The organism is Arachidicoccus sp. BS20, from assembly GCF_001659705.1.
Lineage (GTDB): Bacteria > Bacteroidota > Bacteroidia > Chitinophagales > Chitinophagaceae > Arachidicoccus.
Genome location: NZ_CP015971.1, coordinates 2,823,282 through 2,938,624, shown reverse-complemented (window position 1 = coordinate 2,938,624; position 115,343 = coordinate 2,823,282). Strand labels below are relative to the sequence as shown.

Annotated in this window: 91 protein-coding genes (2 of these 91 cut by a window edge); 44 read left to right on the top strand and 47 right to left on the bottom strand. The window is 39.7% G+C overall.

Features of this window, described 5'->3' with window-relative positions:
- Window positions 1-1,052, bottom strand: partial view of a GH92 family glycosyl hydrolase gene (locus A9P82_RS12780; protein WP_066208420.1) — the 5' portion only. Its footprint begins 1,243 nt before the window's first position; 1,052 of the gene's 2,295 nt are visible here — the first part of the coding sequence; its start codon is at window positions 1,050-1,052; its stop codon lies off the left edge, out of view.
- Between the two features lie 160 nt (window positions 1,053-1,212).
- Between A9P82_RS12780 and A9P82_RS12775 the strand changes: the two genes are divergently transcribed.
- Window positions 1,213-3,441, top strand: coding sequence for a GH92 family glycosyl hydrolase (locus tag A9P82_RS12775; protein ID WP_066208418.1), 2,229 nt, complete (start codon window positions 1,213-1,215; stop codon window positions 3,439-3,441).
- A 42-nt stretch (window positions 3,442-3,483) separates the two neighbouring features.
- Here the strand turns inward: A9P82_RS12775 and A9P82_RS12770 are convergent, their stop codons facing one another.
- The 8 genes from A9P82_RS12770 to A9P82_RS12735 all read right to left on the bottom strand — a co-directional run bounded on the left by A9P82_RS12770 (window position 3,484) and on the right by A9P82_RS12735 (window position 20,162).
- Entirely contained in the window at window positions 3,484-5,553 is a 2,070-nt protein-coding gene (locus A9P82_RS12770) for a glycoside hydrolase domain-containing protein (protein ID WP_066208416.1), read from the bottom strand.
- Between the two features lie 110 nt (window positions 5,554-5,663).
- Window positions 5,664-7,322 (bottom strand): RagB/SusD family nutrient uptake outer membrane protein, encoded by a 1,659-nt coding sequence (locus A9P82_RS12765; RefSeq protein ID WP_066208414.1) that lies wholly within the window; start codon window positions 7,320-7,322, stop codon window positions 5,664-5,666.
- Between the two features lie 84 nt (window positions 7,323-7,406).
- Window positions 7,407-10,391, bottom strand: coding sequence for a SusC/RagA family TonB-linked outer membrane protein (locus A9P82_RS12760; RefSeq protein WP_082915346.1), 2,985 nt, complete (start codon window positions 10,389-10,391; stop codon window positions 7,407-7,409).
- A gap of 799 nt (window positions 10,392-11,190) precedes the next feature.
- Entirely contained in the window at window positions 11,191-12,612 is a 1,422-nt protein-coding gene (locus A9P82_RS12755) for an alpha-L-fucosidase (protein WP_082915345.1), read from the bottom strand.
- 134 nt (window positions 12,613-12,746) lie between these two features.
- Window positions 12,747-13,856, bottom strand: coding sequence for a C2 family cysteine protease (locus A9P82_RS12750; protein ID WP_066208412.1), 1,110 nt, complete (start codon window positions 13,854-13,856; stop codon window positions 12,747-12,749).
- Between the two features lie 117 nt (window positions 13,857-13,973).
- Window positions 13,974-14,975, bottom strand: coding sequence for a BT_3987 domain-containing protein (locus A9P82_RS12745; RefSeq protein WP_082915344.1), 1,002 nt, complete (start codon window positions 14,973-14,975; stop codon window positions 13,974-13,976).
- Window positions 14,976-15,029: 54 nt separating this feature from the next.
- Window positions 15,030-16,928, bottom strand: a complete 1,899-nt coding sequence (locus A9P82_RS12740; RefSeq protein WP_066209933.1) for a RagB/SusD family nutrient uptake outer membrane protein — start codon at window positions 16,926-16,928, stop codon at window positions 15,030-15,032.
- Between the two features lie 72 nt (window positions 16,929-17,000).
- Window positions 17,001-20,162 carry a SusC/RagA family TonB-linked outer membrane protein gene (locus A9P82_RS12735; protein WP_066208406.1) on the bottom strand — a complete coding sequence of 1,054 codons (3,162 nt, stop codon included), beginning with the start codon at window positions 20,160-20,162 and terminating at the stop codon, window positions 17,001-17,003.
- Window positions 20,163-20,396: 234 nt separating this feature from the next.
- Between A9P82_RS12735 and A9P82_RS12730 the strand changes: the two genes are divergently transcribed.
- Together A9P82_RS12730 and A9P82_RS12725 are read left to right on the top strand one after the other, a co-directional pair.
- Window positions 20,397-21,770: a sensor histidine kinase gene (locus A9P82_RS12730; protein ID WP_231891158.1), complete on the top strand. Its 1,374-nt coding sequence runs from the start codon at window positions 20,397-20,399 to the stop codon at window positions 21,768-21,770.
- Between the two features lie 6 nt (window positions 21,771-21,776).
- Complete coding sequence (locus A9P82_RS12725; RefSeq protein WP_066208403.1) at window positions 21,777-22,481, top strand: response regulator transcription factor; 705 nt, start codon at window positions 21,777-21,779, stop codon at window positions 22,479-22,481.
- A gap of 13 nt (window positions 22,482-22,494) precedes the next feature.
- Here the strand turns inward: A9P82_RS12725 and A9P82_RS12720 are convergent, their stop codons facing one another.
- Both A9P82_RS12720 and A9P82_RS12715 read right to left on the bottom strand, forming a co-directional pair.
- The gene (locus A9P82_RS12720; protein ID WP_066208401.1) at window positions 22,495-24,678 is read right to left on the bottom strand and encodes a hypothetical protein; all 2,184 of its coding nucleotides are present in this window, start codon (window positions 24,676-24,678) and stop codon (window positions 22,495-22,497) included.
- A gap of 132 nt (window positions 24,679-24,810) precedes the next feature.
- Entirely contained in the window at window positions 24,811-25,833 is a 1,023-nt protein-coding gene (locus tag A9P82_RS12715; protein ID WP_066208398.1) for a LacI family DNA-binding transcriptional regulator, read from the bottom strand.
- Window positions 25,834-26,060: 227 nt separating this feature from the next.
- Here A9P82_RS12715 and A9P82_RS12710 point away from each other — a divergent pair, with 227 nt between their 5' ends.
- The 19 genes from A9P82_RS12710 (at window position 26,061) to A9P82_RS12620 (ending at window position 56,292) form a co-directional block, all read left to right on the top strand.
- Window positions 26,061-27,140, top strand: a complete 1,080-nt coding sequence (locus tag A9P82_RS12710; RefSeq protein ID WP_066208396.1) for a glycoside hydrolase family 76 protein — start codon at window positions 26,061-26,063, stop codon at window positions 27,138-27,140.
- Between the two features lie 131 nt (window positions 27,141-27,271).
- A complete protein-coding gene (locus A9P82_RS12705) occupies window positions 27,272-30,394 on the top strand; it encodes a SusC/RagA family TonB-linked outer membrane protein (RefSeq protein WP_082915343.1) in 3,123 nt (1,040 codons plus the stop codon).
- Between the two features lie 23 nt (window positions 30,395-30,417).
- Complete coding sequence (locus A9P82_RS12700) at window positions 30,418-32,040, top strand: RagB/SusD family nutrient uptake outer membrane protein (RefSeq protein ID WP_066208392.1); 1,623 nt, start codon at window positions 30,418-30,420, stop codon at window positions 32,038-32,040.
- 58 nt (window positions 32,041-32,098) lie between these two features.
- Window positions 32,099-33,247, top strand: coding sequence for a SusE domain-containing protein (locus A9P82_RS12695; RefSeq protein ID WP_066208390.1), 1,149 nt, complete (start codon window positions 32,099-32,101; stop codon window positions 33,245-33,247).
- Between the two features lie 59 nt (window positions 33,248-33,306).
- On the top strand, window positions 33,307-34,440 hold the full coding sequence (locus A9P82_RS12690) for a glycoside hydrolase family 76 protein (protein WP_066208388.1): 1,134 nt from the start codon (window positions 33,307-33,309) through the stop codon (window positions 34,438-34,440).
- Between the two features lie 186 nt (window positions 34,441-34,626).
- Entirely contained in the window at window positions 34,627-35,199 is a 573-nt protein-coding gene (locus A9P82_RS12685; protein ID WP_066208384.1) for an RNA polymerase sigma-70 factor, read from the top strand.
- Window positions 35,200-35,225: 26 nt separating this feature from the next.
- Window positions 35,226-36,431, top strand: a complete 1,206-nt coding sequence (gene fucP / locus A9P82_RS12680) for an L-fucose:H+ symporter permease (protein WP_066208382.1) — start codon at window positions 35,226-35,228, stop codon at window positions 36,429-36,431.
- A 113-nt stretch (window positions 36,432-36,544) separates the two neighbouring features.
- Complete coding sequence (locus A9P82_RS12675; protein ID WP_066208380.1) at window positions 36,545-38,611, top strand: beta-L-arabinofuranosidase domain-containing protein; 2,067 nt, start codon at window positions 36,545-36,547, stop codon at window positions 38,609-38,611.
- Between the two features lie 32 nt (window positions 38,612-38,643).
- On the top strand, window positions 38,644-41,100 hold the full coding sequence (locus A9P82_RS12670; RefSeq protein ID WP_082915342.1) for a glutaminase family protein: 2,457 nt from the start codon (window positions 38,644-38,646) through the stop codon (window positions 41,098-41,100).
- A gap of 192 nt (window positions 41,101-41,292) precedes the next feature.
- A complete protein-coding gene (locus A9P82_RS12665) occupies window positions 41,293-41,853 on the top strand; it encodes an RNA polymerase sigma factor (RefSeq protein ID WP_066208378.1) in 561 nt (186 codons plus the stop codon).
- Between the two features lie 78 nt (window positions 41,854-41,931).
- Window positions 41,932-43,083: a FecR family protein gene (locus A9P82_RS12660; protein ID WP_066208375.1), complete on the top strand. Its 1,152-nt coding sequence runs from the start codon at window positions 41,932-41,934 to the stop codon at window positions 43,081-43,083.
- Between the two features lie 244 nt (window positions 43,084-43,327).
- The gene (locus A9P82_RS12655) at window positions 43,328-46,720 is read left to right on the top strand and encodes a TonB-dependent receptor (RefSeq protein ID WP_066209930.1); all 3,393 of its coding nucleotides are present in this window, start codon (window positions 43,328-43,330) and stop codon (window positions 46,718-46,720) included.
- Between the two features lie 147 nt (window positions 46,721-46,867).
- On the top strand, window positions 46,868-48,754 hold the full coding sequence (locus tag A9P82_RS12650; protein ID WP_066208372.1) for a RagB/SusD family nutrient uptake outer membrane protein: 1,887 nt from the start codon (window positions 46,868-46,870) through the stop codon (window positions 48,752-48,754).
- Between the two features lie 60 nt (window positions 48,755-48,814).
- On the top strand, window positions 48,815-49,540 hold the full coding sequence (locus tag A9P82_RS12645) for a DUF3823 domain-containing protein (RefSeq protein WP_066208370.1): 726 nt from the start codon (window positions 48,815-48,817) through the stop codon (window positions 49,538-49,540).
- Window positions 49,541-49,727: 187 nt separating this feature from the next.
- Window positions 49,728-50,591 (top strand): glycoside hydrolase family 43 protein, encoded by an 864-nt coding sequence (locus tag A9P82_RS12640; RefSeq protein WP_082915341.1) that lies wholly within the window; start codon window positions 49,728-49,730, stop codon window positions 50,589-50,591.
- Between the two features lie 14 nt (window positions 50,592-50,605).
- Window positions 50,606-51,664 carry a glycoside hydrolase family 43 protein gene (locus tag A9P82_RS12635; RefSeq protein ID WP_066208366.1) on the top strand — a complete coding sequence of 353 codons (1,059 nt, stop codon included), beginning with the start codon at window positions 50,606-50,608 and terminating at the stop codon, window positions 51,662-51,664.
- Between the two features lie 33 nt (window positions 51,665-51,697).
- On the top strand, window positions 51,698-52,765 hold the full coding sequence (locus A9P82_RS12630; RefSeq protein WP_066208364.1) for a cellulase family glycosylhydrolase: 1,068 nt from the start codon (window positions 51,698-51,700) through the stop codon (window positions 52,763-52,765).
- Window positions 52,766-52,775: 10 nt separating this feature from the next.
- On the top strand, window positions 52,776-53,948 hold the full coding sequence (locus tag A9P82_RS12625) for an aldose epimerase family protein (RefSeq protein ID WP_066208362.1): 1,173 nt from the start codon (window positions 52,776-52,778) through the stop codon (window positions 53,946-53,948).
- Window positions 53,949-54,027: 79 nt separating this feature from the next.
- Window positions 54,028-56,292 (top strand): GH92 family glycosyl hydrolase, encoded by a 2,265-nt coding sequence (locus A9P82_RS12620; RefSeq protein WP_066208360.1) that lies wholly within the window; start codon window positions 54,028-54,030, stop codon window positions 56,290-56,292.
- Window positions 56,293-56,417: 125 nt separating this feature from the next.
- On the opposite strand, the gene A9P82_RS12615 is transcribed toward A9P82_RS12620, so the two are convergent.
- The 4 genes from A9P82_RS12615 to A9P82_RS12600 all read right to left on the bottom strand — a co-directional run bounded on the left by A9P82_RS12615 (window position 56,418) and on the right by A9P82_RS12600 (window position 61,118).
- Entirely contained in the window at window positions 56,418-57,608 is a 1,191-nt protein-coding gene (locus A9P82_RS12615; RefSeq protein WP_066208358.1) for a pyridoxal phosphate-dependent aminotransferase, read from the bottom strand.
- A gap of 52 nt (window positions 57,609-57,660) precedes the next feature.
- Entirely contained in the window at window positions 57,661-58,401 is a 741-nt protein-coding gene (locus A9P82_RS12610; protein WP_066208356.1) for a DUF4397 domain-containing protein, read from the bottom strand.
- An 18-nt stretch (window positions 58,402-58,419) separates the two neighbouring features.
- Complete coding sequence (locus tag A9P82_RS12605; protein ID WP_066208355.1) at window positions 58,420-59,850, bottom strand: L-serine ammonia-lyase; 1,431 nt, start codon at window positions 59,848-59,850, stop codon at window positions 58,420-58,422.
- Between the two features lie 86 nt (window positions 59,851-59,936).
- Entirely contained in the window at window positions 59,937-61,118 is a 1,182-nt protein-coding gene (locus A9P82_RS12600; RefSeq protein WP_156522685.1) for a serine hydrolase domain-containing protein, read from the bottom strand.
- Window positions 61,119-61,291: 173 nt separating this feature from the next.
- Between A9P82_RS12600 and A9P82_RS12595 the strand changes: the two genes are divergently transcribed.
- From A9P82_RS12595 to A9P82_RS12575, 5 genes are all read left to right on the top strand, one after another.
- Window positions 61,292-61,534, top strand: a complete 243-nt coding sequence (locus tag A9P82_RS12595; protein WP_066208352.1) for a DUF6364 family protein — start codon at window positions 61,292-61,294, stop codon at window positions 61,532-61,534.
- Entirely contained in the window at window positions 61,534-61,947 is a 414-nt protein-coding gene (locus tag A9P82_RS12590) for a type II toxin-antitoxin system VapC family toxin (RefSeq protein ID WP_066208351.1), read from the top strand. Before A9P82_RS12595 ends, A9P82_RS12590 begins: the two co-directional genes overlap by 1 nt.
- Before the next feature lie 16 nt (window positions 61,948-61,963).
- Window positions 61,964-63,088, top strand: coding sequence for a putative sugar nucleotidyl transferase (locus A9P82_RS12585; RefSeq protein ID WP_066208348.1), 1,125 nt, complete (start codon window positions 61,964-61,966; stop codon window positions 63,086-63,088).
- Window positions 63,089-63,157: 69 nt separating this feature from the next.
- Entirely contained in the window at window positions 63,158-63,919 is a 762-nt protein-coding gene (gene tpiA / locus A9P82_RS12580; protein ID WP_066208347.1) for a triose-phosphate isomerase, read from the top strand.
- A gap of 52 nt (window positions 63,920-63,971) precedes the next feature.
- On the top strand, window positions 63,972-64,376 hold the full coding sequence (locus A9P82_RS12575; protein ID WP_066208346.1) for an NADH-quinone oxidoreductase subunit A: 405 nt from the start codon (window positions 63,972-63,974) through the stop codon (window positions 64,374-64,376).
- Between the two features lie 95 nt (window positions 64,377-64,471).
- Here the strand turns inward: A9P82_RS12575 and htpG are convergent, their stop codons facing one another.
- Window positions 64,472-66,283 (bottom strand): molecular chaperone HtpG, encoded by a 1,812-nt coding sequence (gene htpG, locus A9P82_RS12570; RefSeq protein WP_197492170.1) that lies wholly within the window; start codon window positions 66,281-66,283, stop codon window positions 64,472-64,474.
- 149 nt (window positions 66,284-66,432) lie between these two features.
- On the opposite strand from htpG, the gene A9P82_RS12565 reads away from it, so the two are divergent.
- Window positions 66,433-67,089, top strand: coding sequence for a phosphorylase family protein (locus tag A9P82_RS12565; protein ID WP_066208342.1), 657 nt, complete (start codon window positions 66,433-66,435; stop codon window positions 67,087-67,089).
- Here A9P82_RS12565 and A9P82_RS12560 read toward each other — a convergent pair.
- Window positions 67,086-67,559, bottom strand: a complete 474-nt coding sequence (locus tag A9P82_RS12560) for a regulatory protein RecX (RefSeq protein WP_066208340.1) — start codon at window positions 67,557-67,559, stop codon at window positions 67,086-67,088. The genes A9P82_RS12565 and A9P82_RS12560 overlap by 4 nt on opposite strands.
- Before the next feature lie 186 nt (window positions 67,560-67,745).
- On the opposite strand from A9P82_RS12560, the gene dnaN reads away from it, so the two are divergent.
- Window positions 67,746-68,858, top strand: coding sequence for a DNA polymerase III subunit beta (gene dnaN, locus A9P82_RS12555; RefSeq protein WP_066208338.1), 1,113 nt, complete (start codon window positions 67,746-67,748; stop codon window positions 68,856-68,858).
- Window positions 68,859-68,947: 89 nt separating this feature from the next.
- Here dnaN and A9P82_RS12550 read toward each other — a convergent pair whose 3' ends face one another.
- Genes A9P82_RS12550 through A9P82_RS12535 form a run of 4 tightly spaced genes read right to left on the bottom strand, consistent with a single transcriptional unit; the run spans window position 68,948 to window position 70,864 of the window.
- A complete protein-coding gene (locus A9P82_RS12550; protein WP_066208335.1) occupies window positions 68,948-69,262 on the bottom strand; it encodes a Rieske (2Fe-2S) protein in 315 nt (104 codons plus the stop codon).
- Between the two features lie 25 nt (window positions 69,263-69,287).
- The gene (locus A9P82_RS12545) at window positions 69,288-69,833 is read right to left on the bottom strand and encodes an NADPH-dependent FMN reductase (protein WP_066208333.1); all 546 of its coding nucleotides are present in this window, start codon (window positions 69,831-69,833) and stop codon (window positions 69,288-69,290) included.
- Window positions 69,834-69,841: 8 nt separating this feature from the next.
- Window positions 69,842-70,363, bottom strand: a complete 522-nt coding sequence (locus A9P82_RS12540; protein WP_066208331.1) for a YceI family protein — start codon at window positions 70,361-70,363, stop codon at window positions 69,842-69,844.
- A 39-nt stretch (window positions 70,364-70,402) separates the two neighbouring features.
- Window positions 70,403-70,864, bottom strand: coding sequence for a MarR family winged helix-turn-helix transcriptional regulator (locus A9P82_RS12535; protein WP_066208330.1), 462 nt, complete (start codon window positions 70,862-70,864; stop codon window positions 70,403-70,405).
- Window positions 70,865-71,184: 320 nt separating this feature from the next.
- On the opposite strand from A9P82_RS12535, the gene A9P82_RS15505 reads away from it, so the two are divergent.
- The 4 genes from A9P82_RS15505 (at window position 71,185) to A9P82_RS12515 (ending at window position 80,992) form a co-directional block, all read left to right on the top strand.
- On the top strand, window positions 71,185-71,604 hold the full coding sequence (locus tag A9P82_RS15505) for a hypothetical protein (RefSeq protein ID WP_066208328.1): 420 nt from the start codon (window positions 71,185-71,187) through the stop codon (window positions 71,602-71,604).
- A 116-nt stretch (window positions 71,605-71,720) separates the two neighbouring features.
- Complete coding sequence (locus tag A9P82_RS12525) at window positions 71,721-78,005, top strand: alpha-2-macroglobulin family protein (RefSeq protein ID WP_066208326.1); 6,285 nt, start codon at window positions 71,721-71,723, stop codon at window positions 78,003-78,005.
- A gap of 113 nt (window positions 78,006-78,118) precedes the next feature.
- The gene (locus tag A9P82_RS12520) at window positions 78,119-78,499 is read left to right on the top strand and encodes a GxxExxY protein (RefSeq protein ID WP_066208324.1); all 381 of its coding nucleotides are present in this window, start codon (window positions 78,119-78,121) and stop codon (window positions 78,497-78,499) included.
- A gap of 42 nt (window positions 78,500-78,541) precedes the next feature.
- Window positions 78,542-80,992 carry a bifunctional UDP-N-acetylmuramoyl-tripeptide:D-alanyl-D-alanine ligase/alanine racemase gene (locus tag A9P82_RS12515; RefSeq protein WP_066208323.1) on the top strand — a complete coding sequence of 817 codons (2,451 nt, stop codon included), beginning with the start codon at window positions 78,542-78,544 and terminating at the stop codon, window positions 80,990-80,992.
- 196 nt (window positions 80,993-81,188) lie between these two features.
- On the opposite strand, the gene A9P82_RS12510 is transcribed toward A9P82_RS12515, so the two are convergent.
- The 6 genes from A9P82_RS12510 to A9P82_RS12485 all read right to left on the bottom strand — a co-directional run bounded on the left by A9P82_RS12510 (window position 81,189) and on the right by A9P82_RS12485 (window position 84,833).
- Complete coding sequence (locus tag A9P82_RS12510; RefSeq protein WP_066208320.1) at window positions 81,189-81,836, bottom strand: hypothetical protein; 648 nt, start codon at window positions 81,834-81,836, stop codon at window positions 81,189-81,191.
- Between the two features lie 184 nt (window positions 81,837-82,020).
- Complete coding sequence (locus tag A9P82_RS12505) at window positions 82,021-82,521, bottom strand: DUF4252 domain-containing protein (protein ID WP_066208319.1); 501 nt, start codon at window positions 82,519-82,521, stop codon at window positions 82,021-82,023.
- Window positions 82,522-82,558: 37 nt separating this feature from the next.
- Window positions 82,559-83,068, bottom strand: a complete 510-nt coding sequence (locus A9P82_RS12500) for a DUF4252 domain-containing protein (protein WP_066208317.1) — start codon at window positions 83,066-83,068, stop codon at window positions 82,559-82,561.
- Between the two features lie 24 nt (window positions 83,069-83,092).
- Window positions 83,093-83,617, bottom strand: coding sequence for a DUF4252 domain-containing protein (locus tag A9P82_RS12495; protein WP_066208316.1), 525 nt, complete (start codon window positions 83,615-83,617; stop codon window positions 83,093-83,095).
- A gap of 183 nt (window positions 83,618-83,800) precedes the next feature.
- Window positions 83,801-84,331 (bottom strand): hypothetical protein, encoded by a 531-nt coding sequence (locus A9P82_RS12490; RefSeq protein ID WP_066208315.1) that lies wholly within the window; start codon window positions 84,329-84,331, stop codon window positions 83,801-83,803.
- Complete coding sequence (locus tag A9P82_RS12485; RefSeq protein WP_066208313.1) at window positions 84,321-84,833, bottom strand: RNA polymerase sigma factor; 513 nt, start codon at window positions 84,831-84,833, stop codon at window positions 84,321-84,323. Before A9P82_RS12485 ends, A9P82_RS12490 begins: the two co-directional genes overlap by 11 nt.
- 226 nt (window positions 84,834-85,059) lie before the next feature.
- On the opposite strand from A9P82_RS12485, the gene A9P82_RS12480 reads away from it, so the two are divergent.
- The 7 genes from A9P82_RS12480 (at window position 85,060) to A9P82_RS12450 (ending at window position 91,489) form a co-directional block, all read left to right on the top strand.
- Entirely contained in the window at window positions 85,060-86,316 is a 1,257-nt protein-coding gene (locus tag A9P82_RS12480) for a 1-deoxy-D-xylulose-5-phosphate reductoisomerase (protein ID WP_369815731.1), read from the top strand.
- A gap of 148 nt (window positions 86,317-86,464) precedes the next feature.
- Entirely contained in the window at window positions 86,465-87,832 is a 1,368-nt protein-coding gene (rseP, locus tag A9P82_RS12475) for an RIP metalloprotease RseP (RefSeq protein WP_066208310.1), read from the top strand.
- A complete protein-coding gene (locus A9P82_RS12470) occupies window positions 87,832-88,962 on the top strand; it encodes a glycosyltransferase family 4 protein (protein ID WP_066208308.1) in 1,131 nt (376 codons plus the stop codon). Before rseP ends, A9P82_RS12470 begins: the two co-directional genes overlap by 1 nt.
- 53 nt (window positions 88,963-89,015) lie before the next feature.
- Window positions 89,016-89,279 carry a DUF6364 family protein gene (locus A9P82_RS12465; RefSeq protein WP_066208307.1) on the top strand — a complete coding sequence of 88 codons (264 nt, stop codon included), beginning with the start codon at window positions 89,016-89,018 and terminating at the stop codon, window positions 89,277-89,279.
- Complete coding sequence (locus tag A9P82_RS12460; protein WP_066208305.1) at window positions 89,269-89,685, top strand: type II toxin-antitoxin system VapC family toxin; 417 nt, start codon at window positions 89,269-89,271, stop codon at window positions 89,683-89,685. Before A9P82_RS12465 ends, A9P82_RS12460 begins: the two co-directional genes overlap by 11 nt.
- 115 nt (window positions 89,686-89,800) lie before the next feature.
- Window positions 89,801-90,877 carry an acyltransferase family protein gene (locus A9P82_RS12455; protein ID WP_066208303.1) on the top strand — a complete coding sequence of 359 codons (1,077 nt, stop codon included), beginning with the start codon at window positions 89,801-89,803 and terminating at the stop codon, window positions 90,875-90,877.
- Window positions 90,878-90,913: 36 nt separating this feature from the next.
- Complete coding sequence (locus A9P82_RS12450; protein ID WP_066208301.1) at window positions 90,914-91,489, top strand: D-sedoheptulose-7-phosphate isomerase; 576 nt, start codon at window positions 90,914-90,916, stop codon at window positions 91,487-91,489.
- 14 nt (window positions 91,490-91,503) lie between these two features.
- Here A9P82_RS12450 and A9P82_RS12445 read toward each other — a convergent pair whose 3' ends face one another.
- The 13 genes from A9P82_RS12445 to A9P82_RS12385 form a co-directional block, all read right to left on the bottom strand.
- Entirely contained in the window at window positions 91,504-93,372 is a 1,869-nt protein-coding gene (locus tag A9P82_RS12445) for a M1 family metallopeptidase (RefSeq protein WP_066208299.1), read from the bottom strand.
- A 196-nt stretch (window positions 93,373-93,568) separates the two neighbouring features.
- On the bottom strand, window positions 93,569-95,545 hold the full coding sequence (locus A9P82_RS12440) for a M1 family metallopeptidase (protein WP_066208297.1): 1,977 nt from the start codon (window positions 95,543-95,545) through the stop codon (window positions 93,569-93,571).
- A 32-nt stretch (window positions 95,546-95,577) separates the two neighbouring features.
- Complete coding sequence (locus A9P82_RS12435) at window positions 95,578-97,599, bottom strand: S9 family peptidase (protein WP_082915339.1); 2,022 nt, start codon at window positions 97,597-97,599, stop codon at window positions 95,578-95,580.
- A 96-nt stretch (window positions 97,600-97,695) separates the two neighbouring features.
- Window positions 97,696-98,772: an ABC transporter permease gene (locus A9P82_RS12430; RefSeq protein ID WP_066208295.1), complete on the bottom strand. Its 1,077-nt coding sequence runs from the start codon at window positions 98,770-98,772 to the stop codon at window positions 97,696-97,698.
- Window positions 98,773-99,185: 413 nt separating this feature from the next.
- A complete protein-coding gene (locus A9P82_RS12425; protein WP_066208293.1) occupies window positions 99,186-99,740 on the bottom strand; it encodes a hypothetical protein in 555 nt (184 codons plus the stop codon).
- A 412-nt stretch (window positions 99,741-100,152) separates the two neighbouring features.
- Window positions 100,153-101,103, bottom strand: coding sequence for an AraC family transcriptional regulator (locus A9P82_RS12420; RefSeq protein WP_066208291.1), 951 nt, complete (start codon window positions 101,101-101,103; stop codon window positions 100,153-100,155).
- Between the two features lie 87 nt (window positions 101,104-101,190).
- Entirely contained in the window at window positions 101,191-101,709 is a 519-nt protein-coding gene (locus A9P82_RS12415; RefSeq protein ID WP_066208290.1) for a hypothetical protein, read from the bottom strand.
- The gene (locus A9P82_RS12410; RefSeq protein WP_066208288.1) at window positions 101,706-102,419 is read right to left on the bottom strand and encodes a copper homeostasis protein CutC; all 714 of its coding nucleotides are present in this window, start codon (window positions 102,417-102,419) and stop codon (window positions 101,706-101,708) included. Before A9P82_RS12410 ends, A9P82_RS12415 begins: the two co-directional genes overlap by 4 nt.
- Before the next feature lie 140 nt (window positions 102,420-102,559).
- Window positions 102,560-102,961, bottom strand: coding sequence for a 50S ribosomal protein L7/L12 (gene rplL, locus A9P82_RS12405; protein ID WP_456263918.1), 402 nt, complete (start codon window positions 102,959-102,961; stop codon window positions 102,560-102,562).
- A 147-nt stretch (window positions 102,962-103,108) separates the two neighbouring features.
- Window positions 103,109-103,627, bottom strand: a complete 519-nt coding sequence (gene rplJ, locus A9P82_RS12400) for a 50S ribosomal protein L10 (RefSeq protein WP_066208286.1) — start codon at window positions 103,625-103,627, stop codon at window positions 103,109-103,111.
- 40 nt (window positions 103,628-103,667) lie between these two features.
- The gene (rplA, locus tag A9P82_RS12395) at window positions 103,668-104,363 is read right to left on the bottom strand and encodes a 50S ribosomal protein L1 (RefSeq protein WP_066208285.1); all 696 of its coding nucleotides are present in this window, start codon (window positions 104,361-104,363) and stop codon (window positions 103,668-103,670) included.
- 24 nt (window positions 104,364-104,387) lie between these two features.
- Window positions 104,388-104,831: a 50S ribosomal protein L11 gene (rplK, locus tag A9P82_RS12390; RefSeq protein WP_066209923.1), complete on the bottom strand. Its 444-nt coding sequence runs from the start codon at window positions 104,829-104,831 to the stop codon at window positions 104,388-104,390.
- Window positions 104,832-104,974: 143 nt separating this feature from the next.
- Entirely contained in the window at window positions 104,975-105,370 is a 396-nt protein-coding gene (locus A9P82_RS12385; protein ID WP_066208283.1) for a tetratricopeptide repeat protein, read from the bottom strand.
- Window positions 105,371-105,542: 172 nt separating this feature from the next.
- Between A9P82_RS12385 and A9P82_RS12380 the strand changes: the two genes are divergently transcribed.
- Complete coding sequence (locus tag A9P82_RS12380) at window positions 105,543-105,935, top strand: acyl-CoA thioesterase (protein ID WP_066208281.1); 393 nt, start codon at window positions 105,543-105,545, stop codon at window positions 105,933-105,935.
- 93 nt (window positions 105,936-106,028) lie between these two features.
- Entirely contained in the window at window positions 106,029-109,241 is a 3,213-nt protein-coding gene (locus A9P82_RS12375; protein ID WP_066208280.1) for a S41 family peptidase, read from the top strand.
- 76 nt (window positions 109,242-109,317) lie between these two features.
- On the opposite strand, the gene fabD is transcribed toward A9P82_RS12375, so the two are convergent.
- The 7 genes from fabD to A9P82_RS12340 all read right to left on the bottom strand — a co-directional run bounded on the left by fabD (window position 109,318) and on the right by A9P82_RS12340 (window position 112,692).
- A complete protein-coding gene (gene fabD / locus A9P82_RS12370) occupies window positions 109,318-110,208 on the bottom strand; it encodes an ACP S-malonyltransferase (protein ID WP_066208278.1) in 891 nt (296 codons plus the stop codon).
- A complete protein-coding gene (locus tag A9P82_RS12365; protein WP_156522684.1) occupies window positions 110,205-110,606 on the bottom strand; it encodes a hypothetical protein in 402 nt (133 codons plus the stop codon). The genes fabD and A9P82_RS12365 overlap by 4 nt, the downstream gene beginning before the upstream one ends.
- An 18-nt stretch (window positions 110,607-110,624) precedes the next feature.
- On the bottom strand, window positions 110,625-111,221 hold the full coding sequence (folE, locus tag A9P82_RS12360) for a GTP cyclohydrolase I FolE (RefSeq protein WP_066208274.1): 597 nt from the start codon (window positions 111,219-111,221) through the stop codon (window positions 110,625-110,627).
- A gap of 89 nt (window positions 111,222-111,310) precedes the next feature.
- Window positions 111,311-111,727 carry a 6-pyruvoyl trahydropterin synthase family protein gene (locus tag A9P82_RS12355; protein ID WP_066208273.1) on the bottom strand — a complete coding sequence of 139 codons (417 nt, stop codon included), beginning with the start codon at window positions 111,725-111,727 and terminating at the stop codon, window positions 111,311-111,313.
- A gap of 2 nt (window positions 111,728-111,729) precedes the next feature.
- Complete coding sequence (locus A9P82_RS12350; RefSeq protein ID WP_066208271.1) at window positions 111,730-112,056, bottom strand: type II toxin-antitoxin system RelE/ParE family toxin; 327 nt, start codon at window positions 112,054-112,056, stop codon at window positions 111,730-111,732.
- On the bottom strand, window positions 112,046-112,270 hold the full coding sequence (locus A9P82_RS12345) for a hypothetical protein (protein ID WP_066208268.1): 225 nt from the start codon (window positions 112,268-112,270) through the stop codon (window positions 112,046-112,048). Before A9P82_RS12345 ends, A9P82_RS12350 begins: the two co-directional genes overlap by 11 nt.
- Before the next feature lie 11 nt (window positions 112,271-112,281).
- Complete coding sequence (locus A9P82_RS12340; protein ID WP_066209921.1) at window positions 112,282-112,692, bottom strand: 6-pyruvoyl trahydropterin synthase family protein; 411 nt, start codon at window positions 112,690-112,692, stop codon at window positions 112,282-112,284.
- Window positions 112,693-112,761: 69 nt separating this feature from the next.
- Between A9P82_RS12340 and A9P82_RS12335 the strand changes: the two genes are divergently transcribed.
- Window positions 112,762-113,214, top strand: a complete 453-nt coding sequence (locus A9P82_RS12335) for a GNAT family N-acetyltransferase (protein ID WP_066208266.1) — start codon at window positions 112,762-112,764, stop codon at window positions 113,212-113,214.
- Between the two features lie 238 nt (window positions 113,215-113,452).
- Window positions 113,453-115,343, top strand: partial view of an ABC transporter permease gene (locus A9P82_RS12330; protein ID WP_066208264.1) — the 5' portion only. The gene runs 551 nt beyond the window's last position; 1,891 of the gene's 2,442 nt are visible here — the first part of the coding sequence; the start codon lies at window positions 113,453-113,455; its stop codon lies off the right edge, out of view.

Genomic DNA, 115,343 nt, shown 5'->3' with positions numbered 1-115,343 from the left:
GTGCCGCCAAACATATAACCGTCATGCACCTGTCCATCGTAAGGACTGTAATGCACTATTTTACCTTCTGCATTTACCTCATACAAACGATTCGGGAAAAACAACATTCTGTACAGACAGGAATAGAAAGTACGCATCTGGTCAATCGTTCCACCGTCCACTTTTACGCTGCCTAAAGTTTTATTCCAAATATCTTTTCCTTTCTGTTCAACAGTCTCAAAATTATCATTACCCAATTCTTTCAGATTGAGTTCCGCTTGTTCTGCACTGATAAACGACGATGCAACTTTTGCAACTACTTGTTCGCCGCGGTATTTCGAATCGAAATTAACAATAGCACCCACGTGTTTATCGTCGGCAGACAAACTGCCTCTGTTCAAATCCTTATTGCTCCATGTGCCGATACTTTTAAAAGGCTTGTCAAATTTGATAACAAAATAGTTTTTAAAATTCTTCAACGGACCGCGCGCATAGAAAGTTGAATAACCGATGATTTCATTTTTTTCGGGAATAATTTTTACAAAAGAATGCCTTTGAAAAGCGTCAATTACAACAAAAGCGCTGTCTGTTTTAGGAAATGTAAAACGGAACATTGCCGCACGCAAAGTGGGCGCTATTTCAGTAGTTACATCCTGGTCGGCTAAATAAACACTGTAATAATAAGGTTTTGAAATTTCCGTTTTGTGCGAAAACCAGCTTGCTCTTTCGTTCTCGTCAAACACGGCTTTTCCGGTTACGGGCATCAGCGAGAACACTCCGTAATCGTTCATCCACGGCGATGGCTGATGCGTTTGCTTAAAGCCTCTTATTTTATCGGCGGTATAAGTATATTGCCAACCGTCGCCATCGCGACCGGTTTGCGGTGTCCACATATTCATTGCCCATGGCAAACCAATAGCAGGATATGTATTGCCAGTAGATAAATCAACTTTTGAATCACTCCCCATTAACGGGTTTACATAATCAACAAGCGATGTTTCGGAATTGGTAACCTGTGCTGAAATACCTGACGCAACTGCAACAGAACAGATTAATGATAAAATTTTTCGCATAGTAATGAATTGATTTCAAGTTCTAAAGATAAGCATTCCAATTGTGCATAGTTGCAAATAAACACGGAAGAGATTGTTAATGGATTATTAATCGTGCCAACATTTACCTTGATAATTAATTTTCTTTGGGAAATTGCATAAAATCATTCACAAAGTTTTCATGAAACAGAAATTACTTTTTATCGTCTGCATCGTTTTAGGTACAGCCAATGTATTTGCACAAAAAAATAACCTGTCTTATCTCAAACCCGAAATCGGCGGCGTAGGACATTTGCTTGTTCCTACAAGACCAACTATTCAGTTGCCGTACCAATCGATTCGCATGACGCCTTCGCGAAGAGACTATCTTGACGACCAAATCAGCGATTTTCCTTTGCAAGTAGTTTCACACAGGCTTGGTCAGGTATTTTCCATAATGCCGTCAACAGATGCCGTTATCTCTCCAAACAGCTGGAATGAAAAATATGCTTACGACCAGGATTTGGAGGACCGTTCGCCATGGCATTATCAAAACTTTTTTACGGAAAAAAACATTTCGGTCGATTTTGTGCCGGGCAAAAAAGCCGCAATTTTCCGCTTTATCTTTCCGAAAAATGTAAACAAATCTTTGCTCTTAGGTGCATACAACGGTAGCGAAAGTTATTGGAAACTAACCAATAATAACACGCTCGAAGGAATGCAATATTTTGAAGCAGAAGACAATCTGAAACCTGTAAAAGTCTATGTTTACGGCACATTCAGCAGTAAGACAAAATTGTATTCTGCCGATAATGAACAACAAGATGCTGTTACAGGAAGAGGCGCAAAAGCTTATTGCAATTTCGTTTCGGGAAGTGATACCGTTGAATTTCGTTATGCGATTTCCTACATCAGCCCGCAACAGGCGAAGCAAAATTTTAATGATGAATTAAAAAATATTTCTTTAAACAAATTAGCTGCGCAAGGCGAGGAAGCGTGGGCAAAAGTGATGAACCAAATTCAGGTTGAGGGCGGAACTGTTGAACAAAAAGAAAGTTTTTATACAGCGTTATACCGCTGCTACGAACGCATGGTAAATATTACCGAAGACGGGAAATATTACAGCGGTTACGACAATAAAATCCATGAAGACAAAAGACCTTTTTATGTGGACGATTGGGTTTGGGACACACATCATGCGCTGCATCCGTTGCGTATGATTTTGCAACCGACCGTTGAGGAAGATATGCTGCAATCTTATGTGCGTATGTATGAGCAAAGCGGCTGGATGCCAACATTTCCGGTACTTTACGGCGACCATGCCTGTATGAACGGATTTAATTCTTCCATTGTTTTTCTGGATGCCTATCGCAAAGGATTGAAGAATATTGATTATAAATCTGCTTACGAAGGAATGCTTAAAAATTCTTTAAGCGCCACCAAACTTCCATGGAAAAACGGACCTGCAACCACTCTCGATAGTTTCTATTATACGCACGGATATTTCCCGGCGTTGCACCCCGGCGAAAAAGAGCCTTATCCGTTTGTTCAGTCTTTTGAAAGAAGACAAGCCGTAGCCGTTACACTTGGCGCAAGCTACGACGATTGGGCAACAGGACAATTGGCAAAAGAATTCGGCAAAACCGATGATTATAAATTGTTGGATGCAAGAAGCAACGATTATAAAAATCTCTGGAATACAGATAAAAAATTTTTCCTGCCGAAAGATTCCGCAGGCAACTGGATTATGATTGACCCTAAATGGGACGGAGGTCCGGGTGGAAGAGATTATTACGACGAAAACAACGGTTGGACTTATCTGTGGCAAGTGCAGGAAAATATCCCAAGCCTTATTGATTTGATGGACGGCAAACAATCCTTTGAACAAAGGCTCGACCAACTGTTCCGAGAAGATCTGGGCAGGGAAAAGAAATTGTTCTGGGTAAAATTTACCGATGCCACAGGACTTGTAGGACAATTTTCTATGGGCAACGAGCCGAGTTTCTTTATTCCGTATTTATACGATTATTCCAATGCTCCATGGAAAACGCAGGAGCGCATTCGCATATTACTAAATACTTGGTTCCACAACGATATTTTTGGTATTCCAGGCGATGAAGACGGCGGAGGAATGTCGGCGTTTGTTGTTTTTTCTTCCCTTGGATTTTATCCTGTAACGCCCGGCAAACCTGTTTATGCCATCGGAAGTCCTTTATTTACCAAAGCAAGCATTCGCCTCCAAAACGGAAAAACATTTACTGTAATCGCGCACAATTCATCTAAAACCAACAAGTATATTCAATCGGCAAAGCTCAACGGAAAGCCGCTGAATACGCCGTTTTTCACACACAGCGATTTAATCAATGGCGGAACTTTGGAACTGGAAATGGGCGATAGACCAAATAAAAGCTGGGGCGTGGTAAATAAGTGAATAGTCACAGATACACGGATATTTGTTCGTGCATCTGTGGCATTAATTCAAAGAAAATGAACTTATCCATTTTTCCATGTGATTATTTTCCGCAGGCTCGGCAGATGCTTCAATCACAAGCGTTCCGCCGTTCATAATATCTTGTTGCGTGATATAATTTTTGTTCCACACTTTACCATTCAAAACAGCACGTTTGATATAACAATTCTTGTCAGAAAAATTTTCAACTTTAATCGTAAAAGTTTTTTCTTCAGGTAAATTAATTGTAACGGTTTTAAACAACGGAACATTCAGGTAATATACCGGTTCGCCCACGCATGCAGGAAAAAACCCGCATGCAGCAAATACAAACCATGACGACATTGCTCCCGCATCATCGTCCATCGTACGCAAGAATGCCTGCGGTTCATTTTTATAAATCGGTCCGATGTAAGAATCAATGCCTCTGCTGTTGTCGTTGAAATAATACTGAATCATGGTATCAACGGCAATCTTATGCATCATGTACTGCGACTTCCAAGGTTCGCCTGTGGCGTTGTATAAAACCGGCATTTGAATATCAGGCTCGTTGGCATGGCTGTAATAATCGTTGCCGAAGAAAGTATCCAATTGTTTAATAAAATCTTTTTCTCCGCCTGCCAACTCCATCAATCCTTTCACATCAAAAGGCACAAGCCAGCGATATTGCCAAATTGTTCCCTGATACATTCCGCGTGCCTGCATTCTGTCCACATCGTGCCTGGTTAAATCTTTAAAATCTTTGTTCCAATAATTTTTATACTCCAACGCTTTTCGTCCGTACCGATTGCTCAACGTTGTGTCGTGCAGGATGTATGCTATTTGCGAAAATGCCCAACAATCGTAGCTCGATTCTAAGGCTTTGTCGGGATGCGAAAAATCAAGCCTGTCAACTTCATTCTTTAAAGAATCTTTTATCGGCGCAAAGTCGATAGAATAACCTTTTTTGTATGCATCCAGCAATGCAACCATCGCGTGTTCCGTACGAACAGTATTGGACGGTTCATGCTGTGTGGCATAGTCTTTCTTGCCGTATTTATACAAATTCGCAACAGACCGGATAATGCCTTTGTATTGTTGCGGATAAAGCACGGAAAGTAAAGGCAATTGCGTTTTATAATTGTCCCAAATAGACCAGCCGTTGTACATGGTATCGGAAGAAATTTGCTCCGAACCGTCGATAGCCCTGTAATGCCCGTCAGGCTCGGAAATTTTATATGGCGATTGAATAGCGCGATACAACAACGAGTAAAACAATGCTTCTCTTTTTCTGTCGCCCGTAACCTTCACATGAGCAAGCATATTGTTCCAAGCCGCTTCGCTCTTGTTTTTCAGCACATCAAAATTATCATTACCGATAGCGGCTCTTGCATATTCATTATTAACGGACGATAAAGCAATTCTTATATCAACTGTTGCTGCCTCATCAGGCAAATGCGCAATCAATTGATGTTTGCCAACGCTGTCCCATTGCACATTTTTATCCAAAACGAGCCGGTAATAAATTTTGTATTTACCCACGCTGCAAGTGGTTCCCGCTTCTACCCAACCGCTTAATGTATCGTTTGATATAGTATGCTGTTCATCAACAAAACCGTTAGATAACGTATGGCTTAAATCGATATAAAAACCCTTCTTTCCTTTCGGAAAAACATAATGATGAACCCCATACTTCGGCGTTACAACAAAAGATGCAGAGATTCTATTGGTAAACGAAACACTATAATATCCGGGGCTTCCGGCTTGGCTTGCTTTTATTAATTTACACTTCGTGTAATCATCTCCAAGAAATGGTTTGATTAAAATATTTCCGCCGCTGCCCTGGCAACCTACACCTTCCAAACAAGTATGTGCAAAGCCCAAAAACTCCTTTGCATAATATTCATATCCGGTATGTATATGCGGATACGTCTGCGGCACAATGCTTAACATACTCAACGGCGCAGATGCCGCCGGCGATAACTGTCCGTGGTCGGCAGATGTGCCTAAAAACACATTAACAAGGGCTGCCGGATTTTCGACAGCCTTGTTATTTGTTTGTGCGAATGAATGAATTTCCGTGAAGCATAAAAGGAAAAGAATAAATTTTTTCATGCGATAAAATTATTCTAAAAGTTAGTCGTAATCAAGTCTTTACAATAAAATTAATTATGCAGCCAAACAGAAGAGGGTCTCTAAATAGCGAAGCCTCTTCTTCTTACATCTTAATACCCTGGATTTTGTTTTAGATTGGGGTTTAGTGCAAGTTGTGCAATAGGTACAGGAAATAACAGTTTATTTTTATCATTAGTAGGCTTATGATCCCACCAGGTACCGGTCAGGAATTTACCGAATCTGATGATATCCTCTCTTCTGTAACCCTCGAAAATAAACTCTCTGCCTCTTTCTGCCAGCAAAGAATCCATTGTAAAGTCATTAACCGTATATTGCTTGGCAGCCCAAACCTTCGGATCAAAATCTCTTTTCCTGCACGCATTTATCAAATCTACGGCCTCCTGAGTTGCTTTGCCGCCATTCAGTCTCATCAATGCCTCCGCCTTTGCATAGTATATCCATGTTAATCGATATATCATCCAGCTTGTGCTTTGATAATTAGGATCATCCTGAGCACCCAGTTTATATTTATTAAATCTTACACCACTGTTTTCCTCTCCCGTTGTCATATCTGAGGGAAGGGAAGATGAGTCCTGTCCCGGCTTTAACTCGGAATACCTTCTTATATCATCTACAAACACTAATTGTTTACCGCTATACTCGCGATAGCCCATAACCGGCTGCGTAGTATCTGCATTGTCTTTTTTAGTTATCGGGTCATAATACCACATAGGTCCAATGAAAAACCATTCTTTCTTGCGTTTATCCTGGTCGTCATATGTAGAATAAACGCCCGGAATAAGAACGATACCATTATTTCCGGTTACGGTTCCGCCGTAAATAAATTTCTGGTTAAAATGATAAAAGTCAGAAGGGAAACCGGCGTTCCAATTAGCAGATTGATGGTTATATACAATAGCAAAAATCTGTTCCTGAGACGCCTTATTATTCGGCAGGTAGGTTTCTGTCAGGTTCGAGTCTAAAGTAAGTCTGTTATCCACAACGCCGCCCGCTTTATTATCAATTAAAGAATCACATGCGTTAATACAATCTTGCCACCTTGCCTTACCTGACCATTGCTCTGCATTTAAATACAGCTCTACCAACATAGCATAAGCACCAGCCTTGCTCATTCTGCCGAGCAACTGTTCCGACAGATTGGGGACGAGGTTGATATTTGCCTTAATTTCCGCTTCTATAGAATCAAAAATCCGGGCTCTCGGAATAGTGGTAGGATGCTCCTGTTCTATACTTGTAACCCAAGGCACATTTCCCCATAAATCCATAATCCGTATGTAATAGAATGCGTGCAGCAGCTTCATTTCCGCCACGTAATTTTTTTTCTCCTCCTCGGTAATACCCATCGAGGCAGCATCCCTTGTTCCAATGTTTTCTATGGCGGAATTACAATACCCTAAGCCAGTCCACAAAAGTGTCCAGGGAGTACTTATCAGGTCGCCGTCTGATGTCCAGGTATGGTAGTGCAGAAATCTCCACCTGCCCTGATCATCTCCGTCGATACCTTTTCTCGGCCATGCCAACTGGTCTGCGGCTAACTCGCTCACACGCCACCAACCTATTTGCCCGGCGCTTGTTGCCCAGGCATTGGTATGCGTATAAGGGCGAAGCACTGCTGAAATTACTTCATCTTTATTTTTATAATAGTCATCTGCCGGAATGGAGTGATATGCTGAGGAGTCCAGCTTGGTACAGGAATAAATTAAATATGCCGGCACCACAAATAATATCAGATATTTACACTTTTTCATTCGTATATTTTTTATTGTTTTTTTAATAATCGAACGGAACCCCGCTATATAATTACACCAGATCTCATTTGTTTATATTTTTATTTAAAGCCCTACATTGATACCCAGCAGAAAAGAACGCGTGCTCGGATATACACCCTGACCGTCAATACCGGGATATAGACCGGTATCATTTACAAAGTCGGGGTCATTGCCCTTATAACTCGTTATCAATGCCAAATTCGAACCGGTTACATATACATTTACATTTCGTATATACTTATTGGATTTAATAGGAATGTTATAGGAAAAAGTCACCTCGTCTAATTTTATAAAATTGCCATTTTGTAAATAAAGGTCGGAGTATGCGTAAGCATCATTAAGCTGTTTGTAAGTCGTGAATGCCGATTGCAATACATTGGCCGGCAACGCGTATTGATTTCCATAATCCAGATCTACGGTGTTTAAGATTTTATAACCGAATTTTCCTCTTAAAGAAAATCTTAGGGAGAAATTTTTATAGGTAAATGTATTTGTCAGCGAAGCATAATATTTAGGAATACCATTTCCTATATAAGTTTGATTAGCAACATCACTCGCCTCAGTTACATTTACTTTCTGTCCATTTTTGTCGTAAAACAGCCATTTCCCATTTTCGTCATATCCTGCAAATCTTTTTCCAAAAAATTCTCCAAGATAATCGCCCGGATATATATAATTATAAGCATTACCTAAATCGCCATAGCCGCCAATGCCACCGCCATTTAAATAATTTCCGTTTGTATATTTCAGCAATTTTGTTCTTGCATGTGAGCCCGTCATATCAATATGCCAGCTAAATATACTTGTTTGCACCGGAGTGGCACCCAGTGTCAATTCTATACCGTTGGAGCCTAATTCTCCCACGTTCAGCAACGTTTGCTGTGCAACATTCGCCGGCTGCTCTACGGTTGCCTGAATAACCAGACCATCTGTTCTCCGCTGGAACCAATCAATAGAACCGGTCAGGCGGTTGTTGAATAAGCCAAAGTCCGTTCCGATATTTAGCTCCTTCTTTCTTTCCCATTTCAAATCCGGATTAGGATTTAAAGAAGGACCATAGGTTTGATGCCATGTTCCGTCCGGATACAAATAATAACCTCCGGTACCTAAGGTTACAAACGGATATGTGCCATTACCGAAACTTTGGTTTCCCGTAATACCATAGCCGGCTCTTATCTTTAAATTATTTACCCATTTTACACTTTGCATAAATGGTTCTTTGCTTAAAATCCAGCCTGCCGAGATTGCCGGAAAATTTGCCCATTTGTTATTTGCACCGAACATAGTTGAACCTTCATGGCGTAAAATAGCTTCTACCAGGTATTTATCCAGATATGAATAGTTGACTCTGCCATAAAAAGAAATTAAAGTGTTGGCAAATTTTTCGCTATACTCTCCTGCATGCCCTTGTCCTAATGCATTTCCCGCACCTAAATCGTCTTCGGCAGTTTCATCAGCAGAAAATCCTTTATTGGAAGCATTGAAGCCTTCTTCTTCATGATACTGGTAGCTGTAGCCGGCAATGGCACTGATGGCGTGGTCTTTAGAAAATGAAGAGTTATAACTCAAATATGATTCAAACAAATAATCATTCTGCAGTTCCGAACCTTTATAAGCGTAACCTCCGGAAGGATTGTCTCCGTCATTTTGCGAAGCGCGGGAATCGAGCAATTTGTATTGATTATCTACATACTGATTTCTTTGCGCAGAGCCGGTAGCAGTTATGCTTAAATCATTAATTATCTTTAATGTTGTTTTGAATTGTTCCAGACTTGTTTCCTGGTCGCGCCAAGATGTTTCCTGATGCAATCTTGAAACTACATTTTCCACCTGGTTATCGTTCCAATAGCCGCCGGGGTTTGTGGAATCATAGGGACTTTGTGTAGGATTTTCCTTAAACAATGCATCTTCCCAATTGCCTCCTCCCAACAAATTCGCCCTGTTATGATTCATCATGATTGTAACCTGCGTAGTGAGGCGGTCATTGAATCCTTTATGGAATATATTGGCTGTTCCGCCATATTGCTGCCTGCTGTTCGCCTTGGCTATTCCTTCATAGTTGGAATAGTACAAGCTTGCCCTGTAATTTGTGTTTGCATTTCCTCCGGTCAGTGATATATTGTGATAATGACTGACATTGTTGTGATTGATTAATTCGTCGAACCAGTCCGTAGAGCTTCCTTTATCATTGTCTGCCGAAATAACCCCTTCATTTATTTTCTCTCTGTATTGGGCTGCAGAAAGCACTTTAGGATAACGGGAAAGATATTCTTTTCTTACCCATCCGTTATACTCATACTTAGGTTCGCCGTTTCCTCCATGTTTAGTAGTAACCAAAATTACACCCCCATTTGCACGCGTACCATAAATGGCTGCCGCCGAACCATCTTTGAGTACAGTGATAGATTCTATATCGCTTTGCTGAAGCAGGTCTAAGTTTCCTCCCGGCACTCCGTCAATAACCACCAGCGGACTGTTTGAACCGCTAATGGATGCCACACCCCTTAACTGAGTACTCGGACTTGAGTTGGGATTGGAACCGGAAGTTCGTGTAATTGTTAGCCCTGCAACCTTGCCCTGGATTAAATCCATGGCATTCCGTGCCCCGCCTGCATTAAAATCTTTGGCATTTACCTGAGTAACGGCAGAAGTAAGATCTTCCTTTTTTTGTGTTCCATAGCCCACCACAACGACATCGCTAAGCGACTTGTTTAATGGTTCCAATAAAACGTCTATTGGACCCGATGCACCTGAAATACTTATCTGTTTGGAAGCGTATCCGATAAAGCTTACGACAAGATTCTTTACCGTATCAGCAACCGTTAGCTCAAATTTTCCGGCGGCATTCGTTACTGTTCCTTTTCTCATCCCGGCTACCAGAATGGAAACGCCTGGAAGGGAATCCAACGTTTGACTGTCTTTAACAGTTCCTGTAATAGTAATCTCCTTAGCATTGCCCTGTGCCTGTAATTTATGTGAAGCAAAAAATGCAAGGAAAAAGAGAAGACAGGGAATTTTACTGATTATGCGAATCGTAATCTTTGACATCTGTTTTTCAATTTATAGGTAGTAAATAATAAACTAAATTCACAAGGATACATACGACCATTTGTTTTTATAATGCAGCTATTATAAAAGCAAATCGTACAAAATTCAATAATAAAAATGCGGGCTTTAAGGTGTAAAGAAAATTTCCAACTAAATCAGACAGCGCTTTTGCTTTGAATGATATTTATTGAAAGTTCTTGCTGCTAAAACGAAAGCGAATGCTTCCTTTGAAACAATATATACATAGGTTCATTGCCTTATTTTAATTTACCACCAATCAATACTAAAAATCAACTGTGATGAAATTATTTAATTGCGCCGGTATATTCCGATTACAGAGATGTAGCATCTCAATAGATGTAATTGACGCACAGCATTGCGGTAATGCAAAGTTACCAACAACCGTTTGACAATTCAAAGGTATTTAACAATCATAAATGCAATTGTCAACAAATATTAAACAGACTGTTAATAGATGTTTTAACACGAGTATATATAAGCAAATCATAATATTTCAGAAATAAACAGTTGGGACTTCCTTTTTATGCTAAGAGATCCGTTTGCTTCTTCAGGAGTTTAACATAAACAACAATCAAAGAGTTGTATAAGATTCAATAATTGATTATGCTCATACCATCACTCCTTTTAAAGGCATATTGGCTTGAGCATAATCATTCACAGACAGTATGGATAGCATCTAAGCAGCGCTCTTTTTTCGAGCAACTGCAAACAGTCATAAAAAGACTACTTGCGAGAAGATTATCTGAAACAATTTCTATTTCACAAATAAAGTTTCAAATTATCTTTTCTCGTCATAAACACCAAACTCCGCAATAGAAGGTGTATTGGAAAAATCGTCTATTAATATTCTTACTTTACTGCCTTTAACCGTTTCAAACCGATGAATTTTCACACGTTTTGTATCATCGCCCGTCAATAAAGGCTTCCATTGGTTATTTGCAAAATATTCAATGCGGTATTTATTGATAACAGGCTTTCCGCCCTCGGTAACGACAAGCATATTGAACGGCTGCATTTTTCCCAAATCAACTTCGTACCAGGGATGTTTCACTTCATAATTGGAAATCCACGATGTGCCGAAATCATCATCATTACCGAAATCCATAATATTCATATCGTCGCTCCAGCTGCTTTCTGCAAATTTGTTCTTTGCAAGATTATGCGAAATAATCGGCAACACTTGTTTTGGAAGCGTCGGATAATTGCCATCGTCTTTCCACAATTCGCCAATCTTTTTTAATGCAGCCAAAGCATTATCATCAATCAAACCATCTCTGTTGGGCGCAACGTTTAGAATAAAATTACAGTAAGCGTTGTTGAACGGAATTATATCATCATTTACCAGCTTTTGCGGATCTTTTACAGGCGTCGTGGGAAACGATGTTTTCCAAAACCAATTTTGCTGCAAGGGATAACATGACAACGCGGGAAGCTTATTTGTTTCCTTGGAAATATGTTGCCCCGCATTTTGCTCATACGATTTTATATCGGAATAGAATAATGCACCTGCCGGATATTTTGCAGAATTTAAGTCCATCACTAAACAATTAGGCTGCAGCGATTTTATGTGCTCATAAATTTCTTCAAAAGGAATCTGGTCATAAGAAATTCTTGACCAGGGAGCGTCCCAGCCATCAATAATCAATGCTTCTATCGGACCATAATTGGTAAGTAACTCTGTGAGCTGCGCTTCGATATATTTAACATCAGCGGGTGTAATATGGTTTGGGCGCAAACGATGATGTGTATCAAGAATAGAAAAGTATAACATTACCTTTAACCCGTTTTTGCGGAAAGCATTTACAAACTCTCGTACCACATCTTTCTTCAACGGACTGTGCATTACATTGTAGTCCGTTGTCTTTGTGTCCCAAATACAAAAGCCGCTATGATGCTTTGTAGTAAGGCATCCATAAGTCATGTGTGCAGATTTTGCCGCTTTCGCCCATTGGTCGCAATCCAGCTTTGTAGGATTAAAAACAGCCGGCGATAAATCCGGGTCGGGCCAGTCCTGATTGGCGTAAGTAGGAATATTAAAATGAATGAACATCCCGAATTTTAAATCGACGAATTTTTGCTGGAGGGAGTATAATGATGCCGCATCTTTGTATGACTGAGCATTGGCATACCTATCCGCCAAAAAATTTGTACAAATAAAACTTAGTATCAGCAAATACCTTAAAAGCCTGTTTTTCTTCATTATCTCTATTTTTTATAAATGTATAGCAATTGTATTAATACGCGTTACTTTCAAGTATTTATTATGGAAAAAACACCCAAGCATTTCATTGAAGATTGGGTGTTTTCACGATTACCTTATGATATATACTTAACCTACAAAGTAGGTTTTTGGTACGGAGTAAGATTCCCTTCCTCGCCTGCGGCGCCAGGATCTATAATACGAATATCTATAGCGTTTACGATAGTACCAATGTTGGGAACATTTATCACGCCATTGTCCTGAATATCGCCATGATTTGTTGTAGGATTAAATCCCCACGGATTACGCATTGAGAACAGCGCCGAAGAGTCGGTAGAAACCACCAGCGTATAAGCATGTCCAGTAATGGAAGCAGCACTGTCAGCACCTACACCCATATTTGCCCTATTAAACCCTCCGGTAACAAACTTACCATTGGCAAGAGCCCACATTACAGCTCTTCGCAGGTTTGTAGGAGAAATAGCTCCAGCTGAAAAGGCAAAACTATTGCCTGTACCTGTAAATAATGGCGTGGCGTATTCACTTCCAATACCTCCTATGTCTGTACCGTTATCCACAAACTTGTAAATAACATTATATTTCATGATTGCTTTTTCCAACACGGTAGCCCAGGTGGCTGTTGTATTATTACCTTGCGCGCCGCAAGCTTTCAGTTGCCCGCTGCCGTCAGCGAGAAACTGTGAGGAGACTGTAACTTTGATAGGCTTCGCCTGCGGATCATACATAGATACAGTATAGGTGCCATCTCCATTGTCTTTGATAAGGCTCTTAACAAAGTCCGGCGATGCATAAGCCATACAGCCTAATGCCGCCAAACCGTCACAATCACCGATATTGCGTTGATTGATATGCACTAAATCAGGGACGCCATACAAATACCAAAGATTTACTATAAACGTCTGCCAATGCAGGTCAGGAGTGGAAGACGGCACCGGCGGTTCGTTGCTTGCTGTAGCTAACCATTGAATATCAGCATCCGTGGTTACGTGTAATCCTTGAAAATGGATACCCATCGCTGTTTGAGATGAAAAAGTGCTACCATTGGATGCAGGCATCAAGTCAGACATGGTGGTATCTTTCCAGTCAAGCGTTACCTCGTCGCTGCTCGTTGGCGGAGTAGTAGGTTCTGTCGGCTTTGACGTAGGCGTTCCGTCGCTCTTGGAACAACCGTAAAATATTGTGAGGGAAAATAATAATCCTACACAGAAACGTATCTGTTTCATGTATTTATTTTTATTGCTTTTAAATGTCTATTGGTCGGTGTTCTCTCCGACCAATAGAAAAAATTAAACATAATTCTTATAAATCCCGTAAATCATGCCAAATTATTGGCCAAGCTATTAATAGAACTGCAACAACCTGAATTCCTCGCACTGGAATATCCCCGAATTATTATTATTGTTTGCCGTAATATTCCACCGGTAATACTTATATGCAGTGATGTTGGTAGTATTATACTGTACGGTTTGAAGCCTGTTAGGAAACGACTGATTTGTCTGTGTATCTATTACCGTCCAGTTCGTTCCATCATTAGATCCAGACAAATTCCAACCTTTGGGGTCACGTGGCTGAGAGTCATTACCCGATGTAATTGCATAAGCATTGACAACAGTTGGCTGCTGATAAGCAATCTGCACATACATATCTGAATGATAGGTAAACAATAAGTACTTGGTTGTATAATTGCTATCTACCAGATGTATAGCCGATTCTCCTGCATCGCCGTTCGACGGCGCATCGTCATAGTTAAAAGTAAATGTAGTCGCTTGTCCGGTCGTATCGTGGTTAGTAATATCTTTCGATCTTATCAGAAGCGTATCTATTTTAAAATAAGCAATATCGAGTGTACTATCAAATGTGCCACTAGATATGCTCGAAAGCCGGATAGGTAATAAATAATGTGTCCCCATTTTCAGGCTATGTGCCAAAATATTCAAAGCCAACGGCTGGGAAGTCGTTGTTCCTGCTTTTAGTACAGATGTAAGACCCGATAAACTGTAAGCGCTATCCGGTAATGGATAATAGACAAAACCCGTATAGGCATTGAGTTCATTGTAAGCCGCTATCAAGCTATTATCCACCACAAAGGTTGCCGTAACATCTTGTGTTGCACTTTTAAACCCGCCATAAGCCACACCAAAATAGGCGGTTTGCGTATCCGTAATATAATAAAGCGAAAGGTCGGCTCTATCCTGATAAGCCTGCGGCATATAAATGGTGCCTTCTTCCGGCGAATAAAGCCCATTATTTTTTACACATCCTGATAAATAACAACACCCTGCAAGACACACCAATACTGATGCTATTTTTATATGTTTAAGTAGCCTTATATACTTTTTCATTTTAAATAATTTTAGGTCTTAATACTGTTGAAATATTTTACTTATTAACAAGGATTACCATCCGGGATTTTGCACTAATAATTTATCCGCCAGCAACTCACTATAAGGAATCGGCCAGAGATAATCTCTTTGTAAAAAACGCCTTCTTTCGCACAACACCTCTTGGTAAAAAGCGTCGCCTGTTGCAAACATGTTCATACCATACACATCCTGTCCCATGGTTTGCGGTGCAATCAGCCAGCGACGGATATCGAAATACCGTACATTTTCAAAAGCAAGCTCAACTTGTCTTTCATGATGGATAGCATCTCTCCACCCTGCCTGAGTTGTTGGTTGAGGAACAGTAGTAGCACTATCTGTTCCATAAGGCTGAATTCCCGCCCTTACACGAATCAGATTTACATATTTCTCGATATCCGAATTTCCCGGGTCATATTCATTTAAAGCCTCGGCATAGTCGAGATAGATGGTTGCCAACCGTAGGTAGCAATACCCTTTATTACCTGTATTGGTGGTCAGGTTCTTTCTTACAGTATAACCGGTAGAAGTTACATCGGTAGTACTTTGCCCCCTGCCAGAGTTGCCCGTCAGGGTAAAGTCTACAATTACCTGATCGCTGCCGCTTTGCTGCATCCAATAGCTGTTGTTGTATGTAATCCCTACATAAAATCGCGGTTCGCGGTTGGTATAGGGGTTGAAAGTACGCCTTGCCTGTACATCATACACCGATTTGAAATCGGAAAACCCGGATGCCTGGTAGCCCGAAAGCGGGTCAGTAATAGAGCGCCCGTTGGCGGTAAAGTAAGCATCCACCATCGACTGGTTAGCTGCGAGAAAACCGCCGCCTTTACTCACAGTGCTTGGCGACCCTACTAACTTAGGCACCATCGCATACACCAATGAACTATAACTGCTCTTTGGACGACCCCATATCCACTCCTGGTTCCATTCATTCTCTACAACTTCCTTGCAAGAATAGTATGCCCTGGAAAAAGAATCTGTGCCGTTAGAGGAATTATATATACTGTAAGTAGAAGGTACAAACTCATCAATAAAAGCTTTGGCGGCATCGGCAGCTTTCTTCCATTTATTTACATCATAAGTTTGCGGAATCAATTGCGTACCGTCCGTATTTACAAGTCCGGCATATTGTTTATTGCCATTAAAAAGCGGGCTTGCCGCCAGTAGCAATACCTGCTCTTTAAAAGCTTTGCACACTCCCGTAGTAATTCGGCCGTATTCTTTACCACCATTGCCGAGATCGATAGGCTGATCAGCAGGACTTTGTGAGGTAGCTACTGCCTGAAGTTCGTTGTAAGCAGTATCCAGCTGGTTAACGATATAGGTTACGCAGGAATCAAAGGGTGTACGCGCAGCAAGCAAAGCATCTCCCGTAGCATTAGGGTCTATCTGGTTTGGCAGGATGGGAATGGGTCCGTATAACCGAAGCATATAGAAATAAAAAATAGCCCTTAACGCTCTTGCTTCTGCTTTGAAGTGTCCTTTTAGAATATCATTTACCTGTGCAGGGTTGGCATTGTCGATATTAGCGATAAAATCAGTGGCCGTGCGTACCGGTTTATACCAGTTGTTCCAAAAATAGCCACCGAAGTCTTGGTTCCAGGTACTTTGGTTTAGCAGGTTGGCGCCAGCACCAAGCCCACCCGAGACGCCACCCCAACCAGCCTGTGACCAGTAGTTAGCCTCATCCGAGGCACCAGTATAAGGTCCTGAATAGCCTGCTCCTTGGGCAAAACGCTCTTGGTATTCATCTGGCAAATTGGTGTATATCTGTGCCAAGTAGCCCTCAACATTAGTAAGCGATGCAAATATGCTGTCTTTGAGTAATAGCCCCGTAGGCAGGGTGGACAAATATTTGTTGCAAGAACTGACGCTAAAGAGGCAGACGATTCCCACACAGACAATGACACAGGATATAATCTTTTTTTTCATTTGTATATTTTTTATTGTTTTCAACAATTGAATGGAACTTCGTTTCATCTTTCTTGTATTTAATTTCGTATATCAAAAATTAGCACGGACACCAATGGACAGATTTCGGGTATTAGGATATACATTACCATTCCCTGTGTTCAATTCCGGATCCCACAACTTGAAGGGACTCCAATAACACAGATTCAAACCATCAAAGTATATCTGCAGGTTCCTCATACCCATACTTTTCATCCATTTTGTATTTTTGATATTGTAGCCAATATCTGCCGTTTTCAAACGTACAAAGGCAATACTTTTTACCCACCAGGTGCTATTTACATTATTATTGTTGTTTGCACTAGGTCCAAAACCGAGCCTTGGATAGAAGGCATTGGGATTCGGATTGTCGGGAGTCCAACGGTCTGTTACGATAGCAAACACATTACCATCATCTGCGCCGAGCGAGCTTCCATTAAAAGGTGAGCGTGCATTGTCGCTCAACGTACGGTAAGACCCTAAATTGCCCTGGAAGAAAACGCTGGCGTAAAAATTACCCCAAGTATAATTGAAGCCGGCACCAAATATCCATTTAGGCACATCCCCGTTACTAATCTTGGTTTGGTCATACTGGTTGATAACGCCATCGCCATTCAAATCTTTGTATTTAAGGTCTCCTGGTCTGGGATTACCACCAACTCCGCTCTGGTCGGCACTATTGTCAATCTCTGCCTGACTGGTAAACAAGCCTTCGGCAATATATCCTGTAACATAGTTGGTATATTGTCCTATCGGGCTTTGATATGGGTCTCTTACCGGCGGCAGTGCATTCTTTTGCAGACTATTGATACTGTATGTGACTGTACCATTGAAGCCAAGCGTCATATTGTGTCCGATATTGATAGGCGTTAGAGTAACCTGCCCATCGAGACCTGAAGCATTTACGACACCCACATTGCCCACGGGCTGATATTGCAAGCCGGCATAGTTAGGAAAATCCGACCGGGTAAGGAACACTTTTGTGCGGTGCGAATACCAGTAATCCAATACGAACTGTAAGTGGTCGTTAAGCGTATGAAAATCCCATCCCCAGTCCTGTGTATGCGCTATCGCCCAACCTACACTGGCACCGTACTGTGAAATATTAACGCCGTTGTAGGCTTGTGAGCTCGTACCAGAGCCGAAAGTATAGCCATTCGCATCAGTAGTAACGAGTGTGGCGTAGCCGAAACGTGCGCCGGTACCGGGAGCGCCAGACAGACCATTAGAATAGCGAAGCTTGAAATATTGGAAAATACCGGACAGAGGTTTAAAGAATTTTTCATTGGAAACAACCCAACCAACACCCGGTGCAGGGAACCAGCCGAAGCGCTTGCTCGGGGCATAGTCTTCTGAACCGTTGTAACCTAAGTTAAACTCGAAAGTATATTTGTTTTTATAAGTATAAGCGACTTTTCCCGCATAGTTCTGCATGTGCTGCGGCAAATATGCTAAATAACTGGTTTGAGTAGGATCCATCGAACTGGTTTGCAGATATACCAACATGCCCGTTACATGATGGTCTTCGCCAAAGGTTCTGTCATAATTTAAAATTGCCTGAAACGAATTTCGTCGGTTGCTTGAGTTGCTTTGAGCAAACACAAGATTGTCTGACCCTCCGGTATTCTGCGGCACACCTCCATAGTTTAAAGAACCGTCAGAGTTATATGGCTGCACTTGATTTACGTACCATGCGCTCCGGTTCATAGTTCTCTGATTATTACTAATAGATTCATTATCAAAGGAGTATTGCGCACTGGCAGATAGCCCTTTTAGCCAAAATCCTAAATCTTGCTGCAATACGGCAACGCTGTTGATTTGCGCATCATATATATTGCTATAGCCCGACATTGCGACATCAGTCCACGGATTAGGCGATGGCGTATTGCCTCTCGCAACACCTGCACGTAAATTACCGGGATAGTATGCCGGTACTAATACCGGACTGGCATTCATTGCATTTATAAAAGCCGATGTGGCGCCATTTCCGGGCTGGTTAAATTCGCTGATATAGCCAGCAAGCGACAAGGAAAATTTCGTTGTCTTTGTCCATTTCATATCCACATTCGAAGTAAAATTGTAGCGTTGGAAAATGGTACTCGCATCGTATAACGTTTGATTCGGATCCGTTTTAATCATAGAAGTTTCGTCATAATAGTCCAATGACACATAATATTGAGTATTTTCCGAGCCGCCGGTAGCACTTACATTGGCTTTACGGTTGCGGGAGTGATTATTAAGAACCTGCTTAAACCAGTCCACATTGGGATACACATAGTGATCAGCGGTAGGCGACAGTGTACTATCAATATAAGCTTGAGAATATTGGGGAGCTATACCCGAAGCAATTTGCGCTTCGTCTTTCAGCTTTAAATAAGTACCCGCATCCGCCATTTTTGGTAACTTTGTAAAGTCGGTATAACCTTCAATGTACTGCCCCATAATTTGGGCTTTGGCAGAGCTTCCCCGCTTAGTAGTAATAAGGATAACGCCGTTGGCGCCCTGGGAGCCATACATAGCCGTAGCAGAGGCGTCTTTCAAAATAGAAAAAGACTGGATATCTTCGGGGTCATAGTCGTTGATATTTCTACCCAATACACCATCTATTATAATCAACGGACCGGATGGGTTACCTCCAAAACTTTGGATACCACGTATCCATATATCGGCACTGTTGCTGCCAGGTAAACCAGAACGCTGCACGCCAATTAAGCCGGCAATGCGGCCGGCAAGCATGGTGCTCATATTAGCAACCGGATGTTGCAATTCCGCCACATTCACACTAGATACTGCACCCACAACGCTCATCTGTTTCTGCCTTTGTCCGAATCCGGTAACAACCACATCATTCAAACTACCGGGAATCGCGCTCAACACGATGTTTTCGTTCAGGTTGTTGGTAAACCGCCATACAAAATCCTGATAACCGATATAGGTTGCCTTTAATGAATCACCCTGCGTAGCAGCAATAGAAAATGTGCCTGAACCACTGGTTAAAACAACTTTACCCGTATTAAGATTTGTAACGGTTACTCCGCCAAGAATTGCGCCAAGGTTATCGTGAACCGTTCCGGTAACGGTTACATTTTGCTGAACGGCTTGATTTGAACTTGAGTCAGCCTGAGCACGCAATGAACCTGCATAAAAAAGAGACAAACAGAATAAACCGTAGAATATTCCTCCTCTCCATTTAAACAATAACTTTCTTGCAATCATATTTTGTTCGTTTAGAATTGTAAAAAAACAGTTTAGCTTTCTTTAATAATTTATTAAAAACCAAAAATATTTAACACTTGAATAACTTTTTGTCAATAAACCATAAACGACTTGTTAATGGATACTTAACAAATAGAGAAAAACAAAACCAATACATATCTTTAGTTAATAAAAATTTGAAATTTGAAATCTATAACCATTTATAAAACAATTGCAATATTTAGCTTTATAATTTTGGTCTTTGTACAATTTTTCTTAGTTTATAATACTTATAAATTGAAAAATGACCGTTACTTTCTTTCAGAAGCAGGACAAATAAACGACCGTTATTCAAGAAGCATCCGTAACGACAAAGTATATCCGGGCGGACAAAGCATTATTGATAGTATTATCTACCGCCATATCGACGAATTGGAATACCTGTACACCAATGACAAAAATGGCTTTAACAATTTAAAAGCTAAGCTATGTGACACAATTTTCACACATTTGCGACTATATAGCAATATGGACAGCCTGTTCAATAGCATTATAACAAAAAATCATTTAAGCAAAGAGCTTCAATATGTGCTTGTTGTATCTAACATCAGTGTTACATTTAAAGACAAAAACTACATTCCGCTTTATCAATCAAATATTCCAAATCCATATATTGATGCAAAGAGTCAAATTTCCCAGGGACTTATCATCGATGGAACACTAAGTAATCCAAACGCTCAAAACCTTGTTACGGCTTATAATATAACAGCTCCTTCCAATTATTCTTATTCAACGGCTTTTAGCCTCTATGTAGATACTCCCAAACGTTACATAAATATTCTCCGCCAAATGTTGCCCGTATTTGGGCTTTCTTTATTTTCCGTTATACTCGTTGTACTTATTTATTTTTTCACTTATCGCAACTGGCTGAAGCAAAAGAAGCTTGCCGAAATGCAGTCCGATTTTGTGAACAGCATCACACATGAATTTAACACGCCGCTGTCCACTATTATTGTTGCCAACAAAAACATGCAAAACGAAAAAGTTTACAATAGTTTTGAAAACATTCTACCGCTTACGAAAATTATTGAGCGGCAATCGAACAGATTGAAGATTCTATTCAGCCAAGTACTTGATATTACCAAAATGAGCAAAGCCACGCAGGACAAAAAAGAATACCGGCTGTGTGATTTGCTGGACGAAATTTTATTGGACTACCGCCTTACCATAACAGACAAAAACGTTCTGATTTCGTTGAATAAAAATGGCATCAATCCGGAAATTGTTCTCGACAGGTTTTGGTTTACAACCATGCTTTTCAATATTTTTGACAATGCAATTAAATACAATAATAAACCGGAGAAATCAATAGAAGTGAGCGCATCTGCCGACGAAAAAAACATCATTATTAATATTCGCGACAATGGCATTGGTATGCCGAAAAAAACTTTATCACATATATTTGAAAAATTCTACCGCAACAAAAGCCAGGAAACGGCAGAGGTAAACGGACTTGGACTCGGACTGTTTTACACAAAACAATGCATCCGGGTTCATGGCTGGCAAATAAAAGTGGAAAGTGAGGAAAATGTAGGCAGCACTTTCATCATCTATATTCCAAAAGAATAAAAAATCATGAAGCAAAAAATATTATTTGTTGAAGACCAGGAAGACCTTGGAAATGTAGTAAAGCAATATCTCGAAATTATGAACTTTGAAGTATTGTGGCGTACTAACGGAGCAAAAGCGTTTGAAACTTTTCAAACCGCTCCTTCCGGTTTCGATATTCTCATAATAGACATTCAATTACCCGGCATGGACGGATTTAACCTGGCAGAAAAAGTTGTGAAAATCAACGATTCCGTACCATTTCTATTCCTCACGGCGCGCAACGAAAAGAAAGACCGCATTCACGGATTAAAAATAGGTGCAGACGATTACATCAGCAAGCCTTTTGACATTGATGAGCTTGTTCTGAGAATCAAAAATATTATCAGACGCAACCATATTAACAATGCATCTGCCGAGTCGCTCGCAGAAGTCATTTCCGCAGGCGATTTGAAATTGTATAAAGAATTACTTAAACTCTCCGTAGGCAACAGAGAACAGACTTCTCTTACACAACGCGAAGCAGAATTGCTGGAATATCTATGCAAACATCCAAACCGCGTGCTGAAAAGAGAAGATATACTACTACAACTCTGGGGCGAAAACGATTACTTTCTCGGACGCAGTCTGGATGTATTTATTTCCCGGTTGAGAAAACTTTTAAGCGCATCAAAATCCGTGAGCATTGATAATGTTTACGGCATTGGCTTTATATTCCATGTAAAGCAATAATGCATTTGTAAACTTACCAGCGAATCTTTACATCAACACCTGAACTATAATTGTCAAATTTTAAAAGTAATGTGTGAGACGTTTCGTCCCATGTACTTTTTCGCACTTGCAAAGATTCCTGATTGCTTAATGTCAGAAATATTTTTTCCGGCTTTCGCGGTAATACAATACGCATGGCATTAATCGTATTCGACGGGCTTTTTGCCCGGAACGTATAAAACCTGTTTTTATAATCTGCTTTTTCATTGTAAATTCTTGCGGCAGCTGCCAAAACCGCAGGCTTTCTTCTGTTGATATTTTTCAAATCATACAGAAAAGCTTGTTGTCCCGGAAGTATTTCTTTGGCATTCAACACGGGCAATTCGGGGTCGAACAAATCAATTACAGGCTGTTTCAATTCAAGCGGTGTTTTATCGGCAGCATCTGCCAATACCGATGCAATAATGTATGAGCCTCGCTGTAAAACAAAATTATTCTTGAATTGCAGCATGCCTGCTTTTGCATCTTTTTCGTAAGCATTTTTTATCAACGAAATAAAATCGCTGTCGTGTCCTTGCTGCAACACTAATTCTTTCGGGTCTTCCCGCACAATGTACACTTTCCCCTTGCCCGATGGATAAGCTTCTTTCCCGCTTTGGTAATGAACATCTAACTTCGCAAACAAATCTTCCGACGCCGTTTTGTAATGATTGCCATTGGTATTCCACCATTCTTTTACAGATTGAAAAGGGTCGTCATCACGACCGTAATACAGTAACACACCGCCTTTCTTTACCCAAGCCGCAAGTTCGCTATGTTCTTCTGCCGACAAAGGTTTTAGATTAGCATAGCTCATTACAAGCACCTTAATATTTTTCAATGTTTTTTCATATCCAAGATTTTCCATGTGAACAATATTTACGGGAACACCTCTTTCCAGCAAAGGCATTGCCATTCCGTAAAAATTGGACAATTGAGGGTCGTCGTAACCGGCATGTGTAGGAAACCTTTGAAACATCATTGAATTGGCAACCAGTACACCAATACCTTTACTGCCGCTTACCTCGTTTTTGGACAAAGGCATATTGTTCAGCGAATTGACCATTACCTGCATCTGTGTAGCGTATGTGGGCAAAATAGGTTGCTTTTTGTCGCTGTTATCCATTTTAAATTTTCCCAAATAAATCCGGCTGGGCCATGGCATTACTTCAAAATGGTCAACCATGGGATACATTAGCTCAGCTGTAAATGTTGCCTGGTAATTGCGCTTATAATCGTCCCAGGTGCGTGCCCTGTCTTCAATCGGGTCTGTGAGAAAATATACGCGTCTGCCGGTAGGCGCCGTCATGGAAACCATAGAACCATATTCAAGAAAAGCATTTTCAAATACGCGTTCTTTCTTCCTGCCGTTGAAATATACCGGCTCGCGCGAAGTTCCCGTCCATACCTGTGCAATATAGCCATCCACATTTTTTAATGCTGCAAGGCTTGCTTCGGGACTTACAATCTGCCAAGAAGAATAATTGAGCAATGAATGCGTAGGCACGTAACATTTCACGTCCAAGCCTTTGCTTTTACTGTATGTTTTCGCGTAAGTAAACAATGAATCCAATGCACGATAATACAAATGGTATTTCAGCTTTGATGCAAGATAAGTAGCTTCGGGCGACGTGTCTTCGGGTTGCCAGTCTGTTCCGTAATAACTTTTCCACTCTGCTTTAAATGCAGGACTGTAACCACTGCGTGCCCAAAATTCGGGCTCTTCCAGATAAATAGCCGAAACGCCGGCGTCAATAGCTCTTTTAATATGCGTTTCAAGATAGCGTATATAATCGAGCGACGGAACTACATAAGGCACATTTTCGCCGTGCCAGATGATATCGCCGTTTTTCATTTGCTGACCTTCGTCAAAATGTTTTTTTCCATCATATTGTCCGAGAAAATAATCTTTGTATTGTCCCCATGCAGAACCTGTCATAAACTGAACGTTATAACCTTTGCTGCGCCAGCCTTTTACGCGTTCTTCAAAATGACCGCCGGCATCATTAACGCCGTAAACCATCACAACATCGGAACGAACGTCATACGCAGAATCCCATGCATCGGCTATCTGAAAGGACGTTTTATCTTTCAATGCTTGCGCAAATAACGACTGCGTATTTAAAATTAATCCGGCTAAAAAAACGCTTCCGGTTATTTGTTTCACTTTGAGTTTCATCTGTTTATTCTTTATTGTTTTTAATTGTCAGATGGAATTGGCTTTGCCGAACTCCGTTTCGCTAAAATAATCATCGCTTTGTGTATGCAAAAGTTCTTATAGCTCATTTCATGATGTTTAAATTAATTCTATTTACACAGATCTTCCCGAAGAATTTCTAACAATCAGTTCGCAGTTCAATACAATGTGTTCTTTTGAAATTTCTTTTGCATTGCCGAGCATATCTTTCATCAATACCCGTACGATTTCCGATGCTATTTGTTCTATCGGCTGTGCAACTGAGGAAATAGACGGTGTGAATAAATTGAAATGCGTATTATCGTCAAAGCCAAGCATGGCGATATTTTCAGGAATTTGTAGCTTTAAATTTCTTATTACCTTTAATCCGTTTACAGCAAGATAGTTTGTTGCGAAAAACACTGCATCAATTTTTGGATTGGCTTTTAAAAAGGCTTCGATTTTATCATACAAAATTTTGTCTGACATAGAATAATCAACCTTCTTCATCACTGTGGGATAACCCATTTCGGTCATTGCCGCTTCATATCCTTTCAATCGGTCAGCCATCTGAGTTTGGTTCGATTTAATCGTTACAAAGGCAATATTGTTGTAACCGTTATCCATCAAATGTTTTGTTGCTTTATAGGAGCTTTCAAAATTATCAACCACCACATAATTCGTTTCTGCCTCGGGAAAATAACGGTCAAACAAAACCAAGGGCACTCCTTCGTTTTTAAGCAAGTTTATTTCTTTTTCAATCTCCGGCGTGGGTGCAATAATATATCCATCTACTTGCCTGTCGCGGAAAGCACGGATAAGGCTGCGTGCAATAAACGGCTTATTTTCGGTACTGGAATAGAAAAGTTTATAATCGTGCTCGGCTGCTCGTTTTTCTACCAATCTGGCGATGCTGGCAAAAAACGGGTCGGAAATATCCTCTACCAGCATCCCGATGATATTGCTTTTTCCGGTACGTAAGCTACGTGCGACCATGTTTGGCTTATAACCGATTTTACGCGCGTGTTCCATTACGCGCTGTGCCATTGCTGCACTTATTCTGCGTTCTTCGGCTTTGCCGTTCAACACGGCAGAGACGGTGCTGATAGCTACATTCAGCTCTTTGGCAATATCGTTAATGGATATTCGTTTTGGCATATCTACTCCGGGCAATAAATTTTTACATAAAAAGTAATTCTGCGGATAAATTTAATTTTTTCTGTAACAAAAACATCTTTCCTTGCAATTTAATCTACTCATAAGTACCATTAAGGAAAAAACACCTTACCTTTTGCCTCAATTTTTTTATTACAAATGGCGGTAAACTCCCGGCAAGTGTACTTTCTTTTGTATATAAGCATTATTAAATCACATTAATTTTCACAATGAAGAAGCATATTTTTTTCATCTTCTTACTTTTTGCAGGTTATTCGCAAAATGTAGTAAATGCACAAGCCCATAAATATGACAATGCAGCGCGCGCACTTGAACAAAAAATTCAACAATATTTCTACCGTCCCGATATTAACTATTACAGAGAACTGCCCGATACTAATTCCAATAATCACAAAGTGGCATTTCTATGGTCGATGGGTGCTTTATGGCAAGCCGATAATGAGATGGAAAATGCAGGCATTGCAGCAGGCTTGTTGAAAAAAGATATTATAGTTATTGAAAAATATTTTGATGCAGCGCCACCCGCGCAGGGCTATGATTCTTATCCGTCAGAATTTGGTAAGGAAGACAGATATTATGACGATAATCAATGGCTCGGACTTACGGCTATAGATGCATACTTCCGTACAAAAGACAAATTCTATCTCGACTTCGGCGAGAAAATTTATCGCTTTATGATGACAGGTTATGATACTGTTTCCGGCGGCGGGCTTTACTGGAAAGAAGGCGATAAAACTACAAAAAATACTTGCAGCAATGGACCGGGAATTGTATTGGCATTAAAGCTGTACAAAGCCACACACAACAAAAATTATTTGGATACAGCATTGATTTTATACAAATGGGTAAATAAACATTTGCAAATATCCGATGGTTTGTATTACGACAATCTTAATGTACAAACGGGCAAAGTTGCCACATGGCAATTCTCCTATAACACAGGAACAATGCTGCAATCCAATATACTTTTATATGACATTACCAAAAACAAAAAATACTTAAAAGAAGCCAATAGGATTGCGCTTGCAGCGAAAGATTATTTTTATGGGAGCGGCAAATTCAGGGACGACTATTGGTTTAATGCTGTATTGCTGCGGGCTTATCAGCAATTACTGGATTTCAATCCTGACAAGCAATACATCAACGCGTTCAAAGCTTGTCTTGACAATGCTTTGCAGACCAATCAAAACGCAAACGGATTGATGGGAAAAGAAAAATTACTTAATCTCGTTGGTCAGGGCGGAATGCTTGAAATACTTGCGAGGTTTGCTGCAATGGAATCGAAATAATATTGCCGGTTTTGTTTTCATGTATTTGGTTGAATAAAAAATTTATGGCGAATAGAGGTTGATGATTGTTAGCGTTACATATATACATTCGAAATCAATCGCTAAAAATTATTTGTTCAATTGAATTTTAAATGATGAGGAACAACACCGTTTTCTATCTGAAAAATATTTTTATATCAGTATGTGCGACAGTCGTTTTCTGTTGCTTGTCATCTTCATTGTATGCTCAGGAAACGGAGCATCTCTTAACAGGTTTGGTCAAGGATTCTGCAGGGCATCCTCTTGCCGGAGCAAGTGTCCAAATAAAAAGTAGTAGGCGCGGTGCACTTACCGATAACAATGGAAAATTTTCCCTCAACATCAGTAACAACGGAGATACACTGATTATCCGTTATCTGAATTACAAAGACCAAACAAAATATGTCCACGCTGAAACATATGTAGAAATAACTATGACCACAACTGCTTCTGCCAACGATTTAGGACAGGTTGTAGTTGTAGGTTATGGAACGCAAAAAAGCGTAAGTGTTACGGGCGGCGTAGATGTAGTAAAATCCAAAGCATTTGAAGGAAGAGCAGTTCCAAACGTTTCTCAAGCTTTGCAGGGAACAGCGCCAAGCCTGATAATACAACAGAAGAGCTTTGAACCCGGACAGCCCGTTAATCTTAATTTAAGAGGTGTAAGCACGTTAGGCGACAACTCGCCATTGGTCGTAATAGATGGAGTTGTTGGCGGCGATATTAATAACATCAATCCAAATGATATCGCAAGTGTTTCCATATTGAAAGATGCCGGAGCAGCAGCTATTTACGGTTCTCGTTCGGCAAACGGTGTTATTTTGATTACGACCAAGCAAGGCAAAGCCGGAAGTTCGTCATTAACCTACAACGGCATCGCTACATTGATTCATCCACATATTCTTGTAAAGCCTGTTCCGGGTTGGGAAAATATGTTGTTGAAAGACCAGGCACTAAGCAATTCAGGACAAGCTATTCAATACAGTCCTTTAGATATCCAGAGCCAAAAAGAAAAAGGCGACGATGAATGGTTTTTGGATGAAATTTTTAAAGATGCGCTCCAGCAAAATCACAATCTTACACTCAGTGGTGGTGCGGGCAACAGTAGCTATCTTGTTTCCGCAGGTTATATGGCGCAGAACAGCAATTTCGTTGGTCCGGCAAAGGGCGTAAAGCGTTACAATTACCGCATGAATCTGTCCACACAGTATAAGCAACTGAAACTTTCTACCAATATTGCTTATACAAGGAATGAAATTAAAGACCATTCTTATAGTACAGGAACACTTGTTGTAGATGCAGAAAGAACGCCGCCGCTTTACCAAATGCAAGATTCTTTAGGCAGGTATTTGGTTAATGATGTATTAACCCAATTCAATCCTTTAGGCATCTTGAACGACGGCGGTTTCAGAAAGTACGATAATGACAACCTGTTCGGAACAATAACCGGCGACCTTACAATTGTCAAAGGCTTGACGCTTAAAGGTGTTTTCGGCGGAACGCTGGATGCCAATCATGAATACTGGCAAACAGACTTCGTTCCTTTCTTCCGCGCAGGCACACCTTTAGGTGGCGACACAGCGGGCGTTTACGGTTATTCGCAAGGTTCGAGCGCAGGCGATTTTAATTCTAAAAATATATTGCTCAATACACAATTGATTCTTCAGTATGCAAAAACGATTGGCAAACACGACTTTTTAATCATGGGTGGTTATACAACAGAATCATACACAGGAAAGTCAAACCATGTACAGCTTGATACGTTATCTTCCGATTTGCATCTTCCCAATTCATCTACTTATGCCAATGTAGGCAATCAGCAGATTACACCACAAGGAACGAGTGAAAATGCGCTGCATTCTTTCATCGGTAGGCTTCGTTATTCCTATGATGAAAAATATTTGTTCGAAGGCGATTTCAGAGCAGACGGTTCTTCAAAATTTGCCGCAGATAACCGTTGGGGATATTTTCCTTCCGTATCCGGTGGATGGGTTATCAGCAAAGAAGATTTTTTTAAAAACGGGAAAATAGCCGATTATATTGATATGCTTAAGTTGCGCACTTCTTATGGTGTATTGGGAAATCAGAATGTAGGAAATTATCAGTACCAGACAACATATTTTGTATTTTCCAACGCTTATGGGTTCAACAATACTCCTGTTGCCGGTACCGGATTTAATACGGCAAATCCTGACATCCGATGGGAAACCGCACACACGTTTAACATTGGAGCAGACGTAAGTGCATTTCATAATAAGTTAAGTGTAAATTTTGACTATTTCCACAAGCTCACAAAGAACATTCTGCAAACGCCCAACCTACCGGGAACATTCGGCGGCAGCAATGTAGATTTCAATATTGCATCCGTACGAAATGAAGGCTGGGAAGTTACGGTTAATTATAACACAAGAGGCAGCATATTCAGTCATTCGCTTTCTTTCAATATTGCAGATACAAGAAACAAAATTACGCAGATGGCAAACGGTCAGGATAGAATTCAGACTGCTGACGAAATACAGATTTTGTATGCCAAAGGTTTGCCGATTGCCTCTTATGTCGGACTTAAAAGAGACGGTTATTTTCAGAACCTGAACGATATACAAAACAAGCCGAAGTTTGTGGGGCTGGACGTAGCACCGGGAGATATTAGTTATAAAGACAAAAACGGCGATGGCATTATCGATGATAATGACCGATATGTCCTTGGCGAACCTTTCCCGCATTATACATTCGGGCTTACTTATGATTTGGGCTGGAAGAATTTTGACCTGAATATCTTCATACAAGGTGTAGGGCAAAGAACGATGGATGTAAGAGGCGAATTACTCGAGCCTTTCCACATGAATTATTCTTATGTAATCTTTGACCATCAGTTAGATTTTTGGACACCCACAAATCCTGATGCAAAATATCCGAGACTTGCAGTTTCCGGGAGTTCTTCCAATACCAATAATTTCCGTAAAGGCTCCGACCTGAATATGTTTAACGCTGCTTATGCGCGCTTAAAAAATATTCAAATCGGTTATACTCTTCCTGAGAAGTGGAGCAAAAGCATGGGCATTGAAAAGTTGAGAATGTATTTTACAGGACAAAATTTATTAACGCTTGCCAAAACAAAATTCATCGACCCGGAATCAACAGAGTTTAGCGGAAATCTCACAAGCGGTGGTTCCAACAGCGGAAGAAATTATCCTACGCTGCTGTATTACGGTTTTGGATTGGATGTAAATTTTTAAACACATAACGTAAAAATATAGGAATGAAAAAGAGCTATCGAATATTGTATTTTATTACGATTATCTGCATAGGTTTTTCGTGTAAGAAACTCGATTTGGTTCCGACCAATGAGTACACGGAACTTAACTATTGGACCTCTGTAGATAAAGCCAATCTTGTCTTGAATACTGCGTATTCACAGATTGTCAATCCCGATTATTTTTTCTACAACGAAGTATTATCGGACAACGCTTACGACGGGAGAGGCGATGCTGCAGGTGTAACATCCATTTCTTCCGGCGTGTACGACCCATCGTTGCAACGCCTGGACGATGAATGGCGCTTTCACTATCAGGGAATCAAAACAAGTAATGTTATTCTCGAATACATCGACAAAGTTCCCGGCATTACGAAAGATGAAATCAATCAGATATCCGCGCAAGCAAGATTCCTAAGAGCATGGCATTATTTTCAATTGACTACATGGTGGGGAGCAGTTCCGTTGTTTGACCACGACATTTCTATTGAAGAATCACAAAACATTTCAAGAAGCTCGCATGACAGTGTTGTCAATTTTGTTTTAAAAGAATTAGATGACATTGAAAATGTTTTACCGGTCAATACGGCTTATACCAAAAGCGACATCGGTCGCATAACCAAAGGTGCAGTTATTGCATTAAAAGCGCGTGTCTATCTTTATGAAAACCGCTGGCAGGATGTAGTAAATGAATGCAGCAAGCTGATTGGCTCTACCCAAAACGGAACGTATTCGCTGTTTTCATCTTATGCAGGTCTTTTTAACCCGGCAAACGAAAATAATAGTGAAGTAATACTGAGTGCAGGCTATGTTCCAAATTTAAGAACCTATGGCGATTTGATAGACATGGTTCCCATTTCTGCGGGAGCAAGATTAAACGGACTTGCACCTACGCAAGAATTAGTAAATGACTACATGATGCTAAACGGTAAATTGCCAAGCGATGCATCTTCCGGGTTCAACGCGAATAATCCTTACACTAACAGAGACCCTCGCATGACGGCTACACTTGTGTACGATGGCTACCAATGGACGAAACCAGATGGCTCTACTAAAACCATTTATATCAAGCCCGGCACCGACCCCGACAAGAGCGCGCCTGATGAATATAAAGCAGGAAGCATAGCTTCTCCCACAGGATATTATGTAAGAAAATATTACGACCCGACTGCATCGAATTTTAATTCGGGACTGGATTTGATTCTTATTCGTTATGCCGATGTATTGCTGATGTATGCCGAAGCAAAAAATGAGTTAAGTAAGTTGGATGAAACCGATTGGAATACAACTATCAAAGCGCTTCGTTCGCGTGCAGGATTTACGGATGCCAATGCGCTGGATTATAACGCAGCTTGGAGTCAAAGCGATTTAAGAACAATTATCAGAAGAGAACGTCGTGATGAACTGGCGCTGGAAGGATTGAGAATTTTCGATATCCGTCGTTGGAAAACTGCAGAAACCGTTTTAAATGGCTATGTGCATGGCGCACAATTCGGCGACCCAAGCGTAGATGACGGGTATCTCAGAGTCAATATCCGAAAGTTTGACCCAAGCCGGCATTATTTATGGCCCATACCAAGAGACGAGCGAGCGTTGAATCCGAATCTCGACCAAAATCCGGGATGGTAAAATTCAATTAAGTCATAAAAACAATAATCGATAAATTTTTAAAATCAAATAAAGAGTTATGAAAAAGCTCAATTATCTTATACTTTTTGCATTAGCGTTTTTAGCTGCAACAAGCTGTAAAAAAGATGACAATTCTGTAAGTACAACGGTTACACCTGTAAAAACGTTCTTCTCTCCTGCCAACGATAAATTTGTTGATTTATCCAATACTTCAACAGTTTTATTTGAGTGGGACCAATCGCTTGCACAAGATGGCGGTTTGGTGCTTTACACCGTAGCATTCGATAAGCCGGACGGAGATTTTTCGCATCCGCTATATACGGTTGTTTCCGATGGAAACGGCGTGAATAACAAAGCAACTATTTCAAAAGCCACATTAAACACGATAGCAAAAAATGCCGGAATTTCTCCATTGGACAGCATCAACCTTAAATGGACAGTATTTTCATCTAAAGGTGTTAATGCAGTAAAGGCAGATTCCGCACGCACCATTACTGTTAAGCGCGCTAATGGATTAGACAATCCACCGGCAGAGCTTTACATCACAGGAACAGCAACAGAAGGCGGAGATGATTTGTCCAAAGCCATCAAGCTGAAATCTACCGGCGACGGGAAATTTGAAATTTACACTTCGCTCAAATCCGGAACATATCATTTTGTGGACAAAACTTCCGGCAGCGATATAAGTAGTTTTTATATCGACGGCAGCACTTTCCGCGAGGGAGACGATGTAACAACGATTACAGGCAGCGATACAAAAGAGTATAGAATAGATTTGGATTTATCTATATTAAATGCACAGATAAGTCAAATTAAAGCAGTCGATTTTTGGTATTGTTCCAAAAACGATTTTGAAGGCACTTTCACTTATAAGAGTAATGGTGTTTGGGAAATGGATAATTACAAAGTAGTGTTTACCGATATGGGTGGCTGGACAGATAATCGTCATAAATTCAGAGTTACTGTAAACAACGGTACGGCAGATACTTACGAATGGTGGGGAAACAGCGACCACGAAGGTGGAAATGCGCCTACATCAAGCAGTCCGGCATCTTTCTATTATTTAAGAGCCATAGCACTTAGTGATAATGATCAATGGGATTATGGTTTCAAATTCCCTGATGCAGCCGATGGAAAACAAGCCGATATTCAATTAATTTTTTCGCCTGATATTGCGAATTATACACACTCGGTAACCATTCATTAGTTCGGCATTTTCGTAGGTAAAGTCAGGAAATACATGCATAATAAAACAAGTTATAGATAATGAAATACAGATATTTTTTTACTGTTGCGATAATGCTGTTTCTAAGTTCATGCACAAGGCATTACGATTATGATTTCAGTACACAAGACGGTATTGACCGGTACGCTATTGACTGGGACAAGGCAGCCGACAGCAGCACGGAATTTTTAATCAATAATTTCTGGAATCCCACTCCGGGTTATTTCAATGAAAGCACAGCAAGTTCCGGCTTTCAGTATTGGCCGCAGGCGCATGGTTTGGATGTGTTGATAGATGCATTCAACAGAAGCAAAAGCAGCACTTATTCCGATTATATTAATAAATGGTACACCGGTGTTCAGCAAAAAAACGGCAATACATTTATCGGCTTTTACTATGACGATATGGGCTGGAATGCATTAGCTGTACTCCGTGCTTATCAGGCGACTAACGATGAAAAATTCAAGGATGCAGCAAACACTATATGGACAGATATAAAAGGTGGCTGGAGCGACGAACTGGGCGGCGGAATTTATTGGAATAAAGACAAAAAATTTAAAAACACTCCGGCAAACGGTCCCGCTTGTATTTTCGCTGTAAGATTATATGAAGAGTTCAAAGACCAAAGCAATCTCGACTGGGCTGTAAAAGATTACAACTGGCTAAAAGATTCTTTAACCGACCCGAACGGTTTTGTATATGACGGAATTAATACAGACGGTTCAAGGTCATCATCGGCATTTACATATAATCAGGGGTTAATGATTGGCGCAGCAAATGAATTGTACAATGCAACAAAAGATCCTGCATATCTCAACGATGCGCAAACATTTGCCAATTATGCTTTGAACAATACATCTTACACTACTGCCGACAGATTGCTGATAGATGAAGGAAAAGGCGATGGCGGATTATTCAACGGCATTTTCATTCGTTATTTTACACAACTTATTGCAAACCCCGATTTGGATGAAACTGTAAGAAAACGCTACATCGATTTTCTGAAGCTGAATGCCGAAACACTTTGGTATGCGGGTGCTAATAAGCAAGCCGGTTTATATGGAACTTACTGGAAAAATCCGCCTACTGATGCATCTGTTGATTTAACTGTTGAAGAAAGCGGCTGTATGCTCATTGAGGCTGCCGCGCTGTTAAATCAAAAACAATTATTGTAATAAAAAGATTGTTTTAAAATGCTTTAAACGCAATTTTAGTAATTGCGTTTAAAGCATTTTTTAGTGTAAAATACAAACCTCTAACGCTTTCATTATTCATTTCCTTTTTATTGCTTTCGGATAAATTAAGAAACATTTGTTTGTTAAACAAAAGTTTACTACTTTTCGCTTCTAAATCTTGTAAAAATGGAACAAAAATTCAATTATCATGCTATGGAAGATGAGCAGTTATTTGCTTTGTCGCGGCAAGATGAAGCAGCTTTCAATGAAATATATTCCCGCTACTATTCCCTGTTGTTTCACATTGCATACAAAACGCTGAAATGCAGGCAGGTAGCGGAAGACATCGTTCAGGACATATTTATTTCCCTCTATCAAAGAAGAGAAAAAATAGCTTTTAGCGTATCATTAAAAGCGTATCTCAACAAGGCTGTACGCTTTAAAATTTTTAATGAAATGCGTGCAGAAAATATTCGCAGCAAATATTGCAAAAACGTTTTTTCTAATGAATCTTGCAAAATCGTTTTTGCTGATTTGGAAACAAAAGAACTTTCTCAAAAAATCAACCAGGTTTTCTATAATTTGCCTGCGAAATGCCGTGATGTATTTACGCTAAGCCGCAATAATGGTTATTCTCAAAAAGATATTTCACAAATGTTGTCCATATCTTTAAGCACGGTAGAAAAGCATATCGGCAAAGCGCTGAAAATTTTCAGAAAAGAACTGTCCGAATATTCTTATATGTTTTCCGCTTCTTAATTCAATAATGAACGTAAGTAATTTTTATGTCAAATAATCCAAAATTTATCGATAAGAAATATGTGCTTATCTACGGGTATGTTACCTGTCTTTTTATGATTTGGGGCATTGCACTTTCCATGTGCGATGTGCTTAACAAGCATTTTCAAAATGTGCTGCATATAGATAAATCCAAATCGGGTTTAATTCAACTATCTGTGTTTGGCGCCTATGCCGTAATGAGTATTCCCGCGGGGCTTTTTATGAAAAAATTCGGCTACAAAAAAGGCGTGTTGCTCGGACTGATTTTATTTGTCTGTGGCACACAATTATTTATTCCTGCGGCAAATAACAATTCATTTACTATGTTTAGAATCGCGTTGTTTATTTTAGGAACAGGCATGGCAACATTGGAAACAGTAGCGCATCCGTTTGCTGCTGCTTTGGGCGATCAAAGAACCAGCGACAGACGACTTAACTTTTCGCAATCATTCAATGCTGTCGGCACAATGATTGGTCCTGCCATCGGCACTTATTTTCTGTTGAGAGTTACACATGATTCCAATGACCTTTCTTCCGTAAAATATTTGTATTTGTCAATAGGCATTGTGATTGCACTTTTTGCCATTGCTTTTGCATTTACACACGTGCCTAAAGTTCAATACGCACATCATGAAGCAGAAAATGTTGAAGCCGGACAAAATAAGCCATTGATAAAACATCCGCATTTTATCTGGTCGGTGGCGGCGCAGTTTTTCAATGTGGCGGCGCAAAGCGGCACGTGGGCATTTTTCATTAATTACGGACATGAAAAAATGGGATTCTCCGAGCAAACGGCAGGTAATTACATGGTTTTGTTTATGGCAATGATGACTATCGGCAGAATTGTAGGCACAGCATTGATGAAATTTATAGCGCCAAATAAACTACTCGCTGCATTTGCATTAGGAAGTGTTTTGTGTTGCCTGATTGTAGCGCAAAATTTAGGTTGGACATCCTTCATAGCATTACTGATGATTAATTTTTTCTTCAGCATTATGTATCCGACTATTTTTAGTTTAGGGCTTAAAGATTTAGGTGCTAAAACCCAACAGGCATCTTCTTATATTTCAATGGGAATGGTAGGTGGCGCTATTTTCCCGTATTTCATGGGAAAAATTGCCAATCATGATGTAGCCGTTTCGTACTATTTACCGATTATCTGCTATGTGTTTATTTTTCTGTTTGCCGTGCGATTGTATAAATCGAGATAACATTTTATAATGAATTATTAATTCTTTTTAAACAAAAAATAAACCGATTGGTAATACAGCACGTTCTTTAAAAATAAATGATGAACTTTAATCACGCTCATAAATTATAGCGAATGAAACAAATAAAAATATTTTTCGCAGCAGCAATGCTCGCTCTCTGCGTTTTCGTTATTGCAGCATGGACAAAAAACAACAACAATATTTCGGTAAGAAGTGTTGCTTCGCCGCCGCTGAATGCTTCCAATGATTTTTATACAAGCAATAAAAATCCGCTGCAGCCTTTACATTTTATCAAATTACCCATCGGCAGCATTCAGCCGCAAGGATGGTTGTTGAAATATCTGCACTTGCAACGCGACGGATTAACGGGACATCTTGGCGAAATAAGCGCATGGTTAGAAAAGAAAGATAATGCGTGGCTGAGTAAAGATGGTACAGGTTCTCACGGTTGGGAAGAAGTTCCGTATTGGTTGAAAGGCTATGGAGATTTGGCGTATTTGCTGAAGGATACGGCAATGATTAATGAAACGAAGTTTTGGCTCAATGCCGTGCTTCAATCGCAAAGAGAAGACGGATATTTCGGACCGCTTTCTTTGAAAAACGGCAAGCCCGATTTGTGGGCAAATATGATTATGCTTTGGTGTTTGCAGTCTTATTACGACTACAGTAATGACAATCGTGTGATTCCTTTTATGACAAAATATTTTCAATGGGAATTGAACTTGCCCGACAGTATGTTTCTGAAAGATTATTGGGAGAACAGTCGCGGCGGCGATAATTTGTATAGCGTGTATTGGCTGTATAACAGAACAGGCGATAATTGGCTGCTGGATTTAGCAAAGAAAATTCATCGCAATACAGCAAATTGGGAACAGAAAAATAATTTGCCCAATTGGCACAACGTAAACATCGCCCAAAGTTTCAGAGAGCCTGCAACTTATTTTTTGCAGAGCAATGATTCCAACGATTTGAAAGCGACATACAATGATTTTGAGCTTGTAAGAAAAATTTACGGACAAGTTCCGGGTGGAATGTTTGGCGCAGATGAAAATGCGCGACCGGGTTATACCGACCCACGACAGGCAATCGAAACCTGCGGCATTGTGGAGCAAATGGCTTCCGATGAAATGTTGCTTCGTTTTACCGGAAATCCGTTGTGGGCAGACAATTGCGAGGATGTAATGTTTAATACTTTTCCAGCCGCGTTGATGCCCGACTTCAAAGCACTGCGCTATCTTACCGCGCCGAACATGGTAGTAAGCGACGATAAAAATCATCATCCCGATATTGCCAATGAAGGACCTTTTTTAATGATGAATCCTTTCAGCAGCCGTTGTTGTCAGCACAATCATGCGCAAGGCTTGCCCTACTACTCAGAAAATCTTTGGATGGCAACACCTGACAACGGACTCGCGGCTGTTTTATACAATGCAAATACGGTAAACGCTAAAGTTAGTAACGGAACGAATATCTCCATTGAAGAACGAACAAATTATCCTTTTGACGAAAATATTCAGTTTATCATTCATACAAAAAATAAAACAAATTTTCCGTTGTACCTGCGCATTCCGCAATGGTGCAACAATGCAAGCATTTTCATTAATGGTAAAAAAGCATCCTCACAGTTGACGCCTGATGCTTATGCTCAAATCTCAAACGATTGGAAAGAGGGCGACAAAATAACCTTGAATCTCCCGATGAAAATATCCGTCAAAAAATGGACGGCAAATAAAAACAGTGTAAGCGTTAATTACGGACCATTGACATTTTCTTTAAAAATGAAAGAACGGATTGAAAAAATGGACAGCCGCAAAGCTGTACAGGAGGATTCTCATTGGCAGGAAAATGCAGACCCGTCCAAATATCCTGCGTATAATTTATATGCTGCAAGCGCGTGGAATTACGGTTTGGTTTTATCGAATGATACTGCAAATTGGAAAGTCATACACAAACCCTTTCCAAAAGATTCATTTCCATTCACACCGGAAAATGTTCCTTTAGAAATCGTAAATGTTCAGGCGAAACAAATTTCTTCATGGGTAATCGATAAATACGGGCTTTGCGCTGTACTGCCCGAAAGTCCCGTAAACACTCAATCGCAGACAAACGATATAACTTTGATACCAATGGGTGCTACAAGGCTTAGAATATCTGCATTCCCTACAATAGCTAAAAAATAATTTATCTAAATCAAATCATAAACAAAAATTCTATGACACGAAATGCAACTTGTAAAAAAATTCTTTCTGTCTGCTTTGCGTTCGCAGTTATACATCTATCCGCGCAACAGGTTGCACCTTCCTATCCTCTGATAACGCACGACACGTATTTCAGTATTTGGTCGTCGAGTAATGTACTGAACGAATCTACCACAAAACACTGGACGGGAACAAATCAATCTTTGATTGGCATCGTAAAAGTTGATAACCGGTTCTATCGTTTTCTCGGCAAAACTCCCGACATTTACAGAAGCATTGTGCATTCCGAAACGATAAAATATACCATGTCAAATGCTGATGCAGACTGGACTTCAGAAAATTACAACGATTCAAAGTGGCAAACAGGCCAAGAACCTTTTTGCGACGACGCGAAAAACGGAAAAACTGTTTGGCAAACTAAAGAAGTATGGTTTCGCCAAACGTTTAATTATTCAAAAAACAACCACAATCTCTTTCTGCAAATTCAACACGATGATGACGTAGAAGTATATTTAAACGGTCAAAAAATTTATGAAGAAACAGGAGCGAACACAAGACCAGATTATATTGACCTTTCAGAAAAAATAAATAACACAATCAAAGCAGGCAAAAATATTTTAGCCGTGCATTGTACCAACACAGGAGGTTTAGCTTATTTGAATGCAGACATTGTTGAACAAATCTCCTCGGCAATGGACAATCAAATTCGGCTTGCTTCACAAAAAGCTGTCCGCTTAACGGCGACGCAAACGAAGTATGATTTTACCGCGGGAGGGGTTGATTTGCAAGTGAAATTCATTTCGCCATTGTTGCTGAGCGATTTGAATCTTGTATCACGCCCTGTTTCTTATGTAACTTTTAATGCAACATCCAACGACGGCAAAACGCACGATGTGCAGGTTTATTTCGGCGCCTCATCGGACGTTGCGGTTAATACATCAAAGCAGGAAGTCGCTGCATCTGTTGCCAATACAAGCAATTTAAAATTGCTGAAAACAGGCACAACATCACAGCCCGTACTGCAAAAGAAAGGCGATGATCTGAGAATCGACTGGGGGTATTTTTATGTAGGCGCACCCAATGATAATACAACGCAGCAATTCATCACATCTTCCGAAACAAGCGGTATTGCTGCATTTCTGAATAACAAAGTTCAATCAACCGGTTCTGTCAAAGGAAACAGCCTCGAACTGAATACCGTTTTAAATCTTGGGAAAATATCATCTTCATCCAAAGAAAAATTTATCGAGCTCGGTTATGATGAACAATACATGGTTCAGTATTTTCATCACAACCTGCGCCCCTGGTGGAACAAAGACGGCAACAGCTCCATTGAACAGCAATTGGAAACCGCTTATAACGATTATAATCCGGTGGTAGAAAAATGTAACGCTTTCGATAAGCAAATGTATCAGGAAGCCGTTGCTGCGGGCGGCGAAGATTACGCAAAGCTTTGCGATTTGGCATACAGGCAAAGCGTTTCCGCACATGCTTTGGTGCAAAGCCCCAAAGGAGAAATTTTATTTTTGTCCAAAGAAAATTTCAGCAACGGTTCTATCAACACGGTGGATATAACTTATCCTTCCGCGCCTTTATATTTAATCTACAATCCCGATTTACTCAAAGGAATGCTGAACGGAATTTATGAATACAGCGAAAGCGGTAAGTGGCAAAAGCCTTTCCCTGCGCACGATTTAGGCACTTATCCTTTGGCAAACGGACAAACCTACGGAGAAGATATGCCGGTGGAAGAAGCAGGAAATGTAGTCATTGCTACGGCTGCTATTGCAAAAGCCGAAGGTAATGCGAACTACGCAAAACAGCATTGGAAAGAGTTAAGCATTTGGGTGGATTATTTATCAAAAGCAGGACTTGACCCTACCAACCAATTATGCACGGATGACTTTGCAGGACATCTGGCACGCAACGCAAACCTTTCAGTGAAAGCCATCGTTGCCATTGGCGCCTATGGACTGATGGCAGATATGTTGGGACAAAAAGATACTGCCGAAAAATATATTACCATGGCAAAAGACTTTGCACAAAAATGGATGCAGCTTGCAGATGCAGGCGACCATTATGCGCTTACGTTTAATGATAAAAATACCTGGAGCCAAAAGTATAATCTGGTTTGGGACAAAGTGCTGCATCTGAATATTTTCCCGCAAAGTGTTTATGAAAAGGAAGTGAAATATTATCTCACGAAGCAGAACAAATACGGTCTTCCTTTAGACAGCAGAAAAACTTATACAAAATCCGACTGGATTATGTGGACGGCAACGCTGGCGAATGATAAAGCAACGTTTGAAAAATTTGTAACGCCTGTTTACAAGTACGCAACCGAAACGCCGACCCGTGTGCCTTTGAGCGACTGGCACGAAACAACAGACGGTAAGCAAGTGGGCTTTCAGGCAAGAAGCGTCGTGGGGGGATACTTTATGAAAATGCTCGACGAAAAATTGAATAAATAAATACTGTATAGGCTTTTCTAACAGAGATTTGCCTAAACGACTTTTATCAAATAGCGGTACCACTGTTTTAAGGGTACATATATACAAAGAGTTTTGACAACAATAATAATGAATGTTTGTTATTTATTATTTTTAAATTTGTGCTTCAATTGTATACAAATTTTACAGATATAATAAGGATTGACTATTATTATGAACGCTTATCTATCTCTTAGTGATAACGAATTGGTGGACTTGTTAAAGCGAGACGACAAGGTTGCATTTACCGAAATATATAACCGGTATTCTGAAAAAATGGTTACCATCGCTTATGTAAAGTTACAGTCAGGAAACGACGCCAAAGAAGTCGTGCAGGAACTGTTTATTGATATCTGGAACAGACGCCGAAATCTCAATATCCGCCACAGTTTTTACACTTATATCAATGGAGCACTTAAATATAAAATTTATACCTTCTTAGGGCAACAGCGAAAAGAACAGACCAGGATACAACACCTTTCCACTGATAAAGTCAGCCATAATACCGAAGAATGGCTTAGCTATGAAACTTTAAGAAACGACTTAGAAAAAGCCATACTGGAACTTCCTGAAAAATGTCGTTTAGTATTTAGACTAAGTAGAGAAAAAGGTTTGTCCCACCATGAAATAGCACAACATCTTCACATTTCTAAAAAAACCGTTGAAAATCACATAACAAAGGCTCTCAACCATTTACATGGAGCACTCAAAACGATTTTCTTTCTTCTTTTTTGAATTCGTACAAATTTTTTATAAAACAATAGGGGTTTATTCTCTATTGTAAAGACTATTATATACAAACGTTATTTAGCAATGAATTTTCCGTCTTCAAAAAAATTAAAGTATTGGGCTGAAAATTATCTGAAAGGCACTATCAGCCAGAGCGATAAAGAAGCACTTGAAGCATGGTATATGTCCATGCCGGATATGGAAATTGATTGGGACGATGACCAAATAGATTCATTACAAACATTACAACATAAAATATTCAAAGCTGTCGAATCTCAAATCAGAGATAATGATAATAAAAAAATATTGCGTCGAAAACGGTTAAGATACATAATGTCAGCGGCAGCTATTATATTCATTTTAGTAACTCTTGGATTTTTCATGCACAAAGGCAAGAACACAGAAATTGCTTCTGCCGGACGTCAGCTTGTTAATGATATACAACCAGGTATAACACAAGCCACGCTTACGTTGCCCAACGGCAAGAAGATAGCTTTAGACAGCGCTCATTCGGTCAAAATAACAGCAGAAAAAGGCAGTATTTACGTTGTAGATAAAAACGGAGTAACTACCTATTTGGGCAATGCGACACAATTAAACGTTTATAATACACTTACCACACACCGGGGCGAACAGGCTCCGCCATTAGTCCTGGCAGATGGGACAAAAGTTTGGCTTAACAGCGCATCCTCGTTACGTTTCCCAATAAGTTTTAATAGCGATACAAGGGAAGTTACACTTTCCGGCGAAGCTTACTTTGAAGTAGCAAAAAATCCCCGGCATCCATTTATAGTTAATGCAGGAGCAAGCAAAATAAAAGTATTAGGAACACATTTTGATGTTATGGCATACAAAGATGAGCCATACACCTGTGCCACTTTACTTGAAGGCTCTATTCGCATAACAAACGGAAACAATAACGCCAGATTAGTCCCGGGACAGCAAGGCAAAATATCTACTGATGGTTCCGTTAATGTTGGTTGGGTCGATGCAGAAGAATCCATTGCATGGCTCCATGGTCAATTGTCTATGAAAAGCATGAATCTTACAACTTTTATGCGCGAAGTTTCACGCTGGTATAATGTTGATGTTGTTTACGAAGGCGAGCCTCCTGTTTTAAATTTCAGCGGACTATTAAACAAAGCCGTTCCTCTCTCGCAAATATTGGCGGCATTATCCGCCAATGGAGTACGTTGTAATCTAAAAGATAAAACGATAATTGTATCCGGTAAATAATTTGTTTAATCTTAAAATGATATTATGAAAACATAACAATCTTCAAAGCGTCAAGTCTTTACGCTAAAAACCGGAAGCGACTGGAACTCACTCCCGGCAAAATGTTCGACTTAAAGATTATCCACCATTCTATGTCAAATAATGATTAATTGTTTAACCCAAACTTTTCAAAAGTATGGAATATTTTTCTTTACGCAAGTTTCTTAAATATTGCTTAGTTCAGTACTTTAAAATTTGCAAAGCAATGCGTTTAACCACACTCCTCTTGCTTGTTACTGCGTTACAGGTACGTGCAAAAACCGAAGCGCAAACAATAACGCTTACAGGCAATAATATTACATTAGAAAAAGCATTGACTGATATTCAAAATCAATCGAAATATGCTTTTTTCTGGACCGACCAATTGATAAATTCGGCTCCTCACATTAATGTCCATTTCAAAAATTATCCGCTCCGGCAAGCATTAGATTCAGTACTAAAAAATCTTCCTCTTTCTTATAAAATAGAAAACAGATTTGTATATATCATCCCAAAAGTGCAAAATAATAATTCAGGTTTTGCCATACTTGCAGACATTACTGTCCATGGTACAGTAACAGATTCGTTAAAACATCCCATCGCAGGAGTATCTGTAATAATCAAAGGTTCAACCAAAGGCACCATTACCGGCTCCGATGGTACTTATTCAATTACTGTACGCAAAGGAGACATTCTTCAATTTGCTTATATCGGGTATAAAACCAAAGAAATAGTTGTAGGGGAAAAGAATGTCATTGATGTCCGGCTTGACGAACAAAATTCATTCCTGAATGATGTTGTAATGATTGGTTACGGAACAAGGAAAAAAGAAGACGTATCTGCCGCCGTCTCTACCATCACAAGTAAAGATATGGAAGACTCCCACAACGGCTCTACGGTCAGCAGCACATTATCCGGCAAAATCCCGGGAGTTACTTTCCGTATGTCGGACAGCCGCCCGGGAGCAAGTGCAAGTATTTCCATCCGCAATATGGGAAGTGCCCTATTTATAATTGACGGAATACAACAGGACGAAGGACAGTTTAACAACATTTCGCCCAATGATATTGAAAGCATCACAGTATTAAAAGATGCCTCCGCAGCGGTATATGGCGTAGAAGCGGCAAACGGCGTTATACTTGTTACCACCAAACGAGGTAAGCTTTCTTCCAAAAGTCAGGTCAATATTAATGCTTATACAGGCTGGCAAAATTGGTCAAGATTTCCTAAGACAACAAATAACTATGAATGGCAGGAAGGTAAAGTAGAGGCTGATGTGAATGAAGGGAGAACGCCTATTTCCCCTGATGAATTGGCAAAATATAAAGCCGCTGCAACCTCAAAATCGGCAGATACCGGCATTTACCGCAGTTTCGACTGGTACGATTTTATTGTAAAAGGCAATTCTCCATTGACCAATCTCAACCTAAATTTTACCGGTGGTACCGATAAAATTAACTATTACGTTTCGCTTTCTAACCTTTTCCAAAACTCTGTACTTGGCAGAGAATATAAGTTTAACCGCACCAATATTCAAAGTAACATTGATGCACAGATTTCCAAAAGCTTTAAAATAGGTGCGCAAATCAATGGGCGCGTAGAAGACCGGCAAAATCCCGGTGTGCCGGGTACTGATGATTATTGGGAAGCGCGCTTTGCCATTCTCCGCAATGCACCATGGGAAAGACCATATGCCAACGATAATCCAGCCTATCTTAATGAAATAGGACACGATAATGAAAACTGGGGGTTGCTCAACAATCAATTATCCGGTCATTATAGAGATACATGGCGAGTGTTACAAACCAATCTTACGGCTGAATGGAAAGCGCCCCTAAAAGGGCTTACATTCAAAGGCTTGTTTTCCTACTACTATGCTAATGAAATATTGAACAACCAGGAATATACTTATGTTACTTACAGCTACAATCAGGCAGATAGTACATATGTTCCGGTAGGCGGGAGTTCCAATCCCTGGCGAGAAAGAAACCAGAGAACAATTTTATCTTCCGACATTCAATTGCAGGCAGATTATAATCATTCTTTCGGCAAGCACAATATAGGATTGACTTTTGTAAATGAAAGAAACAAACGCGAAGATATGAGCAACTGGGTTCATGCCGTTCCTACTAGCAATGAGCTCCCGCTCATCTATGTCAGCATACTTGATACTTATAATGATGCAGATGTTACTACCAGCAAAATAGGCTATATTGGTCGTTTCAGCTATAATTATGATAATACATATTATCTGGATGTTGCGGGCAGAAGAGATGCCTCCTACATTCTATCTCCCGACCACAAATGGGGTACATTCCCATCCGTAACGGCAAGCTGGCGTGTAACCAAAGAAAAATTCATTCAAAATTGGCTAAGCCCGTCCATACTCAGTGAGTTTAAGATTCGCGCTTCTTACGGTCTTACCGGCGATGACAGAAATTTACCTATTGATGAATTCTCTTATCTTGAAGCGTATAATTATAACTCAGGCTCTCCGGCTATATTAGACGGGAATGCTGTTATTATTTCTTCATACAGAGGCATACCGGTTACTAATATTACCTGGATTAAAAGCCACATGCTGGACATAGGTTTCGATTATGGATTATTCAACAATAAATTAAACGGGACATTTGATTATTTCAAAAGAAAAAGAACAGACATTCCCGGAACAAAATATGATGTCCTGTTGCCGAGCGAATTAGGCTATACCCTACCGCCCGAGAGTATCGAAAACAATAGCGATAAAGTTCAGGGATTGGAAGGTTCCGTAAACTACAGTGGAAAAATTAAGAATGTAAACTTTACCGTTGCTGCAAATCTTACTTATGCGAGACCATATACGGTAGCAACATATCAACCGAAGTTCTATAATGCGTTGGACCAATATTTCAACAGCAATGAGAATCGTCCGAACAATCTTTTCTGGGGATACATAGCCGAGGGACAATTCACGTCTCAACAACAAATCAATGATTACCCTGTAAATGAAGATGGACAAGGTAATAAAACATTACTTCCCGGCGATATTATCTACAAAGACCTGAATGGCGACAAAGTTATTGACCAAAATGATACACGGCCAATTGGCTGGGGCGCAGGACAGAATCCTATTTTCAACGGCGGGCTAAATTTATCGGTCAATTGGAAGGGACTTGATTTAAGTATGGATTTCACTTACGGTTCGGGATATACATTTAATCAGAACTATGAAATGCGCTGGCCCTACCAGAACGGAGGTGCTTTGCAAGAACGGTTTTACGAAAGCCACTGGCATCACGAAGATATTTATGATGTAAACAGTCCGTGGGTTCCTGGTAAATATCCCGCATTTCGTTATAACGATGGCGGCGGCAATGACTACAATAAAAATTCAACTTTCTGGCTTGTGAATGTAAAATACTTCCGCAGCCGCAATATTGAATTAGGCTATTCTTTACCCAAAGCATGGCTTGCAAAAGTAAAGTTTACGAAAGCAAGATTCTATGTCAATTTCAGTAATCTTTTCTCAATAGACAATGTTCATCAGTTTGGGATAGATCCTGAAATCAGTGATGAAAACGGACTTACTTATCCGCAGAGTAAATATGTAAACGTAGGCGTAAATCTTGCTTTTTAATACGAAGTGACTATGTATTAGAAACTGAAAAAGATTATTACAAACAAAAAATTTAAAGATGAAACGCAGATATAACATATTCACACACTGTGGAATATATATTCAAGCGCTCCATCCAGCCATTCAAAAACAATAAAAAATATACTGATGAAAAAGTATTTATTGCATATCACGCTTCTCCTGCTGTTGTTTAGCAGTTGCAACAATAAAGATTTCCTCACAAACCAGCCGAAGTCCATTCTTACAACGGACCAAGTATTCGCAAATGCTGATTTGGCATATTCCGCATTAGCATCTTTATATGCAGGATATGTGGATCAGCAAACAATTACCAACTGGGTGGAATTTACCAACTTCGATGAGGCATTCCCTTCGGAAGCAGGAAATTATTGGCGAGTACAGCAGATAAACTACCCTTACGACTGGTGGAATCTTTGGAATTATGATTACATCAGAAACATCAATTTATTCATTCAGAATTGCGAAGCATCTACTGCTCTTTCCGACGCAGACCGGACCCGTTTTATTGCAGAAGCCCGCTTTTTGAGAGCAGCCAATTATTTTGAACTGGTCAAAAGAATGGGCGGCGTTCCTATCATTACCGTCCCTCTTACTTATGATTATAGTGGCGACCCCACTTCCTTGCAATTTCCAAGAAATAAAGAATCAGAAGTCTATGATTTTGTCCTCAATGAATTAGACACCATTAAAAACCTGTTGCCCGACGATGCTGCTATACAGGACAGGGCAACTAAAGGCGTTTGTCTCGCTATGCAGGCAAGAGCAGCTTTGTACGCAGCATCAATAGCAAAATATGGCGCCAATACTCCGGAAGTTTCTTTGCCCGACGGCGAAGTGGGCATTCCTGCTTCTCAGGCAAATGCTTATTATCAAAGGTCGCGGAATGCTGCAATGGAATTGATTAATAGTCATAAATACAGCTTATATATGAAAACACCGGACGACCTCTCGACAAATTTTGCCGCGCTTTTTTACGATAAATCGAATAACCCGGAAGTCATCTTCGCGCAAAATTTTAAATTAAAAAGTGGAACTGTTGAAGGCTGGACACTAAACAATCAACCGATGGCAATTGCAGAAGAATCACAGGGCGGCAGAGTAAATCCATCGTTGAACCTTGCTTTGCAGTATGAAACTTTGGATAATAAATATGCGCCGTACAAAACCAATGACGGTAGTAATTATATTTATTATGACAACGAAACAGATATTTTCGCCAATAGAGATGCTCGGTTAGCAGGCACATTCATTTTGCCCGGAAGCCAGTTTAAAGGCAAAGACGTGGACATATGGGCAGGTTATATCTTACCGGACTCCAACTATAAAATAATTACTTCACAGGTTTTCAGAGGACAAGACAAACTGCCTGGGCGCAACTACGACGAACAGGTCGTGGGCGGTTCCGGTCCAATAGACGGGCGCGAGTTCAGTGCGCAAACCGGATTTTACGTACGAAAATTTATGGACCCGGCTACCGGCTCTGGTCAAATCGGCACACAGAGTGAAGTATGGTGGATTCGTTACAGGTATGGCGAAGTATTGCTGAATATTGCTGAAGATGAATTTGAATTGGGCAACTTAGATTCCGCCGCTTTCTTCCTGAATCAAGTAAGAGCAAGAGCGGGTTTAACTATGCCGCTTACCACCGCAGACATCACATTTGACAGAATTGTTCACGAAAGAAGGGTAGAACTTGCATTTGAAGGACATGAATTGTTTGACAATAAACGCTGGCGCATTGCCGACAAAGTCTGGAACGGAGAGCAAATAACGGCAAGCGATCTTATCAATAACATAGGCAAAGCATCAACTCCCAATACAATGGTTTATGGTTTATGGCCTTACAAAGTATATCGACCCGGTAAACCAGAAGACGGCAAGTGGCTTTTCAAAGTTGTCAAGCCCAATGAAGTTACCGCCGCACACAGATTCTTAATTGGCAATTATTATTCTCAAATTGACCAGAGCGTGTTAAGTAACAATCCTAAGATTATAAAGAATCCCAACCAGTAACCCACATTTTGAAATAAAATTCTTTGAATAAGTAATTATTAAATCAAAAATATTTCGACAATGAAAAATATAAAATCATGGCTAAAACTCCTGGCAGGAATTGGAACAATAGCTTGTTTACACGGATGTAAAAAAGATAATTACGCATCTCCAAATATCAAGTTTACCGGAAACGTTGTTTATAAAGGACAGCCAATCGGCGTAAAAAACAATGGCGGCGGAACAGTATATTTTGAGCTGTGGCAATCGGGTTTTGGCAAAAGCGGACCAATCGATATTTTTCTCAATCAGGATGGTTCTTTTTCCGCACTGTTATTTAATGGAAATTATCAATTAATTTTCCCCACTTCCCAAGGACCTTTCGTGAGCAGTTCAGATACAATTCCACTTACATTAAGTGGAAACCAAACAATGGATATTGAAGTAACTCCATATTATCTGATTAATAATGCACAATTCAGTCTGGCTACAGATTCTACGGTTACGGCATCTTGCAGCGTAAGCCAAATAATTCAGGGCGAAAATGCCAAAAGCATCGAATCCATTGCATTATTTGTGAACAGAACTTCCTTTGTCGATGACGATAACGAGATTGCCAGGGCATCCGTGAACGGAGCCGATATTACCAATTTAAACAGCATTCATTTTACAACAAAAATTCCGACCAATATCAACAATGGCAACATTGGTGTTGCGAATCAAAATTATTTTTATGCACGGATAGGCTTAAAAATTTCAGGTGTGGACGATATGATTTTCTCGGATATCCAAAAAATAGAATTTTAGTAATATTTTCGTAACAGCTCAATCCCTTAGTTCCAAGACTTTTCATAAAATAATATACAATCGAATGGAGAAAGCCAATGAATATTTACTAAAATTATTTTTAGGAGTTCTATTGTTTAGCAGCACAATCCTATCTGCTCATGGACAAATAATTGATTCTTCATTTATAAAACCGTCGTTTGTATTTATGGCAGACCCTACAATTTTTTACAATAACGGAAAATATTATTTATACGGAACGTACGATATAAACAACAGTCAAGGCATCAGAGCTTTTGTTTCGGACCATCTGAAAATTTTTAAAAAAAGCGACAGTAAACTCGTTTTGAGAAAAGGAGAAGCATACGGAACCGCCGGTTTTTGGGCGCCGCAGATATGGCGTCAAGGAAAAATATTTTATATGGCTTATGTTGCCAACGAACATATTGCCATTGCCAAATCGTCTTCGTTACTTGGTCCATTTGTATCTAACAAACAGCCATTGATTGCAGATAAAAAAACAATCGACCCATTTGTGTTTACCGACGATAATGGCAAAAAATATTTATTCCATGTAGAGTTCAACAATGGCAATAAAATTTATGTGGCGCAGCTTAAAGATGATTTTTCCGGCATCATTCAATCAACCGATTCGTTGTGTTTGGAAGCAGAGCTGCCATGGGAAAAAGAAATGGACAATGTGGTTGAAGGTCCTACGGTAATTAAACACAATGGCTGGTATTATCTTATTTATTCAGCAAATCATTTCAAAAGCAAACATTATGCAGTTGGTTATGCGGTAAGTAGAAGCGTTTATGGTCCCTGGCAAAAAAGCGCGGATAACCCTATTCTCAGCATCAACGGAACCGGAAAGCCGGGAACAGGACATGGCGATATTTTTTTCGACGGCAAAGGAAAAATGTATTATGTATTTCATACGCACAATTCAGACTCGACTGTTGGTCCAAGAAAAACAGCAATCGTCAGTGCACACTTTGAAAAAGATAATTCGGGAGCCGATAAGCTAATAATGGAACAAAGCAATATGTATTATTTAAAACTTAAACCCTAAATATTATTGAGAACATGATTCGCAGAAAAAAATATGCAGTCGCAAAGCAATTATCCATAGTATTCTTTGGGTGTTCACTTGCCGCCATAGCTGTTGCTCAACAGCCGGCTGTAAAAACTTTCACAAATCCGCTTTTAAAATCAGGCGCGGATCCTTGGGTCATACAACAAGGCGATACGTATTACGTTACCCGCACGACCGGGCATAACCTGCAAATCATCGCAACAAAAAAAATGTCGGAACTTGGCAAAGTGCAACCGGTAACCATTTGGACGCCACCAAAGACAGGTAATTATGCCAAAGAAATATGGGCGCCGGAACTTCATTATATCAACCACAGCTGGTATATGTATTTTGCAGCTGACGATGGTAACAATAACCATCATCGGATTTATGTTTTGGAAAACAAAAATGCCAACCCTTTGTCTGCGCACTGGGTGTTTAAAGGAAAAGTTGCCGATGCAACAAACAAATGGGCAATTGATGCATCCGAATTTGAATACAAGGGAAAACAATATCTTATCTGGTCGGGATGGGCTGGAGATGACAATGTGAGCCAGAATATTTATATCGCAAAACTTGCCAATCCATGGACGATTGAAGGCAACCGCGTGATGCTTTCACATCCGCAATATAACTGGGAAAAGAACGGCAGCGGCAACGGATTGCCCGTTGTAAACGAGGGTCCTGAAATTCTGAAAAGCCCGCAAGGCAGGCTGTTTCTTACTTATTCTGCAAGCGGTTGCTGGACGGACGATTATTGTTTGGGAATGCTTTCCCTGAAAAAAGGCGGCAACCCGCTCAATGCCGCCAACTGGATAAAAAATCCTCATCCCGTTTTTACAAAGAATATTACCAACAGTGTGTACGGTCCGGGGCACAACGGCTTTTTTACATCGCCGGACGGGAAAGAAGACTGGATTATTTATCACGCCAATCCCGCAAACGGCGAAGGCTGTGGTGGATTCAGAAGCGCACGGATGCAAAAGATAAGCTGGAATAAAGACGGAACGCCTCATTTTGGTGTTCCCCGAAAAACGGATGTCCCTATACCCGTTCCGTCAGGAGAATAATTAATTTTTTACCATGAATAAAAATAAAAAGTTATGAAACATAAGATATTTTTGCTGTGGTGTCTGTCGTTTGTCGCTTTAGGTTTTCAACTCAAAGTGCAGGCGCAATCCAAAGTATGGTCTGCCGAAAAAGCCAATCAATGGTACAACGGGCATAAGTGGTTTACAGGCGCAGACTATATTCCCGGCAATGCCGTCAATCAATTGGAAATGTGGCAGGCAGATACCTTTAGCCCCGATTTAATAGACAAAGAATTGTCATTGGCACAAGGCATTGGCTTTAATACACTCCGCGTTTTCTTGCACAGTGTAGCGTGGAAGGAAGACCCGGACGGTTTTAAAAAACGTGTTGACCAATTTTTATCCATCTGCCAAAAACATAACATTCAACCCATGTTTGTTTTTTTCGACGATTGCTGGAACAAAGACCCCAAGCCGGGAAAACAGCCTGCACCCAAAGCCGGCATTCACAATTCCGGCTGGATGCAGGACCCGGGGCAGCCCGCTTCGGAAGACAGCACTAATTTTCCCGAACTGGAAAAATATGTAAAAGATATTCTCACAACTTTCGGAAAAGACAACAGAGTTCTCGCATGGGATTTATACAACGAGCCGGGCAACAGCGGCAAAGGAAATAAATCTTTACCTTTACTTAAAGCCGTTTTCTCATGGGCAAGAGAAGCCGCGCCCGAACAACCTGTTACAGCCGGGCTTTGGGATTGGAATTTAGAAGATTTGAATAAGTTTCAGGTTGCCAATTCCGACATTATTACCTACCATAATTACGGCGAACTCGACGAACATTTAAGAACAGTACAAATACTCAAATCATTCGGCAAACCGCTAATATGTACAGAATATATGGCAAGACCACGCAACAGTTTATTCAAAACCATTTTACCCATGCTGAAAAAAGAACACGTAGGTGCCATCAACTGGGGGTTTGTACAAGGTAAAACCAATACAATTTATGCATGGAATCATCCGATGCCCGACGGCTCGGAACCGGAATTATGGTTTCACGATATCTTCAGAAAAGATTTTACGCCGTACAAAAAAGATGAAGTAGAACTCATTAAAAAATTAAACTCAGAAAAATAAAAATCCTTTTATGATACATATAAAAAAACTATCCGGGTTATTCATTCTTGCTTCCGTATCTGCCGCATTATTATCCTGCAACAGCGGAACATCAACAAAACAAAATACAGGCGATTCGCTCCAAAGCATTATCCTTGATAAATCAGGCTTCGAGCAAACCATCGACAGCGTAAAAACCGATTTGTTTGTTATTAAAAATGCAAATGGTTTGATGGCGACTTTTACTAATTTCGGCGGAAGAATTGTGAGTCTTCTTGTGCCTGACAAAAACGGGAAACTGACAGATGTCGTTTGCGGATTTAAAAGTATCGAAGATTATCAAAAATCCACAGAACCTTATTACGGCGCAACCATCGGCAGGTTTGGCAACCGTATTGCCAAAGGCAAATTTTCCTTAAACGGAAAAAATTATTCATTGTTTATTAATAATCCGCCAAACACTTTGCACGGCGGCAAAAAAGGATTTCAATACCAGGTATGGAATGCTTCGCAACCCGACAGCAGCACCATTGTTTTTACAAGAATTTCCAAAGACATGGAAGAAAATTTTCCCGGCAACCTGGCTGTAAAAGTTACTTACCGGCTCAATAACAACAACGGTTTGGAAATGGAATACGAAGCCACCACAGATAAACCGACTGTCGTAAATTTGACCAATCATGCTTTCTTTAACCTCAATGGCGAGGGCGCGGGAACAATTCTTAACCATCAGGTACAAATATTTGCAAGTAATTACACACCCGTTGATTCTACCTTAATTCCTACGGGAAAAATTGAAAGTGTAGCCAACACGCCATTTGATTTTACACATTCTGAAACAATAGGCGCAAGAATCAATGAACCGAATGAACAGTTGAAAAACGGCAAAGGCTACGACATCAATTTTGTTCTTGACAGCACAGGCGAAAGGCATTTGGCAGCAACGGTTATCGGCGACAAATCGGGCATAGAAATGAATGTTTATACCGACCAGCCCGGGTTGCAATTTTACAGCGGTAATTTTATGAAATCGGATAATACTTTTAATGATAATATTAAAGACAGTTTCCGAACGGCATTTGCAATGGAAACACAACATTTTCCCGATGCGCCCAATCAGCCGGATTTCCCGAGTACGGTCTTAAATCCTGGTCAACTATACCACACTAAATCAGAATACGTGTTCTCCATAAAAAAGCATTAACTATTTATTTAAAATTCATTAATAAGACAAGATAAAATAATTGGCTAAAGTTGTAGTTTAAATTTTAGCTATTCACTTTATGAAGAAAAAATTCATTGTTCCCATCGCAGCATTCATCGGCTCGTCGCTGAGTTTGCAGGCGCAGAATCTTGTTCAATACGTCAATCCGTTTATCGGCACAGGCGCGGTAGATGCATCCAGTTTATCCGGAAGTAATTTCCCCGGAGCTACCGTTCCTTTCGGTTTCGTACAATTAAGCCCGGATACACAAATTGGTCCCGACGACCCGGCTTCGGGCTACGATTATAATGATAAAACCATTATCGGTTTCAGCCATACGCATTTAAGCGGAACGGGCGTTTCCGATTTGTTTGATGTATTGCTGATGCCCACAACAGGCGAAATTAAAACTGTTCCCGGCGATGCCGGCAAACCGGGAAGCGGCTACCAATCTGCATTTTTACACAAAGACGAATCTGCAAAGCCCGGATATTATCAGGTAAAGTTGCAGGATTACAACATCAACGTTGAACTTACGGCAACAGCGCACGCTGGCTTTCATCGTTATACTTTTCCACAGGGAAATGAAGGTCATGTGATTCTTGATATGAATCATTCTCTGAATAAAAAAAGAGGCTATTGGCAATGCAAAATCATTGATGCACAAATAAGGCAAATTGATAATAAAACCATTGAAGGTTACAGAATCATTACAGGTTGGGCACAGCTGAGAAAAGTGTATTTCTATGCACAATTTTCCAAACCTATTTTATCCAACGAAATGGTGGACGGCGGACGCGTTTATCAAAACAATTCTATCGTTAACGGAACCAACCTTCGCGCAGCATTTAATTTCGATACAAAAGACGGAAGTCCTCTATTGGTAAAAGTTGGTCTGTCTGAAGTAAGCGCAGAAAACGCAAAAGAAAATCTGCAAACGGAAATCCCCGGTTGGGATTTTGAAAAAGTTGTGAGCGATGCGCAAAGCCAATGGGAAAAAGAATTGGACAAAATTTCCATCGATGGTACATTGGAACAAAAGCAAATTTTTTATACAGGTTTGTACCACGCATTTACGCAGCCGAATAACCTTGCCGATGTAAACGGCGATTATATGGCGAGCGATTACACCATTCACAAAGCGGCAGATAAAACCAATTACTCCACCTTCTCATTGTGGGATACTTATCGTGCAGCACATCCTTTGTACACGCTCATTGAGCCTGATAAAGACGCCGGTTTTGTCCGTAGTATGATGCGCCAATACGAAACTTACGGCTATCTTCCTATCTGGCAATTGTGGGGCGAAGAAAATTATTGCATGATTGGCAACCACGCCATTCCCGCGATTGTGGATGCTGTTTTAAAAGGCATTCCGGGCATCGATATTAACGAAGCCTATGCAGCAGTAAAAGCGTCTTCAACGGTAAGTCATCAAGGTTCTCCTTTTAATGTCTGGGACAAATATCATTATATGCCGGAAGACAAGCAATCACAATCTGTATCCATCACTTTGGAAATGAGCTTTGACGATTGGTGCGTGGCACAATTGGCGAAAAAGCTCGGCAAAACGGACGACTATAATTACTTCATGCAAAGAAGCCAAAATTATAAAAACGTGTATGATGCTTCCACCGGATTTTTCAGAGGTAAGAACAGCGACGGCAAATGGATTACGCCGTTCAATCCATTGTCATACGGCGGCAACGGCGGCTATCCTTATACCGAAGCCAACGCGTGGCAATATCTCTGGTATGTTCCGCAAGATGTTGACGGCATGATTAATTTGTTCGGCGGAAAAGAAAAATTCATTGCAAAGCTCGATTCTTTCTTTACTTTAAAAGACACTTCTGCCGAAAAGAACGGTAATGCTTCCGGCTTCATCGGTCAGTATGCGCACGGCAATGAACCGAGCCATCATATCACATATTTATACAACTACGCCGGTCAGCCATGGAAAACACAATATTACGTTTCACAAGTGCTGAATACTTTGTATAATAATTCATTTTCCGGCTATTCAGGCAATGAAGATTGCGGGCAAATGTCATCGTGGTATATCTTTAGCGCGATGGGTTTTTATCCTGTAAATCCTGCGGACGGAATTTATGACATCGGTTCGCCGGTTTTAAAGAACGCGGTTATTCATTTAGAAAACGGAAAAACCTTTACCGTTACCACGAAAAATGTTTCGCCGGAAAACAGATATATCCAATCTGTAAAACTAAATGGAGAGAAATACAACAAAACTTACATCACGCACAGCGATATTGAAAACGGCGGCACGCTCGATTTTGTAATGGGCGCAAAACCAAATAAAAAGTGGGGTGTAAATAAAAAATAAGAACGGCGCTTTATTAAAATCAAAAGGCTTCCCGAAAATTTGGGAAGCCTTTTATTTATTCAAAAATTCATGCTGAATAACCACAAATACATTCAGCAAACTATCTGTGCATCTATGGCATATATTTATTTCAGTTTTGCCAAAGCGTCTTTAATTCTTGCCCAGCCTTTTTCGATGTTTTCGATGCTGTTGGCAAAAGAAAAACGCACACAGTTCGGTTCGCCAAAAGCCGCACCCATCACGGAAGAAACGTGCGCCGTGTTCAGCAAATACATACAAAAATCTGCGGAGTTTCCGATGGTTGTAGTTCCGTCCGTTTTACCGAAGAAAGCGCTTACATCAGGAAAAATATAAAACGCGCCATCAGGTTCAGTAACTTTTAATCCTTCTATTTCGCTTACCAATTCCAGTACACGTTTTTTGCGACGCGTAAATTCTTTCGTCATTTCCAGCGAAGGAGTAATATCAGTTGTAAGAGCCGTTACTGCTGCTTTCTGCGTAATGGAGTTGGTTGCACTGGTCATTTGTCCCTGCAATTTTTCCATTCCTTTTGTAATATCGATAGGTGCTGCTGTATAACCTAAACGCCAACCCGTCATGGCAAAACCTTTGCTCAATCCGTTTACAATCACGACTCTGTCGCGAAGCTCTTCAAACTGTGCAATGCTTTCGTGTGCGCCTACATAGTTGATGTATTCATAAATTTCGTCGGAAATGATGGCAATTTGCGGGTACTTTTTAAATACTTCTGCCAACGCTTCCAATTCTTTCTTACTGTAAACTGCGCCGGATGGATTGCATGGCGAAGAGAACAAAAACACCTTTGTTTTCGGCGTGATAGCTGCTTCTAATTGTGCAGCATTGATTTTAAATTTCGCTTCCGGCGTAGTGCGGATTTCCATTACTTTTCCACGTGCAATTTTTACCAACTCGGAATAAGTAACCCAATACGGCGTAGGAATAATTACTTCGTCGCCATCGTCCACCAAAGCAAGGATGGCGTTTGCCAGGCTTTGTTTTGCACCTGTTGACAAAACTATTTCTTCAGGTTTATACACTAAATTATTATCTCTTTTCAGTTTTGTACAAACAGCTTCGCGTGCATCCAAATATCCCGCAACAGGCGTATAGTGCGACCAGTTATCATTAATGGCTTTAACAGCTGCATCCTTTATGTGCTGCGGCGTATCAAAATCCGGTTCGCCAAGACTTAAATCAATTACATCGATTCCTTGTGCGCGCAGTTCGCGTCCGAGTTTTGCCATTTTGAGCGTTTCCGGCTCGGCAAATCTGTCTAAAAGAGAAGAAAGTTGCATTGTGTTTTATGTTTGTGAAAATTTGATTGCCGCAAAGATAAATGCTTTCGCGCTATTGCTGAATGAATCTTACTTTCATCGAATCGGCGCCTGTGCTTTCATAATTGCCTTCAAGGAGAACTGTATAGAACGCCCCTTTGATAAGCGAGAAACTTGTATCATACACATCTTGCCGGTCGGCGCTTCGCTGAAAAACAAATTTATATCGCAGCGTATGTACTGAATAAAATTGCGCCAACGCCGAATTGCCATTTACATCAAGATATGACCTGCTTTGAAAAATAACGGAGTTTGTCCTCAATGTATCATTTGTTGTTCCGGCATTTGCACCTTCCAACTGAACCATATAAAAATTCACGGGTGGCAGGTTGTAGGCAAAATTCAGTAATTGAATTTTTGCTGTATCATACAAAGGTGCAACACGCGCATTTCCCGTAAGTGAATACAAAACCGAGTCTGAACCTGTTGTTGAGTCGGGAACGAGGTAAAGCGAATAATATAAGTTGGGTTGCAGATTAATATTGCCCGTTAATACATTTGTCTTTGTCGTGCTCTTGATTACCTGCAACGAATAAAACCCCGGCGTTCCTATTGCGAAAGGAGATATGCTGTCATAAGCTACATCGGTCAATAAATCTTTGTCGCCGATATGCAGGTTGAATGTTTTGCCGTAACAAGTATTCATCATCTGCACGTAAGTCGGACGAATATCGCCATTAACGCCGCTTTTACTGCAAGCAGCAAACAGCACAATTAATAAGGAAAGAAAAAATATAAGATTGCGTATTTTCATTTTCAGTTTTATGTTTCATCAACATTCGCTCAAGCCTAAAGGAATGTGTATTGCCAATCCGCCGTCGGCTGTTTCCTTGTATTTACTGTTCATATCCAAAGCTGTTTCCCACATGGTTTTTACCACTTTGTCGAGAGAAACTTTTGCATAATCGGGCGCGCTTTGCAATGCCAACTGACACGCTGTAATTGCTTTGATAGCGCCCATTGTATTTCGCTCGATGCAAGGAATTTGTACCAAACCGCCAATAGGGTCACAGGTCAACCCCAGATGATGTTCCATTGCTATTTCTGCAGCCATTAATGCCTGCTTTTGCGTACCACCCAAGCTCTCAGCGAGCGCCGCCGCAGCCATTGCCGAAGATACACCAATTTCTGCCTGACAACCACCCATTGCCGCGGAAATAGTAGCACCTTTTTTAAAGATACTTCCTATCTCTGAAGCGGTCAAAAGAAAACGGATGATTTTATCTTCGTCATCGCCGTTACAAAAAATTATATAATATTGCAGCACCGCAGGAATAACACCGGCTGCACCATTTGTAGGCGCTGTAACCACTCTGCCGAACGAGGCGTTTTCTTCGTTCACGGCAAGCGCGAAACAACTTAGCCAATCCAACACAGCATTAAAATTCCCCGCCGTTTTTTTAATTAAGCCAATCCATTCATCGTAAGAACTATAAACTTCGTTTTTGATTAATTTTTTGTTGAGTTCATAAGCGCGGCGGCGAACTTTTAATCCGCCCGGCAATTCTCCCTTTGAGTGGCAACCGCGATAAATACAGGCTTTCATGGTTTCCCATATTTTAAGAATGCCTGCGCGGGTTTCATCATCACTGCGCCACGCGCTTTCATTTTCCCAAACGACTTCGTTGATGGAAAGTCCCGTTTTGATACACCAGAAAATCAAGTCATCGGCATCATTTACAGGAAAAGGCAATTCGACTTTATCTTTTTTCTGCGCCTTATTTTCACCTTCTTTTATTACAAATCCACCACCAATAGAATACCATGTTTCACTAATATTATCGCCGTTTTTCAGCGTTAATAAAAACGTCAAAGCGTTGGGATGAAAAGGCAAGGCTTCGTTGTACAAAAAAACAATATCTTCCAAAGGGCTAAATTCAATTGCATAAACTCCACCGAGCAGAAGACTGCTTGTTTCGGCTATATGCTGCATTTTGAAATCAATCAGGTTAACATCGGTCGTTTCCGGGTTTTCGCCCAGCAAACCCATTTTCACGGCAACATCCGTTCCATGTCCATGACCGGTTTTCGCCAGAGAGCCATAGAGCAAAACCTGTAAATGCGCGGCATTTTCCAAGCCGTATTTTTCCTTTACCGACTGCACAAAATTCAATGCTGCACGCCATGGTCCGAGCGTGTGCGAACTTGAAGGTCCTACGCCTATTTTAAACATATCAAACACGGAAATAGATTCGTGCGGCATAAAAAAAGTTTAATGTAGCAAAGCTAAATATTGTTTCGCGTATTTATGCAACACAGAAAAGAAGTAACAATGTTTTGTAACCGCGATTACAATCCCGATTCGCTTTCGCTCAGAGGTGCCAAATCGTTGCTGTCGGGAATCCCGGTAAATATTTCCCCTATCTTTTTTGCATTATAATTATTAGGATTGTATTTATTTCCCAGCAAAATAATAGTTGCCGTGTCTTTCACAAACCGTGTAAATACATTGTTGCTGCCATGCCAATAGCCGTTGTGATAAACAATGGAATCTCCGGTTTTATGATTCACATACGTGCGCCACGCAAGCCCATAATTATGCATTGAAGGATGCTCAAGGCTTTGCGGCACTAATGCCATTTTAAGTGTGGATGCTTTGATAAATGTGTGCATATACAAGCTTCTGTCCCACTTCAGTAAATCGCGCACAGTACTGTAAATATTTTTATCTCCGTAAGTGCAATCGATATTCGTCATCGGAAACGGACGATTACCCGAATATGTGGGTATGTAATTTGCCGTATCTTTTATCGAAAAAACATACGTGTGCGTCATGCCCAAAGGCATAAACACACTGTCTTTCATAAATTTCGGATAAGGCATTTTCGTTACTTTTTCCAGAATAGATGCAAGTATCACAAAATTGGTATTGCAATATTGAAATGCACGGTTGGGCAAATTGGACGGCTTAGGTCTATTTGCAATCATGTAATCAATCACATCCTGATTGGTCGCGTGCCTGTTGCGCGGAAAACCTTTTTCCATAAAGTCTAAATAATTAGGTAAACCGCTGCGATGCGACAGCAACATTTTAATGGTAATACCCTGATACGGAAATGCGGGAAAATACTTTTGAATATAATCATCTAATGACAATTTATGTTCTTCCCACAAGTGTAAAATTGCCATGCCTGTAAGCGTTTTGCTTGTAGATGCAAGGTGCATAGGCGTTTCAGGCGTTATGGGCGTTTTTTTGCGGAAGTCATAAACGCCGTGATAATCTTCGTAAACGATTTGCCCGTTTTTGGCAACCAAAATTTCTCCATTGAAATGCGAGCCTAAAATTTTGTGATAAGCAGCTTCGGCTTTATCATGATAATATTGCTTTTCCGGCGGCGTCAAAGGTTTAAATATCGACGAATCGCCTTTAACAGGCAATTTAGTACCGGCAGACGCTTTATTATTTTTTTTCGCTCCGCACGACATAGACAATAAAACTGCGGAAGCAAACAATATATATACTGATTTCACTAAAAACGTTTTTGAGATGGACAAAAATAACAGAAAAATATGCTGCTTTTCAGAGATTAGACCTGCTGCAAAGAAAATAAGATTTCGTTAGGAATTGAAAAATAATATTCCACAGATGTGCCTTATAAATTCTTACGTGATTTTTTTATAATTTTGTACGTAAATATATTTTTATGAGCACGAAACTTACATTGAATATAGACGAAACAATTATTGAAAATGCGAAGTCTTACGCCAAAGAAAATGAAGTAAGCCTTTCCAAGCTGATTGAAAATTATCTGCATTCACTTACCTCAAAAAAATCTGCAAAGAAAGAAATAAGTCCTTTGGTAGAAAGTCTTACGGGCGTAATTGATTTGCAGAAAAAAGATTACAAAAAATCTCGTGCAGATTATCTTTCAAAAAAATATGCTTAATGGACAAAGTGTTGGTAGATACAAATATTGTGATTGATTTGCTTGCGAAAAGAACGCCATTTTACAAAGATGCGCAGGAGCTTTTTACACTTGCAGATTACAACAAAAATAAATTATTCGTTTCTGCATTAACTTTTGCGGATACGCATTATCTTTTGTCCAATCAATACAAGATTGATACTGCAAGAAAAATTCTATTGAAGTTCAAAACATTGGTCAGCGTATTGCCTTTTAACGATAAGGTTTTAGACCTTGCGCTTGTTTCGGACTTTAAAGATTTTGAAGATACGGTGCAGTTTCATATTGCGCAGGAACACAATTTGGACATCATTGTTACGCGCAACAAAAAAGATTTTGCATTGTCTTCGTTGCCTGTTTTAACGGCGAAAGAATATTTGCATAAATTGCAATAATTCAAAACTTCACAGCATGGTAATTATTTTATTTGAAGAACAAGCGCAGAGAGAAAAATTTTATCCACTTACGTTTACAAAACCTTTTGCGGAGTTGCACGCAGGCATTTTTTCTATTAAAGAATGGTGGGAAAAATTTACCAAGCAAAAAGTAATTTCTTCCAATGAAATTTTGGACGAGCAAGAAGAGACAATTTATATCAACGCACATTTGTTGCCCAACGAAAATATCTGGAACGAAATACAAAATTTAAAAACCGATGAACCGCTGAAAGACAACAACGGCAATACTTTGGCGCGGAAAACATTGTTGCACGGCGAAAAATTTTTATCGGTAAAAGCAAATGTGAATGTTGATTTTATCGAAACACCGCAACAGCTTTTGCAGCATCATGCAAAAATTATAGAACAACAATTTCATTTGATTATAAAAGAAAAACCATCGCAAAAAATATCATCAACCAACAACATCATTAAGGAAGAAAATATTTTCGTGGATGAAAATGTAGAAATGGAATATGCGACATTGAATGCGAAAGAAGGCTTCATTTATATCGGCGCAAACGCAGTCGTAATGGAAGGTTCAGCCATTCGCAGCGCATTTGCTTTGGGAGAAAATTCTGTTGTAAAAATGGGCGCGAAAATTTACGGTGCAGTTTCTACAGGACGAAAATGCACGCTCGGCGGCGAAATCAAAAACACCATTTTTCAGCATTGTAGCAACAAAGCGCACGACGGTTATCTCGGCGATTCCATCATTGGAAGCTGGTGTAATTTTGGTGCAGGCGCCACCAACAGCAATGTGAAAAACACGGCAAGCAATGTGGGTGTTTACGATTATCATTCCAAACAATTTCTTCCAACAACTAAAAAGTTCGGTGTTCTGCTTGGCGATTATTCGCGTGTTGCGATTAACAGTTCCATTAACACAGGAAGCAGTATTGGCGCGGCTTGTAACGTTTTTGGCGCAGGTTTGTTACCGAAATTTATTCCGAATTTTTCCTGGGGAGTTGATGAAAAATATGAATTTGAAAAAGCTGTTGAACACATCAATAACTGGATGGCTTTTAAACAGGAGCAATTAAGTGAAGATGAAATTCAAACTTTGAAACATATCTTTGAAACTTTGGACTTTCAGTAAGACAGAAAGTCAATTTAGTCAGAAAGACAAAAATTATTCATTACTCATCATTAATTATTCATTAGCATCATGCGTACACAAATTGCGGCGGCAAACTGGAAAATGAATCTCACGCTTCAGCAAGGCGAAGCTTTACTGAAAGGAATTTTATCAAAAGCAAAAACGCTGAATGAGCATCAGCAAATTGTCTTCGCCGTGCCTGCGCCATACTTACAAGCAGCGGTAAACATTATCAATGGAACGAAAAATGTTTTTGTATCTGCACAAAATATATATAACAAAAAATCCGGCGCATATACGGGCGAAATATCTGTTGAAATGTTGAACTCGATTGGTGTCACACACACAATTATCGGGCATTCCGAGCGCAGAGAATATTTTAATGAGCATTATAAATTTCTTGCAGAGAAAGTGGACATTGCTTTGGAAAATAATATCACGCCTGTTTTTTGTTGCGGCGAACCTTTAGGTATTCGCGAAGCGGGAACGCAAAATGCTTTTGTAGCAAAACAACTGGAAGAATCTGTTTTTCATTTGTCAAAAAATGAAATAAAAAAAGTAGTAATCGCTTATGAGCCAATTTGGGCAATAGGCACAGGCAAAACCGCTACAAGCCAACAGGCGCAAGACATTCAGCATCATCTCCGTTCGCTGATTGCGAAACATTACGATGAAGAAACAGCAAACGAAATTTCTATTTTATACGGCGGAAGCGTGAAAGCTGCAAATGCAAATGAATTGTTTTCTCAACCCGATATTGACGGCGGATTGGTCGGCGGTGCATCGTTGATGGAAGATGAATTTGTAAAAATTATTGAGGCATTGAAGTAGCGTTTTTCTTTTCACACAATAACCTTAATTTTGTCGCATAATTTTTAAAAAAATGAGTTTATTAAATATTCTACTCGCAGCACCAGAAGTTGTTGAAAAGTCTGCGGATTATTTACCAATCATTATACAAGTAGTTGTGGCGTTGGCTATTGTTGTTGGAATGTTGGGACTTTCTGCAATGGTCGGACCGAAAAGAAAAACAAGCGATAAGCTGGAAAACTTTACGAGCGGTATTGCCACACATGGAAATGCGCGCCAACCGATGGCGATTAAATATTTTTTAATTGCGATTTTGTTTGTGTTGTTCGACGTGGAAGTGATTTTCTTTTATCCTTATGCCGTAAATTTTAAAGGTCTCGGCTGGAATGGCTTTGGAGAGGTTGTGTTGTTTGTAGCATTCTTTCTGGTTGGTTTTGTTTACATTATTAAAAAAGGCGCGTTGAAGTGGGAAGATTAATAAATTAATGCTCGCAAAGACACAAAGAATTTTATATAAGAAAAGGCTCGAAGAAAATAAATCTTCGAGCCTTTTGCTTTGTGTCTTTGTGAGAATTAATTCTTCATTAACTCCACACTTCGATTAATAAATTCTGTCAAATTGCTTCCTTTCAATAAACCTTGTGAAAGCAATGCCAAATCAGCGAGATTACGAATTTGCTTTTCTTGCTGCGCTTTATTTCCTTCTTTCAACAATGTTTGATAAATTGGATGATTGCCGTTTACAGTTAGGTTAACTTCATCAGGCATTGTCGCGTAGAAAGCAGTCATGCCGCCACCTACGGCGCCCATATCTTTCATGCGACGCATAAATTCCGGGCGTGTTGCAACTACCGGCGCAGTTTCTGCACTAAGTCCTTTCACATCTACCGAAATATTTAGTCCCGGAACTTTTACATCGAATAACGATTTCAATTTTTCCGTTTCATCTTTGCTTAATACGCTTTCTGCATTTTCATTTTTGTCAATTAAATTATCAACAATATCCGCATCCACGCGCGTAAACTGAACGTCGCTCCATTTCATTTCCATATTGTTGATGAACGCGGCGTCCACAATCGTTTCAAAGCGTACAACCTTGAAACCCTTGTCTGCTGCGGCTTTCAAGTAAGCGTCTTGTTGCACCAAATCTGTTGTGTACAAAATCACGTATTTGTCGTCTTTGTTTTTTTGTAAGGCTTCGGTTGCTGTTTTGTACTCATCAAGTGTATAAAAAGCTGTTTCATCTTTTGCATCCTGCATGATGAAATATTTATTGGCTTTGTCCAGAAACTTGTCTTCTGTCATCATGCCGTACTTCACAAACAAACCGATGCTTTCCCATTTTTCTTCAAAAGATTTCCGGTCATTCTTGAAAATTTCTTCCAGTTTGTCGGAAACTTTTTTCGTAATGTGTGCGTTGATTTTTTTCACATTCGGGTCGCCCTGCAAATAGCTGCGGCTCACGTTTAGCGGAATGTCGGGACTGTCAATTACACCGTGTAACAACATTAAAAATTCAGGAACAATATCTTTCACTTCATCAGTTACAAAAACCTGATTGCTGTACAATTGAATCTTGTCTTTCTGAATTTCATAGCTCTGTTTGATTTTCGGGAAATACAAAATACCCGTGAGATTGAAAGGATAATCCACATTCAGATGAATCCAAAACAAAGGCGGTTCGCCGAAAGGATATAATTCTTTGTAGAAATTTTTATAATCATCGTCCGTGAGTTCGGAAGGTTTTTTAATCCAAAGCGGTTCGGTGTTATTGATTTGTTTGTCTTCAAAGAAGATCGGAATCGGCAGGAATTTGCAGAACTTTTCCAATAAGCCACGAATTTTATCGGCATCTAAAAATTCTTCGCTTTCGCTGTTGATATGTAAAACAATCTTCGTTCCGCGTTCTGCTTTGTCGATTTCGCCTATTTCATAAGACGGACTTCCGTCGCAACTCCACAAAGTTGCAGGCGCATCTTTGTAACTTTTGGTGTAAACATCCACCTTGTCGCTTACCATAAATGCACTATAAAAACCAAGCCCGAAATGCCCGATAATATTGGCATCTTTATACTTGTTCAAAAATTCTTCCGCGCCGCTGAAAGCCACTTGGTTCAGGTATTTGTCCACTTCTTCGGCGGTCATGCCCACACCCTTGTCTTCAATCGTGAGCGTTTTATTTTCCTTGTCGATTGATACATCAATGCGCAGTTCGCCCAACTCGCCTTTGGCTTCGCCGATAGACGAAAGCGTTTTTATTTTTTGCGAAGCATCCACCGCGTTGCTGATTAATTCGCGCAAAAAAATGTCATGTTCGCTGTATAAAAATTTTTTAATAATCGGGAAAATATTTTCCGTCTGTACACGTATTTGTCCTTTTTCCATAATTGATTTTTTATTACACGAATTTTTACAAATTACACGAATCTCTTTTGAATATTAATTCGCTTCAATTCGTGTAATCCGTGTTTAACAAAGAAAATACCAAATCCTTTTTGCTGACAGGATGACAAAAAATTTATGATTTGCAATTTATGATTTATGATTTTTTTACTTTTGAACCTATGAAAGTCATCATCACTTCTGCGACAGATTTAGAAGTACAGCCATTGAAGAATTTGGTTGAAAAAAGCGATTTAAAAAACATTCATTTTCACACTTCCGGCGTGGGTATTTTACAAAGTTGTTTTTCCATACAAAGAATGATTGTGGAAGAAAAACCTGATTTCATTTTGCAAGTGGGCATTGCCGGAACATTTGATGAACACTGCGTTTTGGGCGATGTGGTTGTGGTTGAAGAAGAATTTTCCGGCAGCTGCGGCGTGGAAGAAAACGGCGAATGGAAATCGCTTGTCGATTTGAATTTGGGCGAAAAAATCAGCTTAAAAAATCCTTTTTTAAAAGAATACAATTTGCTTCATTTGCCCGAAGTAAAAGCCATTACGATTGATGAAATTACAACTAATAAAAATCGTATTCAACAACTGAAAAATAAATACAATCCTTTTCTCGAATCGATGGAAGGCGCGTCGCTACACTATTGCGGCTTGCAATATAACGTTCCGTTTTTACAAATGCGCGGCATTTCCAACATCGCGGGCGAACGCGACAAACAGCTTTGGAAAATAAAAGACGCCGTTGTGAATGTGTGCGAAAAAAGTTTTATGCAGCTTCAAAAATTGGTTCGTTAAACCTGTTTCGTTCTTATTTTCTGCAAGGCTTCTTTTATCAATGCAATTTCAAAGCCTTTTTGCAAAAGATAGCGCGTAGTTTTTACTTCACGGTTGATGTATTGCTCATTTTTCAAACTCTTCCATTTTGCGGCGGCAAGTTTTTCCAACGTGTTTTTATAATCGGTTTCATTAATTTCCCGCAACGCAATTTTAATATTGTACGGGCTTACTCTTTTCAGTTTTAATTCATTCACAATTTTTATTTTGCCCCATTGCTTCATGCGGAATTTCCCGCCGGCGAATAAAGAAGCAAAACGTTCTTCATTCAGGTAATTTTGCTCAATCAATTCTCCCAAAATATTTTCCACTTCGGGTTTGTACAATCCAAAACCATACAGTTTATCTTTCACTTCCTGATGGCTTCGCTCCTGATAAGCGCAATACGATTTTATTTTTTGCAAAGCCTGTTGCGGCGTTAATCGGTTCATTTTTAAATTACCAAATTGTCAAATGTTCAAATTAAATTTTCCTTGTTTCGTTTCTAATTAGTAAAATTGCACTTTAAGAAGTATATTTAAAAAAATTTCCGAATGAAACTGAGCTTGAATTTTTTAGCATAAAGAAAACTTACCTGCGAAGTTCCGTTCAACAACAGAAAAATAAAAAAGTTACGAATGAAATTTATTGTTTCTTCTTCCACATTATTAAAGCAACTGCAACAGATTGGCGGCGTTATCAGCAGCAATACGGTATTGCCGATTTTGGAAGATTTTTTATTCGAAGTAAGCGATAAAAAACTTACCGTGGTTGCCACCGATTTGGAAACAGTAATGCGTGTGCAAATTAGCGTTGAAAGCAATGAAAACGGTCGCTTTTGTGTGCCTGCAAAAATTTTGTTGGACACGCTGAAAGCCTTACCGGACCAGCCGTTGACATTGAATATCGAAAGTAATTTTGCGATAGAGATTACCAGTGATAATGGTAAATACAAAATCATGGGCGAAAACCCGGACAATTTTCCCAAAGACCCGTCGGAAGAAAATGTAAATACATTTACCATTCCGTCGGGTGTGTTGCTGACGGCGATTAATAAAACATTGTTCGCTGTAAGTACCGACGATTTGCGTCCTGCGATGACGGGTGTGTATTTTGAGTTGGGAAAAGATAACATCCAGTTTGTTTCCACCGACGCACATCGTTTGGTTCGCTACAAACGCACCAGTGTTTCGCCCGACGAAACGAGCAATTTCATTGTTCCGCGCAAGCCGCTGAATGTATTAAAAAATGTATTGCCCGATAATGAAGATGAATTAACGGTCAGCCACACGGAAAATCATCTCTTCATCAAGCACAAAGAAATTTCCTTGATTTGCCGCCTGATTGATGCGCGCTTCCCCGATTATAAAGTGGTTATTCCTGCGGAAAATCCTTATACATTAATTATTAATAAAGCAGCATTTGCATCGGCTTTGCGCCGCGTAAATGTATTTGCCAATAAAAGCACAAACCTCGTTGCGCTCTCTATTTCAGGCAACGAAATTCAATTGAATGCGCAGGATGTCGATTACAATTTTGAAGGTAACGAGCGCCTGGCTTGTCAATACAATGGAGAACCTTTGCAGATTGGTTTCAATGCAAAATTTCTGAGTGAAATGCTTGGTGCTATCAATTCCGATGATGTGAAGATGGAACTGTCAACGCCTTCAAAAGCAGGACTGATAAAACCTACGGAACAGGAAGAAGACGAAGATTTACTGTTGTTGATAATGCCTTTGTTGATAAATTAAATTTCACAACGACCGAATGTCATTCACACGTAGTAGGCGCGAATCTCATGAATAAAAAATCCCGATGAAATTTCATCGGGATTTTTTATTCATACTTCTACATACCAACCATCTTCCCGCAATTCAGTTTTGTAAACTTTCATTTTGTAATCTTCCACATTCAGACATCTGCCATGTTTGAGACTGAACTGATATTCGTGCAATTCGCACACAACATATCCTTTCGGGCTTACATAGCCATCAACCAAAGGAACGCTGGCATGCGGACAAAGTTCTGCAAACGCGTACAATTGATTATTAATTTTTGCAAGCGTAATTTTTTTATCGCCTGCAGAAAATACGCACATTCCATTCTCATGAAATGGAATATCATCAATAGCTTCAGCGATTTTGTAGAAAGGCATGAACAATATAATTTACAGGCATTTTTTAAGAATGTAATTTCTCTGCCAGCCAAATAAATTCGCTCGTGAAAGTATCGATATTGCCTTGAAATGCTTCCGCCAACAGATTTCCTTCTCCATCAAACTTTTGCTCAACCTGTCCAACTACCAACATTTGCGGAGATGGAATACCTTGTAATGCCAGCGCAAAATGCTGCAATTGTAAAGCAGCACGCATTCCGCCTAAAGGTCCGACGGAAGCCGTAATCAATCCAAACGCTTTGTGTAATTGTTTGGGGAAATGGTCGAACAAATTTGCGAGCGCAGGCGAAAAACTTCCGTTGTATTCCGGCGTTACTACGATAAACGCATTCGCAGCAAACATTCTGTGAGCAAGCGGCTGCAATTCTTCAGGAGCTTTGTCGGGCGAGGAATACACAGCGTTCACAAAAGGCAAATGATACTTCCTTAAATCAACAAGACCAACATTGTGCTGCGGATATTTTTCCGCTAAATGACGCTGAAAAAACAATGCCGCTCTCAACGTAACGCTGTGTTCCCGCGGGCTTCCCGAAACAATTTCAATATTCATTATTTAATTTATTGTTTTACAAACTGAACGTCGAACAACAATTTAACATCGTCTCCTACAACTACGCTCCCCGCTTCTGTTACAGCGCTCCATGTTAAACCGAAATCTTTTCTGTTGATTTTTCCGCTTCCTTCAAAACCTATTTTAGTTTGTCCGTAAGGGTCCACAGTTTCCCCGTTGTATTCGGCTCTCAGCACTACGCTTTTTGTAACGTCTTTGATAGTTAAATCGCCTGTAATATCGTAAATATCGCCGTCTTTTTCCACGCCCGTGGAAACAAATTTAATTTCAGGAAACTTTTCTGCGTCAAAGAAATCTGCGCTTTTCAGGTGTGCATCGCGTTGTTCATTGTTCGTATCTACACTTGCCGTTTGCGCCGTGAAAGAAACTTTTGCATTCAAAAAATCATCTCCGTCTTTTTCGAGCGTTGCATCAAAAGAGGTAAAGTTTCCTGTAACGTTGGAGATGAGCAAGTGCCTGATTTTGAAAGAGACACTCGAGTGCGTGATGTCAATTTTGTACGTTGCCATTTTTTTTATTTTTTAGGTTATTAATAAATGTATCTACATTCAGTTTTCATTTTCGTTTCTGTATTTGTCCAGCAGTATGCTTAATTGTCCAATTTCTACCGAAGACAAATTACAGATATTTTTGAGATTCGCTTCCATTTCCGGCATTACGACTTCCAGAAGCTTGATGCCCGGCATGGCAATTTCCATTACGGTTTCTCTTTTATCTGCGGAAGAGTTGGAACGCTTTACCAGCTTCTTCGCAACCAGCTTATCGACAGTTCTAGGCACATTAGCATTACGTTCTATAAGCCTTTCAGCGATTTGCTTTACACATATTTTATCCGGCGCTGCGCCTTTGAGAATACGCAGAATATTATATTGCTCCGGTGTAAGTGCATATTGTTTCAATGTATTATTTAACGATGTTCTTACCGAATATGCGGTGCGCATGATATTGATTGCAATACGCTCTTCATCGCTGAGCTGCTTCTTTGTCTTAACTATAATTTTCGGCTTCATGCTTTCAAACGAAATGTAAATATATGTATATACATTTAATTTTTAGCATTTCTTCTGTAAAATAAAATTAATTTAACACTGTCATGTTTTGGTATGAGTAAATTGTTATGGTTTTTTCGCGGCAAAACCGGAAATACAATATTTTTCCAGCGGAAGAATTACGCTCAATTCAAGCACATTTGCCTGTTGTAATTTTGCATAATTTCTTAGTGAATTATCCGCGTATAAATTGAAATAAAAATTATGTGAAAAAAAATCGTGAAAAAATTTGTTTGATTAAAAATCTCGTTGAAATTTTACGGTAGAAATTTCAGAAGAATATGGCAGCAAAATCCGACAAAGAAAAAAAGAGCGCGCCTAAGAAAAGCGCTGTACCGGCAAAAAAAGTTTCAGCATCGAAAGGCAAAAAAGATGATGACGAACTGGATGATGACGATATGGATTTCGAAGATGACGACGAAACTCCAAAGAAGAAAGCATCCGGGAAAAAAGACGATGACGATGATGATGATGATTTTGAAGAAGAAGACGACGACTGGAACAAGGTTGAGGAAGAAGATGAATGGGACCCGGACTTTGACGAGTTCGACATTCCAAAATCCAAATCGAAGAGCGGCGCCGCTAAAAAATCAAGCGGCAAAAAGAAAGACGAAGATGACGACGACTTCAAGTTCGACGACGACTTCGGCGATTTGGGCTTGTACAACGACAGCTTCGACGAAGAAGATGATGACTTTTAATTAAACCATTTTTTGAATATTTTTAAAAGCATTGAGTGAAATTTGCTCAATGCTTTTTTATTTGGTAGGTTTATGCAATCGGATTGTTTTTTGCATCTATGTAAAAAATGTAGTTTATGAAAAATATTATCTCAGTAGTTGCTTTTATTATTTGCACGGTACAAGTCCAGTCACAGAGCCGCTTTCAGAAAGAATGGAAAATTGTGGATAGCTTACTTTCAAAACAGAGCCAGCCTAAAACCGCTTTGGACGAAGTGAATAAAATTTATAACAACGCTGCTCGTTTGAATATTGCCGATGAAAAAATCAAAGCAATCATTTACCGGTTAAACATAGAACAAACGATAAAGGACAACGACATTAATGCAAACATTGCAGTAGTTGAAAACCAAATTACTCAGTCAAATAATTCGGTTGAAAAAAGCCTGCTGCAAACGATGGAAGCACAATTGCTAATTAATTATCTCAATCAAAACCGTTGGCAAATACTCAACAGAAAAGAAACCGTTAATTACATCAAAACGGATATTGCGACTTGGAGTGCAGAAGATTTTGCAGTAAAAATTCATCAATTGTTTGAAAATGCATTGAATAACGATAAACTGAAAACCACGCCGAATAAGGATTACAGTGCAATCGTCATAAAAGGAAATGTAACAAAGCTTCGCCCGACGTTGTACGATTTGGTGGCGCATTTTGCATTGGATTATTACAAAACAAATCCTTCAACGAATACAAAACCTATTGAAGAATTTCAACTGAATCAAACAGAAGCGTTGAGTGATGCGCAAACATTTATTCATTATCCGTTTGCGACAAAAGATACTTTATCGGCGCAATACCAGACTGTGCAATTGTTTCAGGACATTCTGCAATTCCATATCAACGATGAAAATAAAGCCGCGTTTGTGGATGCAGATGAAGAAAGAATTGATTGGTGTTATAATAATCTGATTAATGAGAACAAAGATAATTTGTACTTAACTGTATTGAAAAATATTCTTTCAATTTATCCGAATCTTCCGGAAGCTAAACAGGCTGCGTATTTGCAGGCGCAATATTATTCGAACAACGCTTCGGGTTACAATGCTTACGGAGACACAACACACAGATACGATTATGCAAAAGCAATGGAAATTATCAGTCAAAATATTGATACAAAAGATACAAGTGAAGGATTGATTAATTTATTGCAACTGAAAAATTCGATTACGCAAAAATCGCTGAACATCCAAATTGAAAGTATCAATTCTCCGAACTTGCCGATGCGTACTTTATTCAATTATAAAAATGTGTCGAAAGTTTATCTGCGTGTTTTAAAAATCAGCAGAAATACTAATCTTAATCTCGGAGATTCTGCTTATTGGGCAACATTAATTCGTTATAAAAATATAGTTGCAAAGTCGCAACAACAATTACCTTCAAACGATGATTATCAAAGGCATTCAGCTGAATTGAAGATTGATGCGTTGCCTGCTGGCAGTTATATATTGCTGGCAAGCGACAGCGAAAACTTCAGTACGAAAAGTAAATTATCTTCCGTCAATTTCGATGTTTCTGCATTGTCTTATATTTCCAACGGCAATGATTATTTCGTGCTGAACAGAGAAACAGGTAAGCCGATTGATAATGCAAAAGTGAATTTTACAATAGAGAAAAATAAAAAATATAGAATATATAAAACGGTTACCACTAACGGCGAGGGTTATTTTAAGAAACCTGAACCGAATAACGATGACAAAAGATATAATGACGGATATATTCTAAAAAATAACGACACGCTCGATTTCAGCGCAAATTATTCATATAATTATTCAAGGAATAATGACGATGATGATGACGAAAGCCCTGCCGAATATGAAGAAGACAAAGCGCAAATTTATTTTTATACAGACAGGGCAATTTATCGTCCGGGACAAAAAATTTATTATAAGGGAATAGCATTAACTAAAGATAAAACCACGCACAACGATAAGCTCTGGCAAACAAAAGATTCGCTGCATATTTATTTGAAAGATGTCAATAATAAAATCGTTGATTCGGCTGTCCGGTTTGTAAATGATTATTCCTCTTTTGCAGGCACTTTCAATATTCCTCAAAATGTATTGACAGGCAACTTTTCCATTGATGCAGATGATGTAAACGGAAGAACAAATTTTCGTGTGGAAGAATATAAGCGCCCGACTTTTTATGCCGATTTCGATACTGTAAAATCTCAATACAAACTCAACGACAGCATTACCGTTACGGGTTTCGCGAAAGCGTATGCGGGCAATAATGTTGACGGCGCACAGGTAAAAGTAAATGTGGAACGCACGGCGCGTTTTCCTTATCCGTGGTTGTACGGCAGAATATATCCTTATTCTTCTTCGAAAGAAATATTCAACGATACCGTAACAACGGACGAGAACGGCAAGTTTACGATTCGTTTTAAAGCCTCGCCCGATTCAAGTGTTGATAAGAAAACGGAACCGATATTTAATTATAATATCTCCGTTGAAGTAACGGACAATAACGGCGAAACGAGAGAAGCGCAGAAGAATATTTCCGTAGGATATAAAAATATGGTCATCAATATCGGGAATGCTGAATTGCTGAATATCGATACGCTGAAAAAGATATATGTATCCACACAAAACCTCGAAGGAGAAGAAATTCCTGCAAATGTTACCGTAAAAATTTCTCCGCTGCAATCGCCGCAAAGGCTTATCAGGAAAAGGTTTTGGAGCCGCCCGGATCAATTTGTAATGGATAAGAAAACGTATCTGAAAGATTTCCCTTACGATGAATACGATAATGAAACCGACCAAACTTCATGGCAAAAGAGCGATGTTATTTATAATCACACAATGAACGATTCTTTGCAAAACGGTTTTGATATTCAAAACAATCATTTACAAAACGGTTGGTATTATGTAGAAGCAACAGCAAAGGATAAGGAAGGCAATGAAGTGAAAGATGTGAAATATATACGTGTCGTTGATTATACAATGGCGCAGAATGAATATCTTTTCGGAAATAACAAAACGCCTTATGTTGAAACAGGTAAAACCGATTCTATAACAATCGGTACAGGCGCGAAAGATGTGTACGTAATTCAATCTTTCGTGAAGAATGATTTCAAAGGAAATCCGACAACGACTTATTCAAATTTTAATATAGATGCTGCACAAAAATTAATCACTTATACAACAAGCGAGAGCGATAAATACGGCGCGGCTTACGGGTTTGCTTTTGTAAAGAACAATCGATTCTACTCTGATATAACTGGAATATATCCTGTTACCATGAATAACAGTTTGAATATTAATTATGCAACATTCCGCGATAAAACGGAACCGGGCGCAAAAGAAAAATTTATTATCAATGTAAAAAATAACGACAGTTCAAATGCAAACGCGGAATTGCTGAGTGCTATGTATGATGGTTCTTTAGATGCATTGTATAAGCAGAATTGGAATTTGCCGTATTTTGGAGTGAATAATTATATGCGGAATAATTGGTCGGGAGGAAATACTTTTAGGAGTAATTATGGAAAAATAAATTATTCCTTTAGAGATAATCGTTATATAAATAAAGTTTATGATGAATTGATATTCGGAAATGTTTACGGGGGCAATTTGATTTCTCATGCTAATCTAAGGCGGTATATTGCTGAATCGGAAAAGCCTTATATTTATAACAGATTAAATGTGCAAGACGCACCTATTCAAAGTTTGCTCAATGGAAAGGCGGCAGGAATTTCTATAAACGGTAATGAAAGCCTTAATGATGTAGTTGTAGTTGGATATGGTGTGCAAAGAAAACAGGCTCTTACAGGAGCGACCCAAAACATTCAAATTCGTGGTACGAATTCTGTGACAAACAACAATCCAATTTATGTTGTAGACGGAGTTGTGGTAAATGATATAAACAATATTTCCCCTGATGATATTACAAGTACAACCGTTTTAAAAGGCGACCAGGCAACAGCACTCTATGGTTCACAAGCAGCAAATGGCGTTGTGATAATTATTACAAAAAACGGCGCTCAACAAACTGCAAACGTTCAACCTCGCACCAACTTCAACGAAACGGCATTCTTCTACCCGCAATTGCATGCCGATAAGGATGGCAATTACAATATAGAATTTACGATGCCCGATGCCGTTACTTCCTGGCGTTGGATGAATCTGGCGTATGATAAAAACCTGAGTTTCGGTTACAGTGAGAAGAATATTCTTTCGCAAAAAACTTTGATGGTGCAGCCGAATGTTCCGCGCTTTTTGCGCGCGGGCGACAGCATTTATTTATCGGCTAAAATCAGCAACCTCAGCGATAAAACTTTGTCGGGCAATGCAACGATTGAATTAATCAATCCGATGAATAATGAAACAATTACTTCCTGGAATGTCAACAGTAATGCGGCTTTCAGCGTAGCCGCCAATCAATCGGCTTCCGTTTTATTCCCCATACATATTCCGGAAGATTATACCGAACCGTTGTCCATCATCATCAAAGCGAGCGCAGGAAATTATTCCGACGGCGAACAGCATGAAGTCGCTGTATTGTCCAACAGAATGTTGGTAACGGAGTCTTTGCCTTTGTTCATGAAAGGCGATGGAACAAAAAATTTCAGTTTTGATAAATTGAAAAACAATGAGAGCAATACTTTGCAGAACAATAGCGTAACGGTTGAATATACTTCAAATCCTGTTTGGTATGCCGTTCAATCGTTGCCTTATCTCATTCAATATCCGTATGAATGTGCGGAACAAACTTTCAACAAGTTTTATGCAAATGCGCTCGGCATGTACATTGTAAAGAGCAATCCCGCGATACAGAGTACATTCAATCAATGGTTAAAAGATACGACGGCATTGCAATCTAACTTGGAAAAGAATCAGGAATTAAAAACGTTGTTGTTGAACGAAACGCCTTGGGTTGCCGCTGCAGAAAGCGAAGCAACGCAAAAAAGAAATGTGGCAAATCTTTTCGACGCAGAAAAAATGAATGGACAATTAACCTCTTTATTAAACAAATTAAAAGAATTACAATTGTCAAGCGGCGGTTTTGCGTGGTTCAAAGGAGGATATGAAAATCGCTACATCACGCAATATATTATAACGGGAATCGGTAAGCTGATGCAGCTGAACAGTCTTCCGAAAAATTACCTGTCGCAATTGTCCAACATTTCCGACAAAGCATTGACATATCTGAGATCCGCTATTGATAAGGATTACAGCGATTTAGTTAAAAATAAAATTGATTTATCGAAAGATAATTTATCATCAATACAAATGCAATACTTATTGGCAAAAAGTTATTTCGATAACGGAAATAATTTATCCAAAGCGGAAAATTATTTTTATCAGCAAGAGAAAAAATACTGGACGAATCAATCCAATTATTTCAAATCCATGATTGCCTTGACGACTTACAGGCACGGCGATAAAATATTTGCAATAAACGAACCCGTGAAATCCGTTTTGGAAAATGCGGTGGAAGACAGCGCCAAAGGCATGTATTGGAAAGATAATCGTGCGGGATATTTCTGGTACCAGGCGCCGATAGAACAGCAGTCTTTGATGATTGATGCACTGAATGAAATTGCAACAAAAGAAAATAATAATGAATTGAAAGATGCCGTTGCAGATATGCAACAATGGCTCATCATCAATAAGCAAACCAACAGTTGGAAAACCACGAAAGCTACAGCTGATGCATGTTACGCTTTACTGAACGCAAATAAAAATTTGAATATTGATAAGAGAAATGTTGCCATTCAATTAGGCAATAAAACAATTCAGCCTGACAAAACTGAAACGGGAACAGGTTATTTTAAAGAGGTCATTAAAGGCAGTGATGTAAAAAATGATATGGGAAATATTACCGTGAAAGTTTCATCGCCTGATAAAAATATTACATCCCCGTCTTACGGAAGCGTGTATTGGCAATACTTTGAGGATATGGATAAGATTACGACAGCGGCAACAAACTTATCTATTCATAAAAAATTATTCATCGAAAAGAATACCGATGAAGGCAAAAAATTATTTGCCGTGAATGACGGAGATGCCGTAAACATCGGCGATAAGCTGGTTTGCCGCATTGAAATAAAAACCGACCGCGACATGGAGTTTGTTCACTTAAAAGATATGCGTGCTTCTTCCATGGAACCTGATAATGTATTGAGCTCTTTTAAATGGCAGGACGGTTTAGGTTATTATGAATCGACAAAAGATGCTTCCACCGATTTCTTTTTCGACATGCTGCGAAAAGGAACGTATGTGTTCGATTACCCTGTGCACATCACGCATTCGGGAAGGTTTTCTTCGGGCGTTGCAACTATTGAATGTATGTATGCGCCTGAGTTTTCAAGCCACAGCAAAGGGTTTATAATAAGGGTAAATGAGAAGTAAGATTTAACCACAAAGTGCTCAAAGTTTTTCACGAAGAACACAAAGAGAAATTATACTTTGATTTCTTTGTGTGTATTTTCTTTCTGTACTTTGTGGTTACTAAAACAAAACACATGACAGAAAACGAACTTTCAAATAAAATAATCGGTATCGGCATTGAAGTACACAATGCACTTGGTGCGGGGCTTTTGGAAAGTGCTTATAAAGAATGTTTCTATTATAAAATTGCAAAGTCGGGACTATGGGTTGAAAAAGAAAAACCGATGCCATTGATATTTGAGGAAGTAAAATTAGATTGCGGTTACAGAATAGATTTGCTTATAGAAAATAAATTAGTTGTTGAGTTAAAAAGTGTCGAAGCCTTAACCGATGTTCATCTTGCGCAAATACTGACTTATTTAAAATTGGGAAATTATAAGTTAGGATTATTGATGAACTTTAATGTTGCAAAATTAAAAGACGGAATCAAAAGAGTAATCAACGGCACTTTGTAATCTTTGTGAAAAACTTTGAGCTCTTTGTGGTAAAAAAATAATATGTATCCAATCCAATCAATAAGCGAAATAATCGAAGCGGAAAGTCTTTTCGCCGATAAAGAAATTAAGATAGAACACTTAATTACGGACAGCCGCAGGATTACTTTTGCGGCTTCGTCATTGTTCTTTGCGATAAAGACGGAACACAGGAACGGCGCGGATTTCGTCGAAGAAGCCTATCGGCAGGGAATCAGAAATTTTGTGTTGCAGGAAAATATTGATACCGGAAAATATAAGGATGCGAATTTTTTATTCGTGAAAAATACGCTTGCTTCTTTGCAAAAATTGGCGGCGTTTCATAGGTTGCAATTTCATTATCCCGTTATCGGTATTACGGGCAGCAACGGCAAAACGATTGTGAAAGAATGGTTGAATTTTTTATTGAATGATGATTATAAAATCATTCGCAGTCCGCGCAGTTACAACTCGCAAATCGGTGTTCCGTTGAGCGTTTGGGAAATGGGCGAAGAAGATAATCTCGGCATTTTTGAAGCAGGCATTTCGGAAGTGAATAAGATGGAAAATCTTGAAAAAATCATTCAGCCGGAAATAGGAATCTTTACCAATCTCGGCGATGCGCACGAAAAAGGCTTTACAAGTAAGCAACAAAAACTGGAGGAAAAAATAAAGCTATTCCAACATTCAAAAATTGTTTTTGCCAATGCAGATGATGAACAAATTATTTCAACACTAAAGAAAAAAACTTCCGCGCAAATATTGTCTTACGGAAAAAACCAACAGGCAACTTTAAAAATTATTGACATAAAAAAAGAACAGCGGCAAACAACGGTTGTTGCTGATTATCAGGCAAAGGAAATTTCAATTACCATTCCTTTTATCGATGATGCTTCCCTTCAAAACGCTTGTGTTTGCTGGCTTGCAGCAATTTATTTGAATATTGATGAAAAAATTATCCAACAAAAAATGTTGCAATTACCCGTGATAGATATGCGTTTGCAAGTATTGCCCGCGATAAATAATTGTACTATTATCAACGACAGTTACAGTTTGGATATCGATTCATTGAGTGTCGGTTTAGATTTGCTCAATCAACAGTTGTTGTCTAAAACACTGATTCTATCTGACTTTCACAATGATGATGAAAGAATTTATCAATCGGCGATAAATATTTTAGTGAATAAAAAAATTAACCGCTTAATTATCATTGGCAAAAACTGGCAACAATATCAAACTGAATTGAAAAATAAAATTGCCGCTGTTGAAACATATTCAACAAGTAATGATTTCATTAATCATTTTCAGCCAAATCATTTTAAGAACGAAGCCATTCTGCTGAAAGGTGCACGCTGCTTTCATTTCGAAGAGTTGTTGAATCTGTTGATTCAAAAAGTCCATCAGACAAGATTGGAAATTAATTTATCCAATATCGTTCATAACTTAAAAGAATATCGCAAGCATCTCAAACCGACGACCAAAGTAATGGCGATGGTCAAAGCATTTGCTTACGGCAGCGGGAGTATTGAAATTGCGAGCATTTTGCAGTACCACAAAATCGATTATCTCACGGTAGCTTATGCCGATGAAGGCGTTGAATTGCGCAACGCGGGAATCAACATTCCGATAATGGTTATGAACACCGATGAATATGGTTTTGAAACGATTGTTCAACACAATTTAGAACCCGAAATTTATTCGTTCAAAATACTGAACGAGTTTGCGGTATTTCTCCAAAAGCAAGGCGTGGCGCAGTTTCCCGTTCATTTAAAGATTGATACAGGCATGCACCGTTTGGGTTTTGAAGAAAGTCAGATGGATGATTTAATTGCTGGGTTGAAAGCTAATAAGTCATTGGTCATTAAGTCAGTTTTCAGTCATTTGGTAGGAAGCGAAGACGCGGCTGAAGACGATTTTACAAAAAAGCAAACCGATATTTTTATTCGCTGTTGCGCTCAAATTGAAAATGCTTTGCAATACAAATTCATCCGTCATATCTCAAATTCCGCAGCAATCATCCGTCATCCTGAAATACAATTTGATATGGTTCGTTTGGGAATTGGTTTGTATGGCGTGAATTATACGCCCGAAAAAATGGACTTAAAAGTCGTTGCTTCATTGAAGACAACCATTGCGCAAATTAAGCATGAGCAACCCGGTGATTCGGTCGGTTATAACCAAAAAGGGAAAATTAATAAACCTACAACAACCGCAACAATTCGTATCGGTTATGCAGATGGTTACAACCGAAGATTCAGCAATGGTGCGGGTTTCGTATTAATCAATAATCAGCCTGCTAAAGTTATCGGCAATGTGGCGATGGATATGACAATGGTGGACATAACGGATATTCCAAATGTGAAAGAAGGCGACGATGTAGAAGTGTTTGGCGAAAATCTTCCTGTTCAAAAACTTGCCAAGCAAAGCGGAACAATTGCTTATGAAATTTTTACATCCGTTGGGCAAAGAGTGAAAAGGGTTTATGTGGAAGAATGATTACACTTTCGGCTGTTCGGGATTTGCAATCCCGAACCGGTATCTGTGCATTTGCAATGCACAAAATAAATACGGATTACAAATCCTTCGATAAGGCTTCGGCATTGCAAATACCGAAGAGCAAGAAAGCGTTGTTTAAGAAAATAATATTCGGATAAATCGTTTATTACCCGAATATTATTCGTATTATGGAAAACTAAAACAGCGAATAAGCAATTTTAAATGCTATGTAAAAAGCAAGTAAAATGCCTACAGGTGCTAAATACCAGGCTGCATTGGGTTTGTAACCGCCGCTGCATAATGACTGGTAAAAAATATTAATCATCAGCAACAGGCAATACAACCCAATCAATGAAAATAGCCAGCTTCCATTATACAATGCCGAAATACCGGCGGAAAAAATATCGGTGCCGAACAAGCTTAATATACAGCTTACCACCAATAACACAATTAAAGGTATCGCACAAAGCCCGCCTGAAAGTAATTCTACTTTGAAGCTCATGGATTTACCTTTGGCAAGTTTCAGCAGCCAGGTAAAAATACTTATCAGTAACAGAATAATGATGGTAAGCAATCCTAACTGTAGAAAGTATTTGAAACCTAAATACTGTCGTACCCTTCCAACAAAAATGTAAGGTAATATGGCGTACAAAACGCCACAAATAATAATCATAACGATGGACTTCACGGAATTGTCGTTCTCGGAAAATTCAGACTGAAGTTCTGTAGGGCGGAAAATGATTTTTCTGACCAGAGGCAAAAAGCCTTGTTTGAGAAATTCTTTGACTTCTTCGGATTGGTTATGTCCGGCGCCGGCGGTTCCGGATGTTTGGTTCTCTTCCATTTTGGCAGATATTTAAAATAAGCAATGTAATTAACGTATTAAAATTACTTATTTATAACAAATAATGCCAAAAGTATTTTTGTTTTAATCTTTTGCTGTGCCCTGCTTTTTGTTTTCCCATTTGTATGGAGAGTATTTCAATCTTATCCGGATGGATGTTGCCTTTTTATATGTAAAGAGCATTTTAATTATCCGCGTTTTCACTGATGCTTATGCTTGCAATGAGTTTTGAGAATTCATTGTCTGTCATTTCTCCTGCTATATGTATGATATATGCAGTATCGTCTTGTTCTACAATTTGCACATAATCTTTCTCTGCTTTATTCTCAGGTATAAAGACCATAGCAATGGATTTGCTGCCGTTTGATTTGAATGATGCCAATTCCTCATATTTATCTTTCAGCAAATTAGCCTTCAATTTTACTATCTCATCAGTTATTGTGTTTTTATTACTTTCATCAAATTGAATATTCATTACTTGAAAGGTCTTCAACTTTTTTATTATTGCCTTTTTTTCGGGAGGCAGTGTGTCATTCACTTGACTTGACATCATTTTGAGTGCATCATACAACTCGACATTTTTAATTTGTCCGTATTTTTCGATAAATGTATTAATTGTTTTCTGTGCAAATGAAGCTGTGGAAAGCATTATAAATATCGCAATCAAAATAAAATAGCGGTTCATAAAAATTATTTTAAAAAAGAATATTCGAGTAAAATACTTAATTCTTCGCAACACTAAATTTTGCATTTCCAAATTTGCCAGAAAGATTTCCTATTTCATCTAAGTTGATTTTTCCTGTCACATGAACAACAGAAATTTCATTATCGCTATCGACCAACAGCACGCAATCTTTTACAATTTTATCGCCTTGAATTTTGCCGAGAATATGTACTCTGTCGCCTTCGGATTTTACGAACATCAATTCATCGTAACCATCTTTAATCAAATCTGATTGCAACAGTTTCATATCGTGATGCACATTTGGTTGCTGTGAATTAATATTAAAATCAAGGACTTCAACAGAATGAATTTTTTTCAGCAATCGCGTACCGTCATCATCTGCCGGAATAAACGGATGTGCCAACGCCATCAAAAAACTGCCGACATGCACATAGTCGGCATTAGCCGTGCTTCTGTATTTATGAACAAATCTGTCTAAAGATTTTTGTGCAAATACATTCGCTGAAACACTGATAAACAGTGCGATTAAAAGCAAATTCTTTTTCATAAACGATAATTTTAAGTTGATAATTTATTTTTTCTTTCTTACATTCTTCAGCTTGTCCATATCCTGAATATTCAGCGTTTGTCCAAGCTTTGCCATCTTGTCTAAATCAATATTTCCGGTAATCGACATCAATACAAAATCGTCATCGCTGCCAACGAGCATCAGCAATTCGGAAATGATATTGTTGTTTTCCTTCACAAGAAATTTCACATTGTCGCCGCCATCCCGCACGGTCATCAGTTCTTCGTAAGAAGCAAGGTTCAGTTTTCTTGCAGCATCTCTATATATTTGTTGCGCATTTTTTTCCGTTTCAAGTAAACGCAAACTTGTGATTTGGCTTACCGTTTGTTTTACATCGGGACTTACATCGTCCCAGTTGACTTTCGATAACATCTTAAACATTTTCGGGCTGATGGAAACGACCGTGAAATTATCGTCATTTACATACTGGTTGAAAAACTTGCCGATGGCATCGCTTTGCGAAAATGCCTGTGTGCAAAGCAAAAATATTGCTGCAAACAAGACGATTATTTTTTTAAACTGTTTCATATTCCTTGATGTTTATTTTAATAAATTGATTGATAAAATTGTCGCACCAATTCCTTATTCCGAACACCTTTGTCGTCATGCCGAACTCGTTTCGGCATCTTAAAACGGCTTACCAAGAGATGCCGAAACGAGTTCGGCATGACGTGTCGGCGTGTTCAATTATTAATTACTAATTTTTTATTTTTAATTATCTAACGCTTTATTCAGCACATCCATTTTTCCGATGTTTCTTTCGGCAATATTTTCCCCTTTGTTCAGATGCTTTGAAAGCAGCGCCAGCGCTTGTTCTACGGCTTTTTTCGCATCTTCGGGATTGCTATAAGTATCTGTAATTTCGGCGGCAGAGTTATTGATTTGCGTTGCTTCTGCAACGTTTTGCACAGGAACAATTTTGTTTTTATCAACCGATTTATAAATAATTCCTGCCGAACCAAGCAATAATAAAACAACCGCCGCAACTCGTAACCAATACAACTTAAACGTTTTTGCAGGCGCTGTTTCTTCCTTGATTTTTGAAAGAATTTTTTCTTCAAAGCCTTCGCTTGTCGTGAGGTTTTTTTCTGAAGAAAAATAATCGAACAAAGGTTTGAATGCTGCAAAATCCGCATGAACATCGGGTTTCGCATAATATTCGCCCAACAGTTTTTCCTCTTCCAGGGAAGTTTCGCCTGCCAGATATTTGTCTAATAAAATTTTTATATCGTTATATTCCATGATTGAATTGTTTTGTAAGCTGCGCGCGAATGCTTGTGCGTGCACGATGAATATTTACTTTCACTTGCTCGATGGTTATGCTTAATAATTCTGCAATTTCATTATATGATTTTCCTTCTACTTCGCGCAATTGGATAGATAAAAATTGCTTCTCCGGTAGCGCCTGCATGGCTTCCTGAATTTGTAAAAATGTTTCTTTGTCTGTAACCTTTTCCAAAGGGTTTGCCTCTTTTGATGAAACAATTTGCGCACTGTCTAATGTTTGTAACTGTATTTTTTTTCTTCTTAAAAAATCAATGCTATTGTTGCGTGTCATTGTCATACAATATGCTTCGCAATTATCCAGATTTGCCCACTCATCGCGCTTGCTCCAGATTTTTAACATCACTTCCTGCACAATATCTTCCGCTTCTTCTACTTGCCGAACGATGCTGAAAGACACGCGCAAAAGCTTGTCCTTCAAAGGCAGAATTCGTTCGGTAAATATTGCTGTCGGATTCATTACTATAAAGATGACGCAGAACGAGGGAAAATGTTACAAGCGGAGGAAAATATTTTTCCCTTACGTATTTATCCGGTTTACAATCGCGAACTCATATCTATACGTGCATCAGTAATAAACAATTGTAATGCGAATAAAAAATTCGCCGATAAGACTTCGACACAGCAAATATTAAATAGCACGTCAATGTTGCAAAGAAAAAATTGGTTTGATACATTATATATTTATGACAACATTTTCCCAAACATTCCCAAAAAATCCTGCGCAATTTCTCAATTCAAGCAAAACCAATATCTTTACAAGCCTTGAATTTTTTGAAAAAATGATGCAGAAAAAACGAATAGCCATATTTGGTTCTACGGGTTCTATCGGTCGGCAGGCGCTGGATGTGATTGAAGCCAATCCTGATTTATTTTCCGTAGAAGTGCTCACGGCGTCCAACAATCACGAGTTGCTGATTCAGCAGGCTTTAAAATTTAATCCCAATATTGTGGTCATCGCCAATGAAGCAAAGTTTTCTTTGGTGCAGTCTGCGTTGCTCAATACCAATGTCAAAGTATTTGCCGGCGAGCAGTCTGTGATTGACGTTGCAGGCTTGGATGTATATGATTTTATGGTTGCGGCAATTGTGGGTTTTGCAGGTTTAAAGCCGACACTCAAAGCATTGGAAAACGGCAAACCCGTTGGCTTGGCAAATAAAGAAACGCTCGTAGTTGCGGGCGATATTGTAATGCGCACGGCTTACGAAAAGCGCGTTCCCATTATCCCGATTGACAGCGAACATTCTGCCATTTTTCAATGTTTGGTAGGCGAGGGAACAAATAAAATTGACCGCGTGATTTTGACCGCAAGCGGCGGACCTTTTTTGGGCAGAAAGCCGAATTACTTGGTCAATGTAAAACGCGAACACGCCATTCAGCACCCCAACTGGAACATGGGTGCAAAAATTTCCATTGACTCTGCAACCATGATGAATAAAGGGCTTGAGATGATTGAAGCAAAATGGTTGTTCCATTTAAAGCCGCAGCAAATTCAGGTGGTCGTTCATCCGCAAAGTATTATTCACAGCCTTGTGGAGTTTGAAGACGGCAGCATCAAAGCGCAAATGGGCTTGCCCGATATGAAAGTACCTATTCAATATGCGTTGAGTTTTCCGCACAGGATTAAAGCCAATTTCCCGCGCTACAATTTCAGAAAACCCGACACGCTTACGTTTGAAGAACCCGATTTAAAGACTTTCCGCAATCTGGTGCTGGCTTCCGAAGCGTTAAACAAAGGCGGCAATATGCCTTGTATTTTAAATGCAGCAAACGAACTTGCCGTGTACGCTTTTCTGCACAACAGGGTTGGCTTTTTGGAAATGACCGAAGTAATTGAAAAAACCATGACCAAGATAAATTTCATCGAAAACCCTACTCTGGAAGATTATTTTGAAACCGACGCAGAAGCACGCAATTTTGCAGCGACTTTGGTAAACTTATAAAAAGCCTCCCCAACCCCTCCAAAGGAGGGACTTTGGAAGCGAAAATAAAATTGAGATTTGAACACTAAAATAAATTTTAAATAAAACACAAACCGTCCTTACACCCCTCCTTTGGAGGGGCAGGGGGAGGCTTCATAATTCATAATAAATGTTTTTAGCAACAATACCTTGGGCTACAGTTGGCATCAAAGCCGCACAACTAATTTTATCGTTATCTATACTTGTTATCCTGCACGAATTCGGGCATTACATCACGGCAAAAATTTTTAAGTGTCGCGTAGAAAAATTCTACCTTTTTTTCGACGCATGGTTTTCTATTGTAAAGAAAAAAGTGGGCGAAACAGAATACGGCATCGGTTGGATTCCATTAGGCGGCTACGTAAAAATTACGGGCATGATTGACGAAAGCATGGACAAAGAGCAAATGAAACTGCCGCCGCAACCTTACGAATTTCGCAGCAAACCCGCATGGCAAAGATTAATCATTATGCTTGCAGGTATTACGATGAATATTTTATTAGGCTTTACCATTTATTCAATGATGTTGTGGCATTGGGGCGATACATACACGCCTGCGCAAAAATTGCCTTATGGAATTTATGCAGATTCGCTGGCGCAAAAAGTTGGTTTGCAAAGCGGCGATATTATCACAGCGATTGACGGAAAACCCACCACAAGATTTGAAGAAATTCCTTTGGATATTTTGCTGAACAATGTAAAAACCATTACCGTTAATCGCGGCGGGAATGCTGTAAACATCAGCCTTCCAAGTGATTTAGCTTCACAGGTTATCAATAAAAAACTACATTTTTTAACGGCAACAGATATTCGTATTCCTATTCAAACTTTGGACAGCATTGTGGATACTTCTGCCGCGAAAAAAGCAGGATTTTTAAAGAATGACTTAGTCATTGGCGTTAATAATCAGCCTGTAAAATTCTGGGACGAATTTTCATCAGCCATAAAATCAAACATTAATAAACCTGTTGCCGTGCAGGTTTTACGCAATCAAAAAGATACTGTAATATTAAACGTTACAGTTCCCGAAAGCGGTACGATTGGCGTATCTTATTCGACAAAAGACTTAGATAAAATTATTCCAACAGATACCATTCGTTATTCATTCTTCGGTGCAATTCCTGCGGGCATTTCAAAAGGTTGCGGCACATTGGTTTCTTATGTAAGACAATTAAGAATATTGTTTGGCGGCAAAATAAACGTGGCGCAGAATGTAGGCGGTCCCGTAAGCATTGCTAATCTTTTCCCTGCAATGTGGGACTGGCAATCGTTCTGGTCGCTCACTGCGTTTTTATCCATGATGCTGGCGATTATGAATTTACTGCCCATTCCGGGATTGGACGGCGGACACGCATTGTTCTGCATTTACGAAATCATCACACGCAGAAAACCGAGCGACAAATTCATGGAGTACGCCCAGGTTGCCGGCATGATTATTCTATTCGGACTAATGATTTTCGCGTTTGGTAATGATATTTTCAAGCTGTTTAAAAAATAATGAACATTGTAATCATCGGTTCGGCTTATCCTTTGCGCGGCGGCGGCATTGCTACTTTCAACGAAAGGCTGGCAAGGGAATTTGCGAAGCAGGGACACGATACAACTATTTATACATTTTCGCTGCAATACCCGTCGTTCCTGTTTCCTGGGACAACGCAATACTCGACAGAACCTGCGCCGCAGGATTTGAATATTAAAGTTTGCATCAATTCTGTCAATCCTTTTAATTGGTTGAAAGTTGGTCGTGAATTGAAAAATTTAAAGCCCGATATTATTGTTGTACGTTACTGGATTCCCTTTATGGGCGCGGCTTTGGGAAGAATTTTGCGCAGCGTAAAAAAGAACAATCATACAAAAATTATCTGCATTGCGGACAATGTATTGCCGCACGAAAAACGCATCGGCGATGAACAATTGACGAAATATTTCGTCAAACCGATTGATGCTTTTGTTACGATGAGTAAGAAAGTGCTGAGCGATTTAAAACAGTTTACCAATAAAAAAGCACAGCTTGTTGTTCATCCTTTGTACGACAATTTCGGCGAAGCTATTTCAAAACAAGAAGCAAGAAAATATCTCAACATCAACGATGAGCCAACGATACTTTTCTTTGGGTTTATTCGCGCGTACAAAGGCTTGGATATTTTATTAAAAGCCATGAAAATATTGGTTGATGAAAGTAAAACAAAAAGCATCGTTTTGCCCAAACTGCTGATTACAGGCGAGTTTTACGAAGACAAGGAAAAATATTTTTCGCTGATAAAAGAATTAGGAATTGAATCGCTACTGATTTTAAAAACCGATTTCATTCCCGACAGCGAAGTGCGTTATTGTTTAAGCGCGGCGGATTTTGTAATACAGCCTTACCGCAGCGCCACGCAAAGCGGCGTAACGCCTTTGGCATATCATTTTGAAAAACCGATGCTCGTAACCAACGTCGGCGGATTGCCCGATATGGTCGAAAATGAAAAAACAGGCGTCGTGGTTGACCCTGACGAAGTGCACGTGGCGCAAGGCATTGAGCGATTGTACGACCTTGGCGAAGCACATTTTATTCCATTTATCCGGGAAGAAAAAAAGAAATACAGCTGGCAGGTTTTGGTAAGTACTATTTTAGAAACCGGCTAACATTACGTAACAATTTTTTATACGTATATTTGCTAAAAGAAAATATTATACGAATGAAAACGAAACTCACATTGAGCATAGAAGAGAGCGTTGTTGATAAAGTAAAAAACTTATCTAAAAAACGAAATCAAAGTGTTTCTTCTTTTGTTGAAAATTATTTAAGGTCGCTTACTTCGGGCGAAAAACAGGCTGTAGAAAAAGGCTCGTCATTTACGGAAAATTTCAGAAAAAAATTTCCTGTAACTGCTTCGAAATTAATCAATGCTGATTATAAAAAAGAATGGCATAAACATTTAGAAGAAAAATATGGCAACTAAGATTTTTTTAGATACCAATATTGTATTGGATTATTTGCTTGGCAGAGAAGGAGAATTAGATAAAATTGAGCAAATAATTGATTTGGCGATGGAAAATGTTTTTGAATGTTATATTTCTGAAACTGTCATTTCGACTTCCATCTATTTTTTAGAGAAAAATAAAAAACCAACCATGGAAATGATAAGAGCATTTTGCAGATTGTGCAAAATTTTGTCCTATCATTCCAATACATTATATTCTAATATCGAAAGTTTCAATGATTTGGAAGATGGATTTCTTTATTACCTTGCGTTGCATCACAAAATGAATTTCTTCATAACAAGAAATATAAAGCATTTTAAATCTCAATTGCCTTTACTGCCGGCTTTAACGCCAACACAATTTTTAAACTCTTACAATTTCTGAAAATGATTGACAGCCATCTCGATTTATTGAAAGGCGTAAACAACCGTATTCAACAAGATTACGGCTGAACAGATTTTTAATTCGATCGCAGGGAGAAATCTCAAAAACACTACGAATGCAAACTTCCATATTACAAACCAAGAAACACTTTTTTGCCTTGGACGGCTTGCGCGGCGTGGCTGCGATATGCGTGGTTATTTTTCATTTTTCGGAATTTATTTATCCGAGCGATGATAAAAGTCCGATCGGTCATGGTTTTTTGGCGGTAGATTTTTTCTTTTGTTTATCGGGGTTTGTGATCGGTTATGCTTATGACGACCGCATACAAAAATTGGGCATCAAAGAATTTTTTATTTCACGCCTGATTCGCCTGCATCCCTTGGTGGTCATTGGTTCAATTCTCGGTTTTTTGTTTTTTATTTTTGAACCATCGAAGGCTGTGAACGCTTACAGTTTCAGGGAATTGGCATTGATATTTTTATGTTCCACGTTGCTTTTTCCTTATTCCGGAATGGACAACCGATACAATAATAATTTCGGGTTAAATTGTCCCGCATGGTCTTTGTTTTGGGAATATGTTGCCAATATTGTGTATGCAATTGTGCTGAAAAAAATCAGTAAATTTTGGCTGATAATTATAGTCGTTGCAGACGCAATTGCCTTATTGTTTACAGGCTATCGCGCCGGAAATATTATGGGCGGCTGGGCCGGCAGCAATTTTTTTGACGGGCTTGCACGTATCGCTTTTTCTTTCCCGATGGGATTGCTGCTGTATCGTTTGCAACTGAAACCTAAACGGCATATCAATTTCACGTTACTGGCAATTATATTGGTTGCAACATTTTGTATAACCAAATGGAACTGGCTGATTGAATGCGCGATTGTAATTTTTGTTTATCCTGCGTTAATAATTTTTGGCGCGAATTCCGTACAAAATAATACCGGCAAAAAAGTGTGTACATTTTTGGGCAACCTTTCTTATCCTTTGTATATGACGCATTATTCATTGATTTGGTATTTCGGTTATTACCACGCGGCAAACAAATGGAGCATTGCACAATCGTGGTGGATAACGGCTGCCGGCGTGCCTGTGTTGATTGTATTTGCTTACGCAGTTCAGGTGGCAATTGATACGCCGGTAAGAAAATATTTTTTCCGAAAACGAAATAAAGGATTAGACAAAGTTGGTTGATGCAATTATTAAATTATCGGTCTAAATTTGCTCTTAATGAAAGATATTATCACACATTGCATAAATGAATCCATCAATGCAAAACAACAAATTTTGCAGGATGCAGATTTTATCAATAAAATAGAATCGGCTGTAACGCTCATCAGCGCTGCGTTTCAGCGCGGCAATAAAGTTTGGTTTTGCGGCAATGGCGGCAGTGCGGCAGATGCGCAACACTTGGCGGCTGAACTTTCCGGACGATTTTATAAAGATCGTAAAGCTTTGCCTGCGGAAGATTTGCATGGCAATATTTCCTACTTAACGGCAGTTGCGAACGACTATAATTTCGACGTGATTTATTCAAGACTGCTCGACGGCATCGGTTCAAGAGGCGATATTTTAATTGGTTTAAGCACTTCGGGCAATTCAAAAAATGTATTGGCAGCATTCGATACAGCGAAAGAAATGGGCATTACAACCATTGGTTTTACGGGAAGCAACGGTGGCAATCTTGCCGGAAAAAGCGATTTGCTTTTTAATGTCCCGACACGTGACACTCCGCGTATCCAGGAGTGCCACATGCTGCTCGGACATATCATTTGCCAATTGGTAGAGGCAACGATTTTTGAATAAAACTATTTTTATAGTTATCCATTCCACACATTATCTTTCGGCGTATAATCCATAAAAATCCCGCCGTCAAGCTGAACGGATTTAATGGTTTTTGAAGTAGGTATTTTTATCGATTGTTGTTTTTCATTGCTGTGCCAAACGTTAGGCGTTTCGTGGATTGCAGCCGTTGTTCCATCTGCATAAGTGAGCTTTACATCAAACGGAATGGCAAAACCGCCAACGTTTGAAACGGTAATTGTATAAGCGCCGTTTTTCTTTTCCACCTTATCAAGTTTCAAATCGATATAATTATTCGTAAAGAACCAATTCTGGAAAAACCAATTCAAATTTTGACTTGCTCCGGCGCTCATCGCATTAAAATAATCCCAGGGAATCGGATGCTTTCCGTGCCATTCAGCCATATAATGATGTAATGCTTTTTTAAACAAATCATCGCCCAGCAAATCTTTTAAAGCCAGATAACTTAATGATGCTTTTCCGTAAGAATTATTGCCGTAGCCCGCGCCGCTTACCTGTGTGGACATTGAAATAATCGGTTGGTCTTCTTCCGTCGAAGGGTCGTTGATATAGCGTCTGATACGGAAATTTTTATATGTTTCCGCAGCTTGTTCTTTGCCCACTTCATCTTGCCCGATTAAATATTCAAACGTTGTAGCCCAGCCTTCATCCATATACGCATAACGCGTTTCGTTGATACCCATATAAAACGGGAAATACGTGTGCGCCATTTCATGGTCTTGCAGCATTTGTGCGAAAGGCAAATTGTCCACATGAGAATCATTGACCATCATCGGAAATTCCATATCGGCAAAGCCCTGAAACGCCGTCATTTTCGGAAACGGATAAGGAACGCCGGGATATTGCGTGGAGAAAAATTTCAACGCATGAACGCCAAAATCTACTGCGTGATGAAAATCTTCCGCTGCATAATTGTACGCAGCCTGCATACTTGCGCGGCGTCCGGTGGAAGCATCTACCAACGCACTTGCTCCGTCCCACACGTAATGATTACTTGTTCCAAAACAAACATCGGTAATATCATTCGCCCTGAATTTCCAGATATTCCAATCATACTGGCGCGTTACTTTTTGCTGCTGCATTTCGTCCAATGTTGCAATATGTATTGTGCTGTCCGAAGTGTAAGAAGCTTTCAAACGCGCTGCTATCGCCGGTTGCAGCACTTGGTCAGGATTTAAAAAATCGCCGGTTGCCCAAACCACATAGTCTTTTGGCACTTTAACAGACAAAGTGTAATCGTTGAAATCGTTGTAAAATTCCTGCCTGTCTGAATGCGGCAATAAATCCCAGCCATTATAATCATCGTAAACAGAAACTCGCGGATAAGAATATGCACAATAAAAAGTAGAAGAATCTATTTGACCTTCACGACCGCTTTGTTTGGACAACGGATAATTCCAGTCGATTTTTAAATTCACGGTAGCATGCGGAAGCACAGGCGTTTTTAACCGTACAACACCCACAGTTCCCCATTCTTTTGCATTTTCATCGTACTGTAAACCGCCGATGGAAAGTGCCGTAATGGTCAATCCGGAATCCAGAAAATCTTTTGCATAAAATCCTGAGCGCGGCGCCTGCGGCTTGTGTAAATTGTTTACAAACCGAATGGCAATTACTTTCAACGTGTCGGGACTGTTATTGGTGTAATCAATGTTTTCCGTTCCTGTAACGCCTTTGGTTTCAGGGTTTACGGCAACGTTGATGTCATAAACACCTTTGTTCTGCCAATAATTTTTTCCGGGATTTCCATCCATGCTGCGCGTACCTTTTTCGTAAGCGATTTTAATGTTGCGCGGCACATACAGTTGCTGCGAATAAGCCTTGAGTGTAAATGCGCAAGCGATAAATAATATTGTTTTTTTCATGTGTTTATTATTTTTTTATTATTTTTTATTTGCCACATGGAATTGGCTTCGCCGAACTCCGTTTCGCCATAAATAATCATCGCTTTGGATATGCAAAGTTCTTATGGCTAATTTCATCTGTCAAATTTGTTTAATGAGCGATAAAATTAATTAAAAAGGCTGCCAATTTTAGGCAACCTTCTTTCCGAAAAGTTTTTTATTGCGCTTTCCAGGTATTGTTATCTCTATTTGTATCGGGATAATGAACTTTCGGGTCAATTACCACAGACTCAATGGGCGAAGTAGAATTGTACTTGAAAGTCCAATCACCGCCGCGCTGCCATATTTCTACCGGAAGTTTTACTGTGGAAGAATCGCCGTTTTGTTGTTTGATATCAAGCGTTACAGGCAACACCATTTTTCCAAGATTGCTGATGGTAATCAGTGCGCCGTTTTCGGGCTTGTCGTCTACATATTTCACGCCGGTAACAGCTTGGTCTAAAGTCCATGTTGTATAAAACCATTCTTTCCAGAACCAACTTAAATCTTCTCCCGCAGCATTGTCCATTGTATGGAAAAAATCGTAAGGCCAGGGATGCTTGAACGCCCAGTTTTTAATATAAGTTCTGAAAGCATAATCAAACCTGTCCGCACCCAAAATATCATTTCTCAAAATATCCAGCGCCATAGACGTTTTGTTGTAGTACAAACCAACATCTCTGAAGCCCATTGCTTCGGGCGGTGTCATTAATGGGTCTTTTTCGTAAGACAACATACGACCTGCGCGCGGCGAAATGCTTGGATAATGTTTATTGCCATACTCGCCATTATTATATTCAAAAGAGGAAAACTGATTGATGAATGTATTGAAACCTTCATCCATCCACATAAACCTTCTTTCGTTGCTGCCTACAATCATCGGGAACCAGTTATGTCCTATTTCATGCGTAACATCGCCCCAAAGGCTGCGGGTTTTTATTTTGTAGCTTGTGAATACAATGCCCGGATATTCCATACCCAAAGCCACGCCTGCAACAACAACAGCCGAGTTCCAGGGATATTCAAAATAATCTTTAGAATAAATTTCAATGCTGCGTTTCAGATAATCAGCGGCTCTTCCGTAAGCATCATATCCTTGGCTTTCCACAGGATAAACCGCCATAGAAATGCCTTTTCTGCCCGAAGGAAAATTGATGCGCGTTGCATCCCAGCGGAATGCTTTGGACGCCGCCCAGGAAACATCGCGCGAGTTGAGCATTTTAAAATGCCAGGTCAAATTACCGGAAGTCTTCGGACGCGTAGAAGCTGCGCCTACTTCATCTTCTTTAATAATTTGTATAGCGCTGTCACTTTTTCTTGCTTTTGCCAAACGATTCATTTCTGTTGCCGTTAATACTTCCTGCGGATTTTGCAAATCGCCGGAACCCGCAACAATCATGTCAGCGGGCGCTGTGATGTAATAATCGTAATTGCCGTATTCGCAATAAAATTCGCCTTGTCCCAAATAAGGCAATGTTCCCCAGCCGCGCATATCGTCATACACGCACATACGCGGATACCATTGTGCTAATTGATATACAACGCCGTTCTTGGTGTATAATCTTCCCATTCTGTCCGCGCCGTATTCCGGAATAGAAAACCAATAATTTACTTTTACCGTAATCTTATCGCCGTTCGGATGAACGCCAAATGGCAAACGAACCTGCAGGCGTGTATCGGTAATTACGGGGTCGATTTTATACGTTTTTCCTTTGTACACAACCGACACAGACTGAATATGTTCGCCGCCTTTTGTATAACCTTTTACATCAAAGCGGTCGCCGCCAATAACGGTTGTAGCTACGCCGCGCGAACTTTGGTCAAAAATATTTTGGTCTATTTGCAGCCACAAATAATTCAGCGTATCGGGGCTGTTGTTCGTGTAGTCGATAGACACATTTCCTGAGATTGTTGTATCGGGCTCATTTAACGTAGCATGAATTGTATAGCTCGCGCTATTTTGCCAATACTTTGGTCCAGGCGCGCCGTTTGCGCTACGATATTCATTACCGGCAAAAGTATAAAACGAGGGGTCAAATGTTTCAAGTGGATTGTAAGCCGATTTATCTGCCTGTGTCGGTGTTTGCGCCGACGAATACATGGGCGCTGTAATACACGCAAGCAGCCCGATGCAAGAGAGTTTCAATAGTTTCATTCGTTTGTGCATTTTGATAAAAATTAAAAAAATTATTTCCTTTTTGGTCCCAATAAATATTCTTTTGGCGGTTCTGCGCCCAACAGATTTTTTACAAAATAATCCCAACGGCGACGCATCATGTAAAAATAATCTTCATAACCATGATGGCTGTTCGGAAAAATAATTAAATCAAAATCTTTATTGGCTTTTTCCAATGCCTGGACTACCAGCAATGTATTTTGCGGCGGCACATTATCATCCATCAAACCATGTACAAGCAACAATTTTCCTTTTAAGTTTTTTGCATAATTCTCATTTGCCTGTGCCGCATAATCCGAGTTTTGAACAAGCCCGTCATACCGTTCGCCCCAATCGTCTTCATAATTTCTGTTGTCATGATTGCCTGATTCTGCAATACCCACTTTGAAGAAATCGGGATAGCGAAACATTGCGCCGGCAGTTGCAAATCCGCCGCCGGAATGTCCCCAAATGCCTACACGGCTTGTGTCGATATAATTGTATTTTGTCGATAATTGACGAATGCAGGTAACTTGGTCTGCCAATGTATTTTGCGCCATATCGCCATAACTCATGTCATGAAAACTTTTGCTGCGCAAAGGATTGCTGGTGCCTTCCAAAACCACCACCACAAAACCCAGTTCTGCCAAAGCCTGATTATCGCCGCGCGATGGAACGAAAGACCAACTACCAACGCTTCCGCCTTGCGGACCGGGATAAATATAATCGATTATCGGATATTTTTTGTTCGGGTCAAGATGCGTTGGCGTAAACAGCAATCCGTATAAATTGGTTGTATCGTCATGCGCTTTTACAGTAATCGGAATTGGTGGTTTCCATCCGTTTGCTATGAGTTTTGATACATCGGTTTTTTCAAGTGTGTCAATTAATTTGCCGTCAAAATTCCGCAACACTTTTATAGGCGGAACATCCGGCTGGGAATAAGTATCGACAAAATCATTTTCGCGCAATTCCACATTGTGATTGCCCACTTCCGGCGTTAAAACTTTGAAACCTTTTCCATTGAAATTGATTTTACAAAACTGTCCGAAGTACGGGTTTTTCGTTTCCAGTCCGTTCGCGATAAAATAGATTTCGCGTTTCTTTTCATCCACTTTCAATATCTGCGAAACCAACCAATTTCCTTTCGTAATTTGATTTTTAAGTTTCCCTGTTTTTGCATCGTACAAATACAAATGTCCCCAATTATCTCTTTCGGAAAACCAAATGATTTCATTGGTTGCAGGTAAATATTTCCAATTAATTGTTCCCCAGCCCGATTCGTATTGCGTAGGCACGGTTTCGGTAAATACTTCACGTACATCGCCTGTTTCGGTATTAGCAATTCTGAATTTTTCAATCTTGTGGTCGCGCGATGTGGAAACAAAAGCAAGCTGTTTTCCATCGGGCGACCAATCGACATCGTCAAATGTTCCACTGCTTGCAACATCGTCGCTCAATGTAGCGCGATGTGGGTCGGGCGCAACTTTCAGCGGAATTACTTTTTTGGCATCAACATCAATTATCACGCGATGAATCATTGCGATTACCGAATCGCCGGGCAGCGCATATTTCCATGATTCCAAATGCGGATGACCAACATTTGTCGTAACCAAATACATATCGCCCACATTGCGTTGGTCTTGTTTGAAAGTTGCAATCTTTTTAGAATCCGGCGACCAGCGAAGAATCGGGCGGTTGCTGTGTTTCCAACCTGCATTGTCGGTTGCGTAGCCGAAATTTTTTTCGCCGTCTGTTGTTAATTGAATTTCATTGCCTGTGGCTATTTCTTTTACCCACAAGTTATCATCTTTTATAAATGCCTCGTATTTACCATCGGGCGAAGCCACGCCGCCGCCAAATCTACGCCTGCCAAAGCGATAGTTGGAACTCATTGTATCGCCCGGAAATTTTTTTACTTCCAGTAATGGATATGTTTTGTAAGAAAGAAATTTTTCTGCGTGTGCATAATCGGAATCCGTTAATACCAATTTTTGTTGTGCAGAAACCGTAATGCTACCGAACAGAAAAGCAGCGAGTAAAAATTTGTTCATGATAAAAAGTTAGAAGTCAAAAATAAAAATTAAAAATCAAAATTTGGGATGAAGAAGTTTGTGTTCATCGATAAACTCGGTTAAAATACCGAATAATCAATCGTTCACATCCATCGCATCTCTTAATCCGTTGCCTAACAAATTAAAAGCAAGTACTAATAACATAATCGCAATGCCGGGCGTGAGCGCCAGCATGGGATTATTGGTAATGATAAAATTGTAGTTTTCTTTAATCATCAAACCCCAACTCGGCTGCGGCGGCTGCACGCCAAGACCAAGGAAGCTCAAACCGGCTTCAATCACAATTGCGGAAGCAAAATTGCCCGCAGCAATGACCATTACCGGACCAACAATGTTTGGTAAAATATGTTTGACAATTGTTCTCACATGACTGAAACCTAATACACGCGCTGCTTCTACATATTCCAGTTTTTTTATGGAAAGAATTTGTCCGCGTACAAGTCGCGCAACGCTTACCCACAAAGTCAAACCGACTGCTACGAAAACCTGCCAAAAACCTTTACCTAATAAAATAGTGATGGCAAATACGAGCAACAATGTCGGCATTGACCAAATCACATTAATCAACCACATTACAACATTATCTGTGCGACCGCCGAAGTAGCCTGCAATCGCGCCGAGAAACACGCCAACCGTCAATGAAATAATTACAGCAATTAAGCCTACGGCAAGACTTACACGCGTGCCGATAATCAACCGGCTTAAAATATCTCTGCCGAATTTATCCGTACCGAGATAAAATTTTTTCAGAACGATTGCAGGATTTAAAATTTTATCGGCAGAATAAAAAACATTTTGCGAAACGCCTTCGTCAATATATTTTTTTACAAGAAATCCCGAATCTGTTTTTTTAAAGCCGATAATGGGAACGAGTTGAAAATCATCCTCTTTGCCCGACAATAAATACTTAAAAAATGAACTGCGTGAAACTTCACGTTGATTTTTGATACGCAAAAATTGTATGGAAAATCCGGGCTTTTGATTGGCAATTTCAGGAATCATCCTGTTTGCATTCGGCGAACTGTCCGGCGAAAGCGGATACGCGAAAATTGCAGTAAAAAGCGCAATTGCGATAACGAATAATCCGAAACACGCACCTTTATTTTTCAAAAGACGCTTTAAAGTTCTGTACCGTTGCGAATTTCCGTTCATCGGATGAAGATAATATTTGAACGGTAATAAAAAAAATAAGCTCTTGTAGAAACAAGAGCCGTAACCAAAACTAACTGCTTATGAGAAAGCACAAAGATAATACAGATAAATCTTAACGTTTCGTCAAAAAAACGCCAAATTCATGTCGTATTTTTTCGACATCGTGCGGTTTTGTACCTGAATGCAAATTAAGAAAGCCGTTTCCACAGCATATTTTCTATGAATGCCCTTTTAGAAAATTTGTAATGCACTAAATAAAAGCTTGAACAGAAAATTTTAATTCGCAGCACAATAATCGTACATTACAATTATACAGCGAGTTCGCGATTGCTAATCGACAAACAACAACTTTGTATAAAACAAAAACGGAACAAGCAGGTGCCCGTTCCGCCAAATCACTATATGTAGAGGGATTATAGTCCGAAGTTGTAAGCCACTCTCAAGCCAATAGCATTGTTTGATTTTCCACCGTCAACAAATTTGGTTTGTCCGCGGAAATTTACACCAAAGTCAAGATAGCTGTTTTTCGCAATTGGCAACAAATAACCGATTTGCGGAGTATAGATGAATGATGCAGACTTGTCTGCGCCCACATCTTTTTTATCAACAATGAAACCTGCGCCGGCAGTTCCCTGAATGTACAGGTTGGTTGTAGGGAAATAATATTTCAAACCTGCCTGTGCGGGAATAATCTGCAAATCTTTAGCATCGCCCTTTGCAAAATAATTGTCAAATCCACCATTTACTACTACATATAGATCTTTCTTTACAATTGCAAAATCTGCCTGAACAGAGCCGCCCAAAGACCAGTTATAATTGTCTTTAAAATTGCTAAGCGGAAGACTTGCCTGCGGACCAACGCCTAAAATAATGCTTGAGCGTGTTGCAGATTGCGCATTGGAACGGAATACTACAGCCAATAAAAACGCTACCGATAAAATTCCGATTTTAGTTAACTTCTTGTTCATATTCTATTTTTTAAATTTTTATAATCGCCTCAGAGTTTATGACTTACTGCGCAGTAACTATTCTCCAACTCTTTTTGACGATGCAAAATTACGCCGGGAAAATACGGGCTGCAATTCCAAAACTTCGGCGATACTAACCAATTTTTCGGTATGGATTTTTGGAAGAATGAAGCCACAGATGCACAGATAAAACTAATTTTAACCACATAGAAACATTAGAATTTAGTTGAAGAAATAAGAGTGAGATTGCTTGTTATTAGAGCGTGCAGAAAATCATAGTATTCTCATCAAAGATAAAAATCTACTGTGCGATTTTATTTTTCGCTGCGTTCATCTATAAAAACTATGTTTCTATGTGGTTAAAATTATTCGTGCATTGACTTCGTCGAACTTCACTTCGTTTCGTGGCAATTTACGCTGCGCCTTTCTTGAGTGCCGACGGCGCGTAACCTGCGAACTGCTTGAAGAAACGACTGAAATGAGAGGGCGTATCAAAATTGAGAAAGTCGGAAATTTCTTTGATGCTCATGGAAGAATAATTAAGCAAATAAAGTGCCTCGTAATAAAGCCGCTTATGAATGAGCTTTAGTGCCGGTTCGCCCGTTTCCTGCTTTACAACTTCACTCAAATATTTAGAAGTTACAAAAAGCATATCGGCGTATTCCTGCACGGTTCTTTTGGTAAGAAAGTGGTTGCCTACTTCGCGCTTGAATTGCTGAGTTAATTGATGACTGCGCGAAGAATGCATTGGTTGCCGCTGTACCGAATCCTGCAAAAATCTTCCCGTGAGATAAAACAATTGCATCAGCATGGATTGTATAATTTGTGTGTGATACAATCCTTGCCGGGCGTATTCGCCGTGCATTTGTTCCATCAATAATTTTACCGCCGCAAAATTTGTATCGTCCAAATTACAAACCGGCGGAAAATCAAGACCGGAATCCAAAATATTCTCCAGCATCCTGTCTTTAACGGACAAATCAGCAAAAAAATCTCTCCTGAAAAGAACCATGTATAATTGTAAATCTTCAGAAACTTCATCAAACGTATTAATCATTCCCGGGAAAATAATGTGCAAACTTCCGGGCTGAACAGCAAAGGCATAATGTCCGACCGTTTTCTTACACGAGCCTTTCAAACACAACACAACAGCGTAATGGTCAATTAACCTGTATGGCAGATTTTCCGACACGCGACCTTCGGTTTTCAGTAAAGCAAAATTGACTGATTTATTCAGTTGAGATGAGGCAAATTCGTCTTTATCGTTTTGGGGACAGACCAAACAAATATTATTTTGGTCATTCTTCGCATTATCAATTGTACGGATAATTTCATTCAATGTCAAATCTTTCGCTACATTCATCGCTCACACAATTTAGTCTGCAAAGATACAATGCTTCAATGAGTTTTAACTGCAAGACGGGTATATTTAAGGAAAGTAGTATTTCAACTAATTTATTTGCTTCAATACCTGTTTTGCTCTCGCTTTAAAACCTGCGGAAGCATTATTGATTTGAAAATCTATCAGCAGTTTGATTTCATTTTTTATTTCTGGAATGTGCTGCGCAATGTTTCCCAAAACAGTTAATGCAAATGCTTTAATAGCAATCGGTGTTGTAGCGCTTTCGACAAATGCAAAGCAGGCGTTCATGGTTTCGCCAAAATATTTTGCAGGAATTTCCACTTCTTGTAAAATACGCAGGCTGTTTCTCAAAATTGCATCATGCACATCTTTGCGCGAAAGCTGTTGTACTAAAAAAGGAACGTAGGAAATAATAAGTTGCTTATTTTTTCGCGCAGCCATACTTACACACCAAGCCGCGCGTTGCTGCAAGCGATATTCGTTGGATAAAAAACATTGCATTAATTCATCAAATCGTTTTTTGGAAGAAGTTGCATAGTCTGCAATCTTCAAGGCTTCGGATTTGATTTGAACCGATGGTTCTAACAATGCTTCGCGAATATTCATTGTTGTATAATTTGCTTCATCTTTTTGACTTCTTCTTCGTCAACGCCCGTGTTCATCAATATTTCAGCCATTGATGGAACAGTAAATTGCATGAGCGAATCGTATTCTTTTCTTGCAGAAGAATGAAATTCGTTTGCGCCGGCATCTTTTATTTTTTGCAAATTGCTGCTGCGAACACCGCTTCCGGGAAGAATGATGATTCTGTTGTTTGCTTGAACAATCAAGTCTTTAATCAAATCCAATGCATCGCCCACATTCGGTTTTTGTCCGCTTGTCAAAATTCTTGAGCAGCCTGTTTCAATAATTTTTTCCAGACTTCCCAAAGGATTTTTTGCTCTGTCAAACGCACGATGAAAAGTAATTTCTAACGGATAAGCCAAATCGACTAATTGTTTCGTTCTTTCTGTATCAATTGTCCCGTCTCCATTCAGCAAACCAAGAACCGCACCTTTGAAGCCAAGTTCTTTGCACAAAAGCAAATCTTTCCTCATCACTTCAAACTCTTCGTCGTTGTATAGAAAATCGCCGCCACGCGGACGAATAATGGGAAATACAGGAACTGTAACTTTTTCTGTTACAGTTTTCAAAGTTCCGTAAGAAGGCGTTGTTCCACCATCAAAAGGGTTTTCGCAAAGTTCGATTCTGTCTGCACCTGCGGCTTGCGCATTTAATGCAGATTGGATATTAAAACAGGCAATTTCTAAAAGCATGAGCAAAAGTAAATTTTATACCTCGAATGCACGAATAATGATTTTTTCCTGAGATGATTGATAACATACAAAACAAAAACCCGCTGAACGAATCAACGGGTTTTGTTCTTTTTGAATATTCCTTCCGGAAGCGGAATGAATTATTTTACTTCAACTTCAGCGCCTGCAGCTTTAAGTTTTTCAACTATTTCATCTGCCTCAGCTTTAGAAACACCTTCTTTTACAGGTTTTGGAGCGTTGTCCACGATTTCTTTAGCTTCTTTCAAACCTAAGCCGGTAATGTCTTTTACAACTTTAACCACACCAAGTTTGCTTGCACCGCCGCTTACGAGCACTACGTCAAAAGCTGTTTTTTCTTCTGCTGCGGGAGCGTCGCCACCGGCGCCGCCGCTTACAACAACTGCTGCTGCTGCCGGTTCAATACCGTATTCGCTTTTCAAGAAGTCTGCTAATTCTTGTACTTCTTTTACTGTAAGGCTTACTAACTGTTCAGCCAATGCTTTTACTTCTGCCATTTTGTTTTCAATTTTTTCCGACTTCATAGCTCTGTTTTTAAAGCGCTCCGCCGGATGGTTTAAAAAAATTATTTAACCCCCTAAAATCTCCCAAAGGAGAAGTTTTTAAAAGCCATTCGGGGAAATATGGCTTTTTTATTTTTGAGATTCCCGCCTTCGCGGGAATGACGTGATTTATTCTGCTGCAACAGGCTCTGCAACTTCTTCCGCTTTTGCTTCGCGGTTTTGTAAAGCTGCTACTACGCGGCTGATTGGAGATTGCAACAAACCGATAACTTCGCCGATAAGCTCTTCCTTCGTCTTGATATTGGTCAATGCAGTCAACTGATTGTCGCCACTATATACGTCGCCGTTGATGAAAGCGGCTTTCAGTTCGGGCTTGTCGCCGCCTTTACGGAATGAGCTGATAATAACTGCCGGATTTTTCGGATTTTCCGAAAACATCAAAGCGGTTACATTGTTCAAAGATTCGTAAACGCCTGCGTATTTTTCAGCATCAAGTGATTCCAACGCTTTTTTAATCAAAGTGTTTTTTGCCACTTTCATTTCTACTTGTTTGTCAAAACAAGCGCGGCGCAATTGTCCAACTTGTTCTACTGTTAACGATTCTGTATTCGTAACGTAGAAGTTGTTATATTGAGTGAACTTTTCTTTCAAAAGTTCTATTACTTCGTTTTTTTGTTCTTTAGTCATTGTCAAAAATTTTTGATGTCGTGAACTAATTTTTTATAAATTAATTCTGAACAGATTTTGTGTCAATAGCGATGCCCGGGCTCATTGTAGCTGCAAGGCTTACACCTTTTACATACACACCTTTTGCGGCAGTCGGTTTCAGTTTAATCAACGCATTGATTAATTCCTGACCGTTTTCTGTGATTTTTTCCGGCGTGAAAGACACGCGACCGATAGATGCGTGCACGATACCCGCTTTGTCCACTTTGAACGCGATTTTACCACCTTTTACTTCGGTTACAGCAGCAGCAACATCGTTGGTTACTGTTCCTGTTTTAGGATTCGGCATCAGGTTACGGGGTCCTAATACTTTACCCAAGCGACCGATTTTAGGCATTACGGAAGGCGTTGCAATAATTACATCTACATCTGTCCAGCCGCCGTCAATTTTTGTAATAAATTCGTCCAAACCAACGAAGTCTGCACCTGCTTCTTTCGCAGCAGCTTCTTTGTCCGGTGTACATAGAACCAAAACGCGCTTGGTTTTACCTGTTCCGTGTGGAAGCGTAACCGTACCGCGAACCTGTTGGTCTGCTTTTTTAGGGTCAACGCCCAAACGAATATGCAAATCAACAGAACTGTCGAATTTTGTTGTGTTTATTTCTTTAACCAATGCAGATGCTTCGGCAAGCGTATATGCCTTGTTTGCATCAATCTTTGCATTAGCTGCTTTTCTTTTTTTAGTGATTTTTGCCATTTTCCAAATAAGTTTAAGGATGAATTAATTTTCCCAAGGCGCTGTGCCTTCAACAGTCAAACCCATACTGCGGGCTGTACCGGCAACCATTTTCATGGCGCTTTCTACGGTAAAACAGTTGAGATCGGGCATTTTGTCTTTAGCGATAGCTTCGACCTGTGCCCAAGTCACTTTACCAGCTTTGCTGCGATTGCTTTCCTTAGAACCTTTTTGGATTTTTGCGGCTTCCATCAACTGAACGGCTGCGGGTGCAGTCTTGATAACGAAGTCGAAAGATTTGTCAGAATAAACCGTGATAACAACGGGAACAACTTTCCCCATTTTATCCTGAGTTCTTGCATTGAACTGCTTGCAGAACTCCATAATGTTTACGCCTTTAGAACCTAATGCAGGTCCAACCGGCGGAGCAGGATTGGCTTGACCGCCTTTTACCTGCAACTTTACGAAACCTGAGATTTCTTTTGCCATTGTAATAATTTTTTTGGTAATAACGTCCTTGCAATATGCGCGGACTCCCAACACAATATTCCTATAAAAGAACTATTTGGGGTTGCAAAGGTAGAAAAAATTATTAAACAAAGAAAAAAATCGAAAAAGACTTCGTTCCATGTTTAATGGATGGAAATAAGCCGGTCGATAATTTGGGAAATTTCCGGTCGTTTTTTTAGAGAAAGCAGAAAAGTTTTTACGGTCGGGATGCTTAGGTAATTGTTTTTCGCAGGATGCAACAGCACTTTCGCCTCATGGATACATTTATCCAATTGAGGAATAAACAAATGATTTGTATTTGCAATTAAGTCTTTCGCTCTTTGGAAATCGCTAATTGCAGAAAAAATCATTCTTTTCTTCCCGGTTTTTAGCTTGGCATTGCCCAAATGATATTTTGCAAGCCAATTATCCGGTTGTTCTTTTTCGAGCAATTGCAGTATGTGGACAGACCGAAGGTATTGCCCGTTTTTATATGCCGCAAGTGCAGATTTGAATTTTATGTTTTTTTCTGTTAGCATAAAACAAGTTTTGTAAGGTTTACCACAAAACCTGAGCAAATTTATTGCCTGATGCTTTGTTGCCGTGTAGTAAAAGTTTGATGCTTTGTGTAAAAAAATATTGTTCTGCCCAAAAAGAACTTTAAAACAATGTGTTACTTTAGGTAAATTTGTTTTTTCTAATCAAAAAAATATGAATTTCTATACCCGAAAATTAATTAAGCCCGAAGACCTCAATCCCAATAACACACTGTTTGGCGGTACGTTGCTGAAATGGATAGACGAAGAAGCGGCGGTTTATGCCATTATTCAACTGGGAACCATTCGTTGCGTTACAAAATATATGTCTGAAATTAATTTTGTGAGTTCGCCGCGGCAAGGCGATATTATAGAACTTGGTATCAAGGCAACACATTTTGGTACGACCTCGCTTACGCTTGCCTGCCAGGTACGAAACAAAATAAATCTGAAAGTAGTGCTTACCATCGAAAAAATTGTTTTTGTAACAATTGACGAAAACGGCAAGCCTACGCCGCATGGCAGAAAAGAAATTACCTATACCGACGAAAGGTTGAGAGAACAATGATATTTTACCGTTCATCAATAATTTTTACAATAACCTACGTGGTTGTATAAATTTGTAACCACGATTCATTTTTTATTAACTAATCATTTTTGTATGAAGAAACTGCTACTTATCTCCATGTCGCTGCTTGCGACCTGCGGAGCTTTTGCACAAATCACGCCGCTATGGCTGATGAATCCATCCATTTCGCCCGACGGTAAAACTATTGCTTTCGGCTACAAAGGACATTTATATACAGTCAATAGTTCGGGTGGTACAGCTCAGCCATTGACCGTTGGCGATGCTTACGACGAAATGCCTGTGTGGAGCCACGATGGAAAATCCATTGCATTCGCCAGCGACCGTTACGGCGATTTTGATGTATTTGTAATTTCGGCAAAAGGCGGCGCTGCTAAAAGGTTAACTTATTACAGCGGCAACGATATTCCTGCCGATTTTTCGCCCGACGATAAACAGGTTTTATTCCTTTCCGCACGCAATGCACCCGCAAAAAGCGTTCGGTTCAGCAGCGGATTATTCAAAAACCTGTACTCAATTTCCGTAAACAGTGGCAGACCGGTTTTGATAAGTGCTGCAGGCATGGAGCGTGCGCATTATAACAGTAGCGGCTCGCAAATTATTTTTGAAGATGTAAAAGGCTACGAAGATGCCTGGCGCAAACACGCAACATCTGCAGTTACGCGCGACGTATGGACGTTCGATATTGCTTCGCAGCATTATAAAAAAATCAGCACTTTTATAGGCGAAGACAGAGAGCCGGTTTTCAGCAACGACAATAAAAGCACATTTTATTTAAGCGAAAGAAACGGCATACAAAATGTTTACGAGCAAAACCTGAATGCCGATGCGCCAAAACAGCTTACGTCTTTCAAAAACAATCCTGTACGCAATCTCAGCCGTTCAAATGACAATGAGTTATGCTTTACCTGGAATGGCGAAATTTATACATTGCAACCAAACGGGCAGCCGGCGAAAGTGGCTATTCAGATTGAAAATGCCGCGGACGACGACGTTGATAAAACCATTGGCGTAAACGGTAATATCAGCGAGTTTTCCGTAAGCCCGAATGGAAAAGAAATTGCTTTTGTCAATCGCGGCGAAATATTTGTTACCGCAGTTTCTAACGGCGAAACAAAACGAATTACCAACACGCCCCAGCAAGAACGCATGGTGCAATGGGCACCCGACGGTCGCAGCCTTATTTACGCAACCGAAAGAGGCGATAGCTGGGATATTTACAAAACTTCCCTTGTTCGTAAAGACGAGCCGTATTTTTATGCTTCAACTGTTTTGAAAGAAGAGCCTCTGATTGCAACAGACAAAGATGAATTTCAGCCTAAATACTCTCCCGACGGAAAGAAAATTGCATACATTGAAGAACGAAATATTTTAAAAGTATATGATGTAGCTACAAAGAAAACCGTAACCATTTTGCCCGAAGGTAGTAATCATTCTTATTCCGATGGCGACTGGGATTTCTCATGGAGTCCTGACAGCAAATGGATTGTGTTTGACGACCAACACGGTTACTTCTCTTCGAGCAATGCAGCGATGGCAAAAGCTGATGGTTCATCAAAAATATTTTTCCCTGTAAACAGCGGCTTCGGCGAAGGCAACAGCAAATGGGCATTGGGCGGAAAAGCATTGCTGTGGGAAAGCGATAAGCTGGGCAGAAAATCTTTGGCAACACAAGGCAGTCGCGAAAGTGATGTGTACGCTGTATTTTTTGACAAAGCAGCTTACGACGAATTTAATTTGAGCAAAGAAGATTATGCTTTGTTCAAAGAACGAAAAGATACTGCCAAAGCAGATACAAGCAAAATCAAGCCCGCAAAAGATTCTTCCAAAGATTTACAATTGGATTTGACCGACCTCGACAATCGTCAAGTACGGCTTACTATCAACAGCAGTTCCATCAGTGATTATGCTTTAACAAAAGACGGCAGTAAACTGTATTATCTCGCAGCGTTTGAAAAAGGCTTTGACCTTTGGGTTACGGAACCGAGAACGCACGACACACATATTCTTGCAAAGCTCAGCGACGGCGGAAGCAGCCTTGAACTAAGCAAAGATGAAAAAACATTGTTCTTAAGCACGCACGGCGGTTTGATTACAGTTGATGTCTCAAGCGGAAGAGTAACCCCGGTAGCCATTAACAGCAGCATGTTGCTTGATGCTGCTGCAGAAAGGCGATACATTTTTGAACACGCCTGGAGGCAAGTGAAAAAGAAATTGTACGACCCTACTTTACACGGAATCGATTGGGACGGATATTATAAAAACTACGCGCGTTTCTTACCGCATATCAACAACAATTATGATTTTCAGGTTTTACTGAGTGAATTTTTAGGCGAACTGAATGTTTCTCACTCTGGCGGAAGATACTATCCGCAAAGCAGAGGCGGCGACCAAACTGCGGCGTTAGGTTTATTATACGACGAAACGTACAAAGGCAAAGGCTTGAAGATTACCGAAATCATTGCCGGCGGACCAATTGACCTGGCGAAAAGCAAAGTGAAAGCGGGCGACATTTTGGAATCCATCGACGGACAAGCGATTACCGATGATATTGATTGGACGTCTTTGTTAAATCATAAGATTGGCAAAAACACATTGCTTTCTTTCTCGGGCGCTTCCGGTAATTGGGAAGAAGTTATTCGCCCGATTTCTCTCGGCGAAGAATCAGGCTTAATGTACAAACGCTGGACAAAATTAATGGCTGACATGGTTGATAAATTGAGCGGCGGCAAAATCGGGTATGTACATGTCGAAGGCATGAACGATGCAAGTTTCCGTGAAACATTTGACAGAGTAATGGGAAAAGAAAGGGATAAAAAAGCATTGATTGTAGATACACGTTTTAATGGCGGCGGTTGGCTGCACGATGATTTGGCGACTTTCCTTACAGGAAAAAATTATCTCAAATTTGCACCGCAAGGCAACTTGCTGAAAGGCGGCGAACCTTTGAACAGATGGCAAAAACCAAGCTGTGTGCTGATGAGCGAAGGCAATTACAGCGATGCATTTATTTTCCCTTATGTGTATAAAGAAATCGGTATCGGAAAATTAATCGGCATGCCGGTTGCCGGCACAGGCACAGCCGTTTGGTGGGAACGCCAGATAGACCCAACCATTATTTTTGGTATTCCAATGGTGGCAACTATTGGTAAAGAAAACCGCCCGACAGAAGGTTTGCAAATTGAACCCGATATTAAAGTTCCTTTGCCTTATGAAGATTTCCTTAACGGCAAAGACGACCAATTAGAGGCAGGCGTAAAAGAAATGCTGAAAGAAGCAGGCAATTAAATTTGAATATAGTTGTAAAGAAAGGCATTCTTCTAAAATTGAAGAATGCCTTTCTTATTTTTATGACTTATGAAAACTAACTCACACCATCAACGGAAATTTCTTTATTAATTTTCAAAACCAATCCCTGCAAAACTTTTCCGGGACCGCATTCCGTGAAAGTTGTAGCGCCGTCGGCTATCATTGCCTGAACGCATTGTGTCCATTTAACTGCGCCTGTTAATTGTGCGATTAAGTTTTGCTTTATTTCATCAGGATTACTTATTGCTTTTGCAACTACATTTTGATAAACAGGTGCAATTGGCTGCTGAAACGCAATAGAATCAATAGCCGCAGCCAATTCTTCTTTTGCAGGCTGCATCAATGGCGAATGAAATGCGCCGCCCACAGGCAATACCAAAGCGCGTTTTGCGCCTGCGGTTTTCATTGCTTCGCAAGCGGCTTCAACGCCTTTGACAGAACCGCTGATGACTAATTGCCCGGGACAATTATAATTTGCAGGCACAACAATTTCGCCGGTTTCTTTTGCAACGCTTGCGCAAATTTCTTCCACTTTTTCATCCGGCAAACCGAGAATTGCCGCCATCGTGGATGGATTGATTTCGCAAGCTTTTTGCATCGCTTTCGCGCGGATGCTTACAAGCTTCAATGCATCCTCAAACGACAAAGCGTTGTTGGCAACCAATGCAGAAAATTCGCCTAACGAATGACCTGCAACCATGTCAGGCTGCGGGTTTTGTAAAGTTTTGAACGCAATCACGGAATGCAGAAAAACCGCCGGCTGCGTTACATTGGTTTGCTTCAATTCTTCATCAGTTCCGTTGAACATAATGTCTGTAATGCGGAAGCCGAGCATATCATTGGCTTGCTCAAATAATGTTTTTGCCGTTTCATTTTCGTCGTACATTTTTTTCCCCATGCCGCTGAACTGTGCGCCCTGACCGGGGAAAACGTAAGCGTGTTTCATGAATTTCTTTTGTGTTTTATCTGTGTGAAATTATCTATAAGAATAATTATTGCTACGATACATGGTTCAAAAAATATTAGAGTTTCTAACAAATCTTCAAAACCTTTTATCGGCATACTTTCATGTATTGTAAATAGAAGTATTATGTAGCTTAATAACCCTAAAATCAATAGTAAATTATTTGTTCGGTAATAATAGTTTGTTTTATCTAAAAGACTTTTCCATAATCCAATATACCCTGTTATGCCAAACAACGAACCAAGAGAAATACAAAATGCGTCTCGCTCTTTAAATATTTCAAAAATAAAAGAGAAAAATGCCATTATACATAATATTACTCCAACAGTTGATAAAACTATTGCACTTATTAAAAGAATATTTTTTAATGTTTTACTCATAAACATTTATTCTTAAAATCAATGCAACTCCGCGCTTATCAACTTCATAAACTCGCTTCTTGTTCTGTCGTTTTCAAACTCGCCAAAGAACGCCGATGTTGTTGTGGAAGAATTTTGCTTGCTTACGCCGCGCATCATCATACACAAATGTTTCGCTTCGATTACAACGGCAACGCCCAAAGGCTGCAAGGCTTCTTTGATGGCATCGAGAATTTCGACGGTCAGTCTTTCCTGCACCTGCAATCTTCTGGAAAATATATCCACTACGCGCGCAATTTTGCTCAAGCCTGTAATCCAACCGTTGGGAATATACGCCACGTGCGCCTTCCCGATGAACGGCAGCAAATGATGCTCGCACAAGCTGTACAGTTCTATGTCTTTTACGATTACCATTTCGCTAATCGGTTCGTGAAACTTGGCGGAGTTCAAAATTTCCACTGCGTTTTGCTCGTATCCCTGTGTCATAAACTGCATGGCTTTGGCAATGCGTTCGGGTGTTTTCAGCAAGCCTTCGCGCTCGGAATTTTCGCCCAGCAAATTCAATATTTCTTTATAATGATTCATCAAACCGTTGGTAACAGTTTCGTCGTAATGTTCGGTTTTTCTATATGCCATTTGTCTGAACTGGGATTTTGTAAGATTTAAAAGATTGGTTGGATAAAATTGAATTTCCTATCAATTTATCATATCATCAAATTTTCAAATTAAATTGGATATTCCACAAAGTTTCTTTCGGTTTCGTACAAGCGGATTTGCAGATCTAATTTCTCGTCGATTCGCGGGCGAATGAGTTTGTAAATTACAATTGCAATATTTTCTGCCGTTGGATTTAGGGTTTTAAATTCCTGTGTATCTAAATTCAAATTGCGGTGGTCAAACCGTGCGACAACTTCCTGCTGAATAATATCGTTCAGCAATTTCATATCAAACACATAACCCGTTTTTTCATCTACTTCGCCGGTAACTTTTACGACAATCTCGTAGTTGTGCCCGTGATAATGCGGCAGGTTGCATTTGCCGAAAACTTCAGCATTTTTTTCTGCGCTCCACTCCTCCACATTCAGGCGATGCGCGGCGTTGAAGTGCGCCTTTCTGAAAACGGAAACTTTTTCCTGAGCCATAATTAATGTATCAAATTTAAAAGCGCTTTGATTTGTAAATCAGAAATGTTTTCTTGTTCTGCTTTGTCATACATTGACAGCAAATAAACTTTTTCTTTATCAATATGCACGTGCGAAATAATCCTTGCTCCGCCCCTTTTACCTTTTCCTTTTGATGCAATTGCAATACGAATTTTAAAACAATTATTCCCAATGCCTACGCCTTGCGTCGGATTATTTTGCAAACTTTCAATCAAAGAAATCAACTCTTGTTTCAAAGACGGGTATTTTTTCACAAGACGCTTAGCTTGCTTATCAAAATACGATAGCGTGATTACTTTATAGCTCATCTATCAATGCTTTCGCTTCGCGCCCTTTTGCTTTGCCACTTTTAATTGCATTCAGTTCCTGAACCGCTTGCTCCAATTCTTTCAGAAAACGAATATTGGCATCGGACAATTTCTTTTTATCGGATGTAAAATGATTGTTCAACCTTTTCGCTAATTGCTTATACAAACTTTCTTCTTCCTTGGAGTTTGGATATATCGTAATTGTGTTTGCCATATTTATAAAATTTATTCCCCGAAATATTCCACGAATATTCTCGGCGTTTCGTACAATTTTATTTTGTGCAAATGTACATCTTTTGGCAAATGCGGTTCGAGTTGCTGCCAGATGCCGATTGCCAGATTTTCTGTACTGCACAATTTCCCTTGCATAAAATCCACATCAAGATTGAGATTTTTATGGTCGAGTTTTTCGATGACATTATCTATAATAATTTTGCTCAGTTTTTTTACATCCATTACAAAACCCGTATCCGGATTAGGATTTCCTTTTACCGTAACATACAATTCAAAATTGTGTCCATGCCAGTTTTCATTGGCGCAAAGCCCGAACACTTCATCATTCTGTTCGCGGCTCCAGTTGGGATTATACAATTTATGCGCAGCATTGAAATGCTCCAAGCGCGTAAGATATACCATTGCTAAAAAATAATTTTTTGCAAAGGTAAACCGATTTTTCGGGTTTACATTTGACCACAAATTTTAAAGATGATTTTAATAAGAAAAGCGAAAAAAGAAGACTGCCCGCAAATGATGAACCTGGTAAACGAACTCGCTTTGTTTGAAAAAGCGCCGCAGGAAGTAACCGTAACTTTGCAGCATTTTGAAGCAAGCGGCTTCTCCGAAACGCCCGTGTGGTGGGCATTTGTGGCAGAAGATGATGAAACGAAAAAGTTAGTTGCGCTCGGCTTATATTACGTTCGTTATTCTACCTGGAAAGGGCAAAGAATGTATCTGGAAGATTTGATTGTTACGGAAAAATATCGCGGGCGCGGCATCGGAAAAATGCTTTTTGAAAAATTGATGGAAGAAGCGAAAGAAAAAAAATTTTCGGGAATGGCTTGGCAAGCGCTTGACTGGAACACGCCGGCGCTGGATTTTTATAAAAAGTATGATGCAAAATTTGATAACGATTGGGTAAACTGCTCGATTGATTTTTAAGCGGATTTCATACAGAGCAATTCTTCTCCGTACTTTATTTGAGCTGCCGGCTCTGCATAAAATTTCCTCAAAAATTTAAAAAAGTGTATCAAAAGCGGACACTAAGTGTTCGCTTTTGATACACTTTTATTTTTTGAAAAAATTGTAATTAATTGATTTACAACATATTGAAAGCTTGGCATGCTTGCTGATAAATTTTTTCGGGAGAAATATTTTTAAATTATAAAAAGAAAAAGCCATGTTCTTCAAAAACCTGCAATATGCATTCAAGATTTTTAAGAAAAACAGAGCCACGACTGCGATTAATATTCTCGGCTTGGCAGTCGGCATTAGCGCGGCAATTGTGATTTTTTTGATTGTGCGATACGATTATAGTTTTGATAATTGGGAACCGCAGAAAGAAAATATTTACCGTGTTTATACAAGTATGCCGCCTTTCGGCACAAATTCAGGAATCTCTGTACCTGCCGCAGATGCAATACCGTCAAACATTCCGGGCATACAGGCATCGGCGCATTTCATGCAGTCGTTTCTTCAAAATCCGACTGTTACTATTCCGAATAAACAAAACAGCAAAGGCGTAACCTTGTCCAAAAATGATGATATTTCTTTTGCCGATGAAAATTATTTTAAAATATTCCCACATCAATGGTTGCAGGGAAGCGCCGCAAGTTCTTTGTCGCAGATAAATCAGGTTGTCATCAGCAAAACGGAAGCGGAAAAATATTTTCCTCATGTCGCGCTTGATAAAGTCATTGGCAGGTCCATGATTTTTGAAGATTCTATCCAAACTGTCGTTTCAGGAATTGTTGCAGACTTGAAAGAACACACGGATTTTGACAATAAAATTTTCATTTCATTAAAAACATACAATGCAAGGTTTAAGGCAAGTGGCATGACGCCCAACTGGCGAAACGTGGACGGCTCTTCGCAATTTCTTGTACGGTTGAACCCAAAGACAAATCCGGAAACGGTAAACAGGCAACTCAAAAATCTTTTTATAGAAAATGAAAAAGGTGTGGAAGAAAAGGATCTTTGGATAGGACAGTTACAGCCGTTGTCCGACGTTCATTTTAATACACACATTGATGGAACTGTAAGCAAATCTTCTTTGCGCAATCTTGGTTTGCTTGCATTGTTTTTACTGTTGCTTGCAGCCATTAATTTCATCAATCTTTCTACGGCGCAATCAACATTGCGTGCAAAAGAAATTGGCGTGCGCAAAACTTTTGGCAGCAACAACAGGCAAATCGTTTATCAGTTCTTAACTGAAACATTTTTGGTTACAGTTTGCGCGGCGATTCTTGCAATCATACTTTCTCCTTTTTTGATTTATGTATTTAAAGGATTTATTCCGGATGGCTTGAATGCAAAAGAAATGTTTCAGCCGCTGGTTCTTGTTTTTCTTGTAATAATGATTATTGTGGTTACATTGCTTGCCGGTTTATATCCTGCCTTTGTACTTACAAAATATCGCCCTGCGTTGGTTATGAAAAATCAGGTTCTCAACAAGGGAAAGTCGCGCAATGTACGGGTTAGAGAAGTTTTGACGGTTTTTCAGTTTGTATTGGCACAGGTATTTTTAATTGTGGTTTTTGTTATTGGTAAACAAATTCATTATGAATTGAACAAAGACATCGGCATGAAAAAAGATGCAATTGTTACTTTCGGAATTCCGGATTTCAGGGAAAGAGGCAAAAGCAAAAAATTTGTTTTGGTCAATGAGTTAAAGAAGATTCCGCAAATACAAAATATCTCGCTCAATACAATGCCGCCACTTGTGAACGGATGGAGCAGCACAAGGATAACGTGGTATAACAAAGGCGTGGAAAACGATTACGACCAGGTGCATGTTCGCAGCGGCGACGATAATTATCTTAGTCTGTTCGGTTTGCAATTATTGGCAGGAAGAAATTTTCATGTGGACACAAGCGCGAAAGTTACAGATGTGCTGATTAATGAAACGCTGCTGCATCAAATGGGTTTTCACAATCCGCAAGATGTCATCGGGCAATATGTCAAAGGCGGACCAAGCGATTCTTCGAAGATTGTAGGTGTATTGAAAGATTTTACAACCATGTCCTTGCACAGTCCTATTTTTCCCACTACAGTATTTGCAGATGACAAAA

Bases quoted from the DNA above. Each gene is read 5' to 3' on its own strand.
- A9P82_RS12380 (WP_066208281.1), top strand. From the start codon at position 105,543: ATGAATTTCTATACCCGAAAATTAATTAAGCCCGAAGACCTCAATCCC.
- A9P82_RS12425 (WP_066208293.1), bottom strand. From the start codon at position 99,740: ATGAACAAGAAGTTAACTAAAATCGGAATTTTATCGGTAGCGTTTTTA.
- A9P82_RS12630 (WP_066208364.1), top strand. From the start codon at position 51,698: ATGAAACATAAGATATTTTTGCTGTGGTGTCTGTCGTTTGTCGCTTTA.
- A9P82_RS12765 (WP_066208414.1), bottom strand. From the start codon at position 7,322: ATGAAAAAGTGTAAATATCTGATATTATTTGTGGTGCCGGCATATTTA.
- A9P82_RS12775 (WP_066208418.1), top strand. From the start codon at position 1,213: ATGAAACAGAAATTACTTTTTATCGTCTGCATCGTTTTAGGTACAGCC.
- A9P82_RS12515 (WP_066208323.1), top strand. From the start codon at position 78,542: ATGTATCCAATCCAATCAATAAGCGAAATAATCGAAGCGGAAAGTCTT.
- A9P82_RS12615 (WP_066208358.1), bottom strand. From the start codon at position 57,608: ATGCAACTTTCTTCTCTTTTAGACAGATTTGCCGAGCCGGAAACGCTC.
- A9P82_RS12335 (WP_066208266.1), top strand. From the start codon at position 112,762: ATGATTTTAATAAGAAAAGCGAAAAAAGAAGACTGCCCGCAAATGATG.
- rseP (WP_066208310.1), top strand. From the start codon at position 86,465: ATGTTTTTAGCAACAATACCTTGGGCTACAGTTGGCATCAAAGCCGCA.
- A9P82_RS12755 (WP_082915345.1), bottom strand. From the start codon at position 12,612: ATGAAGAAAAACAGGCTTTTAAGGTATTTGCTGATACTAAGTTTTATT.
- A9P82_RS12745 (WP_082915344.1), bottom strand. From the start codon at position 14,975: ATGAAAAAGTATATAAGGCTACTTAAACATATAAAAATAGCATCAGTA.
- dnaN (WP_066208338.1), top strand. From the start codon at position 67,746: ATGAAATTTATTGTTTCTTCTTCCACATTATTAAAGCAACTGCAACAG.
- A9P82_RS12585 (WP_066208348.1), top strand. From the start codon at position 61,964: ATGGTAATTATTTTATTTGAAGAACAAGCGCAGAGAGAAAAATTTTAT.
- rplL (WP_456263918.1), bottom strand. From the start codon at position 102,961: ATGAAGTCGGAAAAAATTGAAAACAAAATGGCAGAAGTAAAAGCATTG.
- A9P82_RS12685 (WP_066208384.1), top strand. From the start codon at position 34,627: ATGGAACAAAAATTCAATTATCATGCTATGGAAGATGAGCAGTTATTT.
- A9P82_RS12655 (WP_066209930.1), top strand. From the start codon at position 43,328: ATGCGTTTAACCACACTCCTCTTGCTTGTTACTGCGTTACAGGTACGT.
- A9P82_RS12665 (WP_066208378.1), top strand. From the start codon at position 41,293: ATGAACGCTTATCTATCTCTTAGTGATAACGAATTGGTGGACTTGTTA.
- fabD (WP_066208278.1), bottom strand. From the start codon at position 110,208: ATGAAACACGCTTACGTTTTCCCCGGTCAGGGCGCACAGTTCAGCGGC.
- A9P82_RS12645 (WP_066208370.1), top strand. From the start codon at position 48,815: ATGAAAAATATAAAATCATGGCTAAAACTCCTGGCAGGAATTGGAACA.
- A9P82_RS12435 (WP_082915339.1), bottom strand. From the start codon at position 97,599: ATGAACAAATTTTTACTCGCTGCTTTTCTGTTCGGTAGCATTACGGTT.
- A9P82_RS12450 (WP_066208301.1), top strand. From the start codon at position 90,914: ATGAAAGATATTATCACACATTGCATAAATGAATCCATCAATGCAAAA.
- A9P82_RS12560 (WP_066208340.1), bottom strand. From the start codon at position 67,559: ATGAACCGATTAACGCCGCAACAGGCTTTGCAAAAAATAAAATCGTAT.
- A9P82_RS12565 (WP_066208342.1), top strand. From the start codon at position 66,433: ATGATTTATGATTTTTTTACTTTTGAACCTATGAAAGTCATCATCACT.
- A9P82_RS12720 (WP_066208401.1), bottom strand. From the start codon at position 24,678: ATGAAACTCAAAGTGAAACAAATAACCGGAAGCGTTTTTTTAGCCGGA.
- A9P82_RS12725 (WP_066208403.1), top strand. From the start codon at position 21,777: ATGAAGCAAAAAATATTATTTGTTGAAGACCAGGAAGACCTTGGAAAT.
- A9P82_RS12520 (WP_066208324.1), top strand. From the start codon at position 78,119: ATGACAGAAAACGAACTTTCAAATAAAATAATCGGTATCGGCATTGAA.
- A9P82_RS12750 (WP_066208412.1), bottom strand. From the start codon at position 13,856: ATGAAACAGATACGTTTCTGTGTAGGATTATTATTTTCCCTCACAATA.
- A9P82_RS12385 (WP_066208283.1), bottom strand. From the start codon at position 105,370: ATGCTAACAGAAAAAAACATAAAATTCAAATCTGCACTTGCGGCATAT.
- A9P82_RS12590 (WP_066208351.1), top strand. From the start codon at position 61,534: ATGGACAAAGTGTTGGTAGATACAAATATTGTGATTGATTTGCTTGCG.
- A9P82_RS12470 (WP_066208308.1), top strand. From the start codon at position 87,832: ATGAACATTGTAATCATCGGTTCGGCTTATCCTTTGCGCGGCGGCGGC.
- A9P82_RS12495 (WP_066208316.1), bottom strand. From the start codon at position 83,617: ATGAAACAGTTTAAAAAAATAATCGTCTTGTTTGCAGCAATATTTTTG.
- A9P82_RS12375 (WP_066208280.1), top strand. From the start codon at position 106,029: ATGAAGAAACTGCTACTTATCTCCATGTCGCTGCTTGCGACCTGCGGA.
- A9P82_RS12770 (WP_066208416.1), bottom strand. From the start codon at position 5,553: ATGAAAAAATTTATTCTTTTCCTTTTATGCTTCACGGAAATTCATTCA.
- A9P82_RS12620 (WP_066208360.1), top strand. From the start codon at position 54,028: ATGAAGAAAAAATTCATTGTTCCCATCGCAGCATTCATCGGCTCGTCG.
- A9P82_RS12715 (WP_066208398.1), bottom strand. From the start codon at position 25,833: ATGCCAAAACGAATATCCATTAACGATATTGCCAAAGAGCTGAATGTA.
- tpiA (WP_066208347.1), top strand. From the start codon at position 63,158: ATGCGTACACAAATTGCGGCGGCAAACTGGAAAATGAATCTCACGCTT.
- rplJ (WP_066208286.1), bottom strand. From the start codon at position 103,627: ATGACTAAAGAACAAAAAAACGAAGTAATAGAACTTTTGAAAGAAAAG.
- htpG (WP_197492170.1), bottom strand. From the start codon at position 66,283: ATGGAAAAAGGACAAATACGTGTACAGACGGAAAATATTTTCCCGATT.
- A9P82_RS12460 (WP_066208305.1), top strand. From the start codon at position 89,269: ATGGCAACTAAGATTTTTTTAGATACCAATATTGTATTGGATTATTTG.
- rplK (WP_066209923.1), bottom strand. From the start codon at position 104,831: ATGGCAAAAGAAATCTCAGGTTTCGTAAAGTTGCAGGTAAAAGGCGGT.
- A9P82_RS12350 (WP_066208271.1), bottom strand. From the start codon at position 112,056: ATGAGCTATAAAGTAATCACGCTATCGTATTTTGATAAGCAAGCTAAG.
- A9P82_RS12485 (WP_066208313.1), bottom strand. From the start codon at position 84,833: ATGAATCCGACAGCAATATTTACCGAACGAATTCTGCCTTTGAAGGAC.
- A9P82_RS12610 (WP_066208356.1), bottom strand. From the start codon at position 58,401: ATGAAAATACGCAATCTTATATTTTTTCTTTCCTTATTAATTGTGCTG.
- A9P82_RS12535 (WP_066208330.1), bottom strand. From the start codon at position 70,864: ATGAAGCCGAAAATTATAGTTAAGACAAAGAAGCAGCTCAGCGATGAA.
- A9P82_RS15505 (WP_066208328.1), top strand. From the start codon at position 71,185: ATGGCAGCAAAATCCGACAAAGAAAAAAAGAGCGCGCCTAAGAAAAGC.
- A9P82_RS12365 (WP_156522684.1), bottom strand. From the start codon at position 110,606: ATGAGTAAAACATTAAAAAATATTCTTTTAATAAGTGCAATAGTTTTA.
- A9P82_RS12670 (WP_082915342.1), top strand. From the start codon at position 38,644: ATGACACGAAATGCAACTTGTAAAAAAATTCTTTCTGTCTGCTTTGCG.
- A9P82_RS12410 (WP_066208288.1), bottom strand. From the start codon at position 102,419: ATGCTTTTAGAAATTGCCTGTTTTAATATCCAATCTGCATTAAATGCG.
- A9P82_RS12490 (WP_066208315.1), bottom strand. From the start codon at position 84,331: ATGGAATATAACGATATAAAAATTTTATTAGACAAATATCTGGCAGGC.
- A9P82_RS12505 (WP_066208319.1), bottom strand. From the start codon at position 82,521: ATGAACCGCTATTTTATTTTGATTGCGATATTTATAATGCTTTCCACA.
- A9P82_RS12650 (WP_066208372.1), top strand. From the start codon at position 46,868: ATGAAAAAGTATTTATTGCATATCACGCTTCTCCTGCTGTTGTTTAGC.
- fucP (WP_066208382.1), top strand. From the start codon at position 35,226: ATGTCAAATAATCCAAAATTTATCGATAAGAAATATGTGCTTATCTAC.
- A9P82_RS12420 (WP_066208291.1), bottom strand. From the start codon at position 101,103: ATGAATGTAGCGAAAGATTTGACATTGAATGAAATTATCCGTACAATT.
- A9P82_RS12690 (WP_066208388.1), top strand. From the start codon at position 33,307: ATGAAATACAGATATTTTTTTACTGTTGCGATAATGCTGTTTCTAAGT.
- A9P82_RS12545 (WP_066208333.1), bottom strand. From the start codon at position 69,833: ATGAATATTGAAATTGTTTCGGGAAGCCCGCGGGAACACAGCGTTACG.
- A9P82_RS12575 (WP_066208346.1), top strand. From the start codon at position 63,972: ATGAGTTTATTAAATATTCTACTCGCAGCACCAGAAGTTGTTGAAAAG.
- folE (WP_066208274.1), bottom strand. From the start codon at position 111,221: ATGGCATATAGAAAAACCGAACATTACGACGAAACTGTTACCAACGGT.
- A9P82_RS12705 (WP_082915343.1), top strand. From the start codon at position 27,272: ATGATGAGGAACAACACCGTTTTCTATCTGAAAAATATTTTTATATCA.
- A9P82_RS12430 (WP_066208295.1), bottom strand. From the start codon at position 98,772: ATGAACGGAAATTCGCAACGGTACAGAACTTTAAAGCGTCTTTTGAAA.
- A9P82_RS12345 (WP_066208268.1), bottom strand. From the start codon at position 112,270: ATGGCAAACACAATTACGATATATCCAAACTCCAAGGAAGAAGAAAGT.
- A9P82_RS12455 (WP_066208303.1), top strand. From the start codon at position 89,801: ATGCAAACTTCCATATTACAAACCAAGAAACACTTTTTTGCCTTGGAC.
- A9P82_RS12355 (WP_066208273.1), bottom strand. From the start codon at position 111,727: ATGGCTCAGGAAAAAGTTTCCGTTTTCAGAAAGGCGCACTTCAACGCC.
- A9P82_RS12550 (WP_066208335.1), bottom strand. From the start codon at position 69,262: ATGCCTTTCTACAAAATCGCTGAAGCTATTGATGATATTCCATTTCAT.
- rplA (WP_066208285.1), bottom strand. From the start codon at position 104,363: ATGGCAAAAATCACTAAAAAAAGAAAAGCAGCTAATGCAAAGATTGAT.
- A9P82_RS12540 (WP_066208331.1), bottom strand. From the start codon at position 70,363: ATGGCAACGTACAAAATTGACATCACGCACTCGAGTGTCTCTTTCAAA.
- A9P82_RS12740 (WP_066209933.1), bottom strand. From the start codon at position 16,928: ATGAAAAAAAAGATTATATCCTGTGTCATTGTCTGTGTGGGAATCGTC.
- A9P82_RS12760 (WP_082915346.1), bottom strand. From the start codon at position 10,391: ATGTCAAAGATTACGATTCGCATAATCAGTAAAATTCCCTGTCTTCTC.
- A9P82_RS12445 (WP_066208299.1), bottom strand. From the start codon at position 93,372: ATGAAAAAAACAATATTATTTATCGCTTGCGCATTTACACTCAAGGCT.
- A9P82_RS12415 (WP_066208290.1), bottom strand. From the start codon at position 101,709: ATGAATATTCGCGAAGCATTGTTAGAACCATCGGTTCAAATCAAATCC.
- A9P82_RS12510 (WP_066208320.1), bottom strand. From the start codon at position 81,836: ATGGAAGAGAACCAAACATCCGGAACCGCCGGCGCCGGACATAACCAA.
- A9P82_RS12525 (WP_066208326.1), top strand. From the start codon at position 71,721: ATGAAAAATATTATCTCAGTAGTTGCTTTTATTATTTGCACGGTACAA.
- A9P82_RS12735 (WP_066208406.1), bottom strand. From the start codon at position 20,162: ATGATTGCAAGAAAGTTATTGTTTAAATGGAGAGGAGGAATATTCTAC.
- A9P82_RS12480 (WP_369815731.1), top strand. From the start codon at position 85,060: ATGACAACATTTTCCCAAACATTCCCAAAAAATCCTGCGCAATTTCTC.
- A9P82_RS12440 (WP_066208297.1), bottom strand. From the start codon at position 95,545: ATGAAACTATTGAAACTCTCTTGCATCGGGCTGCTTGCGTGTATTACA.
- A9P82_RS12710 (WP_066208396.1), top strand. From the start codon at position 26,061: ATGAAGAAGCATATTTTTTTCATCTTCTTACTTTTTGCAGGTTATTCG.
- A9P82_RS12660 (WP_066208375.1), top strand. From the start codon at position 41,932: ATGAATTTTCCGTCTTCAAAAAAATTAAAGTATTGGGCTGAAAATTAT.
- A9P82_RS12625 (WP_066208362.1), top strand. From the start codon at position 52,776: ATGATACATATAAAAAAACTATCCGGGTTATTCATTCTTGCTTCCGTA.
- A9P82_RS12465 (WP_066208307.1), top strand. From the start codon at position 89,016: ATGAAAACGAAACTCACATTGAGCATAGAAGAGAGCGTTGTTGATAAA.
- A9P82_RS12595 (WP_066208352.1), top strand. From the start codon at position 61,292: ATGAGCACGAAACTTACATTGAATATAGACGAAACAATTATTGAAAAT.
- A9P82_RS12635 (WP_066208366.1), top strand. From the start codon at position 50,606: ATGATTCGCAGAAAAAAATATGCAGTCGCAAAGCAATTATCCATAGTA.
- A9P82_RS12500 (WP_066208317.1), bottom strand. From the start codon at position 83,068: ATGAAAAAGAATTTGCTTTTAATCGCACTGTTTATCAGTGTTTCAGCG.
- A9P82_RS12340 (WP_066209921.1), bottom strand. From the start codon at position 112,692: ATGGTATATCTTACGCGCTTGGAGCATTTCAATGCTGCGCATAAATTG.
- A9P82_RS12695 (WP_066208390.1), top strand. From the start codon at position 32,099: ATGAAAAAGCTCAATTATCTTATACTTTTTGCATTAGCGTTTTTAGCT.
- A9P82_RS12640 (WP_082915341.1), top strand. From the start codon at position 49,728: ATGGCAGACCCTACAATTTTTTACAATAACGGAAAATATTATTTATAC.
- A9P82_RS12700 (WP_066208392.1), top strand. From the start codon at position 30,418: ATGAAAAAGAGCTATCGAATATTGTATTTTATTACGATTATCTGCATA.
- A9P82_RS12675 (WP_066208380.1), top strand. From the start codon at position 36,545: ATGAAACAAATAAAAATATTTTTCGCAGCAGCAATGCTCGCTCTCTGC.
- A9P82_RS12605 (WP_066208355.1), bottom strand. From the start codon at position 59,850: ATGCCGCACGAATCTATTTCCGTGTTTGATATGTTTAAAATAGGCGTA.